This is a genomic window from Arthrobacter woluwensis (assembly GCF_900105345.1).
Classification (GTDB): Bacteria; Actinomycetota; Actinomycetes; order Actinomycetales; family Micrococcaceae; genus Arthrobacter_E; species Arthrobacter_E woluwensis.
In genome coordinates this window covers 399,695-513,609 of sequence record NZ_FNSN01000003.1, presented here as the reverse complement: position 1 = coordinate 513,609, position 113,915 = coordinate 399,695, and the positions used below count along the sequence as shown (strand labels likewise).

The 113,915-nt window shown below is 67.9% G+C and carries 108 protein-coding genes and 1 pseudogene (1 of these 109 cut by a window edge); 51 read left to right on the top strand and 58 right to left on the bottom strand.

All coding sequences use genetic code 11. The annotated features are described in order from the left end of the window. On the bottom strand, positions 1–1,510 hold the 5' portion of the coding sequence (locus BLV63_RS02960; RefSeq protein WP_082724122.1) for a DUF3375 family protein. Its footprint begins 41 nt before the window's first position; only the first 1,510 of its 1,551 coding nucleotides appear in the window; it begins with the start codon at positions 1,508–1,510; the stop codon falls past the left edge of the window. A 283-nt stretch (positions 1,511–1,793) separates the two neighbouring features. On the opposite strand from BLV63_RS02960, the gene BLV63_RS02955 reads away from it, so the two are divergent. Together BLV63_RS02955 and BLV63_RS02950 are read left to right on the top strand one after the other, a co-directional pair. Then, positions 1,794–2,495 (top strand): hypothetical protein, encoded by a 702-nt coding sequence (locus BLV63_RS02955; protein ID WP_066213866.1) that lies wholly within the window; start codon positions 1,794–1,796, stop codon positions 2,493–2,495. Between the two features lie 18 nt (positions 2,496–2,513). Beyond that, a complete protein-coding gene (locus BLV63_RS02950) occupies positions 2,514–2,915 on the top strand; it encodes an RNA-binding S4 domain-containing protein (protein ID WP_066213863.1) in 402 nt (133 codons plus the stop codon). A gap of 18 nt (positions 2,916–2,933) precedes the next feature. Here BLV63_RS02950 and BLV63_RS02945 read toward each other — a convergent pair whose 3' ends face one another. Beyond that, on the bottom strand, positions 2,934–3,941 hold the full coding sequence (locus tag BLV63_RS02945; protein WP_066213860.1) for an Lrp/AsnC family transcriptional regulator: 1,008 nt from the start codon (positions 3,939–3,941) through the stop codon (positions 2,934–2,936). 113 nt (positions 3,942–4,054) lie between these two features. Here BLV63_RS02945 and BLV63_RS02940 point away from each other — a divergent pair, with 113 nt between their 5' ends. The 7 genes from BLV63_RS02940 (at position 4,055) to BLV63_RS18595 (ending at position 12,978) form a co-directional block, all read left to right on the top strand. Then, positions 4,055–5,485 carry an MFS transporter gene (locus tag BLV63_RS02940; RefSeq protein ID WP_066213857.1) on the top strand — a complete coding sequence of 477 codons (1,431 nt, stop codon included), beginning with the start codon at positions 4,055–4,057 and terminating at the stop codon, positions 5,483–5,485. Continuing rightward, positions 5,482–6,657 (top strand): amidohydrolase, encoded by a 1,176-nt coding sequence (locus BLV63_RS02935; protein WP_066213853.1) that lies wholly within the window; start codon positions 5,482–5,484, stop codon positions 6,655–6,657. Before BLV63_RS02940 ends, BLV63_RS02935 begins: the two co-directional genes overlap by 4 nt. A 242-nt stretch (positions 6,658–6,899) precedes the next feature. Next, entirely contained in the window at positions 6,900–9,107 is a 2,208-nt protein-coding gene (locus BLV63_RS18890) for an RICIN domain-containing protein (protein ID WP_066214168.1), read from the top strand. A gap of 101 nt (positions 9,108–9,208) precedes the next feature. Next, entirely contained in the window at positions 9,209–10,228 is a 1,020-nt protein-coding gene (locus tag BLV63_RS02925; protein WP_066213851.1) for a LacI family DNA-binding transcriptional regulator, read from the top strand. A gap of 94 nt (positions 10,229–10,322) precedes the next feature. Continuing rightward, complete coding sequence (locus BLV63_RS02920) at positions 10,323–11,195, top strand: fumarylacetoacetate hydrolase family protein (RefSeq protein WP_066213848.1); 873 nt, start codon at positions 10,323–10,325, stop codon at positions 11,193–11,195. 119 nt (positions 11,196–11,314) lie between these two features. Then, positions 11,315–12,529 (top strand): amidohydrolase, encoded by a 1,215-nt coding sequence (locus BLV63_RS02915; protein ID WP_066213845.1) that lies wholly within the window; start codon positions 11,315–11,317, stop codon positions 12,527–12,529. A 287-nt stretch (positions 12,530–12,816) separates the two neighbouring features. Further along, positions 12,817–12,978, top strand: a complete 162-nt coding sequence (locus BLV63_RS18595) for a hypothetical protein (protein ID WP_157412731.1) — start codon at positions 12,817–12,819, stop codon at positions 12,976–12,978. A 112-nt stretch (positions 12,979–13,090) separates the two neighbouring features. Here the strand turns inward: BLV63_RS18595 and BLV63_RS02910 are convergent, their stop codons facing one another. Then, the gene (locus BLV63_RS02910; protein WP_066213842.1) at positions 13,091–13,345 is read right to left on the bottom strand and encodes a hypothetical protein; all 255 of its coding nucleotides are present in this window, start codon (positions 13,343–13,345) and stop codon (positions 13,091–13,093) included. 324 nt (positions 13,346–13,669) lie between these two features. Between BLV63_RS02910 and BLV63_RS02905 the strand changes: the two genes are divergently transcribed. The 13 genes from BLV63_RS02905 to BLV63_RS02845 all read left to right on the top strand — a co-directional run bounded on the left by BLV63_RS02905 (position 13,670) and on the right by BLV63_RS02845 (position 25,135). Next, positions 13,670–14,248 carry an AAA family ATPase gene (locus BLV63_RS02905; RefSeq protein ID WP_074783959.1) on the top strand — a complete coding sequence of 193 codons (579 nt, stop codon included), beginning with the start codon at positions 13,670–13,672 and terminating at the stop codon, positions 14,246–14,248. Between the two features lie 12 nt (positions 14,249–14,260). Continuing rightward, on the top strand, positions 14,261–15,028 hold the full coding sequence (locus BLV63_RS02900) for an ATP/GTP-binding protein (RefSeq protein WP_066213836.1): 768 nt from the start codon (positions 14,261–14,263) through the stop codon (positions 15,026–15,028). Between the two features lie 76 nt (positions 15,029–15,104). Then, complete coding sequence (locus BLV63_RS02895) at positions 15,105–16,535, top strand: MFS transporter (protein WP_066213832.1); 1,431 nt, start codon at positions 15,105–15,107, stop codon at positions 16,533–16,535. A gap of 33 nt (positions 16,536–16,568) precedes the next feature. Next, the gene (locus tag BLV63_RS02890) at positions 16,569–17,237 is read left to right on the top strand and encodes an alpha/beta fold hydrolase (RefSeq protein WP_066213829.1); all 669 of its coding nucleotides are present in this window, start codon (positions 16,569–16,571) and stop codon (positions 17,235–17,237) included. Then, positions 17,234–18,064, top strand: a complete 831-nt coding sequence (locus BLV63_RS02885) for a helix-turn-helix transcriptional regulator (RefSeq protein ID WP_074783957.1) — start codon at positions 17,234–17,236, stop codon at positions 18,062–18,064. The genes BLV63_RS02890 and BLV63_RS02885 overlap by 4 nt, the downstream gene beginning before the upstream one ends. A gap of 1 nt (position 18,065) precedes the next feature. Then, entirely contained in the window at positions 18,066–18,869 is an 804-nt protein-coding gene (locus BLV63_RS02880; RefSeq protein WP_066213820.1) for an MBL fold metallo-hydrolase, read from the top strand. A 106-nt stretch (positions 18,870–18,975) separates the two neighbouring features. Beyond that, a complete protein-coding gene (locus BLV63_RS02875) occupies positions 18,976–19,878 on the top strand; it encodes an AvrD family protein (protein ID WP_066213813.1) in 903 nt (300 codons plus the stop codon). Positions 19,879–19,912: 34 nt separating this feature from the next. After that, positions 19,913–20,929: a beta-ketoacyl-ACP synthase 3 gene (locus tag BLV63_RS02870; RefSeq protein ID WP_066213809.1), complete on the top strand. Its 1,017-nt coding sequence runs from the start codon at positions 19,913–19,915 to the stop codon at positions 20,927–20,929. Between the two features lie 2 nt (positions 20,930–20,931). Continuing rightward, positions 20,932–21,192: an acyl carrier protein gene (locus tag BLV63_RS02865; protein WP_066213806.1), complete on the top strand. Its 261-nt coding sequence runs from the start codon at positions 20,932–20,934 to the stop codon at positions 21,190–21,192. Beyond that, complete coding sequence (locus tag BLV63_RS02860; protein ID WP_066213803.1) at positions 21,189–21,863, top strand: HAD family hydrolase; 675 nt, start codon at positions 21,189–21,191, stop codon at positions 21,861–21,863. Before BLV63_RS02865 ends, BLV63_RS02860 begins: the two co-directional genes overlap by 4 nt. A gap of 197 nt (positions 21,864–22,060) precedes the next feature. Further along, positions 22,061–22,930 carry a hypothetical protein gene (locus tag BLV63_RS02855; RefSeq protein ID WP_066213801.1) on the top strand — a complete coding sequence of 290 codons (870 nt, stop codon included), beginning with the start codon at positions 22,061–22,063 and terminating at the stop codon, positions 22,928–22,930. Between the two features lie 117 nt (positions 22,931–23,047). Beyond that, a complete protein-coding gene (locus BLV63_RS02850; protein ID WP_082724117.1) occupies positions 23,048–23,182 on the top strand; it encodes a type II toxin-antitoxin system PemK/MazF family toxin in 135 nt (44 codons plus the stop codon). Positions 23,183–23,653: 471 nt separating this feature from the next. After that, positions 23,654–25,135 (top strand): catalase, encoded by a 1,482-nt coding sequence (locus BLV63_RS02845; protein WP_066213799.1) that lies wholly within the window; start codon positions 23,654–23,656, stop codon positions 25,133–25,135. Positions 25,136–25,266: 131 nt separating this feature from the next. Here the strand turns inward: BLV63_RS02845 and crcB are convergent, their stop codons facing one another. Then, on the bottom strand, positions 25,267–25,635 hold the full coding sequence (crcB, locus tag BLV63_RS02840) for a fluoride efflux transporter CrcB (protein WP_066213796.1): 369 nt from the start codon (positions 25,633–25,635) through the stop codon (positions 25,267–25,269). Further along, positions 25,632–26,120 carry a fluoride efflux transporter FluC gene (locus BLV63_RS02835; RefSeq protein WP_082724116.1) on the bottom strand — a complete coding sequence of 163 codons (489 nt, stop codon included), beginning with the start codon at positions 26,118–26,120 and terminating at the stop codon, positions 25,632–25,634. Before BLV63_RS02835 ends, crcB begins: the two co-directional genes overlap by 4 nt. 268 nt (positions 26,121–26,388) lie before the next feature. Here BLV63_RS02835 and BLV63_RS02830 point away from each other — a divergent pair, with 268 nt between their 5' ends. Together BLV63_RS02830 and BLV63_RS02825 are read left to right on the top strand one after the other, a co-directional pair. Beyond that, positions 26,389–27,987 (top strand): M4 family metallopeptidase, encoded by a 1,599-nt coding sequence (locus BLV63_RS02830; protein WP_139244628.1) that lies wholly within the window; start codon positions 26,389–26,391, stop codon positions 27,985–27,987. Positions 27,988–28,109: 122 nt separating this feature from the next. After that, a complete protein-coding gene (locus BLV63_RS02825; protein ID WP_066213792.1) occupies positions 28,110–30,398 on the top strand; it encodes an excinuclease ABC subunit UvrA in 2,289 nt (762 codons plus the stop codon). Between the two features lie 108 nt (positions 30,399–30,506). Here the strand turns inward: BLV63_RS02825 and BLV63_RS02820 are convergent, their stop codons facing one another. The 3 genes from BLV63_RS02820 to BLV63_RS02810 are packed head-to-tail and all read right to left on the bottom strand — an operon-like array spanning position 30,507 to position 32,913. Continuing rightward, positions 30,507–31,184 (bottom strand): DUF998 domain-containing protein, encoded by a 678-nt coding sequence (locus tag BLV63_RS02820; protein WP_066213789.1) that lies wholly within the window; start codon positions 31,182–31,184, stop codon positions 30,507–30,509. A gap of 52 nt (positions 31,185–31,236) precedes the next feature. Further along, positions 31,237–31,701 carry a DUF8821 family protein gene (locus BLV63_RS02815; RefSeq protein ID WP_066213786.1) on the bottom strand — a complete coding sequence of 155 codons (465 nt, stop codon included), beginning with the start codon at positions 31,699–31,701 and terminating at the stop codon, positions 31,237–31,239. Between the two features lie 54 nt (positions 31,702–31,755). Continuing rightward, complete coding sequence (locus BLV63_RS02810; protein ID WP_066213781.1) at positions 31,756–32,913, bottom strand: SLC13 family permease; 1,158 nt, start codon at positions 32,911–32,913, stop codon at positions 31,756–31,758. 60 nt (positions 32,914–32,973) lie between these two features. Here BLV63_RS02810 and BLV63_RS02805 point away from each other — a divergent pair, with 60 nt between their 5' ends. Next, positions 32,974–33,600 carry a GNAT family N-acetyltransferase gene (locus tag BLV63_RS02805; protein WP_074783952.1) on the top strand — a complete coding sequence of 209 codons (627 nt, stop codon included), beginning with the start codon at positions 32,974–32,976 and terminating at the stop codon, positions 33,598–33,600. Here the strand turns inward: BLV63_RS02805 and BLV63_RS02800 are convergent. Further along, positions 33,563–34,225 (bottom strand): TetR/AcrR family transcriptional regulator, encoded by a 663-nt coding sequence (locus tag BLV63_RS02800; protein WP_066213779.1) that lies wholly within the window; start codon positions 34,223–34,225, stop codon positions 33,563–33,565. The two genes, BLV63_RS02805 and BLV63_RS02800, sit on opposite strands and share 38 nt — an antisense overlap. A gap of 195 nt (positions 34,226–34,420) precedes the next feature. Here BLV63_RS02800 and BLV63_RS02795 point away from each other — a divergent pair, with 195 nt between their 5' ends. Both BLV63_RS02795 and BLV63_RS02790 read left to right on the top strand, forming a co-directional pair. Next, complete coding sequence (locus BLV63_RS02795; protein WP_066213777.1) at positions 34,421–35,878, top strand: purine-cytosine permease family protein; 1,458 nt, start codon at positions 34,421–34,423, stop codon at positions 35,876–35,878. An 84-nt stretch (positions 35,879–35,962) separates the two neighbouring features. After that, the gene (locus tag BLV63_RS02790; protein WP_066213775.1) at positions 35,963–37,051 is read left to right on the top strand and encodes an alcohol dehydrogenase catalytic domain-containing protein; all 1,089 of its coding nucleotides are present in this window, start codon (positions 35,963–35,965) and stop codon (positions 37,049–37,051) included. Between the two features lie 26 nt (positions 37,052–37,077). Here the strand turns inward: BLV63_RS02790 and BLV63_RS02785 are convergent, their stop codons facing one another. The 12 genes from BLV63_RS02785 to BLV63_RS02730 all read right to left on the bottom strand — a co-directional run bounded on the left by BLV63_RS02785 (position 37,078) and on the right by BLV63_RS02730 (position 49,928). Further along, complete coding sequence (locus tag BLV63_RS02785; protein WP_254780443.1) at positions 37,078–38,109, bottom strand: hypothetical protein; 1,032 nt, start codon at positions 38,107–38,109, stop codon at positions 37,078–37,080. Between the two features lie 108 nt (positions 38,110–38,217). Continuing rightward, positions 38,218–39,129 (bottom strand): ABC transporter substrate-binding protein, encoded by a 912-nt coding sequence (locus BLV63_RS02780; protein WP_066213772.1) that lies wholly within the window; start codon positions 39,127–39,129, stop codon positions 38,218–38,220. Between the two features lie 34 nt (positions 39,130–39,163). Then, positions 39,164–39,931 (bottom strand): ABC transporter permease, encoded by a 768-nt coding sequence (locus BLV63_RS02775; RefSeq protein ID WP_066213768.1) that lies wholly within the window; start codon positions 39,929–39,931, stop codon positions 39,164–39,166. Continuing rightward, positions 39,928–40,614, bottom strand: coding sequence for an ABC transporter permease (locus BLV63_RS02770; RefSeq protein WP_066213765.1), 687 nt, complete (start codon positions 40,612–40,614; stop codon positions 39,928–39,930). The genes BLV63_RS02775 and BLV63_RS02770 overlap by 4 nt, the downstream gene beginning before the upstream one ends. 1 nt (position 40,615) lies before the next feature. Beyond that, positions 40,616–41,497, bottom strand: a complete 882-nt coding sequence (locus BLV63_RS02765; protein WP_066213762.1) for an ABC transporter ATP-binding protein — start codon at positions 41,495–41,497, stop codon at positions 40,616–40,618. Between the two features lie 239 nt (positions 41,498–41,736). Continuing rightward, positions 41,737–43,155: a dihydrolipoyl dehydrogenase family protein gene (locus BLV63_RS02760; RefSeq protein ID WP_066213757.1), complete on the bottom strand. Its 1,419-nt coding sequence runs from the start codon at positions 43,153–43,155 to the stop codon at positions 41,737–41,739. A 139-nt stretch (positions 43,156–43,294) separates the two neighbouring features. Then, positions 43,295–44,290, bottom strand: coding sequence for a hypothetical protein (locus tag BLV63_RS02755; RefSeq protein WP_066213754.1), 996 nt, complete (start codon positions 44,288–44,290; stop codon positions 43,295–43,297). A gap of 2 nt (positions 44,291–44,292) precedes the next feature. After that, entirely contained in the window at positions 44,293–45,558 is a 1,266-nt protein-coding gene (locus BLV63_RS02750; protein WP_066213750.1) for an MFS transporter, read from the bottom strand. Between the two features lie 138 nt (positions 45,559–45,696). Continuing rightward, a complete protein-coding gene (locus BLV63_RS02745) occupies positions 45,697–46,431 on the bottom strand; it encodes a siderophore-interacting protein (RefSeq protein ID WP_066213747.1) in 735 nt (244 codons plus the stop codon). Between the two features lie 104 nt (positions 46,432–46,535). Further along, positions 46,536–47,996, bottom strand: a complete 1,461-nt coding sequence (locus BLV63_RS02740) for a purine-cytosine permease family protein (protein ID WP_066213742.1) — start codon at positions 47,994–47,996, stop codon at positions 46,536–46,538. 218 nt (positions 47,997–48,214) lie between these two features. Beyond that, positions 48,215–49,441: an MFS transporter gene (locus BLV63_RS02735; RefSeq protein WP_066213740.1), complete on the bottom strand. Its 1,227-nt coding sequence runs from the start codon at positions 49,439–49,441 to the stop codon at positions 48,215–48,217. 40 nt (positions 49,442–49,481) lie between these two features. Next, positions 49,482–49,928 (bottom strand): MarR family winged helix-turn-helix transcriptional regulator, encoded by a 447-nt coding sequence (locus BLV63_RS02730; RefSeq protein ID WP_066213737.1) that lies wholly within the window; start codon positions 49,926–49,928, stop codon positions 49,482–49,484. A 215-nt stretch (positions 49,929–50,143) separates the two neighbouring features. Here BLV63_RS02730 and cycA point away from each other — a divergent pair, with 215 nt between their 5' ends. The 5 genes from cycA (at position 50,144) to BLV63_RS02705 (ending at position 54,724) form a co-directional block, all read left to right on the top strand. Further along, the gene (gene cycA, locus BLV63_RS02725; protein WP_066213735.1) at positions 50,144–51,598 is read left to right on the top strand and encodes a D-serine/D-alanine/glycine transporter; all 1,455 of its coding nucleotides are present in this window, start codon (positions 50,144–50,146) and stop codon (positions 51,596–51,598) included. A 92-nt stretch (positions 51,599–51,690) separates the two neighbouring features. Then, entirely contained in the window at positions 51,691–53,370 is a 1,680-nt protein-coding gene (gene ptsP / locus BLV63_RS02720; protein WP_066213733.1) for a phosphoenolpyruvate--protein phosphotransferase, read from the top strand. A 52-nt stretch (positions 53,371–53,422) separates the two neighbouring features. Then, positions 53,423–53,701, top strand: coding sequence for an HPr family phosphocarrier protein (locus tag BLV63_RS02715; RefSeq protein ID WP_066213729.1), 279 nt, complete (start codon positions 53,423–53,425; stop codon positions 53,699–53,701). Between the two features lie 122 nt (positions 53,702–53,823). Beyond that, complete coding sequence (locus BLV63_RS02710; RefSeq protein WP_066213727.1) at positions 53,824–54,258, top strand: helix-turn-helix domain-containing protein; 435 nt, start codon at positions 53,824–53,826, stop codon at positions 54,256–54,258. A 4-nt stretch (positions 54,259–54,262) separates the two neighbouring features. Next, complete coding sequence (locus BLV63_RS02705) at positions 54,263–54,724, top strand: hypothetical protein (protein ID WP_066213725.1); 462 nt, start codon at positions 54,263–54,265, stop codon at positions 54,722–54,724. Between the two features lie 19 nt (positions 54,725–54,743). Here BLV63_RS02705 and BLV63_RS02700 read toward each other — a convergent pair whose 3' ends face one another. Further along, complete coding sequence (locus BLV63_RS02700; protein ID WP_066213722.1) at positions 54,744–55,964, bottom strand: PucR family transcriptional regulator; 1,221 nt, start codon at positions 55,962–55,964, stop codon at positions 54,744–54,746. Positions 55,965–56,201: 237 nt separating this feature from the next. Here BLV63_RS02700 and ald point away from each other — a divergent pair, with 237 nt between their 5' ends. After that, positions 56,202–57,311: an alanine dehydrogenase gene (gene ald, locus BLV63_RS02695; protein ID WP_066213719.1), complete on the top strand. Its 1,110-nt coding sequence runs from the start codon at positions 56,202–56,204 to the stop codon at positions 57,309–57,311. Between the two features lie 493 nt (positions 57,312–57,804). Next, positions 57,805–59,483: pseudogene (locus BLV63_RS02690) on the top strand (ABC-F family ATP-binding cassette domain-containing protein). A gap of 100 nt (positions 59,484–59,583) precedes the next feature. Here BLV63_RS02690 and BLV63_RS02685 read toward each other — a convergent pair. From BLV63_RS02685 to BLV63_RS02660, 6 genes are all read right to left on the bottom strand, one after another. Further along, on the bottom strand, positions 59,584–60,645 hold the full coding sequence (locus BLV63_RS02685) for a Gfo/Idh/MocA family oxidoreductase (protein ID WP_066213716.1): 1,062 nt from the start codon (positions 60,643–60,645) through the stop codon (positions 59,584–59,586). A 136-nt stretch (positions 60,646–60,781) separates the two neighbouring features. Next, positions 60,782–62,497 carry an ABC transporter family substrate-binding protein gene (locus BLV63_RS02680; protein ID WP_066213713.1) on the bottom strand — a complete coding sequence of 572 codons (1,716 nt, stop codon included), beginning with the start codon at positions 62,495–62,497 and terminating at the stop codon, positions 60,782–60,784. Between the two features lie 234 nt (positions 62,498–62,731). After that, positions 62,732–64,459 carry an ABC transporter family substrate-binding protein gene (locus BLV63_RS02675; RefSeq protein WP_066213709.1) on the bottom strand — a complete coding sequence of 576 codons (1,728 nt, stop codon included), beginning with the start codon at positions 64,457–64,459 and terminating at the stop codon, positions 62,732–62,734. A 53-nt stretch (positions 64,460–64,512) separates the two neighbouring features. After that, on the bottom strand, positions 64,513–66,723 hold the full coding sequence (locus BLV63_RS02670) for a dipeptide ABC transporter ATP-binding protein (protein WP_082724114.1): 2,211 nt from the start codon (positions 66,721–66,723) through the stop codon (positions 64,513–64,515). Beyond that, the gene (locus BLV63_RS02665) at positions 66,720–67,706 is read right to left on the bottom strand and encodes an ABC transporter permease (RefSeq protein ID WP_107003251.1); all 987 of its coding nucleotides are present in this window, start codon (positions 67,704–67,706) and stop codon (positions 66,720–66,722) included. Before BLV63_RS02665 ends, BLV63_RS02670 begins: the two co-directional genes overlap by 4 nt. Continuing rightward, positions 67,706–68,689, bottom strand: coding sequence for an ABC transporter permease (locus tag BLV63_RS02660; RefSeq protein ID WP_066213707.1), 984 nt, complete (start codon positions 68,687–68,689; stop codon positions 67,706–67,708). The genes BLV63_RS02665 and BLV63_RS02660 overlap by 1 nt, the downstream gene beginning before the upstream one ends. A gap of 389 nt (positions 68,690–69,078) precedes the next feature. Between BLV63_RS02660 and BLV63_RS02655 the strand changes: the two genes are divergently transcribed. After that, positions 69,079–69,498: a universal stress protein gene (locus tag BLV63_RS02655; RefSeq protein ID WP_066213705.1), complete on the top strand. Its 420-nt coding sequence runs from the start codon at positions 69,079–69,081 to the stop codon at positions 69,496–69,498. A gap of 113 nt (positions 69,499–69,611) precedes the next feature. Here BLV63_RS02655 and BLV63_RS02650 read toward each other — a convergent pair whose 3' ends face one another. The 5 genes from BLV63_RS02650 to BLV63_RS02630 all read right to left on the bottom strand — a co-directional run bounded on the left by BLV63_RS02650 (position 69,612) and on the right by BLV63_RS02630 (position 75,316). After that, positions 69,612–70,067, bottom strand: a complete 456-nt coding sequence (locus BLV63_RS02650; protein WP_066213702.1) for a GNAT family N-acetyltransferase — start codon at positions 70,065–70,067, stop codon at positions 69,612–69,614. 168 nt (positions 70,068–70,235) lie between these two features. After that, positions 70,236–71,801: a dihydrolipoamide acetyltransferase family protein gene (locus BLV63_RS02645; RefSeq protein ID WP_066213697.1), complete on the bottom strand. Its 1,566-nt coding sequence runs from the start codon at positions 71,799–71,801 to the stop codon at positions 70,236–70,238. A 23-nt stretch (positions 71,802–71,824) separates the two neighbouring features. Continuing rightward, the gene (locus BLV63_RS02640) at positions 71,825–72,805 is read right to left on the bottom strand and encodes an alpha-ketoacid dehydrogenase subunit beta (RefSeq protein ID WP_066213693.1); all 981 of its coding nucleotides are present in this window, start codon (positions 72,803–72,805) and stop codon (positions 71,825–71,827) included. A 3-nt stretch (positions 72,806–72,808) separates the two neighbouring features. Further along, positions 72,809–74,020 carry a pyruvate dehydrogenase (acetyl-transferring) E1 component subunit alpha gene (gene pdhA / locus BLV63_RS02635; RefSeq protein ID WP_066213690.1) on the bottom strand — a complete coding sequence of 404 codons (1,212 nt, stop codon included), beginning with the start codon at positions 74,018–74,020 and terminating at the stop codon, positions 72,809–72,811. A 165-nt stretch (positions 74,021–74,185) separates the two neighbouring features. Next, complete coding sequence (locus BLV63_RS02630; RefSeq protein ID WP_066213688.1) at positions 74,186–75,316, bottom strand: histidinol-phosphate transaminase; 1,131 nt, start codon at positions 75,314–75,316, stop codon at positions 74,186–74,188. A 54-nt stretch (positions 75,317–75,370) separates the two neighbouring features. Between BLV63_RS02630 and BLV63_RS02625 the strand changes: the two genes are divergently transcribed. After that, entirely contained in the window at positions 75,371–75,802 is a 432-nt protein-coding gene (locus BLV63_RS02625) for a phage holin family protein (RefSeq protein WP_066213680.1), read from the top strand. Between the two features lie 91 nt (positions 75,803–75,893). Here the strand turns inward: BLV63_RS02625 and BLV63_RS02620 are convergent, their stop codons facing one another. Both BLV63_RS02620 and BLV63_RS02615 read right to left on the bottom strand, forming a co-directional pair. Beyond that, a complete protein-coding gene (locus tag BLV63_RS02620; protein WP_157412730.1) occupies positions 75,894–77,357 on the bottom strand; it encodes a WXG100 family type VII secretion target in 1,464 nt (487 codons plus the stop codon). After that, positions 77,357–77,734: a hypothetical protein gene (locus BLV63_RS02615; RefSeq protein ID WP_066213674.1), complete on the bottom strand. Its 378-nt coding sequence runs from the start codon at positions 77,732–77,734 to the stop codon at positions 77,357–77,359. The genes BLV63_RS02620 and BLV63_RS02615 overlap by 1 nt, the downstream gene beginning before the upstream one ends. 162 nt (positions 77,735–77,896) lie before the next feature. On the opposite strand from BLV63_RS02615, the gene purB reads away from it, so the two are divergent. The 3 genes from purB to BLV63_RS02600 all read left to right on the top strand — a co-directional run bounded on the left by purB (position 77,897) and on the right by BLV63_RS02600 (position 80,348). Further along, entirely contained in the window at positions 77,897–79,327 is a 1,431-nt protein-coding gene (gene purB / locus BLV63_RS02610; protein ID WP_066213671.1) for an adenylosuccinate lyase, read from the top strand. 8 nt (positions 79,328–79,335) lie between these two features. Then, positions 79,336–79,926 (top strand): histidine phosphatase family protein, encoded by a 591-nt coding sequence (locus BLV63_RS02605; RefSeq protein WP_066213668.1) that lies wholly within the window; start codon positions 79,336–79,338, stop codon positions 79,924–79,926. Positions 79,927–80,129: 203 nt separating this feature from the next. Continuing rightward, positions 80,130–80,348: a hypothetical protein gene (locus tag BLV63_RS02600; RefSeq protein ID WP_066213663.1), complete on the top strand. Its 219-nt coding sequence runs from the start codon at positions 80,130–80,132 to the stop codon at positions 80,346–80,348. 13 nt (positions 80,349–80,361) lie between these two features. Here the strand turns inward: BLV63_RS02600 and BLV63_RS02595 are convergent, their stop codons facing one another. Both BLV63_RS02595 and BLV63_RS02590 read right to left on the bottom strand, forming a co-directional pair. After that, a complete protein-coding gene (locus BLV63_RS02595) occupies positions 80,362–80,658 on the bottom strand; it encodes a MoaD/ThiS family protein (protein ID WP_066213661.1) in 297 nt (98 codons plus the stop codon). Further along, positions 80,659–81,795, bottom strand: a complete 1,137-nt coding sequence (locus BLV63_RS02590; protein ID WP_066213658.1) for a WD40/YVTN/BNR-like repeat-containing protein — start codon at positions 81,793–81,795, stop codon at positions 80,659–80,661. Positions 81,796–82,106: 311 nt separating this feature from the next. Between BLV63_RS02590 and BLV63_RS02585 the strand changes: the two genes are divergently transcribed. Both BLV63_RS02585 and BLV63_RS02580 read left to right on the top strand, forming a co-directional pair. Continuing rightward, a complete protein-coding gene (locus BLV63_RS02585) occupies positions 82,107–82,433 on the top strand; it encodes a metal-sensitive transcriptional regulator (protein WP_066213654.1) in 327 nt (108 codons plus the stop codon). A gap of 37 nt (positions 82,434–82,470) precedes the next feature. Continuing rightward, positions 82,471–82,713, top strand: coding sequence for a heavy-metal-associated domain-containing protein (locus tag BLV63_RS02580; protein ID WP_066213652.1), 243 nt, complete (start codon positions 82,471–82,473; stop codon positions 82,711–82,713). A 114-nt stretch (positions 82,714–82,827) separates the two neighbouring features. Here BLV63_RS02580 and BLV63_RS02575 read toward each other — a convergent pair whose 3' ends face one another. Beyond that, positions 82,828–83,841: an EamA family transporter gene (locus BLV63_RS02575; RefSeq protein ID WP_066213650.1), complete on the bottom strand. Its 1,014-nt coding sequence runs from the start codon at positions 83,839–83,841 to the stop codon at positions 82,828–82,830. Positions 83,842–83,911: 70 nt separating this feature from the next. Between BLV63_RS02575 and BLV63_RS02570 the strand changes: the two genes are divergently transcribed. Together BLV63_RS02570 and BLV63_RS02565 are read left to right on the top strand one after the other, a co-directional pair. After that, positions 83,912–84,451 (top strand): CGNR zinc finger domain-containing protein, encoded by a 540-nt coding sequence (locus BLV63_RS02570; protein ID WP_066213644.1) that lies wholly within the window; start codon positions 83,912–83,914, stop codon positions 84,449–84,451. A gap of 129 nt (positions 84,452–84,580) precedes the next feature. After that, the gene (locus BLV63_RS02565; protein ID WP_074783950.1) at positions 84,581–85,150 is read left to right on the top strand and encodes an HAD family acid phosphatase; all 570 of its coding nucleotides are present in this window, start codon (positions 84,581–84,583) and stop codon (positions 85,148–85,150) included. A gap of 53 nt (positions 85,151–85,203) precedes the next feature. Here the strand turns inward: BLV63_RS02565 and BLV63_RS02560 are convergent, their stop codons facing one another. The 5 genes from BLV63_RS02560 to dnaB form a co-directional block, all read right to left on the bottom strand. Continuing rightward, a complete protein-coding gene (locus tag BLV63_RS02560) occupies positions 85,204–86,097 on the bottom strand; it encodes a cytochrome b/b6 domain-containing protein (protein ID WP_066214147.1) in 894 nt (297 codons plus the stop codon). Between the two features lie 180 nt (positions 86,098–86,277). Then, positions 86,278–86,553, bottom strand: a complete 276-nt coding sequence (locus BLV63_RS02555; protein ID WP_066214144.1) for a hypothetical protein — start codon at positions 86,551–86,553, stop codon at positions 86,278–86,280. A gap of 166 nt (positions 86,554–86,719) precedes the next feature. Continuing rightward, positions 86,720–87,328 (bottom strand): hypothetical protein, encoded by a 609-nt coding sequence (locus tag BLV63_RS02550; RefSeq protein ID WP_066213638.1) that lies wholly within the window; start codon positions 87,326–87,328, stop codon positions 86,720–86,722. Between the two features lie 69 nt (positions 87,329–87,397). Next, positions 87,398–88,726 (bottom strand): MATE family efflux transporter, encoded by a 1,329-nt coding sequence (locus tag BLV63_RS02545; RefSeq protein WP_066213634.1) that lies wholly within the window; start codon positions 88,724–88,726, stop codon positions 87,398–87,400. Then, the gene (gene dnaB / locus BLV63_RS02540; protein WP_066213631.1) at positions 88,726–90,102 is read right to left on the bottom strand and encodes a replicative DNA helicase; all 1,377 of its coding nucleotides are present in this window, start codon (positions 90,100–90,102) and stop codon (positions 88,726–88,728) included. Before dnaB ends, BLV63_RS02545 begins: the two co-directional genes overlap by 1 nt. Positions 90,103–90,671: 569 nt before the next feature. Here dnaB and BLV63_RS02535 point away from each other — a divergent pair. Further along, on the top strand, positions 90,672–91,220 hold the full coding sequence (locus BLV63_RS02535; RefSeq protein WP_066213628.1) for a hypothetical protein: 549 nt from the start codon (positions 90,672–90,674) through the stop codon (positions 91,218–91,220). Here the strand turns inward: BLV63_RS02535 and BLV63_RS02530 are convergent. Beyond that, the gene (locus BLV63_RS02530; protein WP_066214142.1) at positions 91,217–91,858 is read right to left on the bottom strand and encodes an FMN reductase; all 642 of its coding nucleotides are present in this window, start codon (positions 91,856–91,858) and stop codon (positions 91,217–91,219) included. The two genes, BLV63_RS02535 and BLV63_RS02530, sit on opposite strands and share 4 nt — an antisense overlap. A gap of 99 nt (positions 91,859–91,957) precedes the next feature. Here BLV63_RS02530 and BLV63_RS02525 point away from each other — a divergent pair, with 99 nt between their 5' ends. Further along, a complete protein-coding gene (locus tag BLV63_RS02525) occupies positions 91,958–92,380 on the top strand; it encodes a DUF1801 domain-containing protein (RefSeq protein ID WP_066213623.1) in 423 nt (140 codons plus the stop codon). 151 nt (positions 92,381–92,531) lie between these two features. Here the strand turns inward: BLV63_RS02525 and rplI are convergent, their stop codons facing one another. The 4 genes from rplI to rpsF are packed head-to-tail and all read right to left on the bottom strand — an operon-like array spanning position 92,532 to position 94,265. Beyond that, positions 92,532–92,984 (bottom strand): 50S ribosomal protein L9, encoded by a 453-nt coding sequence (rplI, locus tag BLV63_RS02520; RefSeq protein ID WP_066213620.1) that lies wholly within the window; start codon positions 92,982–92,984, stop codon positions 92,532–92,534. 17 nt (positions 92,985–93,001) lie between these two features. Further along, entirely contained in the window at positions 93,002–93,241 is a 240-nt protein-coding gene (gene rpsR, locus BLV63_RS02515) for a 30S ribosomal protein S18 (RefSeq protein WP_026820365.1), read from the bottom strand. A 60-nt stretch (positions 93,242–93,301) separates the two neighbouring features. Beyond that, positions 93,302–93,904 (bottom strand): single-stranded DNA-binding protein, encoded by a 603-nt coding sequence (locus tag BLV63_RS02510; RefSeq protein WP_066213617.1) that lies wholly within the window; start codon positions 93,902–93,904, stop codon positions 93,302–93,304. Positions 93,905–93,959: 55 nt separating this feature from the next. After that, entirely contained in the window at positions 93,960–94,265 is a 306-nt protein-coding gene (rpsF, locus tag BLV63_RS02505; RefSeq protein WP_066213614.1) for a 30S ribosomal protein S6, read from the bottom strand. 235 nt (positions 94,266–94,500) lie between these two features. Here rpsF and BLV63_RS02500 point away from each other — a divergent pair, with 235 nt between their 5' ends. Beyond that, positions 94,501–95,148 carry a DUF1345 domain-containing protein gene (locus tag BLV63_RS02500; RefSeq protein ID WP_066213611.1) on the top strand — a complete coding sequence of 216 codons (648 nt, stop codon included), beginning with the start codon at positions 94,501–94,503 and terminating at the stop codon, positions 95,146–95,148. A gap of 67 nt (positions 95,149–95,215) precedes the next feature. On the opposite strand, the gene BLV63_RS02495 is transcribed toward BLV63_RS02500, so the two are convergent. From BLV63_RS02495 to BLV63_RS02455, 10 genes are all read right to left on the bottom strand, one after another. Further along, entirely contained in the window at positions 95,216–96,520 is a 1,305-nt protein-coding gene (locus tag BLV63_RS02495; protein WP_066213608.1) for a M18 family aminopeptidase, read from the bottom strand. A gap of 158 nt (positions 96,521–96,678) precedes the next feature. Next, positions 96,679–97,404 (bottom strand): response regulator, encoded by a 726-nt coding sequence (locus tag BLV63_RS02490; RefSeq protein ID WP_066213606.1) that lies wholly within the window; start codon positions 97,402–97,404, stop codon positions 96,679–96,681. Next, entirely contained in the window at positions 97,397–98,698 is a 1,302-nt protein-coding gene (locus BLV63_RS02485; protein ID WP_254780441.1) for a sensor histidine kinase, read from the bottom strand. The genes BLV63_RS02490 and BLV63_RS02485 overlap by 8 nt, the downstream gene beginning before the upstream one ends. Positions 98,699–98,702: 4 nt before the next feature. Then, on the bottom strand, positions 98,703–99,605 hold the full coding sequence (locus tag BLV63_RS02480; protein WP_066213603.1) for an ABC transporter permease: 903 nt from the start codon (positions 99,603–99,605) through the stop codon (positions 98,703–98,705). A gap of 9 nt (positions 99,606–99,614) precedes the next feature. Further along, on the bottom strand, positions 99,615–100,589 hold the full coding sequence (locus BLV63_RS02475; RefSeq protein ID WP_066213600.1) for an ABC transporter ATP-binding protein: 975 nt from the start codon (positions 100,587–100,589) through the stop codon (positions 99,615–99,617). A 161-nt stretch (positions 100,590–100,750) separates the two neighbouring features. Then, positions 100,751–101,926: an MFS transporter gene (locus BLV63_RS02470; protein WP_367888712.1), complete on the bottom strand. Its 1,176-nt coding sequence runs from the start codon at positions 101,924–101,926 to the stop codon at positions 100,751–100,753. An 82-nt stretch (positions 101,927–102,008) separates the two neighbouring features. Beyond that, complete coding sequence (locus BLV63_RS02465) at positions 102,009–103,490, bottom strand: glycosyltransferase family 87 protein (RefSeq protein ID WP_139244627.1); 1,482 nt, start codon at positions 103,488–103,490, stop codon at positions 102,009–102,011. Between the two features lie 248 nt (positions 103,491–103,738). Beyond that, complete coding sequence (locus BLV63_RS18590) at positions 103,739–103,876, bottom strand: hypothetical protein (RefSeq protein ID WP_157412729.1); 138 nt, start codon at positions 103,874–103,876, stop codon at positions 103,739–103,741. Positions 103,877–104,697: 821 nt separating this feature from the next. Beyond that, entirely contained in the window at positions 104,698–105,282 is a 585-nt protein-coding gene (locus BLV63_RS02460) for a histidine phosphatase family protein (protein ID WP_066213597.1), read from the bottom strand. Positions 105,283–105,291: 9 nt separating this feature from the next. After that, entirely contained in the window at positions 105,292–106,857 is a 1,566-nt protein-coding gene (locus BLV63_RS02455; protein WP_254780439.1) for a CCA tRNA nucleotidyltransferase, read from the bottom strand. 170 nt (positions 106,858–107,027) lie between these two features. Here BLV63_RS02455 and BLV63_RS02450 point away from each other — a divergent pair, with 170 nt between their 5' ends. The 5 genes from BLV63_RS02450 to trxA all read left to right on the top strand — a co-directional run bounded on the left by BLV63_RS02450 (position 107,028) and on the right by trxA (position 112,667). Continuing rightward, the gene (locus BLV63_RS02450; protein WP_066214124.1) at positions 107,028–107,534 is read left to right on the top strand and encodes an NUDIX hydrolase; all 507 of its coding nucleotides are present in this window, start codon (positions 107,028–107,030) and stop codon (positions 107,532–107,534) included. Between the two features lie 83 nt (positions 107,535–107,617). After that, entirely contained in the window at positions 107,618–109,735 is a 2,118-nt protein-coding gene (gene murJ / locus BLV63_RS02445; protein WP_066213594.1) for a murein biosynthesis integral membrane protein MurJ, read from the top strand. Positions 109,736–109,785: 50 nt separating this feature from the next. Then, complete coding sequence (locus BLV63_RS02440) at positions 109,786–111,237, top strand: discoidin/SUN/FTP domain-containing protein (RefSeq protein WP_066213592.1); 1,452 nt, start codon at positions 109,786–109,788, stop codon at positions 111,235–111,237. Between the two features lie 128 nt (positions 111,238–111,365). Then, positions 111,366–112,316 (top strand): thioredoxin-disulfide reductase, encoded by a 951-nt coding sequence (gene trxB, locus BLV63_RS02435; protein ID WP_066213590.1) that lies wholly within the window; start codon positions 111,366–111,368, stop codon positions 112,314–112,316. Between the two features lie 24 nt (positions 112,317–112,340). Next, a complete protein-coding gene (trxA, locus tag BLV63_RS02430; RefSeq protein ID WP_066213587.1) occupies positions 112,341–112,667 on the top strand; it encodes a thioredoxin in 327 nt (108 codons plus the stop codon). Positions 112,668–113,915: the final 1,248 nt, after the last annotated feature.

Here is a 113,915-nt window from a genome sequence, read left to right as displayed (position 1 = left end):
TCGACGCCGTCGGGGTGCCGGTCACGCCCGCGTCACCGCCGGCGCCGTCCGTTCCACCGCCCGCGTGGCCGCCAGCGTCCGTTCCACCCGGGAGCGTCACGAGCGGCACGGTCGCGGCGCGCAGGCTGCCATCCACCTGCTCGAACTCGACGCTCTCCTGGCTCGCGGCCGAGAAGGCCGCCCCCGAGTTGAGCGCTTCGGACAGCAAGGCACGGATCGAGTTGATGTGCCGTTCCTGCGGCGGGAGGGCCGACCAGGCTCCGCCCACCGTCTGCGCCCCGGCCAGGGCGGTCCGGATCAGCGCCGGTTTGGCCTTCGGCGTCCGCGGGGCACGGGTCCGGTCCTGCTCGGCGAAGTCGATGGGATCCGCCAGCCGCGGCGGCTCCTCGAATTCGTCCGGGTCGAACAGCTGCACCATGGAGATCGATTCCAGCACGCCGCCGAACAGTTCCGGAGCGGCCGCGAAGCCCGGCTTGTCCCGTTCATAGGGAAGGCCGCGGACGGCCTGCTCGGCCTGCCGCAGCGCCTGCCGGAGGCGGAGCGAGTGCCGGAAGTCGTCGCTCTGCACATAGGTGTTGAGGCTCTCGGAGAGCTTGCCGTAGATCCGCTGGATCTGCGCGTGCTGGTTCCGGAGTTCCGAGACGAGGCTCTTGAGGGTCTCCCGGTCCTCGGCGGCGAGGGTGTCCGCGAACTGCCGGCTGAGCACCTCGGCGATCGCCGAGCGGAAGCGCAGCTGCTGCTGCGGGTCCTCCAGGAACGCGGTGAAGGAACGGAAGGTCCTGCCCTCCGGGCTCTGGCGGAGGATGCGGTCCTGTTCGAGCACCTGGGCCATCGTGGCGCCCTTGGTCAGGGACTCCTCGATGATCTGGTTGCGGAGCTTGCCCACCAGGTCCTCGATGCTGTCGCGCATCTTCTTGTAGTCGGCCGGGAGGCTCGCGGCAAGGTCCAGGATGTTCTCCGTGGCCTCCACGGCCTCGTCCTCGTCCAGGAGACCATCGAGTTCGCCGGAGGTGATGCCGCGGATCAGGTCCTCGCGTTCCTGGATCTCCTCGCGGAGGGACTCCAGGCGTGCCGTCTGGTCCGGGTTGGTCTCGTGGGCCAGCTTCTCGACGTCGTTCAGCAAGGTGCCGAGGCGGGAGCCGGTGAGGGTGGAACGGGGTGAGCTGAGGCTGTCCAGGAACGCGAGCACGCGGGAGGCGGCTTCGGTGAGTTCGTAGACGATGTGCCCGGAGTGGTGGCGGCGGGTCACGAACTTCCGGCGGGTCCACTCATCGGCCACGGTGCGTCCCGTGTTGGCTCCCGCGATCGCCGGGTCCGTGGCGCGGAGCTCCTCCAGACACAGGTCCAGTTCCGCGTGGAACTCCTCGAGGGTCAGGCTCGGGCGCGTCCGGGTGAAGGTGGACTGGAGCACGGCGATCACCCACGGGGCCGACCGGGTCAGCGCCCAGGCGGGCCCCTTGGTCAGCGCTTCGAGCGTGGAGAGCCGTCGCGAGAGGTCCGTGGTGTCCATCGGGCACACCCCTTTCCTCAACCTCGCGGCCCCGCGCGGAACGAGGCATGCCGAAAATGACCAGCTTTAAGGGTACGCGGGCCGCGCGGCGGGTCCGGACCTGTCATTTTTCATCACAAACGAACTACGATTCCGCAACGGACCCGACACGTCGTTCCCCTGACCGTCCCCCGGTGGCTACCGTTGAATTTCAGAGTTCCGTCAGGGCGCCGTAGGAAAGCGGCCTGGCACCTGGTCTGCACACCGCCAAAGGGGATGACGGCGAATGACATCTGATACGACCATGATCTTGAACCTCACCTTCGTGGGGACGCTGATGATCGCTGCCTTCCTGGCGGCCCTGGTGCTCTTCGCCGGCTGCATGGCGCTGGTCTTCACGGGGCTCGGCCGCCTGGTCTATCTGGGCGCGACCCGGCTGATCGGCGCGGGGCGCACGCTGGGCGGCCGCGTGGTCGCCGCACGCCAGACCTCGGGCCACCAGACCTCGCACGACGCCGACGCCCCCGCGCCCGCGGCTGTCACCTCCTCTGCCGCGCGCGACAGCTCCGAGCGGGTTCCGGCCCCGTCGTCCAGCACCGCCGCGGCGGCTTCCGGAACGACCACGGCGAACGGCAAGTCCGGACTCATCCCGTCCTGGCGCAAGCCCGCCGGCCCCGCCCCCGAACCCGCGGGGGACGCGGCGTCCACCGAGAAGGCCGCGCCGTCCGTGACGGTGAAGCTGAGCGAACCGGAGACGCCCCCTGCCGAACGGGCGGGGCTCCGCGCCGAAGCGGACCCGGAGCAGGCCCAGGAAACCCGCCCCGAGCCCGCCCTCGCGGTCACTCCGGTCGTCACGCCCGCAGGCGGCCCCCGTCCCGCGAAGAAGGCCGCGCCAAAGAGCTCCGGACGGAGCGCCCCGCGGCCGACCGACTCCGCCCGGAACACTGTTCCCGGCATCCTCCGACCGTCCCAGGATCCGGAGGAACAGCACGCCAAGGGCGCTTAAGGCGCATAATCAATACCCATGGCTGCCCCTTCCGGGACTTCGTCCCTCTCCAAGTCCGCGCCCAACGCCGTCCGGGTGGATGCGTGGCTCTGGGCCGTGCGCGCCTACAAGACCCGCTCCGCGGCCACGGCGGCCTGCCGGGCGGGCCACGTCCGGCTGAACGGGAACCCGGTCAAGGCGTCCCAGATCGTGATCCCCGGCGATGAGGTCCGCATCCGCATGCCCGGCTACGAGCGCATCCTCGAGGTGCGCCGACTGATCGCCAAGCGCGTCGGGGCGGAGGCGGCGTCGCACGCGTTCACGGACCGCACCCCACCGCGGCCGCTGGCCCCGCAGCTCGGCATCCCGGTCCGGGACCGGGGCACCGGGCGACCCACCAAGAAGGACCGCCGCGAGATGGACCGGCTGCGGGGGAACTGAGACGCCCAACCCACCCCCTCACCCACCCAGCGGCAGCGGCACCACGCCCACCGAACGCCCCGCCCGGTCCAGCCGGTGCCCGGACCTCTTGTCGGTCCGCACCACGGCCTGCCGCCCGATCACGACCGCGCTCGGGATCTGCTGGAGCACCCGCAATTCGAGGGCGTGGACTTCCAGGAGGTCGCGCACCCAGAACGTGGCGAGGAGGTTGCCGCGTCCGAGGACCTGCGCGCTCACCCGGCAGCTGGGCTGGTCGGCGAAGAACCGGCCCGCCTGCTCGAGGTGCGCCGCGGGCACGCTCAGCACGATCGTCACCTCCCGGTGGCGCGGGCGGAAGGCCGTGGAGAAATCGCACCGCAGCGTCACGTGACCACCGGCGAGGAGCTGTTCGGTCCGCCGTCGCGCGGTCTGTGGGGAGACCCCCACCCGGGCGGCCAGTCGCTCCCAGCCCGCCCGGCCGTCCTCGCTCAGCGCAGCCACGAGAGCCGCGTCCACCGCGCCGAGTCTGGCCGGTCTGCGGTTCGGAGCGCCGCCGCCCAGGGCCCGCTCCTGGCCCGGGTCCAAGGTGCCGAGCCGCCACTGCGTGCCCTCCCGGTGGAGACGGGTCGCCAGGACCACCTCCCAACGGGTCACCCCGGGGAGCCCCGACAGGACGCCGGAGACCGCGTCCATGAGCTCGTCATAGCCCGGGGCGAAGCAGTCCGCCATGACGTCGAACTCGCCCGTCATCCGCGAGACCGTGCCGAACGTAGGGCTCGAGCAGAGTGCGTCGAGCACCGCCTCCTGTCGTTTCGGGGCGGTGGAGAGGAAGAGGAAGGCCGAGGAACCCGCATCCAGATAGCGCGGTCCGGGGGCGAGCGTCACCCAGGCGTCGCCGCGAGCGCTCAGCGCGGCCCAGCGGCGGGAGACGGTGGTGGGTGCCAGGCCGAGCGTGGTTCCGAGGACGGACCACTCCGCACGCGGGTTGATCTCCAAGGCGCCCGCGAGCGCGAGATCGACTTCGGATATTTCGGCATTTTCGGTCATGTGAACGCCATCTCTGGAGGATTCAAGCAATTTCGCCGCAGCAGGGGCGGATTCTCCTAGCTTAGTGATGTCCATCACGGGCGCCGCACGGCGCCGTCCCGAGAGTTGCCGCCATGAAAACCAGCACCCCCGCCCCGCCTTCCACCCGCACCAGCGCCCTCGGCCTGATCGTCGCCATGGCGCTCGTCGAGGCCCTGTCCGGGATCACCCAGGGTTACCTCAATCCGATCCTCCCCGCCCTCGGCCCCGAGCTGCACCTGGACGACCCCACGATCAACGGGCTCTTCCTCATTTCGAACGTCGCTTTCGCCGTCCTCACGCCGATCATCTCGCGCCTCGGGGACAGCTGGGGATGCCGCCGGATCCTGCGGCTGTCCACCGTCACGGTGGCCGCCGGCGCGGTCCTGATGGCGGTCGCCCCCAGCCTGCTCACCATCTCGGTGGGCGTCGTGCTGCTGACCTGCGTGGTCGGCTTCATCCCGCTCATGATGGGGATCCTTCGCGCCACCCGGCCGGAGAGCACCCGCAGCGGGGTCGGCGCCATGATCGGGACCCTGATGATCACGGTGGGCGTCGGCGGGCTGCTGGCGGGCATCGTGGGCGCCGAACGCCCGACCCTCGGGTTCTGGGTGGCCGTCCCCTTCGCCGCCCTCGCGCTCGTCGCGTCCTTCTTCCTGCCGGAGGGCCTGCCCGCCACGCGGGAACCCCTCGCGCTCCTCCCGCTCGCACTGTGCAGCCTGGGCCTCATCGGCCTCGTGACCGCCCTGTCCATGGGCCCCGACTGGGGCTGGCTCTCCGCTCCGGCTCTGGTCAGCGGCCTCCTCGGCGTCGCCCTCCTGGCTCTCTGGGTGAAACTCGACCTGCGCAAGAGCACGACGACGGCGGCGCCCCGCCGCTTCATCGACCTCCACCTGCTCGCGGTCCCCCGCGTCCGGACGGTCACCGTGGCGACGTTCCTCTTCGGCTTCTCCTCGATCAGCTACTTCGGCAGCAACGGCCTGTTCCTGCACGCGGACGCCGCCAAGGCGGGGTTCGGCTTCGGCATGGGCCCGCTGGACATCGCCGTGGTGCTGGCGGCCGCATCGGCCCTCGGATTCCTGTCCTCCCTCGCCGTGCCGCCGCTCATGGCCCGGATCGGCGAGCGCGGAGGCCTGGTGTGCGCCGCGTCCGTGCTGGCTCTGGGATTCCTGCTGATGGGCCTGCTCCACGGATCGGCAGCCGGGTACGTGGCCGGATTCGGGGTCTTCTACCTGGGTCTCGGCATGTACCAGTCCGCCACCCGCACCCTCAGCGTGGAAGGCGTCCCGGTGGAGGAGACGTCCACGGCCGCAGGGCTCAATGAACTGGCCCTCTCCGTCGGCATCTCGATCGGTGCCGCAGTGGTCCGGCTGATCTCCGCGGCGTCCGCGGTGGACGGGAGGATCCCGCTCAGCGGCTTCGCCACCCTGTGGGCGGTCCTCGGCCTGGGCGCCGTCCTCGCGGGCGTGGTGTCTCTCGGATACCCGCGGCGGACCGCCACCCTGCCGGAAGGAGCACGGGCGTGACCGGCGCGACGGACGTCCGGGTGGAAACCCTGATCGCCGAAGCGGTGGATCGCTGGCGGCCCCGGATGCTGGACCTGAGCCACGCCCTGCACGCCGATCCCGAGCTCAGCGGGGAGGAGCACCGGGCGGCGAAGCGGGTGCGGGCGATGCTGGCGGAGGCCGGATTCCGGTTCGACGTCCCCCAGCCGGCCGCGCCCACCGCGCTGCGGGCGGAGGCCGGGGAGGGTGAGCTGGTGGCCGTGTTCTGCATCGAGTACGACGCCCTGCCGGGGATCGGCCACGCCTGCGGCCACAATGTGAATGCCGCCGCGACGCTGGGAGCCGCCCTGGCCCTGGCCTCCGCCGCGGGGCCGCTGGGCCTCACGGTCCGGGTGCTCGGGACCCCCGCCGAAGAGTCCCATGGCGGCAAGGTCGACCTCCTGGAGGAAGGGATGTTCGACGGTGCCGCGATGGCCTTCATGGTCCATGCGAGCGGGGAGGACGCCGTGGGCAACTCCTCCCTCGCCCTCGGTTGCTGGGACCTGACGTTCCACGGCCGGGCCGCCCATGCCGCCACCGCGCCGGAGGACGGCGTGAACGCCCTGTCAGCCCTGGTCGTCGCCCAGACCGCGGTGGGGCTCCTGAGGCAGCAGCTGCCGCGCGACGTCGTCGTCTCCCAGGTGGTGACCGACGGCGGGTCGGCGCCCAATGTGATCCCGGACCGCGCCTCGGCACGGCTCGAGGTCCGGGCGCCACGGCGCGACCAGCTCGACGCCGCGTGGGCGGCCGTGCGGCGGTGCTTCGAGGCGGGCGCCCACGCCACGGGGTGCACGCTGGACATCGAGCGGTCGGGGAACGTCTTCGCCGATCTGCGGCAGGACGGCTTCCTCGCCGGCGCCTATGCGGAGACCATGGAGCGGCGCGGCCGGAGCGTGCCCCTGCGCGGCGATGCGATCGCCTCGACCGACATGGGCAACGTCTCCCACCGCGTGCCGAGCATCCACCCGATGGTCGGTTACGACGTCGGCGGGGCCGCTCATCACACGGCGGAATTCGCCCTGGCCGGGGCCGGGTCGTCGGCGGATCTGGCTGTCGTGGACGCCGCGTACGGGCTCGCCGCCGCGGCCGCCCGCGCCGCCCAGGATCCCACGGAACGCCGCAGGCTGCTGGAGTCCGTCGCTCGTCATCCCTGACCAGCCGCGCCGCCTCCACACCGTCCCCGTCCGGGAAACCGTCGCCGAAAGGCTATTCCCGGACGGGGATTCGTGTCGTAATGTTATCGATGCCACGCACGTTCTCAACGATGGATGAGAGGTCGGCGCGACGAAAGAGCCCTCGCGATCCTCGGTGGACCGCCTGGACTCCGCGCCGGGCTCCGGGGGCGTCCTCAGGTTTGTGGCGGCACATCGACCAGCTCAACGCAGAGGAATCGTTCATGAAAACAGCCAGTATCGGCGCCGCCGCGGCGGTGGCGTGTCTCCTCGGAGGCACCCTCACCGCCGCCGCTTCCGCCCCGGCCTCGGCCGCGACCACCTCGGACTACACCGTGTCGACGGGGTCCGTCGTCCAGGTCGGCCACGCGACGGACACTCCCGCCTGGCCCTACATCGACAAGGACGGGTCGTTCTACTTCCAGCAATCGGCGGCGCTGTACGGGGCCACCGAGGCGCGGCGCTGGGACTTCTACACCGGCACCACGCTCGACACGGCAACCTTCAACTCGTCGCTGAGCAACTACACCAACCCGTCGAACTCCTCGGATTCGAACGGCAACACCACCTGGCGCTGCAACAACAGCCCCACGGGAACCTCCGCCACGTTCGCCCCGGACACCTCGTCATATTCCCAGAAGAATTACTGCGACCTCACGGGCGTCTGGGTCGACCCCGACACGGGCGACTGGTACGGCCTGGTCCACAACGAGTTCACGCCGAAACCGTTCGGCGACGGCGTCCACTACGACGCGATCGACTACGCGAAATCGAGCGACCAGGGCAAGACGTGGACCATCACCGGCCACGTGATCACCTCCCCCTACAGCACCACCCGGAACGACACGACGGCGTTCCCGAATCAGACCTACTACTACGGCGACGGCGACCCCCGCCTCGTCGTGGACACCGCTTCGGGCTACTTCTACGTCTTCTACGGCTCCCGCGTGATCAACAAGAACGGCGGCTGGGCGGCGCCAGGGTTCGCCGAGCACGTGGCGCGCGCACCGATCAGCCAGAAGATGGCGCCGTCGTCCTGGCAGAAGTACTACAACGGCAGCTGGTCCACCCCCGGCGTCGGCGGAGCGGAGAGCACCATCGTCTCCACCTCGCAGAGCAGCACCGGTTATCTGCCCTCGAACCTCGAGTACAAGCCGTCCAACACCGGCAGTGTCGCCGCCCAGGCGCAGGCCGGCCAGCTCCCCGCGAACGGCTCCGACCTGTTCATCCTGAACGTCTCCTACAACGCCTACCTCGGCATGTACATCGGCACCCCGCAGACCGATCTGGGCGACGGCGTCAACCGGCCGCTGCACTTCTACGGCACCACGGACCTCGCCACTCAGAAGTGGGTGGACCTGGGGACTGCGCCCAACTACACCCAGCAGTCCTGGTACCGCTGGCTCCTGGACGGGACCAACGCCACGAGCACCGCGATCGTCGGCAAGACCTTCCGGTCCTACTGCTACTTCGCCTGCTCCATCCCGTCCGGATCGACGAAGGCCTCCAGTTCTGAGTACGTCAACGTCACCATCGACGCCGCGAACCCCGCCCGGACCATCGACTCCACGAAGTCCTACCGCATCCAGTCGGCGGCCGGTCAGTCACTCAACCAGAGCGGCACCTCCACCCTCTCCACGGTGGCGACCTCCACCGCGGGCAGCACGGCCGCCTGGAAGTTCACGCCCACCGGCGACGGCGCCTACACGATCACCAACACCTCCTCCGGCCTGGCGCTCGGCGTGAACTCCGGCTCCACCGCCAACCGCGCCTGGGGCACGGCCGTGAGCCTCGCCTCGCTGCCCTCCGGCGGGGCGACCCAGGGCCAGCAGTGGTTCGTGATCTCCAAGGTGAGCACGCCGAGCAGCTCCGGCGCGGCCGTGAGCACGGGCACGTACAGCCTGGTCAACCGCTACAGCGGCCTCGTCCTGAGCCTCACGGGTTCCGGCAAGACCGCGCCCGTCAGGACCTGGACCAACAGTGGCAGCGCCGGCGACACGAGCACCCCGGCAGCCCAGACCATCACGCTCGCCCAGGTCCCGACCACGGGCCAGGTGCGGGGCGCGGCCTCCGGCCGCTGCCTGGACGTCCCGAACTCGGCCACCGCGAACGGCACGCTCCCGGACCTCTGGGATTGCAACAGCGGGGCCAACCAGCAGTGGACCACCGCGGCGGACGGCACCGTGAAGGTGTACGGCGCCAAGTGCCTGGACGTGCCGAACTCCCAGGCCAGCGCGGGCGCAGCGGTGGAGATCTGGGACTGCAACGGCGGCGCCAACCAGCAGTGGACGGTCAACGCGGACGGCACCATCCGCTCGGCCCTGTCCCCGACGCTGTGCCTCGACGTCACCAACGGCTCCACGGCCAATGGGGCGGGGATCCAGCTCTGGACCTGCACGGGCAACGGCAACCAGCGCTGGACGCTCGGCTGAGCCTCCGGGCCGATGCCCACGAGGTGACGCCCCAGCACTGACACACGGCCCGGGCCGGACACGACCGTCCGTCCCGGGCCGTCCCGCGTTAGGATCACGGGGTGATCGAGCCTCTGAAGAAGCCCCGCAGGGCGCCGGGGATGGTCGACGTCGCGGCACTCGCCGGCGTCTCGGCCCAGACGGTCTCGCGGGTGCTCCGCGGGCAGACGAATGTGCAGGACAGCACGCGGGACAAGGTGCTGGCCGCCGTCGAGCAGCTCGGCTACCGCCGCAACAACGCCGCGCGCGCCCTGTCCTCGGGCCGCAGCCGGGCGTTCGGGATCGTTCAGCTCCAGACGGGCTACTACTCGCGGACGGCGATCATCTCGGGCGTCGAAGCCGCAGCGCGGGAGGCGGGCTATTCGCTCAGCGCCGCCACGAGCCCCTCCCTCGATCCGGCGGCCATCGAGGAGGCCATGTCGGTGCTCGCCGATCAGGGCGTCGAGGGCATCATCCTCGCCCTCCCGCTGATACATGCCACGCGCGGCATCGAAGAGCTGACGCAGGCGATCCCGACCGTCTCGATCGACGGCTCCCGGACCTCCGCCACCGAAGTCGTGGCCGTCGACCAGACTCAGGCAGCCCAGCTGGCCACCCGGCATCTGCTGGAGCTGGGGCACCGCTCGGTGTGGCACGTCTCGGGCCCGCCGGAGTGGCATGACGCCGCGAGCCGGAGTGCCGGCTGGCGGCAGACGCTGGTGTCCGCGGGTATCGTCCCGCCCGAGGAGCTGGTGGGAGACTGGTCGCCCGGGTCGGGCCATCGGCTCGGTCTGGAGCTGGGGCGCCGGCCCGAAGTGACGGCCGTCTTCGTCTCGAGCGATGAGATGGCCTTCGGTGTGATCAGGGCGCTGCACGAGCTCGGCCGACGCGTCCCGGAGGACATCTCCGTGGTGAGCGTGGACAATATTCCGCTGGCGGAATACTGTTCGCCACCCCTCACCACGGTCGCTCAGCCGTTCGAGGAGATGGCGAGGGTGGCGGTCGATCATCTGCTGCGCCACATCTCGGATCCGGCCACGCTCACGGTCGATTCGATCGAGCCGCGGCTGATCGTGCGGGCCTCCACGAGCGCCCCACGCTGAGTCGGCCCGGGCGGCCCAGCCCTGCCACCGTTCCCCGTGACGCGCGTCGCAGTCACATTTCCCCCTCACCCCGGCCTGCCCGGACACTGGTGGCATGACCCTCAAGTTCGCCCGTTTCGGCTCCCTCGGGGCCGAGGAGCCCGTGGTGGTTGTCGATGACGCCAACGGCCGCACCCGGCATTTCAGCCTCCTGCCCCTGACGCAGGACATCGACTCCGCCTTCCTCTCCCGCGACTTCGTGGCCGAGACCCAGCTGGCCCTCGACGCCGGGCGGCTGCCCGCCGTCGCGCCGTCCGCCCGGATCGGCGCCCCGGTGGCCCGCCCCGGAACCGTGGTGGGCATCGGCCTGAACTACGCTGCCCACGCCGCCGAGTCCGGCCTGGAGCCGCCGGCGTCGCCGGTCGTGTTCCTCAAGCCCGCCAACACCGTCGCCGGACCCTACGACGAGTTCCCGGGCCTGCCCGGCAGCGAGCAGCTCGACTGGGAGGTGGAGCTCGGCCTGGTGATCGGCCGGCACGCGCACCTCCTGGCCGACGAGCACGAGGCGCAGGCCGCCATCGCCGGTTACGTCCTCGCCAACGACCTCTCCGAGCGCTCCCTCCAGCTGGGCGGCGCGGGCGGTCAGTGGACGAAGGGCAAGTCGCTGCCCGGCTCCACCCCGCTCGGCCCGTGGCTGGTCCCTGCCGTCGGGGCGGACGGCATGCCGTTCGACGTCTCCTCGCTCCCCCTCGCAACGCGCGTGAACGGCGTCGAGTGCCAGCGCTCGACGACGGCGGACATGGTCTTCCGCGCCGCGTTCCTGGTGCATCACGTCAGTCAGTTCATGGCCCTGGAGCCGGGCGACGTCATCATCACGGGCACCCCGGAAGGTGTCGCCATGTCCGGCCGGTTCGAATACCTCAAGCACGGTGACGTGGTCGAGATCGAGGCCCCGGGCCTCGGCGCCCAGCGCGTCGTCGTCGGCTGACCAGGCGCCCGCCGGCCTCGCCCGCACTACTCCCGTAGACCGGGGGAACCGGCGGGCGAGGTGGCCGCGTGTCCGGCGCGGCGCTTCCTGTGGTTGCTCAACGCAACTAGCCTGGGGACATGACTCTGGATCTCACCGCCATATACAAGGACCTTCACAGCAACCCGGAACTCTCCTTCCAGGAGACCCGCACCGCCGGCATCGTCGCCGGGCACTTGCGTGAGCTCGGCTTCGAGGTGACGGAGGGCGTGGGCCGGACCGGCGTCGTCGGCGTCCTGGCCAACGGCGTCGGCCCCACCGTGCTGCTGCGCGCCGACATGGACGGCCTGCCCGTCGAGGAGCAGACCGGGCTCGACTACGCCAGCACCGCCCGCGGGACCGATCCGGACGGCAATGACGTCCCCGTCATGCACGCCTGCGGCCACGATGTGCACGTGACCTGCCTGCTCGGGGCGGCCGAAGTGCTGGCCGGCTCCCGCGAGGAGTGGTCGGGCACGCTCGTCACCGTGTTCCAGCCCGCCGAGGAAGCCGGTGGCGGCGCCGCGGAGATGCTCCGCGACGGTTTCCTGGACCGCTTCCCGCGTCCCGACGTGGTGCTGGGGCAGCACGTCGCGCCGATCCCGGCCGGCTTCATCGGCCTCACGCCCGGCCCGGCCATGGCCGCCGCGGACAGTCTGAGCATCACGCTGCACGGCGTGGGCGGTCACGGTTCGCGTCCCGAAGCGACGGTGGACCCCGTGTACCTCGCGGCCAATGTCATCAACCGCCTGCAGGGCGTGGTGTCCCGCGAGATCAGCGCCCTGGACACCGCCGTCGTGACGGTGGGCCAGGTCCACGCCGGGACCAAGAACAACATCATCCCGGACAAGGCGACCCTCGGACTGACGGTGCGCAGCTACCGCGAAGAGGTCCGTTCCAAGGTCCTGGAGAGCGTGGAGCGCGTGGCCAAGGCGGAGGCACAGGCCTCGGCCAGCCCGAAAGAACCCACGATCGAGTACTTCGAGCGCTTCCCCGTCACAGTCAACGACCCCACCGCGAGCGAGCGGGTCGCCACCGTGCTGCGGGGCGTGCTGGGCGAGCAGCGGGTGCTGAACCCGGGCCCGCTCTCCGGCAGCGAGGACGTCGGGGAGTTCTCCACGGCCGCGGACGTGCCGCTGGTCTACTGGTTCCTCGGCGGCGGCGAACCGTCCCTCGCGGAGATCGTCGCGAAGACCGGACGGATGCCCGACGACATCCCATCCAACCACTCGCCGTTCTTCGCCCCCGTCATCGACCCGACGCTGGACAACGGCGTGAAGGCCCTGGTGGCCGCCGCGCGGGAGTTCCTGAGCTAAGCGCCGACCGCAGGGGCGAGCGGGTGCCCGCCCCTGTGGCCGCGCACCGATTGACCGCCACCATAGAACTTCACGGCGCCGTTCAGCGGGCGTGGCCGTTGGACATTGGGCGCGTGGAGCCCTGCACTTCTCCGGAGTGCCGCCGGAGGCCCTGCCAATCCGGTCTGAGGGAGCCTCGGAACACCTCGGCGGGACGGCGATTTTCGACAGGAACGTCACGGCTCAGCGGGTATAGCCTGGGACCGACCACACCGAATGGCTCATACCGAGCGGATCAAGGAGCTGTCATGGGACACGACAAGAACGACGAACTGCGCGAAGAGCACAACGAGCAGGACGAGCAGCGCCAGGAACGGCGCGACGGCGAATTCTTCGAAGGCACCGACGGCGCCGAGCTCGGCTCCCAGGACCGCCGCCGTGAAGAAGGCAACGAGAAGAAGCACCACTGATCAAGCCTTTCCCCGGCTGAATCCTGAAGATTCTCCGGGACCGAATCCCCCGACGGGCGCGCACTGGCGCGCCGGCCGGGGGATTTTCGCGTCATGGGGGATTCTGACCACATCAAATCTTCTGGGGCGCGGAACGAAAGCCCAGCGGGATTTTTGACTGCGAGTTCCACAGCGGGAGGTCGCAAACGACAGCTCCAGCCTGATCCGCCTGAACCTCCCAAAACCCGTTCAGGATGCCTCTGACCTCATCGAGGTCAGCAGCGCTCAAATTCTCAAGGCCCTTGCCACTCGGTCGATCGTCGAAATGATTCTCCAGTGCATCAAGGAGTGTGACCGAAGGAGCGCTGCGCGCCGAGTCTGCGAACATGGCCCGATTCTTCGCCACTTAGACCCGTCAGGCATCAACCTAGCGCTCACCATTTTCGCGATCTGGCCGCCCGGATCACCAGACCTCTGTCCCGGCAGTGTGCTCGCCTCTGCGCGGCCATCACGTGGGGTGCAGTGCTAGTGCTGCCACGAGCGGTATCGGCCGATCGTGGGGCACGAGATCGCGATTCTTGTCCGGTTCCACGTCTCTCAGGAACGCTCAGTCTGGTACCGAGCGCACTATGATGACGCGACTCTGGGTCTGATCCACGAACCGATTTAGCGTCGTTCGTAGACATTTCGTCGTCTGTCTATGGAGACCCTTATGAGAATTGCCATCACGGGTTCGTATGGTGCCGGAAAAACAACACTGGTCAAGAAATTGGTCGCCAATGTCGGGCTGCACTATCAACATGTTCCCGAAATGAGCTCCCCGCTGTGGCAGGCCGGCAAGCAGGCGACCGAATGCAGCCGGGACGAGCTCATCGAACTTCTGATCCGGCGCCTGATGGACCGGGCGGCCTTGGAGTTCGACGAGCCTGATGTCGTCTCGGACGGGTCTCTCCTGCACGACTGGGTGTTCGTGCGCACCATGCTGATGCACGGCGCACACCCCCCTCCTGACGTTCACGCAGACACCAGCTGGCAGATCGAATCCATCGAGCCGATCCGGCGAGCGCTTCTGACCCGGATGGCCGACCTTTACGACCTCGTCGTCCACCTCCCCATCGAGTTTCCGCTCGCGGTGGAGAACCGGCCGGTGTCCGACAAATTCCGGGAGCTCAGCGACCGCTACCTCATCTCGGAATTGGCGCACCTCTCCATCCCGACCCTGGAGGTCACCGGAACCCTCGATGAGCGCCTGGCACAGTGCCGGGGCGCCATCGAATCAACCACCCACTGAGAAAGAGCACTGATGAAAAACGACCTCAAGCTCGCAATCTCCGGGACGTATTCCACCGGCAAGAGCACCACCACCGAGGCGCTGTCCATCGCAACGGGCATCCCGCGGACTCACGCCATGACATCACGGGAGATCCTGATCGACCTCATCCCCGGCAAGACCGTGATGGAGCTCAACGGCATGGAGCTGATCAAGCTGATGATGAGGCGATTCGAGGAGCGTGTTCACAACGAGGCCGGAGAGGGTCCCTTCATCTCCGACGGCGGCGTCTTCCACGAGTGGGTCTACCTCGAGGCGCGCATGCGGATCGGGATCAACCCGGGAGCGCCGGCCTGGTTTCAGGCGGTGAAAAAGATCACCGGCCTCCCGGTCAAGCACTTCTACAAGTCGTACGCCGACGTGCTCGGCGAAGTGACCCGCCGTCGCGCACGGGGTCTGTACGACGCTTACGTGCATCTGCCCGTCGAGTTCGACATGCATGCCGATGGTCATCGCCCCGTGTCCGAGCCCTTCCGCCGTCTCTCCGATGATCTGCTGATCGACACCGTCTCCACCATGGGCAAGCCCTTCCACATCGTCGGAGGTTCCGTTGAAGAACGGCTGGAGAAGATCATCGACCTCTTCGACCTGCCGGTGGCTGTGCCGATCGAACAGGCGATCGCCCAGGCCCGGACGAACGTCGCGGCGGCCACCAAGATCCTGGAGGACGACGCCCGGTTCCATGACGCACAGCGCACCAAATCGTTCACCCGGCAGCTCAGCTACGCCCTGCGTTACTGACCTTCTCCACCGACCGCACACGCGGCCTTCACGACACGCACAGCCCTCATCCACCCACAGAAACGGATCATCACCCATGAGCGCACCGCGCCTCCGGCATCCCGGAGTGACCCTGGCTCTGCTGGCCTTCGCCCAGCTCGTCATCGCACTCGACTACAACATCGTCTTCGTCGCACTGCCCAAGATCAGTGAAGGCCTGGCCTTCACTGAATCCGCCCTCCAGTGGGTTGTGAGTGGCTACGCCGTGGTCTTCGGCGGCTTCCTCATGCTCGGCGGCCGCTTCGCGGACCTCTTCGGGCGGCGCAGGATGTTCGTCACCGGCATGGTTCTGTACGCGATCGCTTCGCTCGCCGGCGGTCTCGCCACTGAACCATGGCTCCTGATCGTCGCCAGGGCCGGTCAAGGCCTCGGCGGGGCTCTGCTTGCCCCGGCCACCCTGTCCCTGGTCACCACGATCTTCGAAGAGGGCCGGCACCGCAATCGCGCCATGGGTCTGTGGGCCGCGGCCGGCAGCACCGGAATGGTCCTCGGCTCCCTCCTCGGCGGCGTCCTGGCCGGCGCTCTGGGCTGGGGCTCGGTATTCTTCGTCAACGTCCCGCTCGGCCTCATCGGGGCCGGCGCAGCGTTCTTCTTCCTGCCCGCCGACCAGCCCTCGACCGCGAAAACCCGCCTGGACATCCCCGGCGCGGTGACGTCCACCGCCGGCATCCTGGCCATCGTCTACGGCATGGTTCAAGCCCCGGAGATCGGCTGGGCGGCGCCCGGAACCCTCCTTCCGCTCCTCGCGGGAATCATCCTCCTGGTCCTGTTCGTCGTCATCGAACGAAGAGTCGCCTCACCTCTCGTTCCGCTGGCCCTCTTCAGCAACGCCGGACTGCGCACCGGCACCGCGACGACCTTCGTGTTCATGGCCTCATTCGGGGCGCTTCCGTTCTTCATCACCATCTACCTTCAGCAGATCGCCCATGTGGACCCTCTGGCCACCGGTCTGATCTTCATGCTCCCCTCGGCCTGTGTGCTGCTGGGCACGATGATCGGAGGGCGTCTGAGCAACATCTGGTCCAGCCGACGGATTCTCGCACTCGCCTGGAGTGTGGGCGCGGTCGGCACGATTCTGACGGGAATCGTCATGGCGGCCCGAGGGCCCGTCCTCCTCGGGGCACTTCCTTTCGCTGTCCTCAGCCTCGCCCAAGGCGTCGTGTTCACGGTGATGTACTCCGTAGCCACGGCCGAGATCCCTGCCGCCGACCAGGGCGTCGGCTCCGGCATCGCGACCTCGGGGCAGCAGATCGGAGGCGCGGTCGGCTTGGCAGTTCTCGTCGCGGCTGCGACAGCGGCCGGCCACACCACGGTGGGCGCACTCACCCTGGACTTCACGACGGCGGGCATGGCGGGGATCGTCGTCCTGCTTCTCCTCGGCCTCCTGATCGCGGCGTCCGTCCGCAGTTCGGCACAGGCCGCCGTCGAGGCACCGCACGAGGACCGTAAAGCGACCGCCGTCAACTGAACCGGAGTCACGGGAATCGAGGGTTCTGACCAGATGCAGATCTACTACCTGCACCACGCGGGAGGCTTGCCCTGCGTTCCCCGTAACCTCCGAGCAGCCCTGCGCACAGGCGACTCCACGGTCACGCCCCTTCGGTTCGCCGGCACGGGGTCCACCATCGAGGACTTCGCGCACCACGCCATCTCAGACCTTGTGGCCCGGACGACCGTCCGGGCCACAGGCCCGCGCGTTCTGTACGGGCACAGCATGGGCGGAACCGTAGCCTACGAGATCTGCCGCCAACTGGGGCCGGCTATCGACCAATTGATCGACGTCGTCGTTCTCGCAGCGACCGCTCCATGGTGGCTCCCCGGCGTGACCAGACCGCGTATCGCCGCACCGGGGCCGGGGATCAAGGGCAGAAGCGGGCAGCGCCTGGTCACCCATCTTGCCGCTGTCGACCGCTACCTGCCGTGCGACCACGACGTTCCGGACGTGCGGGTTAGAGTTCTCTACGCCACCCGGGACCCCCTGGTCGTGCCGCACGCGGCACTGAAATGGGAGTCCCTCGGCTGGGAGGATCTCCGTTTCCACGCGATGGAAAGTTCCTCCCACCTCTTCCACACCGAAATCGTCGACGATCCTGAGGAACGCCGTTGGGAGTCCTTCATCGGAGAACTCAGATCGGAGACGAGTCCAGAAAGCAGGCGCTGGCTGCAGTGAGCACGAATTTGCCCGAACGTCGTCATGACTCTGCGGCGGTACGCCGTCGCTGGCTTGGCTCTTTCCTCCGGGCCAAACGCGAAAGCCTGAAGCCGTCCGACGTCGGACTGCCCACCACTGAGCGACGCAGAACCCCGGGTCTGCGTCGCGAAGAGGTCGCGGTCCTGGCCAGCGTAGGGGTCACCTGGTACACCTGGCTCGAGCAGGGCCGGGACATCACCGTTTCGACTCCGATCCTCGGGGCGATCGCCGAAGCCCTGAAGCTGGAGGGCCAGGAGCTCGAGCACCTCTACACCTTGGCAGGCAAGGCACTACCGGAGCTGAACAGCGCCAATGGCCGGGTCACCGAGACGCTCAGCCGCCTCCTGGGCGCTGTCCGCGAAGTCCCGGCGTATATCGCGGACCGCTACTGGAACGTGCTCGCGGTGAACGAACTCGGGCACTATATCTTCGGGCTGACCCCCGACAGCAACTGCCTGGTCAAGTTCTTCACGGACGAGGAGTACGCCGCGAAGTACCCGTTCCGGGAAACTGCGGCCACCATGATGGTCGCTCAGTTCCGGCAACGGGCCGCGTCCTTTCCGTCCGACACCGCTTTCCAGCTGCTGGCCGACGAACTCAAGCAGGAGTCGCCGGAGTTCGCCCACCTCTGGGACGGGCACAGCATGGCTCAGGACCCCCACCTTGAGGTCTCCTACGACCACAGCGCCTTGGGCCGCCTCTTCTTCGATTCAGTTCTTCTGACACCCATCGATGCCGGAGACCTCATGCTTTTCATGTACATCGCCCGCCCCGAATCGGCCGCCGCAATCGAAAGGCTCAGCTGACATGGCCGTCGCCTCAGAACGCTGGTACTCGCCCGCACAGTCACGGCACATCACCTTGGGGGACCTGAAGATCTCCTATGTCCCTGACGGGTATGTGGAGCTGGAGCCTGAAGGATGGTACCGAACGACGACGTTCCCCACCAGGCCTCCAATCTCCGAAGACGGTTACCTCATCGGGTCAGTCGGGAGCGTGGTCATTCACGAAGCGGATGGTCTCGTCGTGATCGATGCAGGCTTCGGCCCTCTTCAGTTGCCTCGCCACCGGACGCACCCCTCTCTGGGAACCATGAGAGGTGGGCTGAACCCCGAGTACGCAACGCTCGGTGACGAACGCATCAAAGCCTTGGCCATCACGCACGCCCACGAGGATCATGTCGGCTGGATCGGCGCCGGCCAGCCGGACCGGTTGAATCCCGAGCAGGTGTTCGTCGGCGCCCCCGACGCGGCCAGGCTGGCCCACCTCACCGGCACGACCAACGTCGGAGCCCTCCACGGCGGCGAACAGATCAGCGATTCCGTCCGAGCGATCCACACCCCAGGCCATACCGCCGGACACATGTCCTACATGGTCGAGTCGCGGGGAGAGCGGGCCCTGATCTTCGGGGACGTCTTCCACAGCCCAGTCCAGTTCCATGACACGACCATGGGCCCTTGGTCGGACGAGAACCCGGACCAAGCTCGTCGGTCCCGCAAGCTGGTCGCCGAGCTCCTGACCGAGCCCCATACGATCGGCGTCGGCTATCACTTCGCCGACATCGTCTTCGGCACGCTCACCCCGGAAGGCTGGCAGCCGCTGCACCTCTGATCAGCCAGGCATGATCACTGCCAGTATCACGAAGCTCTGGCTCGGGTAGTCCACCCCCGGAAGGCTGAACACGACACAAATTCAGCCCTCAAGGGGGAGGACGCACATGCACACCACGACGCCTACGGTGGATTCCATTCTGGGACCTGCCTCAGATCGATACTTCGGATCCCGCTACGCCCAGGTCATCCCCACCATTGAGCACCTGGACTCCTGGCAGAGCCAGAATGGCCGGCACACGGCCAAGGGAACGGCGTCGATTCAGATCAGCGGTCTCTGGTCCAAGAAGGGAGCCCGGACCGCGGTCCCGCACCTGGGAACCATCGACGTTCTCAGCCTCTCGTTGCAGGCCACCGAAGCCGCCCTGGCCCGGCTCGCCCGGCCTGTGAGCTGGACTGTCACCCTCTTGGAAGTGCGGGCACCCTCCCAACCGGTGGAATCAGGATTCGAGGCCCTGCCTCTGGCCCTCATCCTGGACACCACCGAGGACATGGCCCGCAGTGAAGTCGTTGTCGGAGGATTCACCGTCTCCATCGGCCTCGCACCCCAGGAACTGCCCGAGGGCGGCCTCAACGGCACCGGCAGCGTGTACCGGGACGTCTTCCGGTCTCGGGTCCCCGAGCTGGCTCCAATCGACCGGGTACAGGACGTCATCCGCACCCAGGTCAGCGTCGGCGTCGGCACCCCGGGACCTACTCCCACCGCCCTGGACGCGGCCAAAGCCCGGGGGCTCAACCTCATCGACGCCTTCGTCACGGTCCTCCAACTGGGTCAAGTACTCCTCTACGAACTCGACGGCCTCACCAGGGCCGACTCCGAAACCCTCTGGATGCGCACTACCCGCATTGTGGCTTGCACGACCACGGCTCCATCCACCACGGCGACCGCCACCTTGGAGAACCCCAGGATCCGAACCCTGCGCCAGGGAACCTGGCGCCTGGCGACCATCACGGGAGCACTTGGAGAGCACTTCACCGTCTCCTGCGCCGTCGCCCACCACATCCCCTGACCACGACCCTTCCCTTCCTAAGGAACGAGCACCCATGCCCGAATCCTCCACTCATCGCTCTATCCCCGTGCTCTGCGGCCTCGGCGCCGCCCTGCCTGCCCGCAAGATCACCAACCACGAAATCCACCAGGATCACGGACTGGAACCATCCTGGATCGAGGCCCGGACCGGGATCCGTACCCGCCACCGCGTCGATGCGGGAACCACCACCAGCGATCTGGCCACCGAGGCCGCACGCCAGGCTCTCGCGTCCGCCGGCCGGCTCGAGGTCGACCTCGTCATCGTCGCCACCACCACGCCCGACTGCCCGGTACCTGCAACAGCACCCAAAGTCGCACGGCAGCTCGGCCACACCCACGCTGCGGCCTTCGACATCAACGCCGTATGCAGCGGATTCGTCTATGCCCTCGCCCAGGGGGCGGCCGCCATTGCTGCTGGTCAGGCCCGCACCGCTCTGGTGATCGGTGCCGATGTCTTCAGCTCTCTGCTGGACCCCGAAGACGCAGTCAATCACGCCATCTTCGGTGACGGTGCCGGTGCCGTCGTTCTCAAGGCCGGCACCCCGGAAGAGCGGGGTCAGATCGTTGCTTCACGGCTACGTGCAGACGGTCAGGGCGAGCAAAAAATCTGGGTCCCGAACAGTGGCACCGACTCCCCGTACTTCCGGATGGACGGCCGCGACGTCTTCAAGGAAGCCGTGAAGAAGATGACCGAGGTCAGCCAGCAAACCGCAGTCGAGGCCGCTTGGAATCTCGCGGAGGTCGACTGGCTCGTTCCTCACCAGGCCAACCAGCGGATCCTCAACCAGGTTGCCCTGGCGTTGGGCGTGAACAACCGCTCGGTCATCACTCATCTCGACGAAGTCGGCAACACCTCCGCCGCATCCATCCCCCTGGCCATGGCACGCCATCACGAGCGATTCGCCTCCGGTGACAAGCTCCTCCTGACCGCCTTCGGTGGCGGCTATACCTGGGGTGCCGTTGCTCTGACCTGGCCCGAAGGCCTCCACGTTCCCTCCATCGCCCACATCACAGCAGCAAAGGACGACTGATCATGCCCGCCCAGACCCTCTCCGCAGAAGAACTCGTCGATCTGATCAATGAGCACATTTCCGAGCTCGGCGGCCGTGCCACCCCCACGGCAGCATTCACCGATATCGAAGTCGACTCGCTCATCTGCGTCGAGCTGGTCGTGTTCCTCGGCCAGCGCTACCATGTCGACCTCGAAGAATATGAAATCGCGTCCGCCGAGAATTTCACTGCCCTGGCGGAACTCCTCTCCGAGCGCATGGCCGGGGGAGGAGCCCGGGTTTGAACCAGACGGCCGCCTATTTCGATGTCGACGAAACCCTCACCCACGACGTCACCCTGTTCTCCTTCCTCCGCCACGACGCGCACACCACCGGGCAGACCGAACAGGCCGAGACATTTCTTCGAGAGCTCGCCGCCCGGCGCGCTCAAGGGGAACCCCGGGAATCCACCAATCGGTACTACTACCAGTGGTGGAAGGGCCGGGACGTCCAGAAGATCTGCGACCTGGCTGGCAACTGGTGGGCCGGCCGACTGCAGAAACCTGACCTTTTTCTCAGAAGCGATGTCCTGGCCAGGTACGAGTGGCACTCCCGGCAGGGCCACGCCCGGATCCTGCTCTCAGGGTCCTTTGTGCAGCTCATCGAACCGTTGGCCGCAGCCCTCGACGTGACCAGGGTGATCGCCACCGTTCCCCTGACCGGTCAGGGCCGATTCACCGGCGAGATCGGCGAACCCCTGATCGGCGATGCCAAACGCACGGCACTCCTCGCCGATGCTCGGGATCACGGGATCGACCTCACCACGTCGCACGGTTACGGAGACCACCGCAGCGACCTGCCCTTTCTCTCCGTTCTTGGGCACCCCCACCTGGTCACACCCCCGGGAAAAGGCTGGCAGGACCCTGACTTTCCCATCACCATCTGGCCGCCCACCGCCGACATGCATCCGGCATGATCACAACCTTCCAGAGAAAGGACAACAGACCCTGCCCAAAATCATGCACATCAATTTCAGCCCCAGGAAGGTCGACGGGCAGTCCCTGAAACCAGCCAAGAACATCCTCCACCAAGGCACCCAGCTCGCCCGGGCGAGTGGGGGATTTCAGATCCAAATGAACTCATCGAAGCCATCCACTATCGGAGATTGCCACTGTGAAACCAACTCCAACGCCGACCCCGACGCATCTGTCCCCGCTCAGCACCCTGACGTCGAACCTCCAGACGTTCGTCACATGGGCCATCATCGTCCTGGCAGTGTGTGCAGTTGTGATCGTTGCGCTATTCATTCTGGTACCGAGAGCGCGCATCCGCCGTTACGCGGCGCAAGCACGGTTGAACGAGAAGGAGATCCTTCGGATCAGAGGTGAGCTCTTGGGTTTTGTGAAGGACCAGTCTCCCACCCAAGGCAAAGCAGTCTCCCTGGGGGTCTTCTGGAGGCGGAAGGGGACGTCGAAGGCAGACAGGCACTGGATCTTGGCGGACCTCCGATCACGGCAGATCATTCTCCCGGCGTACTCACAGGACAAGCTCGAGCAGTTCTTCCAAACCCTGTCATGGGTGCTCTTCGCCAACCCACCCTCGTACGTGAAGCTCAGCGATCGCGACTGGCATCAACTCGCGAACGGAGCCAAGACAGAGGTGACTATCAAGACACTCATCGGGAACCAGACCAAGATCAAGAAGCGGAAGAAGACCAAGACAACCATCAAAAACAGCCCCGGAAGTGCCGTCGCTGTGGGGACCTCGAATACAGCGATAAGCCAAACCCGGCGGATCGAGACGCTGCCTACTGAGCAACTGGTCCAACTCATCGAGGCATTGCGTCTGGATTCCGGGTCGTTGTCCGGCGTTGAGGCGGAGGAGGCTGCATCTACGGCAGATGCTTTGGAAGCGGACATGAACGCAGGCCGCGAATCCAGCGCCATAAATAAGGCGAACGCCCTCCTCGATTTGATCTCCAAAGCTACCGGAGCATGGACTGCGACCACCGTGGTCCTGAAAACGATCGGGGCGATTCCCTGAGAAATGGCCCCGGTGAAAATCACACCTTCAGCTCCGCTCCAGCGCCGATCACGCCCTGGTCGCAGAGGCAGACCGACACGACGCGGTCCATGAGTGGATCGTCGAAGTGTCCGGGGCATGGGACGCGGAGTGAGGGGCGAGATCTGGACGGTGGCCGGTGGCGGGTATGCCCCCAAACCTCGTCCGGCGCTGATCATCCAGGATGACCGTTTCCGCGATGTCGGATCCCTGACGGTCGTTCCCCTGATGTAGCCTCTGCCGGATGCGCCCCTGCTGTGGATCCCGTCGGAGCCTTCCGCCCGGACAGGCCTGAAGGAGTTGATTCAGCAACTGCAGGCGAAGCTCGAATCGTTCGCCGTATGTCCAGGCGGGAGGCTCGCTTCAGGCATGGCCCGTTCCGATCTGACGGGCGCTGGTCCTCGCCTCATGCCAGACATCGTTCCGCCCCATTTCCTCCGGCGCCGGCGCATGAAACCCCGTTCCCCGCACGGTCGCCATACCCCACGGGCGCGATGCCTTTGACGCTCGTGATGGTTTCTTGAAGAATGGCCGTGCGAGGCGCAACTCGCGATCCGGTGCCGTCCGGAGAGGGAAACCCCAGCTCAGAGCGATGGCGCCACGCTCCGGTCCCCCGTGGATCCGGACTGCCGAGGGTTCTCCTTCGGCGCCGAGTGCACCTCGCCCGGGAACGGATTGACCCGAACGACCGAAGGAGAGCACGACATGACATTCAACAGTGACTCGCAACTCGACGCCCCGGTGCCGTCGACCACGGAATCGGGCGCGCGCCGCGACAGCGACGCACACTCGCTGAGCGTAGGCCCCAACGGTCCGCTGCTCCTCCACGACGTCGCCCTGGTGGAGAAGCTGGCGCGCTTCGACCGGGAACGCATCCCGGAACGCAGCCCCCACGCGAAGGGCTCCGGCGCCTTCGGGCAGCTCGAGGTGACTGAGGACGTCTCGGCCTACACGAAGGCGAAGCTGTTCCAGCAGGGCGCCGTGACCCCCATGCTCGCCCGGTTCTCCACCGTGGCCGGCGAACTCGGCTCGCCGGACAGCTGGCGGGACGTGCGCGGTTTCGCGCTGAAGTTCTACACCGAGGACGGCAACTACGACATCGTCGGCAACAACACGCCGACCTTCTTCGTCCGCGATCCGATGAAGTTCCCGGACTTCATCCACTCCCAGAAGCGCCTGCCGGACTCCGGTCTGCGGGACGTCAACATGCAGTGGGACTTCTGGACACTCTCCCCCGAGTCGTCGCATCAGGTCTCCTACCTCATGGGCGACCGCGGCATCCCGCGGAGCTGGCGCCACATGAACGGCTACTCCTCCCACACCTACATGTGGGTCAACGAGGCCGGCGAGCGCTTCTGGGTGAAGTACCACTTCCTGACCGAGCAGGGCCTCGAGTTCCTCACGAATGACGAAGCCGCCACCCTGGCCGGCGAGGACGCCGACGCCCACCGCCGGGACCTCTTCGAATCGATCGGCCGCGGCGAGTTCCCGTCCTGGCGCGTCGAGGTCCAGATCATGCCGTACGAGGAGGCCCGGAGCTACCGCTTCAACCCCTTCGACCTGACCAAGGTGTGGTCCAAGAAGGACTACCCCCGCATCCCGGTGGGCCGCTTCACGCTCAACCAGAACCCGGTGAACCACTTCGCCCAGATCGAGCAGGCCGCGTTCAGCCCGTCGAACCTGGTGCCGGGCACCGGTGTCTCCCCGGACAAGATGCTGCTGGCGCGGATCTTCTCCTATCCGGATGCGCAGCGGAACCGGCTCGGGACGAACTTCAACCAGCTGCCGGTCAACAGCCCCGCGGTCCCGCTGAACTCCTACGACAAGGAAGGGGCCATGCAGTACCACCACAGCGGCGCGGCCCCCGTCTACGCCCCGAACTCCTACGGCCGTCCGTACCAGGACACCGAGGGCCGGGCGGAGAACGGCTGGGAGGCCGACGGCGAGATGGTCCGGGCCGCGTACACGCTGCACGCCGAGGATGACGACTTCGGCCAGGCCCACACGCTGGTCCGCGACGTCATGAACGACGCCGAGCGGGACCGCCTCGTGGACACGGTCGTCGGCATGGTGTCCGGCCAGGTCGTGGAACCGGTCCTCAGCCGGGTCTTCGAGTACTGGAAGAAGATCGACCAGGAGGTCGGCGAACGGATCGAGGCGGGCGTCCGGTCCGGCGGCGCCGCCTGATTCACGGCGCACTGGACAGGCCCTGACGGCCTGATCACGAAGCCCGTCCGAACCGGTGACACCACCGGTTCGGACGGGCTTTCACATGCCCGGAACCATGCACCGGAACCGCGAGCGCCGACCGACCCGTGTCAGGCGAGCAGGATCCCGCCCCACGCGGCCAGAAGGCACAGCGCCGCGCCGCCCAGACCGTAGAGCACCGCCCGCAGCGGCTCACGATTGTGCAGGAGCCGGACGGTCTCCATGCTGGCTGTGCTGAACGTCGTGTACCCGCCGAGGAACCCGGTGCCGGCGATCAGCAGGGCCTCCGGACCCATCCTCTGGGCCGCCACAGCCCCGGTCAGCACGCCCAAGGCGAACGATCCGGTCACGTTGATGACGAGGGTAGCGAAGGGGAAGTCCGTGGGCCAGCGGCGCCGCACCGCGCCGTCGAGCATGAAACGCGCGACGGCGCCCGCCCCTCCCGCGAGAGCCAGCCAGAGCGGGATCAAGGCACTCATGCGCCTCCTCCCGGCGTCGCGCGGCCGTCCCGGCGCGACTCCCGCAGCCGATGGCTCACCGCGGCGAGCCAGATGCCGAGCGCCGTGGCGGCGCCACCGAGCAGAAGCGTCGCGGCCAGGTAGCCGAATGCCTCGGCGAGGCGGCCGGCCTGGAGCAGATGGACGGCGTCGACGGCGAAGGTGCTGTACGTGGTGAAGGCGCCCAGGAAGCCGGTGCCGGCCACGAGCCGGAGACGGCGTGCCCAGCCGATGTCCGAGCCGCGTCGGATGAGCGCCTCCAGCAGAAGCCCGAGCAGGAACGCGCCCAGCACGTTGATCAGCACGGTCGCCAAGGGCCAGCCGCCAGGGGCCGGGATGGCCACCGACAGCCCGTACCGGGCGTAGGCGCCGACCACCCCGCCGCCGAAGACCCAGCCGATCGCCCGGGGGTCCAGGTGCAGGGGCGGCACCGTCCCATGGGCGGTGGTCCTGGATGGCTCACGCATCGGTCATGCTCCCTCCGGGCGATGTGACACGGCTTCGACACACGCCGCGTTCCAAGGCTAACGCGAAGTCCACCCGAAGGCCGGGTGCGACGGCCGGTGCCCGGCGCTTCCCTGTGATCCCGCGGAAGTTGCGGAGTGGACTCTCAGTTCGCCTCGATTTTTTGAAGCTGTCATTTCATGACAAATTTGGAAAGCTCTTGACTGAGGGTTAACTTCTCCTGCATTCTCAGTCGGGGGGCAACACCACACAAAATCAGGAGGAATCATCGTGCGATCCACGTCAGGCCTCAAGAGGCTGGGAACCATGTGCGCTGTCGGCGCACTTGCCACAGTCGGCCTTTCCGTCAACACGGCCTGGGCCGGTCAGAACAATCCGGACGACAGCCAAGCGTTCACCTCGAAGTCAGGCCAGGCCGAGAGCTTCGTCTTCAAGAGCAAGTCACATCGTGTCGATCGCAATACCGTCAGCGGAATGCTGGAGGAGTCGTTCGGCTCGGCGCCCGGATCCCAGTTCAAGCAGGTCCGCGACCAGCAGCTCGGCGCCGGTCACCTCGCCCGCTTCGTCCAGGTGATCGACGGTCACGAAGTGGCCGGTTCCTCGATCGCCCAGACCCTTGACAAGGACGGCGCCCTGATCCAGGCCATGGGCTCCGTGGCCACCGGCACCACCAGCGCCACGTTCCCGCAGCAGCGCGATCTGGCCAAGGGCGAGAAGGCCGCCAAGGAAGCGGCCGCCACCCAGGTCAAGCTCCCGGCCTCCAAGGCCAAGGTCACCAAGACCGTCTGGTACGCACCGGCCCTCGCAGGCTTCCCGGAAGGCGGCACCGTCGGCCAGCCGGCGTACGAAGTCGTGGTGAGCAACAAGGACGCCAGCTTCACCGTCACCGTTGCCGCCACCGGCGCCCCGACGGTCCTGGCCACCGCCACCAACACCCACGAGCTCAACCGCGCCGTGTGTGACGCCAACCGCAACAGCGGCGTCACCTATGACGACCTCAAGTGCGGTGTGGGCACCAAGAACGTCCTGAAGCGCAAGGAAGGCCAGGCGGCCTCCACCGTGGCCGACGTCAACGCCGTCTACAACTTCTTCGGCGACACCAGCTCCTTCTACGCGGCCAACACCAACGCCGGTGACCTGACCACCCTGGTCGGCGCGAACTACAGCGACGGCCTCGGCACCGCCATCCGCGGCAGCGTCCGTCAGTGCGTCAGCGGCGACGCCTGCCCGTACACCAACGCCTTCTGGTCCGATGAGATCAGCGCGATGGTCTACGGCGAGGGTGTCACCACCGATGACGTCACCGGCCACGAGCTGACCCACGGCGTCACGTCCCGCACCAATGGCCTGCAGTACCAGAACGAGGCCGGCGCCATCAACGAGTCCATGTCCGACGTCTTCGGCGAACTCACCGACATCAGCAACGGCAGCGCGGATGACACCGCCGCCAACCGCTGGAAGATGGGCGAGGGCAGCTCGCTGGGCGTCATCCGTGACATGAAGAGCCCTAAGAACTACCAGCAGCCGGAGATCTACAAGGGCACGTACTGGCACGCGACCAGCACCAACCCGAACCAGAACAATGACTACGGTGGAGTCCACACCAACAGCGGTGTGGGCAACAAGCTGGCCTACCTGATCACCGACGGCGCGACCTTCAACGGTCAGACCATCACCGGTCTGGGCGTCCACAAGGCGGCCGAGCTGTACTGGACCACGCAGACCCTGCTGCCGTCCAACGCCACGTACGCCTCCCTCAAGAGCGCACTGAAGCAGGCCTGCACCGCCAACGTCACCAACGGCGTCGCCGGCACCACCACCGCAGACTGCACCCAGGTGAACAACGCGATCACCTCGGTGGGCATCTGATCCCTCTCCATCCCGCGAAGTAACACATGGTGCCCCTTCCCAGCATGGGAAGGGGCACCATGTGTTCTCTCGTGAGGAGCCGGGGGCGCGACGACGGCGGGCGCCGTGCCTACGATGGCTTCATGGGAGCGGTGCAGGGGGAAAGCGTCATCCGGGTGACTCGTGCGAGCACGAACAACCTCAGAAACGTCAGCGTGGACGTGCCCAAGAAGGCGCTGACCGTGGTCACCGGGGTGTCGGGATCCGGCAAATCCTCCCTCGTCCTCGACACCATCGCCGCGGAAGCCCAGCGGCTGGTCAACGACTCCTACCCGACCTTCGTGCGGAACCGGCTGCCGCAGCTTCCCGCCCCGGAGGTGCAGGCCATGGGAGGGCTCACCTTCACCGCCCTCATCGATCAGCGTCGGTTCACCGGCAACGCGAGATCGACCGTCGCGACGGCGTCCGACGTCGCGCCCTTGCTGCGCCTGGTCTTCTCCCGCGTCGGAGAACCTTCCGCCGGTTACTCTCCGGCGTACTCCTTCAATGACCCCACCGGCATGTGCCCCCGGTGCGAAGGGCTGGGCACCGTGGTCGACATCGACGTCGAGGCGCTGATCGACTCCTCGAAGAACATCGACGAGGGCCCAGTGCGATTCAGCCAGTTCCGGCCCGGTGTCTACCGCTGGAAGCGCTTCGCCTACAGCGGGCTGTTCGACCGGAAGAAGCCGCTCGGCGAGTACACTCCAGAGGAGATGGACCTCTTCCTCTACGCCGACCAGCTCAAGCTCGAGAACCCCGACCCGCGCTTCCCCAAAACCGCACGGTTCGACGGCGTCGTCACCCGGATGCGCGATGTGTACGTCAAGAACCGTCCGGAGAAGATCGCGGCGCCGGTGCGCGAAGAACTGGATCATCTGACGTCACGTCGCACCTGCCCCGAGTGCCACGGCGCCCGGGTGAACGCCGCGGCGCGGAACAGCCTGATCGACGGCCGCTCGATCGCCGACTGGTCCGCGCTGTCCGTGGCGGAACTCCGCGCACTCCTGGAGGGGATGGACGATCCGCGGGTGGAGCCGGCCCTGGTGGGGATCCGCCACACCCTCGACGCACTGCTGTCCGTGGGCCTGGGGTACCTCTCCCTGGACCGCCAGTCCTCGACGCTGTCCGGAGGGGAGGCTCAGCGCGTCAAGATCGTGCGTCATCTGGGCAGCGCCCTCACCGATGTCACCTACGTCTTCGACGAACCCTCCACCGGGCTGCACCCGTCCGATGTCCAACGGCTCAACCGCCTCCTGCACAGGCTGCGGGACGAGGGCAACACCGTGCTCGTGGTGGAACACCACCCGCAGGTGATCCGGGTCGCCGATCACGTGATCGACATCGGACCCGGCGCCGGGCCGGACGGCGGCACGGTCCAGTTCGAAGGAACGCCGAGCGCACTGGCGGAGAGCGGAACCCTCACGGGACGGCTGATCTCCCGGCCACTTCACCTCAAGGAGACGCTCCGTGAGCCCCGAGGCGCCGTCACCGTGAGGCAGGCGTCCGCCCACAATCTGCGCGGCTTCGACGTCGACGTGCCGCTCGGCCTCCTCACCGCGGTGACCGGCGTCGCGGGCTCCGGCAAGAGCTCCTTCGCCACGGAGGAACTGCCGCGCCAGCATCCGGAGTTCACCGTGGTGGGCCAGGACCCGCTGCGCGGCGGGGTCCGCTCCACGTCTCTCAGCGTTCTCGGCATCGCCGATGAGGTCCGTGAGGTGTTCGCCGACGCCGGCGGCCTCGCCCCGGCCTGGTTCAGCTTCAACTCGAAGGGCGCCTGCCCCGCGTGCAAGGGCAAGGGCTACATCACGACGGAACTCGCGTTCCTGGACGATGTCGCCACACCCTGCGACGTGTGCGGCGGCGCGCGGTTCAACGGCGAGGCGCTGAGCGTCCGGATCGCGGGCCACACCATCGCAGACGTCCTGACGATGACGGCGGTATCCGTGACCCGGCTCTTCGCGGAACATCCGGCCATCGTCTCCGCCATGACCTGGCTGGAACGCGTCGGGCTCGGGTACCTCGCCGTGGGACAGTCGCTGGACACCCTCTCCGGCGGCGAGAAACAGCGGCTCCTCCTGGCCCGGCACCTGCAGGCCTCCGGCGACCTCGGCGCCAAACGCATTGTGCTGGACGAACCCACCACGGGCCTCCACCCGAGCGACGTGGACCGGATCAACGACCTGTTCGCGGAGCTCGTGGACGCGGGTGCGACCCTCGTGGTGGTGGAGCACAACCTCCGGGTCGTCGCGCAGGCCGACCATGTGATCGACATCGGTCCCGGCGCCGGATCGGACGGGGGCAAACTGCTCTTCGCCGGCCGTCCCGAGGATCTGCTCACGTCCGCCGACTCGCAGACCGGTCATGCCCTCGCCCTCGCCGCGGCGCGCTGAGCGCACTGAACCCCGCCGCGAGGGAACAGCTGGCGCCTCTTTCCGTCATGGGAAAGGGCGCCAGCTGTTCCCTCGCGAGCCAGGGCGAGCCGGGCGGTCCGGCCGCGGTCAGGGAGCGCTTCGGCGGAGCAGGACGATGCCCGTGACCAGTTCCCAGGCGATGATCGTGTAGACGGCACCCCGTTCCCAGACGCCGTCCGGCAGCCAGGTGTGCGTCATCAGGAGCACGGCGAACACGAAGCCGAGCGCGCCCAGGACCGTGCTGATCCTCCGGTACAGCACGCCACCGGGCCGGTCCCCGACAGCGAGCGCGTCTCCGGTCCCCGCCACGAGCGCCGCCGCGTTGCCGGCCCCGATGGCCGCCACGGCCCCCAGGCCGTGGAACAGCATCAGCCCGTTGGCCGCGTTCTCCGGCGAGCCGTGCACCAGGCCCACCACGGCGATGCCGGCGGAGTGCACGAGGAGGAGGGCGAAGAGGGCGCCCCGGCGCCGTCGTCGTCCCGCATCCGCCGCGAGCAGCGCGACGACGGCGAGGGTGATCAGCAGTCCCTCGCCGATGAAGCCGGCGTTCATCACCTCGGCGAGACGCGACTCCATCGTCCGGCCCTCGAAGACGCCGCCGGCCGGGACGCCGAGGTCACTGATGTAGTTGCGGGCGTAGTCGTACCCGGGGAAGCCGAGCGCGGCGATGGTCTCGCAGAACAGGTACCAGCACGGGGCCAGTAGGAACAACACTCCGGCGGCGCGCACGGCGGGCCGGGACGGGGATGCCTGGGATGAGGGCACGACCGGACTTCCTTCCATGAGGGCGGGGGTCCGCCCGTTCAGGGACCGGGGCTCAGTATTCGCCCTTGATCACGAAGTACGAGCCGCGGATCTCCCCGGCCAGCTTCGACTTCTGGCGGGCGAACTTGAAGCAGGACGCCAGCTCCTCGGGGACCTCCATGCCCTGGGAGAGCTTGAAGCCCACGGCCCGCTTCCCGCCGTCCTCCAGCGTGTACATCACGTTGAGGACCAGGCCCGATTCGTAAATGACGTAGTCCATCCGGATCCCGTCCACCTCGAAGGAGGAGACCTCCAGCGGCGTGGATTCGATGACGATCTCCCGCTCCTCGCGCAGGATGCGGTTCACGCGCTCCAGGACCTCGGGCGCCTCGGCGGCGGGCTGGACGGTGAAGACGTGGTCGTACTTGTTCTTGAAGTACCGGGCCTCATTCGCCCGCAGTCCGGCGAGCGCGTCCACGACGGGCGAGGACTCCAGACCGGTGGTGGAGACGTTGACGAAATCCACGATGTACGACATGAGACCTCCTGGGATCGGTTGACTACAGCAACCATAGCGAACCGAGGTGACGGATCAGCCGTGGGTGAGCCAGAGGGCAAGGACCGACGTGACCATCACGAGCGGGGCGGCGACAAGACCCAACCGGATGTAGGCGCCCCAGCTGACGCTGACACCCACCGTCGTGAGGCGGTCGTGCCACAGGAGCGTGGCCAGGGACGCCCACGGCGTCACGAGCGGCGCCGTGTTGACGCCGATCAGGAGGCTGCCGAGCAGCTGAGGCGACGTCGCGAAAGGCTCCAGGCCGAGGTAGGCCGGGAGGTTGTTCACGACGTTGGAGCCGACGGCGCCGCTGCCGGCCATGGCGAGGAGCTGCGGAAGGCCCGAGCCCTGGTTGCCCAGCCCGCTCAGGACAGTCGTCACGCCGAGCGAGTGCACCGACTGCACCACGAGGAAGAGGCCGCAGACGAAAACGATCAGCGGACCGGGGAACAGCCGCCAGCTCAGGGAGGTCCGGCGTCGCACGGCGAACACCACGAGCAGCACCGCCGCGGCGGCACAGGCCGGGATCCAGGGCTCGAGGCCGCTCGTGAGCAGCGGCAGCAGCACCGCGGTGACGGCCGCCGAGATCCAGAAGAGGACCTTGTCCTCCGGCGGCTTCACCACCTCCGGGGTGAAAGTGCCCCGCAGCTCCCGCCGGAACAGCAGGAAGATGAGGAGCGCCGGGAGCAGGCTCGCCACCAGGGCCGGCGCCCAGAGCAGTTGCAGGAACCCTCCGGCGGTGCCGTCGCCCAGACGATGGGTGGCGAGCAGATTGCTCAGATTGGACACGGGCAGCCACAGCGACGCGGTGTTGGCCAGCCAGACCGTGGTCAGGGCGAACGGAAACGGCCGCAGTCCGGCGTGCGATGCGAGGAGGACGACCACGGGTGTCAGGAGCACGGCCGTGGTGTCGATCGAGAGGAACGCGGTGCACAGGATGGAGAGCAGCACGACCAGGAGCCAGAGCAGGACCGTCCGGCCCCGGGCCAGGCCCGCCAGCAGGCCGGAGACCGCGCGGAACACCCCGGCGTCGGCGGCGAGTTCGGCCACCACCGTGATCCCGCCCGCGAACAGCAGCACCGGCAGCACCCGCTCGCCCAGCGCGAGCGCCTCGGTGGCCGGCAGCACGCCGGTGAGCACCGCGATGCCGCCGAGGAGCAGGAGACCGAAGCCGATCAGGAGAAGTCGCACCTTCTGATGGTACGGACCCCGGCTCTCGACAGGACACCCGACCCACGTCAGAGTGGATTCATGAGCACCGTGGACACGCGCGCACCCCGGCCCGACGGCATCAGGACGGCCCCTGCCGACTGGGAGGAGGTGGAACGCCTCTTCTCCCTCGGCGGGGACGCGGCGGGATGCTGGTGCCAGTGGTTCACCCTGCGTCCGGCCGAGTGGAAGAGCCGGCCGCGCGCGGAGCGCAAGGAGCTCCTGCGCGAGCAGTTCGAACAGGACGAGGTGCCGCCGGGGGTGCTGGCCTTCGCCGACGGGACGGCGGTCGGCTGGGCCGCCGTCGCACCGCGCCGCTGCTACCCGCGCGTGGAGCACCTGCAGCTCGTCCAGAAGGCCGACCGCGCCGCCCCGCCCGAGGACGGTGACCACTGGGTGGTGAGCTGTTTCGTCGTGGCGCGGACGCACCGCCGTCGTGGAGTCGCCCGTGCGCTCCTGGATGCGGCGGTCGCCTTCGCCGCCGAGCACGGCGCCGACTGGGTGGAGGGCTACCCGGTGGACACCGCCAGCCGCCCCAAGGCGAACTCCTCGGACCTGTTCCACGGGACGGTGACGCTCTTCGAGCAGGCGGGCTTCACCCGGGTGTACGACGGCGTGCCGGGCCGCGCGCTCATGCGTCGCCGGGCGCCGGGGGCCGGGACGGCGTAGCCTCCTCGGCCGCTCTCGCCGCCAGCGTTTCGATCCAGGCGACGGACGCCTGAATGGCGAGGGTGAGCCCTTCGGCCACCCGTTCGGACGGCGTCGCGGCGGCGACCGCCTCGTGAAGCGCCGGCTGCGACAGCGGGGTCGTGAGCCAGAGGGGGTCCGGCGAGACGGCGTCGGCCGCCGAACCGAACACGACGGCGTCGAGCATCGACACCACCGCGACCCGCTGCCGGGCGGGCACCCCCGCCTCGGCGAGGAGCACGACCAGCGTCTCGTACACGGCGAGCGTGGGCCGGTCATCCACCATGCGCCCCATCAGGAGCGGGATCGCGGCGGGGTACTGGGCCACGGCCTCGCGGTAGGAGCGGATCCAGTGCTCCACGCGCTCCTGCCAGGGGCGGTCCGCGTCCCGCAGCGCGTCGAGGCTGATCTTCCGGTAGAACCGCTCGCGGAGCGCGTTGATGATCTCGTCCCGCCCGCCGCTGAGGTGGTGATACAGCGACGACGGGTTCACGCCCAGGTGCTTGCCGATCCCCTGGATCGTGAAGTCATGGTGGCGGTCGATCAGTTCCAGCGCCGCGTCCAGAATGATGTCGCGCGAGAGAAGACGCGTGCGGGGTCTGGCCATGGTCCGAGTATTCCAGGTCCCGTCTGCACGACCTAAAACCAAATGCCATTTGATTAAAGTGTGATCCAGGCCATACCATGGTGAAAACTTTCGTTGCATAGAAGACAACCCGACTCTTCCAGCCTCGTCCGATACGCCGTCATCCCCCTTCTCCCGGACCTCACACCCCGGGATCCCTCCCCTCGAAGGAACGCCATGACCACCACCCCTTCTGACACCGGCAGCCCCGCCCGGCTCATCGAAGCCCGGTCCATCGACTGGGTCCCGGAGAGCGAACGCCACGGCAAACTCTGGCACCAGGGTCCGTTGTGGTTCCTCGGCAACTTCCAGTACTTCTCCATCCCCATCGGATTCATCGGCCCGTCCATGGGGCTCTCCCTCGGCTGGACCGTCGTGGCGAGCGTCCTGGGCATCGCCGTCGGCACGGTCTTCATGGCCTTCCACGCCTCCCAGGGCCCCACCATGGGCCTGCCCCAGCTGATCCAGTCGCGGGCGCAGTTCGGCTACCGCGGCGTCGTGGTCCCGCTCCTCGCCACCCTTTTCACGTACATCGCGTTCAATGTGGCGGACACGGTCCTGCTGAGCGAAGGCCTGAACAGCTCCTTCGGCTGGAACCCGACGCTGATCGCCATTCTCGCGACGGTGGCCGGCGCGGGCCTGGCGATCTTCGGCCACGACTGGCTGCACAAGGCGTTCCGCATCCTGCTGTACGTCTCGCTGCCCATCATGACGATCCTGACCATCGGCGTCATCAGCGGCGGCGCCGGCGGGTCCTGGGATTCCTCGCACTACGGCTTCACCTGGGTCGCGTTCATGGCCCAGTTCGCGGCCTGCGCCGCGTACAACATCACCTACGCCCCCTACGTCTCCGACTACTCGCGGTACCTTCCCACGAACACCCCGGCGCGGTCCGTGATCGCCGCCGTCTTCTTCGGCGCCTCGTCCTCGGCCATCTGGCTGATCTCGCTGGGCGCGTGGCTGTCGATCGCCCTCGGCGCGACCGACGGCCTCGCCGGCCTCCAGACGGCGGGCAACACGATCTTCCCGTCCCTCGGGAACGTCGCCGCGCTGCTCTCGGCCCTCGCCCTGACCGCCACCATGGGCATGAACGCCTACGGCGGCATGCTCACGGTCCTGACCACGGTCGACTCGATCCGCCCGATCAAACCCAAGACCACAGCCCGCGTGGTCACGGTCCTCGGACTCGCGGTGCTCTGGTACCTCGTGGCCTCCTCGATCAGCTCCGGCTCCGTCGCCACGGTCTTCTCCGCGCTGACCCTGATGCTCTACATCCTGGTCCCGTGGACGGCCACCAATCTGGTCGACTTCTTCGTGGTGCGGCGCGGCCATTACGCGATCGCGGACCTCTTCACGCCGAACGGCATCTACGGAGCCTGGGGCTGGCGCGGGCTCACCGCGTTCGCCATCGGCCTCCTGAGCGAGATCCCCTTCATGGTCCTGCCGACCATCGGCGACTGGAGCTTCGTGGGTCCGGTGGCCTCGGCCTTGGGCGACGTCGACATCGCCTGGCTCGTCGGCCTCGCCGTCACCTCGGTGGCGTACTGGCTGCTGGGCCGCTCGCTCGATCTGGCGGCGGAGGAGAGCGAACGACGCCGGAGCGACGAACAGCTCTCCGGGCAGGGTCTCGCGTAGGCGGGTCCGCCTCCACACCCTTCATTCACAGCCTTCCGACTGTGCAGCCTTCCGACTGTGCAGCCTTCCGATCAGGAGATCACCATGACCGAAGCCACCACGTTCCGCACCGGGCGCGGAGTGTCCCGGGAGCCGCTCACCGTGGCGTCCCCCGGACCGGGCCAGGTGCGCGTCGGCATCCGTGCCACGGGCGTCTGCCACTCGGATCTGCACATCGTGAACGGCGACTGGCCTGCGGAGCAGCCCCTGGTCCTGGGGCACGAGGCCGCGGGCGTCGTCGAGGAGACCGGACCGGGCGTCACCACCGTCCAGCCCGGCGACCATGTGGTGCTGTCCTGGTTCGCCCCGTGCGGACGGTGCGTCAACTGCGCCGCCGGCCGCGGCTGGCTGTGCACCGGCACCACCGCACTGTCCAACACCCTGCCGGACGGCACCACCGCATTCCGCGACGGCGACGGCGAGCCTCTGTGGCCCTACCTCGGGCTGGGCACCTTCACGCCGGAGGTGGTCGTGCCGGAGTCGGCGGCGGTCAAGGTCGACGAACGGCTGCCCTTCACCGTGGGCGCCCTCCTCGGCTGCTCGGTGACCACCGGCGTGGGAGCGGTCCTGAACACCGCGAAGGTCCCAGCGGGAGCGTCCGCCGTGGTCATCGGCTGTGGCGGGGTGGGCCTCTCCGTGGTGATGGGACTCCGCCTCGCGGGCGCCGACCCGATCATCGCCGTGGACCTGTCCGAGGAGAAGCGGGCCATGGCACGCGAACTGGGGGCCACGGTCACCCTGGACCCTCGCGAGACGGACCTGAGCGAATTCGTCACGGAACAGTTCGGAGGCGTGGATTTCGCGTTCGAGGCGATCGGGAACGAGAAGGTCATCGAGACCCTCCCCGGACTGCTCGCTCCGGGCGGCGCCGCCGTGCTGGTCGGCATGACCCGCATCGGCGCCCGGGCCAGCATCGACCCGTTCGACCTGGCGGACCAGGGGAAGAGCATCCTGGGGTGCAATTACGGGTCGAGCGTGGCGCAGGTGGACATCCCCCGGCTCGCGCGGCTCCACCTCGCAGGCCTGCTGCCGCTGGAACGGCTCATCGACCGTGTCCGGCCCCTCTCCGAGGCCGCCGACGCCCTCGAGGATCTGGCGGCCGGAACCGGGCTGCGGTCGGTCCTGACGCCCTGACGGGATCCACGGACCGGGCCCGCGCATCAGGCGCCCTGCCCCGCCTCCCACCAGCGGAGGACCCGGAGCGCCCGGAAGGTGATCCAGCCCGACGGGAGTCCGGCGCCGTCGTCGAGCGTGAACCAGACCCGGCCACGCAGTTCCTCGTCCAGGAGCCACCGGCCATCGGCTTGACGACGGGAGCGCAGATGGTCGATCACCGGGGCCAGCCGGGGGTCGGGCGCGGTGCCGTCCACGAGCGACGCGGCCCGCAGGTGGTCGGCGGCACGGAGGACGTCGTAGCGCCACCGCCAGGGGTAACGGAGTTCAAGGTACCCGGGGTCGGCGGGTTCGCCGGTGCTTTTCCGCCGGAAGAGACCGCGTTCCAGGAGGTACTCCTCGCCCGCCCGACGCGCCCGCCGGGTCTCCGGGGTGCCCTGCCCGTTGCGTTCCAGTTCCAGGAGCGCCTCGAGGACGTTGATGGTGGTGTCGAAGGAGGAGCGCACGGAACCGTTCTCGCGCTCACAGTTCCAGCCGCCGTCGGGCTGCTGCTCGGCGAGCATCCACTCGACGAGAGCAGGAAGTGCGAGCCCGAAATAGACGCCGTCCGCGAGCGTCCTGGCGTTGATGCAGGTGTCCACTTCGCCGTCCCAGAACCGCTGGCCGTCATGGTCCCAGCGGGAGTTCCGGCCTACGAGTTCCACGATCTCCCGGATCCGCAGAGTGGAGGGGTCCAGACCGAACTCGCGCAGCTGCGTGAGGCTGTAGGTGGTGGCGGTCCAGGGCTGCCCCTCCGCCTTCCAGTCCGCCGGGGTGAAGCCCTCGGGCACGAAGGACCCGCCGGCCCATTGGCCGTCCTCCCCGGCCAGGGCGAGCAGCCTGGCGCCGGCGCCCTCGGTCGCGATCCGCGCCCGTTCGGCCTCCCACACGGAGGCGGGCGCGTCCAGGAGATCGCGCAGGACCTGCCAGCGCAGTGCGGGGTCACCGCTCAGGAGCCAGTCGACGACGGCGCCGTCAGGCACTGTGCCGCGCGGCCCCGTGAGCAGGGGGTCGCCGTCCTCGGGATGCTGAGCCGTCATCGCTCCTCCGTTCCATCACGCGTCAGCCGTCACGGATCCCATGACCCGCGACGGCGGGGACGCTCCTCCCCCTGCCCGGAGCGTCCCCTGCCGATCAGCCGAGGCCGGTCAGCTCAGGCCTTTGTCCTTGAGCCAGGCCGTGGCGATCTCGGCCGGCTGGCGCTTGTCCACCGTGCTCTGGACGTTCAGCTTCACCAGTTCCTCGGTGGTCAGCTTCGCGCTGATCGCGTTGATCACCTTGGAGATCTTCCCGGAGACGGCCTCGCTCGCGATCGGCACCACATTGGAGGACAGGATCATGTTCTTCGGATCCTTCAGCGTGACCAGGTCACCCTTTTCAAAGGCCGGATCCGCCGAGTAGATGTCCGCCACCTGCACCGTCCCGGCACGCAGCGCGTCCAGGGTGGTGGGGCCGGTCGCGGAGAAGGCGAGATCCACGCCGTACTGGGTCTTCGCGGCAGCCGGTCCGTACGGGCGCTTCTCGAACTCCGGGGCGCCGCCGATCGTGACCTTGCCCTGGACCTTGCTCAGGTCCGCGATCGTCTGGAGGCCGTACTTGTCGGCGGTCGCCTTGGTCACCGTGTAGGTGTCCTGGTCCGCGGCCTGGGCGTAGTCGAGCGCCACGAGACCCTTGGGCAGGGCCTTCTTCAGCTCGGCGTACACATCGGCCGGGCTGGTCGAAGCGGCCTTGCCCTGCAGGAACTCCAGGAGGTTGCCGGTGTACTCGGGGAACAGGCTGATCGCCCCGGACTTCACGTCGCCCATGTAGGCGTCGCGCTGGCCGATGTTGAAGCGGCGCTCCACCTTCTGGCCGTCCTTCTCGAGCCCCTGGGCGTAGATCTCCGCGATGATCTCGTTCGAGTAGTACGCCTGCGACCCGACGACGATCTTGTCCCCGGAGCCTCCTCCCGCGGTGCTGGGCTGGTCCAGCGGGTTGCCGGAACCGCACGCGCTGAGGGCGAGCGTGACGGCGAGCGCGGCGCCGGCCGCGGCGATCCTGGCGATGCGAGCAGTGAACATGGTGGTTCCTCTCTTCACTTCCTCACGCGGAGTTTCACTCGGCGTGCTGTCTGGACGCGGCTGGGGTGTTCAGCCGGACGCGGGATGACGTGCGACGGCGCGCACGGGGTTCGGTCTCCTGGCGCCCGCCGCCTGACGCGCGGACCCCGGCGGGGACGGCGGCGCGCTGAGCCAGGGCGAACAGGAGATCGACGATCAGGGCGAGGACGGCCACCAGCAGGGCGCCGGCCAGCACCTGATCGAAGCGGCGCAGCGGGATGCCCTGGATGATGGGCCAGCCGAGGCCGCCCAGATTGACGTAGGCGGCGATAGTGACGGTGGCGATGACCTGAAGCGTGGCCGCACGGAGACCGCCGATGAGCAGGGGCAGTCCGAGGCGGAACTCCACCTTCCAGAAGACCTGCCACGGGGTCATGCCCATGGCCTTGGCGGCGTCGATCACGCGGCGGTCGATCGCCTCGATCCCGGTGTACGCGCCGGCCAGGAGGGACGGGATGCCGAGCAGCACGAACGTGACGAGGGCCGCAGCCGGCACCTGCAGCACCCCGAAGAGCAGCACCAGCAGGATGAGCAGGCCGAACGAAGGAATGGCGCGGGCGGCGCCGGAGATCGCGACGGCCACCTCACGGCCGCGTCCCGTGTGGCCGATGAGCCAGCCGGCGGGCACCGCGACGACGGCGGCGATCAGCACGGACAGCGCCGTGTACAGCAGGTGCTGGCCGAGGAGGGTGGGGAGCGCGTAGGTGCCGGTCCACTGCTCGGGATCGGTCAGCCAACGGACCGCATCGGCGAAGAGGTTCATGCGGACACCTCCGCCGGATCCGTGACCCGCGAGCGCTTCGCCCGCCCGTTCGTGGCGCGCTGCCAGGGCATGAGCAAGCGTCCCAGAAGCACCAGGACCACGTCCACGAGAACCGCCAGGATCACCACGGCGGCGACTCCGGCGAACACCTCTTCGATGAGCCGGCGGTCCAGCCCGTTGGTGAAGGGATAGCCCAGGTTGTTGACCCCGATCAGGGTGCCCACCGTGGCCAGCGCGATCGTGCTGACGGCCGCCACGCGCACCCCGGCGAGGATCACGGGGGCGGCGAGGGGCAGTTCCACCGTCCAGAACCGGCGCGCGGGCGCGTAGCCCATGGCGGTGGCGGCTCGGCGCACGTCCGGGTCCACGGCGTCGAGACCATCCGCCACGGAACGCACCAGGATGGCGACGGCGTAGATGGTCAGCGCCGTGACGAGATTGGCCTCGTTGGTGGCCGGGTAGCCGAAGAGCGCCGGCAGCAAGATCAGCAGCGCGAGCGACGGGATCGTGTAGAGGAGCCCGGTCAGCAGGATGACGGGTCCGCGCACCAGCCGGTACCGCCAGGCGAACCGGCCCAGCGGGATCGCGACCACGATGCCGAGGGCCAGGGCGATGACGCTCTGCCGCAGATGCACGCCGGTCAGGTTGAGGATCAGCCCCAGGTTGTCGAGGATCCAGGTCACGTCAGCCGCCGGTCCCGCCGCCCGGCGCCACGGACGGGGCGGGTCCGCCCACGGCTCCCGACGTCGCCGGGGCGTCCACGAGCGCCCCCTGGGCCCGCCCGGTCGCGTCGACCACCACGGTGCCCTCGGGAGTCTCCACGAGACGCAGGGCGCGCTTGCCCCGGTCCGCTCCGATGAAGGCGGCCACGAAGTCGTCCGCCGGGTTGGCGATGATCTCCTCGGGCGTTCCTTCCTGCACGATCTGCGCGCCGGCGCCGAGGATGACGATGCGGTCGCCGAGCAGGAACGCCTCGTCGATGTCATGGGTCACGAACACCACGGTCTTGCCGAGTTCGGACTGGAGGCGCAGGAGTTCCTGCTGGAGCTCGGCGCGGACGATCGGGTCCACCGCTCCGAACGGCTCGTCCATGAGCAGGATGTTCGGGTCCGCGGCGAGGCCCCGGGCCACCCCCACCCTCTGCTGCTGGCCGCCGGACAGCTGGCTCGGGTACCGGTCCGCGAGCTTCTGGGAGAGGCCCACGGTGTCCAGCATCTCGCGGGCGCGCGCGTGGGCGTCGGCCCGGGAGGCGCCGTTGAGGCGCATCACGGTGGCGACGTTGTCCAGCACCGTGAAGTGCGGCATCAGGCCGGAGTTCTGCATGACGTAGCCGATGCCACGGCGCAGGGCCACCGGATCACGGTCGAGGACGCTGTCGCCGTCGATCTCCACGGTGCCGGAGCTCGGCTCCACCATGCGGTTGATCATGCGGAGAAGGGTGGTCTTGCCCGATCCGGAGGAGCCCACCAGGACGGTGGTCTGACGGGGCGGGATGACCAGGTTGAAGCCGTCCACGGCGAGCGTGCCGTCGGGGAACGTCTTGGAGACGGAGCGGAATTCGATCATCGTCCGGCCCGCCCCCGGTTTCCGGCGCGCGCCGGGCCGTTCGGACACGCCAGGACCGCGTCCCGCGTGCTTTCCAGCAGCGCGGTCTCAGTCCGCGCGACGGCGGCCCTCGGCTCAGCCACGCTGCCGGCGGACCCGTGAGGGCGGCCGTTTCCTGCAAATTCGGTGTGCATGATCTTCTTTCTCCCGTGTCCTGACGACACTACGGTGAGCCTCTGACACTCTTCGGAGCCGACCCCTCAGGCGGATTGCCGCCCGTACGATTCCAAGAGCCGCAGCCAGACCTCGCTCAGGGTGGGGTAGGACGGGACGGCGTGCCAAAGTCGCTTCACGGGCACCTCGCCCACGACCGCGATGGCGGCGGCGTGAATCAGCTCGGCCACATCAGGCCCCACGAACGTCACCCCGAGGAGCACCTCGCGGTCCTCGTCCACCACGAAGCGGGCGCGGCCCTGATACCCGTCCTCGTGCAGGGACGCACCCGCCACGGAGGAGAACTCGACATCCACGGCCCGCGCCCGGTGCCCCGCCTCACGGGCTTCCGCTTCGGTGAGGCCCACGGCGGCGACCTCCGGCTCGGAGAAGATGACCTGTGGCACCGCGGCGTGATCGGCCGTGGCGACGTGGCGGCCCCACGCGCCGTCGTCGACCGTCTGACCCTGCGCACGCGCCGCGATCACGTCTCCGGCGGCCCGCGCCTGGTACTTGCCCTGATGGGTGAGGAGCACGCGGCCGTTGACGTCGCCCACCGCGTAGAGCCAGTCCACGCCCGGCACGCGCAGCGTGTCATCGACGGTGACGGAAGCACCCGGCTCCAGTCCGACCGCCTCCAGGCCGATGTCACCGCTGCGCGGCTTCCGGCCCGTGGCCACGAGGATCTCGGCGGCGTGCACGTCGCCGGCATCGGTGCGGACGGTCACGCCCTCGTCGTCGCGCTCCACGGAGAGAGTCTTCACGCCCAGGCGCACGTCCACGCCGAGGTCCCGCAGCCCATCGGCCACCAGGTCCCCGGCGAAGTCCTCCACCGAGCCGAGCAATCCGCTCCGCGCCAGCACGGTGACCTGCGATCCCAGGGCGGCGTAGGCCGTCGCCATCTCGACCGCCACGACGCCGCCTCCCACCACCACGAGGGAATCCGGCACCTCCTCGGCGCTCGTCGCCTCGCGGCTGGTCCAGGGCTTGGCCTCGCGCAGACCGGGGATCCCGGGAACCGCGGCGTCGGAGCCGGTGCTCAGCACGACGGCGTGGCGGGCCGTGAGCGTGCGATCTTCACCGTCCGGCGTCGTGACGGTCACCCGGCGCTCACCGCTGAGGCGCCCGTGCCCGCGGACCAGGTCGATCCCGGCCGAGTCGAGCCAGGACACCTGCCCGTCGTCCTTCCAGTGGCTCGTGAAGGAGTCGCGGCGGTTCAGAACGGCGCGGACGTCGAGGTCGCCCGTGACGGCTTCGGCGCTGCCGGGGACCTTCCGGGCAGCCCGGAGAGCCTGCGGGGACCGGAGCAATGCCTTCGACGGCATGCAGGCCCAGTAGGAACACTCTCCTCCGACAAGTTCGCTCTCCACGATCACGGCCGTGAGGCCACCCTGGACAGCACGGTCGGCCACGTTCTCGCCCACCGGGCCACCGCCCAACACGATCAGGTCATACTCGTCACTCATGCGCAGCGCCGCCTCCCCGGTTCGCGTGGTCTCTCCACTCAAGCCGATCCGCTCACCGCGCGTCAACCACCCATGACGAAACCGCAGTTCAGAAGCCCCTTCCGGGCCGGTTCGGGGCCTCTTCCGGGATTTTCCGGGGTCACTTCCGGCGCTTGAGTCTCCGGAACTCCTTGCTCCACTCCTGGTGGGCGTCCCGCTCACCCGACCGCGGCTTCGCCGCCACCCGCCCGGGGCGCGTGCGCGGCAGGGCCTTCCAGCCGGCGTCGAGCACCAGAAGCGCGCGCTCGGTCAGCGCCGCATTGCGCAGCTGCAGCGCCGTGCCTTTGCGCCGCAGCACTTCGGTCAGCGTCTCGTCCGCGTCCTTGAGGCGGCCGCTCTGCCGCTGAGCGCGCGCCCGCAGGAGCAGCAGCGCGGCGCTCAGCTCGTCCGCGTTCCGTGCGCCCTCACTCAGCCGGATCACGGACTCGAAGTCCTCCTGCAGACTCGCCAGCTGCGCGAGCGCGAGCGCCTTGGCGGGCGAGTGCGGCACCTGTTCCAGCTCGACGACGGCGGCCTCCACCTCGCCGACCTCGCGCAGCGCGTGCGCGGCGGCGTAGTGCAGGGCCTCATCGGAGTACAGGATGCGGGCCGCGACCCCGTCACTGAGCTCGACCTCCACCACGAGGCCCAGCAGGTGTCGTTGCATGAAACGGTGGGCGGAGTCGTCCACGAGCGTCTCCTGCCCGCGGCGCAGCAGTTCCACCGCCTGCGGGTACTGCCGCCCCTGGTAAGCCCGCAGCCCGGCCAGGACGTAGCAGAGCCCGGCGAAGCCACTGTGGCTCCGGGCCAGGAGGATGAGCCGCTCCGGCCCGCCGCCCATCGTGATCTCGGCGTGGAGCGCCTTGGCGAACTTCCCGGAGAATCCCTGCAGCCGCCCGGGTCCTTCCCGGAAAGCGAAGCGGTTCACCGGGTCCAGGCCGCGCCCGGCCCTGATCCGCTCACCCAGTCCCCCGGCGATCTTCCGCACCGAGACCTGGAAGACCACGCCCACGAAGGGGGTGATCTCCCGCGTCTCCCGATGCACGGGCATCCCGCCGCCCACCGGATGCGGGGGCAGGTTCCGGGGAGGCTTCCCGGGAGGCTGGGGACCGGCCACGGCTACTCCACTCCCTTGATCCGCACCACGAACACCGCCCCCAGCAATCCGATCACCGCGGCGGCGACATAGAGGGAGAGATACCCGCCCCAAAGCGTCACGAACGGCCAGGCGATGGCCGGCGCGATGACCTGCGGCAGCGAGTTCGCGATGTTGATGACGCCCAGGTCCTTGCCGCGCTCCTCGGCGTGGGGCAGGACCTGCGTGATGAGCGCGAAGTCGACGGCGAGGTACGCGCCGAAGCCGATCCCGAGCACCGCGGCGCCGATCAGGCCGCCCGCCCAGGTCGGGGAGAACGCCAGGATCAGAGCGGAGGTGGCGATGATCGCGGACGAGATGATGACCAGCGGTTTCCGCCGGCCCATCCGATCGCTGATCCGCCCGCCGATCACGCTGGTGATGATCACGAAGATCGCGTAGAGACCCGTCAGGATGAGCACGCCGGTCTCCGCGGGGATGCCCTGGGTCTCCTGCAGGTGCACGGCGTCCGTGAGGAAGAAGAGCAGATAGAGCGTGATCATATGGTTGCCGATGTTCACCAGCAGGCGCGTGATCCAGGCCCAGCGGAAATCGGCGGAGGCCAGCGGCGTGATGAAGCTCAGCAGGAACTTCCCCCAGTTCAGGGGCGGGACGGCGTCGCGCGGGAGCGGCTCGTCCCCTGAGCGGAACGCGAAGAGGACCACCCCGAGCACCAGCGCCAGGGCGGCCAGTCCGTAGCCGAGCCACAGATTGCCGCTGACCACGGCCGCGATGACGGCGCCCAGCAGGATGCCCGCCGTCTGCCCCATCGCCGCGAGTCCGCCGACCGTGGCGCGCTGCTCCGTGGGGACCTTGTCCGGGATGGCGGCGGTGATGGCGGCGTAGGCGCCGTTGCAGCCGGCCTGCACCAGGCACCAGGCCAGGGTCATGAGGGCGACGTCGGGCACCCCCGCGAGCGCCACGAGAGCCAGGGCGCCGACCACCGCGCCGCCCACCACCCACGGCACGCGGCGTCCGAAACGCCCGGTGGTCCGGTCACTGAACGCCCCGAAGACGGGGTTGGCCACGAGGGACACGGCCGCACCGCAGCCTGTCACCAGGGCGAGGATGCCTTCCTTCTGGCCCGGGTCCAGCTGAGCGGCCTGCAATCCGAGCAGCACCTGGAGCGGGGCGAAGAAGGCCGCGTTGATGCCCAGGTTGACCAGGACCACACCCGTGATCCAGACCGGGCTCACCTCGCGGGTGGGCTCCTGCGCCACACCCGACGGGCCGTGCTGGGCGATCGACATGCCGTGCTCCTCATCCCCTGGAGGCCGGTCCCGCGTCCTGCACGCGGGCCCGCCGTGCCTCATCCTATGCCGAGCGATGGCCCCGCGGCCCGGTGGACCGCGCCCTGTGGACAAGACACCACCGAGCCGGACAGGACTTCAGGCGCGCCAGTAGCCCAGGGCGTCCACGCGGTCCCGCGCCATCCGGTGGGTGGACCGCAACTCCTTGGACAGGTGGCGGAAGGCGGAGCTTTCACTCGCGATCCACACGAAATCCTGTTCCGGGTCGAGGGCGTGGTCGCCGGCAGCCCAGGCGGCGCTCACCTCGGCGACGAAGCGCCGCCCGTCGTCCTCCCGTGGGATCCAGACGAGGCTGTCCTGCGAGCGAAGCCGGAGCGGGATGCCGCCGTCGCTCTCATGCTGCTGCTCGAGGAACACGACGGCGGGCGTCTCCCCCAGGGCGTCCAAGAGGGTGTTGAGGCCCGGGACCGCCGCAGCGTCCCCGACCGCGTGGACGCGCCGTGGCGCGGGGTCCGGGAGGCGGAAGGCGCTGCCCTGGATGGTGACGTCGAGGACGTCGCCCGCGGCGGCGTCGCGCGCCCAATCGGCCGCAGGCCCACGGTGCATGGCGAATTCGAGGCTGAACGTGCCCGACGCGGGGTCGGGGTCCACGAGCGTGTATGCCCGCTGGTGGCCGCGGCCTCCGGTCGGGAACCAGACCCGGATCCAGGCGGTGGGGTGGGTCCCGATGGCCTCCAGCAGTTCGCGGCCCGTGAAGTCGACCCGGAGGTAGTCCTCAGTGATCCAGCGGCTGCCGTGCGCCCTGACCTGGAAGTCCTTGGCGCCGAAGGCCTTGAGGACCACGCCCTCCCAGCCGTGCTTGGTCAGGGCCATCTGCCGTCCTCCGTCTCATCCTCGGTCGCGGGGCCGATCAGCCGGACCGCGCAGGAATTAGGATAGCTTAACCTCACCTAATGGGAACCGGGCCGGGCGACGACTCAGACCGCCGACGTCGCGCCCTCCCGTTCACGGAGCTCCCGCGAGCGCTTCGCCGCCGTCGCCCACGGCCAGTACACGGCAGCGGTCACCACGATGCCGACGATCCAGGAGATGTCCGTCCCGCCGAGGTAGGCGGTGAGCGGCCCGGTGTAGAGGGCCTGGGAGAGGAACGGGATCTGCACGAGGATGCCGATGGCGTAGGACACGAGCGCCACCGCGTTCCAACTCCCGTACCGACCGTCCGGGTCGTAGAGCGCGGCCACGTCGATCCGGTGACCGGACACCTTGTAGTAGTCGATGAGGTTGATGACCGACCACGGCGTGAACACCATGAGCAGCAGCAGGATGAAGTTCTTGAAGAGGTTCAGGAAATCGGCCGAGGCCACCAGCGCCACGATCACGCTCAGGGCGATCACCACGAGCACGGACACCGCGCGGACCGCGGGCCGGACCGTGTTCCGGCGGCTGAACGCGGTGGAGATCGTGGCCGAGCACATGAAGGAGCCGTACGCGTTGAGGCAGTTCACGGTCAGCTTGCCGGTGACGATCATGATGTAGATGCCGAGCGCCAGCAGACCGCCCCCCGCCAGATCGCCCATGTAGCCCACCTGGTTCTTGAGGAAGCTCCCGCCGAGCCCTGCGGCGGAGAGCCCGCCGGCCAGGGCGCCCAGGGTCATGGCCCACTGCGCCCCGAGGGTCGACCCCGCGAAGGTGTACCAGAACGTCCGCTTCGCGCTGGTGTCCTCCGGCAGGTACCGCGAGTAGTCCGCGACATACGGACCGAAGGTCAGCTGCCAGCCGGCCGCGACGGAGACCGAGATCAGGAAGGTGCTGATCTCGAAGGGCTTGGTGAACAGGACCTGGGAGATGTCGTAACGGGTCAGGATCACGAAGGTCAGGTACGCGAAACCGGTCAGCCCCAGCACCGTCGCCACGCGGCCCAGCGCGTGGATGTACCGGTAGCCCATGATCGCGAGGACGGCGGTCAGCGCGCCGAACACGATGATGCCCACCGAGCGGTTGTCCGACCCGATGATGAGGTTGATCGCCTGCCCGGAAAGGACGGTGCCCGTCGCGGCGAAGCCGATGTACATGAGGATCACGAAAACGAGCGGGATGATCGCCCCGTACACCCCGAACTGCGCGCGGCTGGAGATCATCTGGGGCAGGCCCAGGCTCGGCCCCTGCGCCGAGTGCAGCGCCATGACGGCCCCGCCCAGGAGGTTGCCCACCAGCAGGCCGATGATCGCCCAGAATGCGTCGGCCCCGAACACCACGGCCAGGGCGCCGTCCACGATCGCCGTGATCTGCGCGTTCGCCCCGAACCAGAGCGTGAACTGACTCCACGGGCTGCCGTGACGTTCCCCGCTGGGGACCCTGTCGATGGATCGGATCTCTAGAGTGGCTGCCGCCATGGTCACGCTCCCGGGGCTGAGGTTCCTGCTGGTGTTCTGCTCCATTGCACTCCAGCGGAGGATCACTGTGAACCGGATCACAGGCGAAGCTGTCCGGCATCCCGGACGATGACGCGCGACGGCGGCGGCCGCCCGCCGCCGTCGCTCTCCGCCGCCGTCGTCGCGCCCCTCATGAACGCGCGAACCGCCAGTAGGCGCCCTTATTCACGAGGAATACGGGCGCCTATTGGCGGTTCGCGAGGGGGATGCGGGAGGTGGGGGCCTCAGACGATGTGCGGCTCGTGGGCGTTCAGGTACTTCCGGCCCGTGAAGATCGCCACGAGGGAGAGGACCATGATGACGGCGGCGAAGAAGAACGGCACCTGCGCCCCGAAATTCTCCCCGAGCTGCGCGGCGATGAACGGAGCCAGCGCGCCGCCCATCCAGCGCACGAAGTTGTAGCCGGCGGACGCCACGGGCCGCGGCGAATCGGACACCTCCATGGCCAGCTCGGTGAACAGGGTGTTGTTGATGCCGAGCAGCGCGCCCGAGATGATCACGAGCACCACGACGGTGGGCACGGAGTGCGCCAGGGCGGCGAGCCCCAGCCCCACGAGTACCACGAGCAGGCCGGTCAGCGCCATCATCACGCTGCGCGTCGTGCCGAAGCGGCGCTGCAGGATGGGGGCCACGAAGATGGAGAACACCGCGAGCGCGACGCCCCAGCCGAAGAACACGGCCCCGATGCCGTAGGCGTTCATGTGCAGGATGAACGGTGTGAAGGCCAGGATGGTGAAGAAGCCGAAGTTGTAGAACAGGCCGGCGAGGGCCGTGGTGCGCAGACCCGCGTGGCCGAGAGCCAGGATCGGATCACGGAGCCGCACCTTCTGCGCGGGCTTCGGCAGCGTCGGCAGCATGAAGAAGAGGGCGATGAACGCCGCGGCCATGAGGAAGGCGGTGCCGAAGAACGGCGCACGCCACTGCCAGCCGCCCAGCAGGGCGCCCAGGAGCGGGCCGAGCGAGATGCCGAGGCCCAGCGCGGCTTCGTAGAGGATGATCGCCACGCCCGAGCCGCCGCTGGCCACGCCGACGATCACCGCGAGCGCGGTCGCCACGAACAGCGCGTTGCCGAGACCCCAGCCGGCGCGGAAGCCGACGAGCTGCTCCACCGAGCCGGACAGCCCGGACAGCGAGGCGAACACCGCGATCAGGCCCAGACCGATCAGCAGGGTCTTCTTCCCGCCGATCCGCGAGGAGACGAAGCCGGTGATGAGCATGGCCACGGCGGTCACCAGGAAGTAGCTGGTGAACAGCAGGGACACCTGGCTCGGGCTGGCCTGCAGGTTCTCCGCGATGGCCGGGAGGATGGGGTCCACCAGGCCGATCCCCATGAAGGAGAACACGGCCGCCAGAGCGGTGGCCCAGACGGCTTTCGGCTGCCGGAAGAAGGACGCCTTCTCCTCTTCCAGGACTTCTTGACTCTCGTGGATGGTCTCATCCAGCTGGTTCATTACTCGCTTCTCTCCTGTGGGCGGGATCCGGGATGTCCGGTCACTCGCCACGCAAACGGTCGTAAATACTGGTCAGAACAGGAATGGCGGCCTCGAGCGCCTCGCGGTCGCGCGGCGGCAGCTCGTCGATCACGGCGGCGATGGCGCGGTTGCGGCGGAGGTTGACGCGGGCCACCGCGTCCCAGCCGTCATCCGTCAGCCGCACGACGACGGCGCGCGAGTCCTCGGGATCGCTGTCGCGCCGCACGTAGCCGCGGCCTTCGAGCCGGGTGATCTGCTCCGTCGCGGTGGGCGCGCGCACCCCCAGATTGCGGGCGATGTCACTGACGCGCGCCCCGCCGTCGGCCAGCTGCGTGAGAAGGCTCAATTGCGAGCCGGTCAGCTCGGTCTCCCCGACGTCCAGTCGGCGCGTGACGTAGACCGCCTGACGGAGGGCCTCCCGGAAGGTCCGGGCCAGCTCCAGAGCGGCATCTGATTCGCTGTTCATACTTAGGCATCCTAACAGTTAGGGAACCTAACTTCAAGAGTCGCCTCGCGACGAGAAGGCTGCGGGCATCGACAGACCGCCTTCGACACTTCGCCGCGTAACACCCGAAAGCATTCGACAACTGTCCCCTTCGGAGAAATCCCCTTCGCGCTAGGCTATGAGCGGCAAAATGTCAGCCAGGTCACAACCAGGCATTGCGAACGAGAGGGCCCCGCATGACCAATCCGCAATCGGCCACCACAGCCACCCGGACCCCCGGCTCCGCACCGTCGGGCGAGGGCGAGCCGCATCTCGCCCGGGCCCTGAGCAACCGGCACATCCAGCTCCTGGCCATCGGCGGCGCGATCGGCACCGGCCTGTTCATGGGCAGCGGCAAGACCATCTCCGTCGCCGGGCCGTCCGTCATCTTCGTGTACATGATCATCGGCTTCATGCTGTTCTTCGTCATGCGCGCCATGGGCGAACTGCTGCTCTCGAACCTGAACTACAAGTCGTTCAGCGACTTCGCCGGCGACCTCCTCGGTCCGTGGGCCGGGTTCTTCACCGGTTGGACCTACTGGTTCTGCTGGGTCGTCACGGGCGTCGCCGACGTCATCGCGATCGCGGGGTATGCGGAGACCCTCATCCCGGGCATCCCCCTCTGGATCCCCGGCGTGCTCACCATCCTGATCCTCCTGGCACTCAACCTGCCGACGGTGAAGGCCTTCGGTGAGACCGAGTTCTGGTTCGCGCTCATCAAGATCGTCGCGATCGTCGCCCTGATCGTCACCGGTCTGGTCATGATCCTCACGGGCTTCCAGTCCCCGGCCGGCCAGGCGAGCTTCACCAACCTCTGGAGCCACGGCGGCTTCTTCCCGCGCGAGTTCATGGGCTTCGTGGCCGGCTTCCAGATCGCCGTCTTCGCCTTCGTGGGCATCGAGCTGGTGGGCACCGCCGCCGCAGAGACCAAGAACCCGGAGCACAACCTCCCCAAGGCCATCAACGCCATCCCCGTACGCGTGATGCTCTTCTACGTGGGCGCCCTCATCATCCTGATGTCCGTCACCCCGTGGACCGAGTTCAAGGCCGGTCACAGCCCCTTCATCGGCATGTTCTCCCTGGCCGGGCTCGGCATCGCGGCCACCGTGGTGAATCTCGTGGTCCTGACCTCGGCCATGTCGAGCGCCAACTCCGGCATCTACTCCACGTCCCGCATGGTGTTCGGCCTGGCCCGCGACGGGGACGCCCCGGCGGTCTTCGGCAAGCTCTCCCGCCGCAAGGTGCCCCAGAACGCGCTGTTCCTGTCCTGCGTGCTGCTCCTCGCCGGCGTCGTCCTCCTCTACGCGGGCAAGGACATCGGCGCCGCCTTCGACATGGTGACCACCGTCTCCGCCGTCTGCTTCATGTTCGTGTGGAGCATCATCCTGCTGAGCTACCTCGTGTACCGGAAGAAGCGTCCCGAACTGGCCGCGGCCTCGAAGTACAAGATGCCCGGCGGCGTCGCCATGGTCTACGTGGTCTTCGCGTTCTTCCTCTTCCTGATCTGGGCGCTGACCACCCAGCCGGACACGCTGACGGCTCTGCTGGTGACGCCGATCTGGTTCGTGATCCTCGTGATCGCCTGGCTCGCGATCCGGCGATCGCCGCATCACCTGGCACGTCATGAGGCGTGGAAACAAAGTATGAAGTAGCGTCTTTTAGTGGGCGGGCCTCAGGCCCGCCCACTAGTATTTCGACAGTGTTGCCAGCACAAGATCCGTGTGAGTCGATCGGAGTTTTCACCATGGGGTTCCAGGGAGTCGGAGTCAATCCGGGCCGCGTCATCGCTACCGTCAAGCACATGCCGGAGCCGTTGGCGGAGCCTCAGGCCGGGGAGACTCTGCCGCCGGGAGCCGACCCCGCGGAGGTGATCGCGGGCCTGAAGGCCGCGGCCCTGGCGGTGCACGACGAGCTCAAGGAACGCGCCACCCGCGCCAGCGAGGACGGCAAGGCCGTGCTCGAGGCGACCGCGCTCATGGCCAAGGACACCATGCTCCTGAAGGCCGCCGGCAAGCTGATCACCGCCGGGACCGGCGCCGAACGCGCCGTGTGGGAGGCGGCCGAAGGCGTGGCCGCGCAGTTCAAGGCACTCGGCGGCTACATGGCCGAGCGCGCCACGGACGTGCTGGACGTGCGGGCCCGCCTGGTCGCGCAGCTGCGCGGCGTCCCGGCTCCGGGCATCCCGGCGTCCTCCACCCCCTTCATCCTCATGGCGGAGGACCTGGCCCCGGCCGACACCGCCACCCTGGACACCTCCGTCGTGCTGGCCCTCGCGACCTCCGGCGGCGGCCCCCAGTCCCACACGGCCATCATCGCCCGCTCGCTCGGCCTGCCGGCCGTCGTCGCGGCCGAGGGGATCGAGGAGATCCCCGAGGGCGCCGAAGTGTATGTCGACGGCGCGGCCGGCCTGGTGGTCCCCGAGCCCGGCGACGAGGAGCGCGAAGCCGCCGCGAAGTGGGCGAGCAGCGCCGCGACCCTTGCCACGTTCGACGGTGAGGGCGCGACGGCGGACGGCCACCTGGTGCCGCTGCTCGCCAATGTGGGCAACGCCAAGGACGCGGAGGCCGCCGCGGCCCTCGGCGCGCAGGGCGTGGGCCTGTTCCGCACCGAATTCTGTTTCCTGGAACGCGACACCGAGCCGTCCGTGAACGAGCAGGCCGACGCCTACCGCGCCGTCTTCGCCGCCTTCCCGGGCAAGAAGGTGGTGGTCCGGACCCTGGACGCGGGCGCGGACAAGCCCCTGCCGTTCCTCACCGACACCACCGAACCGAACCCGGCCCTGGGCGTGCGCGGCTACCGCACCGACTGGACCACCCCGGGCGTGCTCGAGCGCCAGCTCTCCGCGATCGCCGTGGCCGCCGTGGACACCGAGGCCGAGGTCTGGGTCATGGCCCCGATGATCGCCACGCAGCCCGAGGCCGCGCACTTCGCCTCCCTCTGCGCCGGCGTGGGCCTGAAGACCCCGGGCGTCATGGTCGAGGTCCCCTCAGCCGCACTGAACGCTTCCAGCGTCCTGAAGGACGTCGCGTTCGCCTCGCTCGGCACCAACGACCTCACGCAGTACACGATGGCCGCGGACCGCATGCTCGGCCCGCTCGCGAGCCTGAACGACCCGTGGCAGCCCGCCGTTCTCCGCCTGGTCCAGCTGACCGTCGAGGGTGCCAAGGCCGCCGGGGACAAGGCCGTGGGCGTCTGCGGCGAGTCCGCCGCCGACCCGGCCCTCGCCGTCGTGCTCACCGGCCTGGGCGTGAACACGCTGTCCATGACCGCGCGGTCGCTGGCCGCCGTCGGCACCGTGCTGAAGAGCGTCACGCTGGCCGAGGCGCAGGAGATCGCCGCTCTGGCCCTGAACGCCGCGACCGCCGTGGAAGGCCGCGCCGCCGTCCGCGCCCGGCTGCCCATCCTGGACGATCTCGGCCTGTAACGGCCTCGGAATTTCACCCGACCCTCACCGTTTCCACCTGAAGGAGAACCCCATGCCCGAACGCACAGCAGTCGTCGCCAGCGCCTCCGGCCTGCACGCCCGTCCCGCCGCGATCTTCGCCGAGGCCGCAGCCGAGCTGGACGTCGAGGTGACGATCGCCCTGGCCGGCACCCCCGAGGATGAGGCCATGGACGCCTCGAGCATCCTGTCCCTCATGACCCTGGGCGCCGGCAACGGCGACACCGTGGTCCTCCGCGCCGAGGGCCCTGGCGCCGAAGAGGCCCTGGACAAGCTCGCCACCCTCGTCGAAACCGACCTGGACGCCGAGTAACACTCCTCGCCGACTGTCCCCGGCGGCTCCCGGGCCTCGCAAGCTCGGCTCTGGGCCCTCGCCGCCGGGGGCCCTCCATAGGATGCCGGAATCACCCCGAATCGGGTGGAAAATGGCATCTTATGGAGCAGTCGACGTTTAAGGCCCAGCCGCACACCACCGGCCCCCTCACCGCAGACGCCGCCTCCGGGCTGCGTCGAGCGCTCGACGGCGGCCAGGACGTCACCGTCTTCGTGGACGGCACGGTCTTCCGGCTCCCCGATGGCGCACGAGACGCCGTCGTGGACCTCCTGACCCGCCTGTCCCGCGGGGAGACCGTCACCGTGAGCAGCGGCGACGCCGCCCGCACGGAGTCCCGGAACCCGCTCGATGACGAACTGCTCACCACGAGCAAGGCGGCGGAGCTGGCCGGCATCTCCCACACGTACCTGCGCAACATGACGGACCGGGGTGAGATCCCGGTCCAGTACCGCGGCACGCACCGCCGGATCCGCCGCGGCGACATCACCGCCTGGCTGGCCTCGCAGAAGGCCTCACACCCCGGAACCGTAGACTGATCCCGTGCCCAAACTCTTCGGTCTCCACAACCTCTACGGCGCCCTCGCGGCGGTCCTCGTCGGGACGCTCCTGAGCCTGCTGAAGGCCGATGGTCTGATGCAGCTGCTCTTCGTGGTGGTGGCGTACATCGGCGGGTCGATCGTGGCGCATGACGTCCTGAAGAAGCGCCGCGCGGCCCACGAACCGGCGGCCAGCGCCGAGGAGGACCCCGAGCCGCGCTTCCACCACTTCGACTCCCGCTCGCTGGACCGGATCCAGGAGGAACGGGCACTCTCGGACCGCCGCGAAGCGGACGCGGCGGGGCTCCAGAGCACTCCCCCGGCGCCCGTCACGCCGGTTGCGGAACCAGCGGCACCCGCCCCGCACGCCTCAGCGTCGGACGAACCCGCGCCCCAGCACTTCGACGCGCGCGCCCTGGAACGCATCGAGCGCGAACGCCAGGCCACCGAACGCCGCGACACCTGAGCGGACGTCAGCGCGCCCCTCAGACGCGCGGGCGGCCGTGCCAGCGCGCCGCCTTCAGCGCCGCGTGCAGCTCCAGGCGGACGGAGCCCTTGAGCGGGTCCGCGCCGATGATCTGGCGGACCTTCGCAAGCCGGTTGTAGACGGTGCTGCGGTGCAGGTGGAGCTCGTCCGCCACGTCCTGCACGGTCCCGCCGGTGTCATAGATCATCTCCAGCACCGGCCGCAGCTCCTGGTTCTTGTCCCCGGCCTCCAGCGCAGCGAAGTTCAGCGTGCTCGCGCCGCCCCAGTCCATGGGGCCCTGCGCCGCCGTCGCGAAGAACTGGTAGATGCCCGTGTCGCGGCAGTCGACCAGCTCACCGAGTGACGGCTCGACGACGCCGGCGAGCGCGGCCGTCCGCGACTCGCCGTAAGCATCCGGCAGCTTCCGGATCTCCCCGAAGGGCTCGCTGAGCCCCAGGACGATCCGCGGCCTGCCCTGGCCCGACCGTTTGGCGAGTTCCAGCTGATAATGCACCAGGACCTGCGCATGCACGGCCCGGCCCTGCGAGGCCCGGAACAGCATGACGGAGTGGCTGGGGCGGCCTGCGCTGAAGAGGGCCTCCTGCACACCGACCGTGGACTGCAGCGCCGCGCTGCGGTGCGTGAGGGAGGCCGCCAGGGGATCCTCGGGCTCGTGGCGCGCGCCGGCGTCGAGCACCGTGATCAGCTGCCACGGCCCCTTCCCGTGCACCTCCGGCCAATTGCCGACGGCGGCGATCGCCCCACGCTCTCCCGAGCAGGCGGAGAGGAACTCGACCTCGCGGCGCTTACGCTGTTCCGATTCGGCCGTGTTGGATTCGAGGAGGAGCGTCGCCAGGAGCTCGATCTCGTGACGGACCTCGGCCAGCTGGCCCAGGATCGGCGCGGCGCTGGTCTCGCCACTGCTCTGCTGCACCCAGAGGTACCCCACCCGGAAGCCGCGCACCAGGAGCGGGACGCAGACGCGGCCGAGCATGCCGAGCTCGTCATTGGCCGGGACCACGACGGGCCTGACGGCGGCCGAGATGCCGTGGGAGAGCTGCCAGGCGCTGACGTCCGGCGGCACCCTCTTGGTGAGCAGGAAGTTCACCCGCACACGGTCCGCCTGCTCCTGATTGGAGCTGTACGCCACGAGGAGACCGTCCAGATCCTCCAGGGACAGGCCACGCCCCAGGCGGGCGGCGAGCTGCTCGACGAGCTGTTCGACATCGGGTTGCTGCATGTCGTCCAGCCTACTGGACGCCAAGCTACACCAGGCGACACTTGCCGCCACGGCCCTGAACAAATGTAGATTCCTCGGCAGGGAGAACCCCGGAATTCCGCGGATTCCGCTCCGCCGGGGTGGCCTTCGCCCTGTCGGGTGGCTCACACCGGACCTAAGCTGATCCCACAGAAACTTCCCCGGTCCGCACCGGGCCAGAGACCGGCCCGACGGACATGAACGTCATGGAGCCCCCACATGATCATCGGTGTCCCCAAGGAAATCAAGAACAACGAATTCCGCGTGGCCATCACGGCCTCCGGTGTCCACGAACTGCGTCACCACGGCCACGAGGTCCTCATCGAGGCGGGGGCCGGCCTCGGTTCCGGCATCACCGACGCCGAGTACGAAACGGCCGGCGCCACCCTGCTGGCCGACGCCGATGAGGTCTGGGCCCGTGCCGACATGGTCATGAAGGTCAAGGAGCCCATCGCCGCGGAGTACCACCGTTTCCGTGAGGGCCTCATCCTCTTCACCTACCTGCACCTGGCCGCTGAGCCCGAACTGACCGCACGACTCGTGGAGTCCGGGGTCACGGCCATCGCGTACGAGACCGTGCAGGAAGGCCGCGCCCTCCCGCTGCTCGCCCCCATGTCCGAGGTGGCCGGCCGACTCTCCGTGCAGGTCGGTGCCTCCTCCCTCCTGGCCCCGAACGGCGGCAAGGGCATCCTCCTGGGCGGCGTCCCCGGCGTGCGCCCGGCGAACGTCGTCGTCCTCGGCGCCGGTGTGGCGGGCACCAACGCCGCCGTCATGGCCATGGGCGCCGGTGCGGATGTCACCATCCTCGACATCAACATCAACCGCCTCCGCGAGCTCGACGCCCTCTACGGCGGCCGCCTGAAGACCGTGGCCTCCAACTCCTACGAGATCGAGCGCGCCCTGGTCGAGGCCGACCTGGTCATCGGCTCCGTCCTGATCCCGGGCGCCAAGGCCCCCAAGCTCGTCACCAATGAGCTGGTCGCCAAGATGAAGCCGGGCTCGGTCCTGGTGGACATCGCCGTGGACCAGGGCGGCTGCTTCGAGGACACCCACCCCACCACGCACGAGGACCCCACCTTCAAGGTCCACAACTCGATCTTCTACTGCGTGGCGAACATGCCGGGCGCCGTCCCGAACACCTCCACCTACGCGCTGACCAACGTCACCCTCCGCTACGCCGTGGCGCTGGCCAACCTGGGCGTCCGGGCCGCTTTCGAGCGCGACGCCGCCCTGGCCGCCGGCCTGAACGTGGCGGCGGGCAAGGTGGCGCACCACTCGGTCTCCGACGCCTCCGGCCTGGAACTCTCCGACTGGCGCGACCTGGTCTAGTCCGCGGGCTCTCCTCGCTCAGGACGGGTGGGGAGGGGTGAAGCTCTGGCTGCTATCCCTGCGGCCCTCTGTGCGGCGTCAGCTGTGCACAGGGCCGCAGGGGCCCTTGACGCAGCCTGCCGCTTCACCCCTCCCCGCCCGTTTGCCGTTGTGGCCGCGTCAGACCGGGCCGCACCGCGCGGACACCCCACACCACCGGACCCCGCCCGGAGACCTCGCTCCCGAGGGATGAAACACCCCGGGCGCCTTCTCCCCCTCGACCCTGCCGGCACCGTCGAAACGGCCCAGGCTCACACCCCTGCCCACGACGGCGGCAGGCCCCCGAGGTGCGGCGGGGGTGGCGGGTTGCGGCCGGCCGCGTCAAGGGGCCCCACGGCCGGTTCCACAACGGGACTCGACCATCGCGCCGTGGGGAAAGCGGCCAGAGCAACCCGGCACCCCCACCGCCCACCCACGAACCCCCGCCCCGCCGTCGTGCCCATAAACTGAAGCAATGGGCCATATCGACGTTGCCGGCATCGACTACTTTCTGACGGCACCCAACTCCTCAACGGCGTGACCTTCAAGGTCCCCGACGGCACCAAGACCGCCCTGATCGGGCCGAACGGCACCGGCAAGACCACGCTCTTCCGCATCATCTCCGGCGATCTCAAGCCGGACGAGGGCGTGGTGGGCCGTTCTGGCGGCATGGGCATCATGCGCCAGTTCGTGGGCCAGGTCCGTGACGAATCCACGGTCCGCGACCTCCTCCTCACCACCGCCACCCCTGCCCTCGCGGCGGCCGGCAAGGCGGTCGAGGAGGCGGAGAACGCCATGCTGGAGCACGACGACGAGCCCACCCAGATGCGGTACGCCCAGGCGATCGTCGACTGGGGAGACGCGGGCGGCTACGAGCTGGAGACCGTCTGGGACGAGGTCTGCATGGCCGCGCTCGGCGTCTCGTTCGACAAGGCGGCGCACCGCGCGGCGTCGTCGCTGTCCGGCGGCGAGCAGAAGCGCCTGGTGCTGGAGGCCCTGTTCGCCGGACCGGACGAGCTGCTGCTCCTCGACGAGCCGGACAACTACCTCGACGTGCCCGGCAAGCGCTGGCTGGAGGACAAGCTCCGGGAGTCCAAGAAGACCGTGTTCTTCATCAGCCACGACCGCGAGCTGCTGAACAACGCCGCGGACCGCATCGTGACCTTGGAGCCCGGCATCAACGGCGCCGGCGCCTGGATCCACGGCGGCGGCTTCGGCTCCTATGTGCAGGCCCGCGAGGACCGCAACGCGCGCTTCGAGGAGCTGCGCAAGCGCTGGGACGAGGAGCACGTCAAGCTCAAGGAACTGGTCACCATGTACAAGACCAAGGCCGCGTTCCGATCCGACATGGCCAACAAGTACCAGGCCGCCCAGACCCGTCTGGCGAAATTCCTGGAGGCCGGCCCGCCCGAGGCACTGCCGCTCGAGCAGAACGTCCAGATGCGCCTGCGCGGCGGCCGCACGGGCAAGCGCGCCGTCGTCGCGGAGAAGCTCGAGCTCACGGGCCTCATGAAGCCGTTCTCCACGGAGATCTGGTTCGGGGACCGTGTGGGCGTGCTGGGGTCGAACGGTTCGGGCAAGAGTCACTTCCTGCGGCTGCTCGCCGCGGGCGGCACGGATCCCGAGCGGGAGCACCTGCCGGTCTCGGACATCCAGATCCGCGAGGTGCCCCACGAGGGCACGGTGAAGCTCGGAGCCCGCATCCGGCCCGGCTACTTCGCCCAGACCCACTCCCGGCCCGACCTGGCCGGACGCACCCTTCTCGACATCCTGCACCGGGGCGATGAGCACCGTTCCGGGCTGGGCCGGGAGGCCGCCTCCGGCGCGCTCGACTCCTACGGGCTCGTGGCGCAGGCGGAGAACAAGTACGAGTCGCTCTCGGGTGGTCAGCAGGCGCGGTTCCAGATCCTGCTGCTGCAGCTCTCCGGCGCCACGCTGCTGCTCCTGGACGAGCCGACGGACAACCTGGACCTCCACTCGGGCGAGGCGCTGGAACGCGCGATCGATGCCTTCGAGGGGACCGTCCTGGCCGTGACGCACGACCGCTGGTTCGCGAAGTCGTTCGACCGTTTCCTGGTCTTCGGCTCGGACGGCAAGGTCTACGAGTCCGAGGAGCCGGTCTGGGACGAGAAGCGGGTGGAGCGCGCCCGCTAGGAACGCCCCGCACCTCTTCCTTGTCCACGAGAGGGCATCTCAGCACAGTCCGGGACCCCCGGCATGTGCTGAGGTGGCCTCTCGCGTGGAGCGCAGGAGTTCAGCGTTCGATCCGCCGTGCCTCCTCGATCAGGCGCAGCCCCGCGAGCGGTCCGGTCTCACCGGCCACCTCGACGGGCGCGGGTCCTTCGCCGCGCACATGCCGCGCCAGGAGCCGGTAGAACTCCTGATACCCGCCGGGCTCACTCGTCACTGGCCGCACCACGGTGCCGTCGCTGAACGTCCCGGACGCCTCCTCGGGCTCCACGCCGTAGCCCGGGTCGGACGGCCGCAGTCCCGCCGAGAGCTGGCGTTCCTGCGGGTCGAAACCGTACTTCAGGTAGCTCCCGGCGCTTCCGCGGACGTCGAACACCGGGCCCGGCTGGGCGGCGGAGAGGGTCATCGACAGGTGGCTCAGCACCGGCGCCCCACCGCCCGCCGGAGCGTGCTCCAGGACGAGGAACACGTCGTCGTCGGCCGGCTCACCGGGGCGGCGCGCCGCGATCTCCGCGTGCACCACGCGTGCCGGGCCGAAGAGCTGGAGGGCGCAGTCCACCAGGTGGGTGCCCAGGTCGAAGAGCAGGCCACCGCCGCGCTCCACTCCCGAGGCTTGCTTCCACGCCTTGGAGAAGCCCGGCGACCAGCGCTCCATGCCGGCGTTGAACCGGTGCACCTCGCCCAGCGCCCCCTCGGCCAGAAGCGCCTTCAGCGTGAGGAACGCGTTGTCCCAGCGTCGGTTCTGATAGACGGCCAGCGTGCGCCCCAGCCGCTCCGCGAGCGCCACGAGCTCCTCCCCCTGCGCACTGGTGACGGTGAACGGTTTGTCCACGACGACGTCGAGCCCCGCTTCCAGCGCGGCTTTCGCCTGCGGGTGGTGCAGTTCGGGCGGGGTGGCGATGACCACGACGTCCAGGTCCGCGGCGCGGGCGAGAACGTCCTCGAAGCCGGGCACCACCGTCACGTCGGGGTAGGTCTCGCGGGCGGCCGCCGATCGTCCGGGATCGCCGGTGACGATCACGTCCAGGCTGAAGTCGGGGCTGTGCTCGATCAGGGGTGAGTGGAAGGCCCGGCCGGCCAGTCCGTAGCCCACCACGGCGGTTCTCAGGGGCGCGGGTCGCTGCATGGTCCCCAGTGTCCCAGCAAACGGCGCCCTTGTCCCCTGGTCGCCCGGAAACGAACAGGGCCCCAACGAACAGGGCCCCGGGGAACGCTGAACGTTCCCCGGGGCCGTGTCGGCGGTGGGTCACCGCCCGCCTTTCCTACCTGTGGGCGGAACCCTTCTCCCATCCCACCGTGGTCCAGTCCGCCACGGGCACGTCCGTGAGATTCGCGAACAGGGTCGGGCCGAAGTTCGCCAGGCCCTTCTTGACGAAGAGGATCTGCGGTCCGTTGAAGACGGAACCCATGGTGAAGTACTGCTTCAGGTAGTCCTTCTCCACATTCATGGCGTCCTTGTTGCGCTGCGCATCGTCAGCGGTGCTCTGAATCGCCAGGATCCGCCGGTCCAGGTCCGCATTTCCGAGGCCATTCTCATCGGTCTTGCTGTAGTAGAACTGCTTCACCACATCCGTTGCGTCAGAACCCACGGTGAATCCCGACATGATGACATCGAACTCGCGCTGCCCCAGCACCTTGCCGAGTTCGGCATCGCCGATCTGATCGATCCCGACGTCCATGCCGGCCGCCTGGAGTTGCTTTTGCAGCGTCTGCGTGGTGGCCAGCAAGGTCGGATCGTCACCATAGTTGGTGATCTTGAAACTTACGGGCTTGCCATCCTTGGCCATGATGCCCTTGTCATTCGGTGCGTAGCCCGCGTCGCTCAGCACCTTTTTGGCCGCTTCCGCACCTTGCTCCCGCACCGGCCAGTTGTCCTGGTAGTACGCGGAGAACGGCATCAGCATCATCGAACTCGAATCGGGCTCTTCCCAATTCAGGCCATTGAACCGCACTTTACGGATCGCGGCCCGGTCCACCGCTGTGAAGATGGCTTTCCGGACGGCGACATCCTGCACGGCAGGGTGCTTGGCATTGATGTTCAGCCCACCCGCAAAGAGTCGTTGACCCCGGCGGACATCTGCGTCCTTGGTGCCGTCCACCTGCTTGTAGCGGCCCAGAGTACGCGCTCCGACGGCGTCGATCTCGCCGTTCTTGAACGCGGCGATCGTCGAGCTGGCCTCCATCTGGCGGAAAATCACCCGGCTCAGCACCGGCTTGGCGCCCCACCATTTCGGGTTGGGGATCATGCTCACCGTCTTGGCCGCGGAATCGTAATTCTCCACGGTGAATGGACCGGCCATCCACTCCGGTCGCAGGTTGTTCTCGAATCCCTTGTTGAACACTTCAGGAGTGTTGACCTGTGGATGAAGCAGTCCCGCGAAGAAACTGGAGAGCGGGTACGTCGGCTTAGACGTGGTCACGACGACATCCTTGTCGGTCGCGCCGCGCTTCACCGAGTCGATGAATTCGTAGACACCCGAGGAGACGATGTCGAAGTCCTTATTGGTGCCATTGAGCACCTTCCAGGTGTTCTCGAAAGTCCTCCAGTCAATGGGCGTGCCATCGTTCCAGGTCGCTTTCTCATTGATCTTGATGGCGATGGTCTGCTTTCCATTCTTCAGTTCGGAGTGGAAGTCCTCACAGAAGTCCTTGTCAAGGGAAAACTTCCCGTCAGGTGCCGCGGTCCAGCAGCTTGCGGCATTCACGGGGGCCGTCAGCGCGGTGTTGTTCGCCGTGTTGCCATCGTTGCTGAACCCATTGAAATTTGGACCCATGTCCCCGACGGACACCGTCAATGTTCCACCCTGGTCCAGATCCTTGACGTCCTTCGGATTGGTCTGAATTAGTTTTCCAAGGTCACCGCCGGCACTCTCGCCCTGCCCCACCTCAGGGCCCTTGGCTCCGCCTCCACCGCAAGCGGTCAGTGCCAGTGCTAAAGACGCCGCGAGCGCGACGCCGAGTGAAACGCTCTTCTTCATGCTCTTCCTTTCAGGGGTGGTGCTCCTCCGCCTTGAGGACACAAGGCGGACCCTCGCAAGGAGCCCCGGACGGCTTCCGCCATCCAGGGCTCCCTGGGAGGGGAACGGTGGGGAACCTGCTCCCGGGGAGACACGAAGTGGTCTCCCGGGGCCGCAGGCTCCGTCCCCCCTAGACACCGGTTGCATCAACCGGGCGAAGAGATATTGTTCAGGCGACTCCTAACCGCCTGAGTCCTACTTGTGGGTGGAACCCTTTTCCCAGCCGACCGTGGTCCAGTCCGGGACGTGGGTGTCCGTGGCGTTGTTCGCGAAGAGGGTCGGACCGTAGTTGGCCAGCCCCTTCTTGACGAACTCGATCTGCGGGCCGTTCAGGACCGGGCCGAGGGTGAAGTACTGCTTGGCGTAGTCCTTCTCCACATCCAGAGCTTCCTTGTTGCGCTTGGCGTCGTCAGCTTCGGACTGCAGAGCGGCGATGCGCTTGTCCAGGTCGGCGTTGCCGAGGCCGTTGCGGTCGCTCGCGGTCGAGTAGTACTGGCCCACGGCCTGCGTAGCGTCGGAGCCAACGGTGTAACCGGACATGGTCACGTCGAACTCGCGGTCGCCCACGATCTTGCCGAACTCGGCGTTGCCGCGCTGGTCGATCCCGACGTCCATGCCGGCGGCCTGGAGCTGCTTCTGCAGGGTCTGCACGGAGGCGAGAACGGTCGGGTCGTCACCGAAGTTGGTGATCTTGAAGGTGATCGGCTTGCCGTCCTTCTCCATGATGCCCTTGGCGTTCGGCTTGTAACCGGCGTCGGTCAGCACCTTCTTGGCGGCATCCGCACCCTGCTCCTGCACCGGCCAGTTGTCCTGGTAGTACTTGGAGAACGGCATCAGCATCATGGTGCCGGAGTTCGGCTCTTCCCAGTTCAGACCGTTGAAGCGGACCTTGCGGATCGCTTCGCGGTCGACGGCGGTGAAGATGGCCTTACGGACGGCGACGTCCTGGACACCCGGACGCTTGGCGTTGACGTTCAGACCACCGGCGAAGAGGCGCTGGCCACGGCGGATGTCGGTGTCCTTGGTGCCCTCGAGCTGCTTGTAGCGGCCCACCGTGCGGCCACCGGTCGCGTCGATCTCGCCGTTCTTGAAGGCGGCGATGGTGGCGGAGTCCTCCATCTGGCGGAAGACGACCTTGTCCAGGACCGGCTTGGTGCCCCACCACTTCTCATTCTTGACCATGCTGACGGTCAGGGCGGCGGAGTCGAACTTCTCGACCTTGAACGGGCCGGCCATCCACTCGGGGTGCATGTTGTTGTTGAAGCCCTTGTTGAAGATCTCCGGGGTGTTGACCTTCGGGTGGACGATACCGGCGAAGAACGATGCCAGCGGGTACACGGGCTGCTTGACCGTCACGACGACATCCTTGTCGGTCGCACCACGGGTCACGGACTCGATGTACTTGTAGGAGCCGGAATCGACGATGTCGTAATCCTTGTTGGTGCCGTTGAGCACCTTCCAGGTGTTCTCGAAGGTCTTCCAGTCGATGGGGGTTCCATCGTTCCAGGTGGCCTTGTCGTTGATCTTGATGTTCAGGATCTGCTTGCCGTCCTTGACCTCGGACTTGAAGTCCTCGCAGAAGTCCTTGTCCAGCTCGAAGTCGCCCACCGCGGTGGTCTTCCAGCAGCCATAGTAGAAAGCCTGGTTGATCGGGCCCATCAGCGCGGTGTTGTCGGAGGAGTTTCCGCTGTTGCCGAAGCCGTTGAAATCGGGGCCGATGTTGCCCAGTTCCAGGGTCAGGGTGCCACCCTGATCCAGGTCCTTGACGTCTTTCGGGTTGGTCTGGATCAGCTTGGAGACGTCCGAGCCGGACCCTTCGGCCTTGGCGCTCTCAGGGCCCTTGGCCGTGCCGCCGCCGCAAGCGGTCAGCGCCAGCGTGACGGCCGCCAGAGTGGCGACGCCGAGCGTGACTTTCTTTTTCATACTGTTCCCTTCAAAGGAGCGAGGGTTGGGTTTCCCACTGTCATCAACGATATTCACGCAGCGCTGTCCGATGAGTCGTGCAGCACCAGCATGTCCGCATCCATCTCCCCGTTCGGGTAGAAGCAGGCGAACTGGTGGTCCCCTCCACCATTCTCGAGGGGAGGTTCAAGTTCCAGGCACTTGGTCCTCTTGTCCTCAGGCAAGGCAGCGAAAATGGGGCACCGGGAAGCGAAGTTGCATCCTCGGGGAGCGTCCAATGGCGTTGGAAGGTCTCCCTTGAGGATGATCCTCTCCCGTGAGCGCTCCGCCTCGGGATCCGGAACCGGAATCGCCGAGAGCAGTGCACGGGTGTAGGGGTGCCGGGGATTGTCGAAGACGCTGTCCACGTCGCCGACCTCCACGATCTTCCCCAGATACATCACAGCCACCCGGTTCGAGATGTGACGTACAACTGAGAGGTCGTGGGCCACCATCAGGTAGCTCAGACCGAGTTCCGCCCGGAGCTTGTCCAGGAGGTTGATGACCCCGGCCTGGACGGAGACGTCCAGCGCGGAGACGGGTTCGTCCAGCACCACGAGCTTCGGGTTCACGGCCAGGGCACGGGCGATGCCGATGCGCTGGCGCTGACCGCCGGAGAACTGGTTGGGGAAACGGTTCACGTGGTCCGGCTGGAGGCCCACCAGCTTCATGAGCTCCATGATGCGCTTGCGGATCTCGGACTTGGGGGTGCCCAGGTTCTCGAGCGGCTCCGCGAGGGCCTCGTACACGGTGAAGCGGGGATCCAGGGCGCCCGTGGGGTCCTGGAAGACGATCTGCAGCGACTTCCGCATGGCGGTCTTCTCGGCGGCCGAGGTGGCGGCCTTCGAATTCACCCCGCCGATGGTGATCTCGCCCGGCTGATCCTTGCTGAACTCCATGATCTCCAGGAGCGTCGTGGTCTTGCCGCAGCCGGATTCGCCCACGATCGAGAAGCACTCGCCTTCGCGGATGTCGAAGCTGAGACCGTCCACGGCCTTGACCGTGCCGATCCGCTTCTTGAACAGCGACCCCTTCATCAGCGGGAAGTGCTTCTTGACATCCTTGAGTTCCAGCACCGTGGTGCGGTCGGTCCGCGGGATCCCCTCGAACTTGGACACCGGCACCGGGGGCGCCTTGAAGATCTCGTGGACGTCGACACCGGCCCCGAACTCCTCCACCTTGACGCAGGCGGCCCGGTGGCCGTCATCGCCCGGGACGAGGCGCAGCGGCGGCTCGCCGCTCAGGCACTCCGGGCCCGCCAGCGGGCAGCGCGGAGCGAAGGAGCAGCCGGTGGGCGGAGTGATGAGGTTCGGGGGCATGCCCTCGATCGGGACCAGGGACGTCTCCGCGGAGACGTCGACGCGCGGCACGGCGCCCAGCAGACCCATCGTGTACGGCATCCGCGGGGCGTAGTAGAGCTGGTCCACCGAGCCGGTCTCCACCGGCTTGCCCGCGTACATGACCATGATGTCGTCGGCCATGCCGGCCACGACGCCCAGGTCGTGGGTGATCATGACGAGCGCGGCGCCGGTCTCCTCCTGCGCCTTGTGCATGACCTCCAGCACCTGCGCCTGGATGGTGACGTCCAGGGCGGTGGTGGGTTCGTCGGCGATCAGGACCCGCGGGTCGTTCGCGATCGCGATCGCGATCATCACGCGCTGGCGCATGCCGCCGGAGAATTCGTGCGGGAAGGACTTCAGACGCGCCTGCGGGCTGGGGATGCCCACCAGGGTCAGGAGTTCGACGGCGCGGGCTTCCTTCGCCTTGCTGCTCATCTTCGGGTTGTGGACCGTCAGCGCCTCGATGATCTGGGTGCCGATGGTGAACACGGGCGTCAGGGAGGACAGCGGATCCTGGAACACCATGGCCAGATCGTTGCCGCGGTACTTGCACATCTGCGCGTCCGACAGGCCCAGGAGTTCCTGGCCGTGCAGCCGCACCGAACCGGTGACCTCGGCCGTCTCCGGCAGGAGGCCCATGATCGCCATCGACGTGACGGACTTGCCCGAACCGGATTCGCCGACGATGCCGAGCGTCTTACCCGGCAGCAGGTCGAAGTCGACGCCGCGGACGGCGTGCACCACGCCGTTCTCCGAGTTGAAGCGGACGTTCAGGTCGCGGACGGAGAGCACCGGTTCCCCGGGGGCGTACAGTCCGGCGACGTGGAGGCGTTCGGTGGTGTCCAGTGCTCCGGTGCCTTGTGTCACGGTGCCTTCCTGCGTGCTGTCGTGCTGGGAAGCGCTCATGCCGCGGCCTCCACGGTGTTCTTGCGGGCCTTGCGGGACTTCTTGGCCTTGCCCACCGAGCTGGAGCTCGGATCGAAGGCGTCCCGGAGGCCGTCATTCATCATGGCCATCGAACCGGTCAGGGCGAACATGGCCAGAAGCGGGAACCAGAACATCCAGGGGAAGCTGCTGACCTGCTGGCTGGCCTGGCCGATCAGGATGCCGAGGCTCATGTCCGGCGGCTTGATGCCGATGCCGATGAAGGAATAGGCCACCTCGGAGAGGATCGCCAGGGTGACGCCGCGCGTGATCTCGAGGACCAGCAGGGATCCGATGTTGGGGATCAGGTGCTTCCAGACGATGCGCCAGGTGGAGACGCCCATGTAGCGGGCGGCCTTCACGTAGTCCCGCTCGATGAGGGACATGGAGATCGACCGGATGAGACGCGCGGCGCCCATCCACCCGAACACCAGCAGGACCACGGTGAGGAGGAACCAGCTCGGGAGCGCGTCCTTCAGGTCGCCGCCGTTGCCGCTCGTGACCACGGCGACCACGAGGAGCGAGGGCATCATGATGAGCGCTTCGAGGATGAAGAGCATCACCTTGTCGACCTTGCCGCCGTAGAAGGCCATGACACAGCCGTACACGGCGGCCACGAGCATGGATCCGACGCCCACGATCAGGCCGATCAGGATGGACGTCCGGACGCCTTCGACCATGAGGACGTAAAGGTCCACACCAGCCTGGGTCGTGCCGAAGAAGTGCTCTGCGGAGGGGCCCTCGCCGATGAAGGCGGGGTCGATGTCGTTCTTGGTCCAGGGGGTCAGGAACTGACCCACCAGGGAGAAGACCGTCAGGGCCAGGAAGAGGATCAGGCCCGCCACGGCGGTCTTGTTCCGGAGGAAGCGGCGGAAGATGATGACGCCCTTGGCGATCACCACGCCGTCGTCCGTCGTGAGAACATCCGCTTCGGTCTCAGGCTGGACCGCGTCAACTGTGGACATCAGGAAACCCTCACTCTCGGGTCGACCAGGGTGGTGGCAAGGTCCGCGAGGATGGCGCCCACGGCGAAGATCACGGAGCCGTAGGCCAGCGTCGCGGTGGCCGCGTTGACGTCCTGCTTGCCGATCGCGTCGATGCTCCAGAAGCCGACGCCGGGCCAGGCGAAGATCGCCTCGGCGAAGAAGCCGCCGGCGAAGATGGCCGGCACGGTGAAAGCGATGGTCTGGGCCACGGGAATGAAGGAGACCCGAAGCGCGTGGCGCCGGATGGCCTGGTTCCGGGTGAGGCCCTTGGCCCTGGCGGTGCGGACGAAGTCGGCGTTGACGTTGTCCAGCAGGTACTGGCGCTGGGCGATCTGATACCCGCCCCAGCCCACCAGGGTGATGGCGAAGGTCGGCACGACGTAGTGGGCCACGAGGTCCACGAAGGCGGGCCAGCCAGGCTCCACGCCGGGTGTCGAGATGCCGGTGACGAAGAAGATCTGCTGGCCGGTGGCGTCGTTGATCCAGATCGCCGCGAGCTGCACCAGGAAGTAGGCGATCGGGGCCGGGACGATGTAGGTCAGGTAGGAATAGCTGGTGATCACGCGGTCGGAGGTCTTGTACTGCCGTGCGGCCGTGAAGACACCGAGCGCGACGCCGATCACGAGCGTCAGGAAGATGGCCGCGATGAAGAGGCGGGTGGAGACCCACACCCGGTCACCGAAGGCCGCGTTGACCGATCCGCCGGCCGGGCTCATGCCCCAGTCCCAGCGGGTCACGATGCCCGTGAGCCACTGGACGTAACGGTCCCAGGGGCTCATGGCGGGGTCGAGTCCCTTGAGGGCCAGCGAGTGCGCGACCTGCTCGGGGGTCGGCCGCGGGATCTTCTCCTGCTCGATCAGGGCAGGCTTCATGGTGGAGACCGCCAGGAAGTACCCGGCCGAAGTGGTCAGGAAGATCATGACCACATAGGTCGCCATGCGCTTGAGGAGGTACTTGATCACTGACGTCCGCCCTTCTCACGCACAGCATGCAGGCGTGAGGGCGTCCGGCTACCGCACAAGGCAGGGGCCGTGGATTTTTGGTGCACGGGGTTTCCTTCCAGACTGCCGCAGGCTCGTGGCCTGTGTGCGGCGCGTCACATTCCACCGGAAAAGTACCACGAACCACGCGGTCTGAAAGGCCTATTTCACTCCTTGGCAATCAGATCGTTATCTAGCTACCGGCGAGTAACGCGGCATTGCGCTGCGACTGGACACTCCGCGAAGGCGGCTATACAGTGCCAGGGGTCCGCGACACAACTTCGCCGCCGTCCCCGGCGGCGGATGCACTTTTCCGCCGTGCCGTCGCCGTCTACAGTTACTTCCAACATAAGCATCAACGAGGAGCGGATATGTCCGGAATTGTGATTGTTGGCGTCGACGGTAGCGAGACCGCGGCCCGGGCTGCCGCAGCGGCCTACAAGCTGGCCCAGGGCCTCGAAGCCCGCCTTCACGTGATCACGGCCTTCGACAAGGACAACGTCGAGGTTTTCGGCAGCGGCAGCGACACCTTCATCATGTCCGACGCGGATGACGCGCAGCGCGTGGCGAAGCAGGTGGCGGAGGGCCTGGGCTCGGACGTCGAGTACCTGTCCGCCCGCGGCAAGCCCGCCGACGCCCTGCTGTCCGAGGCCGAGCGCCTCAACGCCGATGTGATCGTGGTCGGCAACCGCCGCATGAGCGGCATCGGCCGCGTCCTGGGTTCCGTGGCGAACACCGTCGCGCACAACGCCCCCTGCGACGTCTACATCGTCAACACCACGGTGTCCTGACCCCCGGCACGCCCTGGCTGCGCGGTCACGCGCAGCCGCACGACGACGGCGCCGTCCCCCGAGGTTCCCTGCGGAACGTCCGGGGGCGGCGCCGTCGTCGTGAGGACTGCCGCTCAGGCCTCGAGGTCCAGCTGGTACGTCAGGAACGGTGTGCGCGTGGACAGGCGGTCATAGACGGCCCGGGCACGGTAGTTGTCCTCGGAGGTGATCCACCGGACGTGGCTCCAGCCCTCCGTCCGAGCCTGAGTCCGGATCGCGTCGAACAGGGCGTCCACGACGCCTCCGCCACGCCCCGCAGGGTCCACGAACAAGTCGTCCAGGTACCCGGCCACCACGCCGAGCGTCGGACGCACCACGGGCCGGACATGGGCCAGGCCCACCAGCCGCCCCTGAGCCGCGGGATCCTCGGCCACCAGACCGGTCAGCCGCCCGTCCTGGAGCCACGACCAGACGACATCCCGGTGCTCCGGCGTGAGTTCGCGGTGATAGAAGGTGCAGTACCCCTCGAACAGGCGCGACCACTCGTCGCGGTCATTCTCCACCAGCGTGCGGGTGATCCACTCCGTCATCCTGACCCCTTTCGAATCGTCCTGGCGGCCGGTCGTTCCAGCCGGCGGCCGTGCTTTGGCCGTCCCTAGGCCGTCGTCCCACGCCCGCCGTTCCGCACGACGGAACCCGTCCAGCCGCAGGGACCGGCAGCGGAGTCCCGGCAGCAGAGTCCGGGCGCTGGACGATGCTCAGTCCAGCAGCAGCGCGGGCTCCTCCATGATCGCCGCGACGTCGGCCATGAAACGGGCCGAGAGGTCGCCGTCGACCACGCGATGGTCGAAGGAGCCGCCGAGTGTGGTGATCCAGCGCGGGATGACCTCACCGGAGACCACCCACGGCTTCTGCTTGATGGTGCCGAAGGCGACGATCGCCACTTCACCGGGATTGATGATCGGAGTGCCGGTGTCGATGCCCAGGGCGCCGATGTTCGTGACCGTGAGCGTCCCGTCCCTCATGTCGGCCGGGCTGGTCTTGCCCGCCCGAGCCGTGGTGGCAAGGTCGTTCAGCGCCACCGCGAGCTCCTTGAGGGAGAGGTCCTGGGCGTCCTTGATATTGGGGACCAGCAGACCGCGCGGAGTGGCGGCGGCGATGCCGAGGTTCATGAAGTGCTTGACGTGGATCTCGTCGCCTTCCGGACCGGACACCCACTCCGAGTTCACACTGGGATTGCGGGCGGCGGCCCAGATGACGGCCTTGGCCAGGATGAGCAGGGGCGAGACCTTGATGCCTTCGAAGTCCCGCGACTTCTTGAGACGCTGTACGAACTCCATGGTGCGGCTGGCGTCGATGTCCACGAAAATCGAGACGTGCGGGGCCTGGAAGGCGGAATCCACCATGGCCTTCGCGGTGGCCCTGCGCACGCCCTTCACCGGGATGCGTTCGATCCTGCGCTCCGGATTCCTCGCCGGAGCGGTCCAGAACTTGCCGGCCTGGTCCTGCTCGGCCTCCCGCTGGGACTGGTAGCTCACCAGGTCCTCACGGGTCACCTCGCCACGGGCGCCGGTCGGTGTCACGAGAGCGAGATCGATGCCGAGATCACGGGCGATCTTCCGCACGGGCGGCTTCGCCAGCACACGGTTGACCAGTCCCGTCAGTGCGCCGCCGAATCCGGGGCGGTCCTCACCGGCGGCACCTGCGGCCGACGGCGCGGACGACGCGAGAGGAGCGGAGGGGGCCTGCTGAGCCATCGGGGCCGCGGGGGCGGGCTGCGAGAGGGTCGCCGGAGCCGCAGCGGCGGTCGGTGTCTGGGACACGGGGGCCTGCGCGGTCCCCGTGACCTGAGCCGGCACCGAACCCTGGGCCGGTGCCGCGGGGGCGACCGGCGAAGCACCATTGCGGCGGGGCCGGCGCTTGACGGCGTCCGCCTTCGGGCCGGAACCGACCAACGGCCCCGGAGCCTCGGAGTCGTCGACCGGGAGCGTCCCATAGGCGACCCGAGGGGCCTCAGCAGCAGCCGACGGCTGCGCAGCGGGAGCTGCCGCCGAACCGCCGTCGTCGTCCGCGGCGGCCTCCCCTGCGGCACCCACCGCGATGATCGGCGTGCCGACTTCGACCGTCTTGCCTTCGGGGACCAGGAGCGCGGTCACCGTGCCGGCGAACGGCGAGGGAAGCTCCACGAGGGACTTCGCGGTCTCGATCTCGCAGAGGACGTCGTTGATCGCGACCGTGTCCCCCACCTGGACCTTCCAGGAGACGATCTCGGCCTCGGTCAGGCCTTCGCCCACATCGGGAAGATTGAATTTCTGCGTGCTCATGATGTCCCTAAACTCCGTGGCTCTCAGTAGGAGAAAGCGCGGTCGAGTGCTTCGAGGATGCGGTCGATGTCCGGCAGATAGTGTTCCTCCACCTTCGCCACCGGGTACGGCATGTGGAACCCGCCCACGCGGATGACCGGCGCCTCCAGGCTGAGGAACGCCCGCTCGCTGATGCGGCTGGCGATCTCGCCGCCGATCCCGCCGAAAGTGGGCGCCTCATGAGTCACCAGAAGGCGTCCGGTCTTGCGGACCGAAGCCTCCACGGTGTCGAAGTCGATCGGGGAGATGCTCCGCAGATCGATGACCTCGATGCTGCGGCCGTCCTCCTCGGCGGCGGCCGCAGCGGCCAGGGCCACCGGGACGAGCGGCCCGTAGGCCACGAGCGTGGCGTCGGTTCCTTCGCGCACCACGTGAGCACTGAAGGGGTCCGCGGAGGTGCCGGGATCCTGCGTGTCCACCTCACCCTTGAGCCAGTAGCGCTTCTTGGGCTCGAAGACGATCACAGGGTCCTGGCATTCGATGGCCTGCCGGGTCATCCAGTACGCGTCGTGCGGGTTCGACGGGGTGACGATCCGCAGGCCCGCCGTGTGGGCGAACAGCGCTTCCGGAGACTCGGAATGGTGCTCGATCGAACCGATGCCTCCGCCGTACGGGATGCGGATGGTCACGGGCAGCGTCACGGCGCCGCTGGTCCTCGCATGGTACTTGGCCAGCTGCGTGGTGATCTGGTTGAAACCCGGGAAGACGAAACCGTCGAACTGGATCTCGCACACCGGGCGGTACCCGCGCATGGCGAGGCCGATCGACGTGCCGATGATCCCGGCCTCCGCGAGCGGCGAATCGACCACACGGTCTTCACCGAACTCCTGCTGGAGGCCGTCGGTGACCCGGTAGACGCCGCCGAGAGCCCCGATGTCCTCGCCCATCAGCAGAGTCTTGTCGTCCCCGGCCAGGGCCTCGCGCAAGCCTTCGTTGATGGCCTTGGCAATGGTCATGGTGGTCATGGCTCAGCCTTCACCCGCGCCTTCCGCGTTCTCGAATCCTGCCTCATACTCCCGGTACCAACGCAGTTCCTCCTGGACCAGAGGATGAGCCTGCGAGTAGACGTGAGCGAACGCCTCCTCCATGCTGGGGCCTTCCATCGCCTGGACGGCCTCGCGGACGGAATCCGCCAGCTCCTGACCCTGGCGACGGACGTCCTCGAAGAAGTCGTCATCCGCGAGTCCCTCGGCCCGGAGGTAGGTCTCCAGACGCGTCAGGGGGTCCTTCGCCCGCCACTGGTCCTCTTCGGAGCTGGTGCGGTACTTGGTGGGGTCATCGGCCGTGGTGTGAGCACCCAGGCGGTACGTGAAAGCCTCGATCAGCACGGGGCCTTCACCCTTGCGGGCACGGTCGAGCGCCCACTGGGTGACCGCGTGCACCGCGAGGATGTCATTGCCGTCCACGCGCACCCCGGGGAAGCCGTAACCCTGGGCGCGGTGCGCCAGGGGGACCTTCGTCTGGACCTTGGACGGCACCGAGATCGCCCAGTGATTGTTCTGGCAGAAGAACACGACCGGCGCCTTGTAGCTGGAGGCGAAGACCATCGCCTCGTGAACGTCGCCTTCGCTGCTCGCGCCGTCACCGTAATAGGCGACGACGGCGGCGTCCTCCACCGTCTGGCCCTTCGCGCGGGCGGACGCCTGGTCACGCTGGATGCCCATGGCGTAGCCGACCGCATGGAGCACCTGCGCGGCAAGCACCAGGGTGTAGATGTTGAAATTCGTCTCGCGGGGATCCCAGCCACCGTGGGTGACGCCCCGGAAGATCCTGAGCAGGTCCGACATGTCGAGACCGCGGGAAAGGGCCACACCGTGCTCGCGGTAACTCGGGAAGACGAAATCCTCGGTCCGCAACGCGTGGCCGGAACCGATCTGGGCCGCCTCCTGACCGGTCAGGGGCACCCAGAGGGCGAGCTGCCCCTGCCGCTGCAATGCCGTCGCCTCCTGATCGAAGCGGCGCACCACGGCCATGTCACGGTAGAACGCACGCAGCGCCTCTGGATCCAGGGACTCCACGTAGGGACCGAAGACCGGGTCCTCCCGGCGGTTCCCCTGAGCGTCCAGAAGCTGGATCATTGCCCCGCCGGCCGGCTGTGACGCCGGGTCCAGACGGGTCTCCGGGTGATCGTCGAGTTCCTCGTCATTGAATTCAGTGGTCGGCAGCTGCCCTACGCCCATGCCGTCTCCTTGCATCCGTCCCACACCTCGTGGGAATCAAACGATATATTCCACCTCAGGCATGCATTCCCGAGGTGGAATATATCTGGTCCGGGGATCACTTTAGCCGGAGTTCCGGGAGAAGTGATCATTAAGTCGTGAACGCAACGGAATACACGCGGGCCCTCAGGCCCGGCGGAATTCCTCACAGAGTTCGATGAAGCGCGTGTTCGCCTCCGGCTCGCCGATACTCACGCGCACGCCCTCTGGGGCGAACGCCCGGACGGACAGGCCATGCGTTCCGGCGAGTTCCGCGAAGCGGGCGGTCTCCTCGCCCAGGGGCAGCCAGACGAAGTTGCCCTGGGCCTGCGGGATCTCCCAACCCTGAGCCTCCAGGGCAGCGACCACGCGCTCGCGCTCCGCCACCACGCCATCCACCCGCTCGAGGACCTCGGGGAGGTGGTCCAGCGAGGCGATGGCCGCACGCTCAGCCACCTGAGACACCGCGAAAGGAGTTGCAGACAGCCGAAGGTACTGGGTCACCTCAGGGTGGGAGACGGAGTATCCGACTCGGAGACCCGCGAGTCCATGGGCTTTCGAGAATGTCCGCAGCACCACGACGTTGGGGTAGCGCTCCAGGAACTCGAGCCCCTTGACGGCGTCCGGGTCCCTGACGAATTCGACGTACGCTTCATCGATCACGACGAGGACGTTGGACGGGACCTTCGCCAGGAAGTCGTGGGTCTCCTGGGTCCGCAGGACGGGACCTGTCGGGTTGTTCGGGGTGCACAGGAGGATCACCTTGGTGCTGTCGGTGATCGCCGCGGCCATGGCATCGAGGTCGTGACGGCCGTCAGGGAGCAGAGGGATCTGAACACTGCGGGCGCCGGCCAGGCCGACGCAGATCGGGTATGCCTCAAAGGAACGCCAGGCGTAGAGGACCTCGTCCTGGCTCCCGTCCGGGTTCTGGCCTGCGAAGGCTCCGATGATCTGGATGAGGGCGCCGAGGCTTCCGGCTCCCGTGACCACGTCCTCGGCGGGCACGCCGAACGCCTGGGCGATCCGTTCGCGCAGCTGGGTGACCAGAGGATCGGGGTAGCGGTTGAAGCCGTCGAATCCGGCCACGGCTTCCCGGACCTGCGGAAGCGGGCCGAGGGCCACCTCGTTGGACGAGAGCTTGTAACTGGTCAGCCCTTCCAGGACCCGTGGCGGCTTGCCGGCGGTGTACTTGGGAAGAAGTCCCACTGCGGGACGGGGAAGGATTTCCTGACCGTGGTCTGCGGACACACCCTCAGAGGGCGACACATGGGAACTCATGTCTCCAGCCTAAATGCCGGGGATACGCCCAGACAGGTATGACAGCATGGTTGCATGGCGAAGTTCCTCCTGCGTCTGGCGATCAATGCGTTCTCCCTCTGGGTGGCCACGTGGCTCCTGCCCGGGCTGACTCTGTCCACGGGCGCCGCCCAGAATCTGGTGGCAGGTGCGGCTCCGTCCGCTCCCGCCGACACCCTCGGCAGCATCCTGGCGTACCTGTTCATCGGATTGATCTTCGCCGTGGTCAACGCGTGGATCCGGCCCGTGGTGCGCTTTCTGGCCTTGCCCGTGACCGTTCTGACCCTGGGCTTGTTCACCCTCGTGATCAATGCCGCCATGCTCTACCTCACCTCCTGGTTGAGTGGATTCACGCCCGTCCATCTGGGGATCGACACGTTCTTCTGGACCGCCGTCCTCGGAGCGCTGATCATCAGCATCATCTCCCTCATCACGGATCGGTTGTTCGCCCGGGACCGAGACCGCTGAGCCCCTCCGACGAACGCCTCTGACGTCGCACGCACCCGTCAACCCGACCGGCTCCGAGCCGCCGATGACCTGAGGGGTGCCTCACCCGGCGTCACGGCCGGCACTGGTCTTCACTCAGCGGCGGTTCGTGGGCCGTGTAGACGGTCCGGGTGGCCTTTCTGACCGAGTCCGGGGATGTGTCGAGCCGGTCAGGACCCAGAACATCTGCGAGCACCCTCTGATGCCGGAGGACTCCAGGATCGTGACTGGTCCCCAGTCGATCCGCTGCTGCGATGTAATTGCCGATGTCGTGGGCGTTCCTGATCTTCGTCGGTATATCGAGGCTGCCGGACAGCGCTTCCACCGGTCTCCCCTTGGCCATCCCGGACACGACCGGGTCGACCGTGGCCGGCTCCGCGGAAAAGCGCGCCGTCACCACGTTCGGCCTTCGCGGGTTCGGCACCCCGTCCAATGCGGGGACCAGATCCCGCTGGTTCTCCAGCGTCAGCACGCTCGCGTCCACCCGGCCGAGGAAGCGGCCGACCGGTGACCCTGCGGTGTTGACGGCACGGACCGTGTACGTGGCAGTGAAATCCTTGTTCGCGGCGAGCGCCACCGCGTTGATCCCACCCTGGCTGTAGCCGTTCAGGACGATCTCATCCTTCCTGGTGACGTGCTCCGCCTCGAGCGCCCTCACCACGGCCGCCTGGGTCTGGGTGAAGTAGCTTCGGCGCTCCGTTCCCTGCGCCATCGCCGAGATGTTGCCTTTGAGGTCGTCGGTGGTGTCCGGGGAATCGAAGGGCGCCCACTTCTCGGTGCCGGGAATGCTCACGACCACGGCGTAGCTGCCGTCGGTCCGGGGGTACTTGTCCACGACGATGGACGACAAGGGGATCGGCTTCTCGCCCGGAACCCCCGGCTCGTCACCGGCCGCACGATTCGCACCCCGGAACGCTGAGCCCAGGAACGTTCCGGGCGTGGGGGCCGGAGGCGCGGAACGCCATCGCTCCGCCGTCACCGTGACCGCGTCCTGCCGGAGCCGGGCTTCCTCCACGCCGCCATCCCAGGATGACAACGCATGAGTGAGGGCATCGACGGGGTCCTTGGTCCCGGTTGCGCTGAGCGCCTTGAGGTAGCCGTCCCGGGCTCGCGGGTCGATCATCCCCAGCACGTAGGCGAGAACCCCCGGCACGAAGGCCAGGCCCCATTGGACGAGATCGCCGGTTCCGGCCACCTTCGATTCGGTCCCACGTTCGGCCTCCGCATACGAAGTGGCTGATCCCCTCAGAGATCCCGCAAGCGATCGGAGTGCCGAGACCATGCCGTCGAGCTCCACCGTGGTCCGGTTCACCGCGATGCCGCACTCGCTCAGGCCCGCGCCGGGGAGAGGACCGGCGGCAGATCCACCGTCCAGAATCGCCTCCCATCGGCGTTGGATCCCTTGCAGACAGGACTGAAGACGGTCCGCGACGAGGTCCAGGCGGCCCGATGCCGTCCAGAGCTGATTCGGATCGACGCTGACCATGCTGTACCGGCCGTTGATCCAGAAGCCGGTCTCGTCGGAGGGGACGGCCATCATCGCCCCTCATAGTGAACCGATGGTGAGGCCTCCACGCCGGCGCCGGCATCCCCCGGAACGGCCTGAACCGCCGGCACCGCTCGGCCCCGGGGCGCCGAGCCCCCAAGGGAGGCGCGGAGGGCCAACGCGGAGCGCGCCGCTTCCAGCGCCTCGCCCGCTCGAAGAAGGCTGCGCCGTCGTTCCTCCAGCGCCATGCGGTATGCGCTGCCCGCCGCGGAATCCCAGTGCAGCTCTCCCGCCTGGCGAAGGGCGGCGAGGGCTGCGGAAAGCTCGTCCCGCTGACCCCCGAGCCAGAGGGCGAGCGTGAGAAGCCCCGCTTCAAGACCGCCCCGCCCACCCGGCAGAACCCCGGACCGCTGGTACGCCGAATCCATGCCGTTCCTCCTCCTTCGCCGACCTCCGACTGCACACCACGCTAGGAGCATGGACATTCCACCCCCGGCGTCGACGTGGCCATGTGGACAGTGCGCGTCACGCGTTGTCCACATGGCCGCCCGAAGATGAGACTGCCACCCGGCACATGAAAGAATGGACCCATGGCTGAAACCACTGCGCGCATCCCGTCCGGACGACTCTCCCTGGCTGCAGGCGAGGGCCAGATCGCCCTAGGGCCCCTGGACGGCCGGTACCGTGCAGCCGTGGCACCCCTCGTGGACTACTTGTCCGAGGCCGCGCTGAACCGTGACCGCGTCGCCGTCGAGGTGGAGTGGCTGATCCACCTCACCTCGAATTCCGTCCTTCCCGGCTCAGCTCCGCTGACCCAGGAGCAGCAGGATCAGCTGCGCGCCATCGTCACCGAGTTCGACGCGGACTCCGTCGCGGAACTCGCGGAGATCGAGGCCGTGACGGTCCACGATGTGAAGGCCGTGGAGTACTACATCGGCCGCCGCCTCCCGGCCATCGGGATCGAATCGCTGACGCCCATGGTGCATTTCGCCTGCACCTCGGAAGACATCAACAACCTCTCGTACGCGCTCGGTGTGAAGGGCGCCGTCGAGGATGTCTGGCTCCCGGCAGCCCGTGCCCTGGTCGATCAGATCGGCGTCATGGCCACGGAGAACCGTGACGTTCCGATGCTCTCCCGGACCCACGGTCAGCCGGCCACTCCCACCACGCTGGGCAAGGAACTCGCAGTGGTGGCCCACCGCCTCAGCCGTCAGCTGGACCGGATCTCCCGCACGGAATACCTCGGCAAGATCAACGGCGCCACCGGCACCTTCGCGGCCCACGTTTCCGCCGTGCCGGGCGCGGACTGGACCGAGGTCTCCCGCACGTTCGTGGAGGGTCTGGGCCTGGACTGGAACCCGCTCACCACCCAGATCGAAAGCCACGACTGGCAGGCCGAGCTGTACGCCGACGTCGCCCGCTTCAACCGCATTCTGCACAACTTCTGCACCGATGTGTGGAGCTACATCTCCATCGGCTACTTCGCGCAGATCCCGGTGGCCGGCGCCACCGGTTCTTCGACGATGCCGCACAAGGTCAACCCGATCCGCTTCGAGAACGCCGAGGCCAACCTGGAGATCTCGAGCGGACTGCTCGACGTCCTCGCGTCGACCCTGGTCACGTCCCGCTGGCAGCGTGACCTCACGGACTCGTCCTCGCAGCGCAACATCGGCGTCGCGTTCGGGCACTCCCTGCTGGCCATCAGCAATGTGGTCAAGGGCCTCAAGCAGCTCAAGGTGTCCGTGGACGTCCTCGCCGCGGATCTGGACGGCAACTGGGAGGTCCTCGGCGAGGCAATCCAGACGGTCATGCGCGCTGAGGCCATCGCGGGCGTTCCCGGAATGGAGAACCCGTACGAGCGCCTCAAGGACCTCACCCGGGGCCACCGCGTCGATGCGGCCCGCATGCAGGAGTTCGTCTCCGGCCTGGGCCTCTCGGACGAGGCCCGGGACCGTCTCCTCCAGCTGACCCCCGCGTCCTACACGGGCGTCGCGGCGGCCCTGGTCGACTACCTGAAGTAGCCCCGGCCGTGCGCCTGTTCCTCGTCCGGCATGGCCAGACGCCCAGTAACCTGCTCCGCGCTCTGGACACGGGACGCCCGGGTCCGGGCCTGACGGACCTGGGCCTGGAACAGGCGCGCGCTCTCGTGGAACGGTTGTCCGCCGAACACCTGGACGCCGTCTACGCCTCACCTCTGCTGCGAGCCCAGCTCACCGCGGGGCCGTTGTCGCAGGCCAGAAACCTCACCGCCACCGTGCTGGAGGGACTGGAAGAGATCGGCGCCGGTGCCCTCGAGATGCTGAACGACGACGACTCGTGCGCCAGCTACGGCGCTCACGTCATCGCCTGGGGCCTCGGTGACTCGCTGTCGAGGATCGAGGGCGCTGAGGACCACACCACCTTCTTCCGCCGTTTCGACGCCGCCGTGGACCAGATGGCGCGGACCCACGGGCCCGACTCCAGTGTCCTGGCCGTCAGCCACGGTGCGGCGATCCGCTGCTGGACCGCGGCCCGGGTGCAGCATGACGGCGCGTTCGACGTCCGGCTGCCGCTCGCCAACACCGGGATCGTCGCCGTCGAAGGGACCCCCGGTTCCTGGCGGCTGCACGGCCTCCTCTGACACGCGCCCCGCGGCGTCCCACACCTACTCGGTCCCTCGCGTACTCCGTCCCTCATCCGCGCCGTGACCGCGGCACAGCGCGTCCGTAACCGCACATCCGTAACCGCGCCCTCACCCACTTCTTACGGCGTCGAAACCCGCCTGAAATCACGGGCCGGTTGACTGGGAGTACCGAAAAATTCTCTCCGTGGAGGTGAAGGGACATGACCGCACGAACCCTCATCAGTTCGCTCCACCAACTGCGCCGTGGTGATCACGTGGAGGCCGAACGCTTCCACCTGATGCCACGGACCACCTTCGTACGGCGTGGCCAGGTCCAGGACATCGCTCCCGGCCTGGGCGTCGTCTGGATCCGGGACGAGGAGACCGGTCAACGCCGCGTCCTCGATTCCCAGGATTACCAGCTCTGGCGGGTCGCCTGAGGGAGGAGCACTCCTAGCCGCCGGCGACGGACTGGATGATCATCAGCTGCGCCCCTTCAGGGACTTCGGTCTCGAGCCCCTGAAGCCTGCGGACCTCATCAGGTCCCAGGTACACGTTCACATGGCGCCGGAGGGCTCCCGTCTCATCGCGGAGCCGCCGGCCCAGCACCGGATGGTCGGCCGCCACAGAGCCCAGGATGCGGGCCACGGTGGCCGGCCCGCCGTCGTCGGGAAGCTCGACGTCCAACGCGTCCGCGTCCCGCACCAAGGGGCGCAGGACACTGGGGATCAGAACGGTGAAGGCGCCCATTCAGCTCGCCGCCAGGACTCCGTCATCGGCTGCTGATCCCTGGTTCGGCACTTCGATGACCGCGGCCCGGACACACAGCACGTCCGGAAGGTGGGACGCGATCTCCTGGAAGGTGGCGCCCTCGTCGGCACTCGCGTACACGCTGCCGCCGCGGGTTCCGAAGTAGACGCCCACCGATTCCGCCGTGTCGAGGGCGGCGGCGTCTCGGAGGATCGAGTTGTAGTCCTTCTCCGGCAGGCCGGCGTCGAGCATCTCCCAGTTCTCGCCGGCGTCCCGTGTGCGGCCGACGGCCGGATGCCCGTCCACGGGGATGCGCTCGACGTCCGCGGCCAGCGGGATCACCCACGCTGTTCCGGCGTTGCGGGGATGGCTCAGCATCACGAAACCGAAGTTCGCCGGCAGCCCGTGCTCGATCTCCTGCCAGCTGTCGCCGCCGTCGCGCGTCCTGTACACCCCGCCGTGGTTCTGCGCGTAGATCTGCTCAGGGTCGTCCGCGTCGGCGGCGATCTTGTGCACGCATTGCCCGAACTCGGGGAGCTCCCCGGGCAGGAACGACGCCCCGATGCCCCGGTTCGTCGCCTGCCAGCTGTCGCCGCCGTCGCGGCTGCGGTACACGCCTCCCGTGCTCATGGCGACATGCACGGTGGACCCGTCGGGCGCGGGGATGATCGAATGCACCGCACCGCCACCGGCCCCCTCGCCCCATTCCGGACGGTGCGGGTGCTCCCACAGGCCTCGGTTGAGCTCGAAGTGCTCGCCGCCATCGTCGGACCGCCAGAGCGAGATCGGCTCCACGCCGGCCCACACGACGCCGGGACGGCCCTCCCGGTCGGGCTGGAGCTGCCAGATGCGTTCGACGGCGGCGCCGTCACCTTCGCCGAAGGCGATCCCGCCTCCTTCGGGCTCGGTCCAGGTCACGCCGAGATCATCCGAATGCGCGACGGTCGGTCCCCAGTGCTCGGAACGGATGCCCACGAGGAGGCGGGTGCCGTCCCGCGTGTCGATGCCGATGCTCGGGATCTCCGTCATGAGGAAATGCGGGCCGTCCAGCACCCATTCCTTGCGGTCCTTGCTGCGGGCGAGCCAGAGGCCCTTCTTCGTACCGATCGCCACCAGGTACTGCGTCGCCGTTGACATGCCTCCATGCAAGCACTGCTTCAGAACACCCGCAATAGTGCGGAATTCCAGAGCGATTTTCTCCGCATCTGCGATTCACACGGTTGTTGATTTTCTGTCACGAAAGTCCGCCGCGATTATTTATCGGCAGAAGTGGCGAAGCGCCTTTGGTTGCCGCTAAGCTCGATCCAGCGACGAAGAAGTTGCCCCATGAGCTGCCCCGGAGCACGTATCCCCCAATGACGTGTTCCGGGGCTTTCCAATTCCCGGAACAGAGCCATCGGGCCGACGACACCCTTGATTGATACCCCCAGGGGGTATACGCTCAAGGTATGAGCGAGTCGGACATCCAGGAACACCCGCACCAGCACGGCTACTCCGCCAACAAAGAGGCCTACCAGCGGCGTCTCAAGCGGATCGAAGGCCAGGTCCGGGGCATCGCACGCATGGTCGATGAGGACAAGTACTGCATCGACATCCTCACGCAGATCGCCGCCGTCAACAAGGCGCTGCACGCCGTCAGCCTGGGCCTGGTGGAGGAGCACATCGGCCACTGCGTGGTGGGCGCCGCCGAGGAGTCCGACGGCGCGCTGCGCCAGGAGAAGGTCGACGCCAAGGTCAAAGAGGCCACCGACGCCATCGGCCGCCTCCTGCGCTGATCGAGCACCCGTCACCCCGTCACCCGAGGAGAACATCATGAGCACCCCCGAATCCCTGATCACCACCCAGGTCTCCGTCTCCGGCATGACCTGCGGCCACTGCGTCTCCTCCGTGACGGAGGAGCTGGAAGCGGTCGACGGCGTGGAGCGCGTCGCGGTTGACCTCAACGCCGGCGGGATCTCCACCGTGACCATCTCCTCCCGCGGGGAACTCTCCCCGGAGGAGATCGGCGAGGCCGTGGCGGAGGCCGGTTACGTGGTCGTCGCAGACCGCGCCTGAAGCGCTCAGCCTCCGATCACGACGACGGCACCCCGCCCCCGGCCGCGCCCACCCGGAAGGGCGGGTGGCAGCCGGGAGGGGGCGCCGTCGTCGTCGAAGCGCCGCTCCCGGGCGCTAGGCTCGGGCGTCGACCCGGGCCTCGGGCCGCCCGGCCGGCACCGCTTCGGCCACCATGGCCGACTCGTCGGTGAAGTCGGGGTCCCGGAGTTCGTCCACCCGCACCAGCAGGACGCCCAGGACGATCAGCAGGCCGCCGCCGATCTGGATGGGCGCCGGCAGTTCGCCGAGCAGCAGCCAAGCCCACACCACCGCGAACAGGACCTCCGTGAGGGACACGAAGGACGCCACCTTGGAACCCAGGGCGCGCGACGCGTAGATGCCGGTCACGTAAGCGATCACGGTGGACAGGATGACCATCCCGGCCAGGGAGATCCACCAGGGCACCGAGGCGCCGCCGAGGTGGGCCTCCGCGAAGGTGAAGCGCAGCGGCATGATCCCGGTGAGAGTCACGATCCACAGCACCACGGCCCCCACGAGCATCCCGCCCGAGGCGAGCACCAGGGGCGGCAGGCCCTCATTCTGGCGGGCGGTGATGAAGAAGTAGACCACCAGGCAGACCGCGGCCGCGACGCCCCAGAGGACGCCCACCGGGTCGACCCGCGCGCCGCCCAGATCGAGCACCAGGAGCAGTCCCGCGATCGACACGACCGTTCCGGTGATGGTGAGCCACCGCGGCGCGTGCCGCTTGACCACCCACAGCCACAGCACGATCATGACGGGCGCCAGATACTCCAGGAGCAGTGCGACCCCCACCGAGAGGGTCTGGACGGCGTTGAAGTAGAACAGCTGGCACGCCGCCACGCCGAATAGGCCGAAGAGGACGATCGTGACCCAGTTGTCCCGGACCTGGTGCCATTTGCCACGCAGCGACCAGAGGGCCGGAAGGGTCAGAATGACAACGGCGCCGCTCAGGCGCATCGCGACCGCGGCTCCGGGCGACCAGCCCATCTCCAGCAGGGATTTGCCGAAGGACCCCGAGGTGGCGAACACCGCCGAGGAGAGCAGCGCCACGGGGACGCCGACGAAGGCCGAAGGGGCGCGGCGCGCAGTCGCTGCGGTGCGAGGCATGGCGAGTTCCTGTCAGGAGTGAAACGTGCTTTACTCGTGACAGTAGTGGCAGGATAAGTAAGGAGTCAATATGGTTTTTGCTCATGACACCGAGGTGGCCCTGCGTTCCGCCATGAATCTCATCAACACGAGCGCGAACGGAGCGGAACTCCTCCCCGATGACGAACACTTGACGGCCTTCCTGGCGCGCGAGGAGTTCTACGGCTCCCGCACGCACGACGACGCCGAACTCGACTCCGTGCGCCACTTACGGGGCGTGCTGCGCGCCCTGTGGACGTCCCCGGAGGATGAGGCGGCGGAAGAGGTCAACAGGATCCTCCGGGAAGCCCGCGCGCTGCCGCAGCTGATGAAGCACGACGGCCTGGACTGGCATCTCCACGCGACCACTCACGCCGCGCCGCTGGCGGACCGCATCGCGACCGAGACCGCCATGGGGATCCTGGACGTCATCCGTTCCAAGGAGCTCTCGCGGCTGGCGCTGTGCGCGGCCGAGGACTGCGACGCCGCGGTGCTGGACCTGAGCCGCAACCGCTCCAAGCGCTTCTGCGACACCGGCAACTGCGCCAACCGCACGCACGTCGCCGCCTACCGGGCACGTCAGCGAGGCTGAGAGTTCCGAACCACGAGCTTGGGCCGCTCTCACGAATGACAGTCGATCGTGATCAGTTGTAGTACATTTGACACCTCCCGTTGATTCGTTCGTTGATATCAGTTCACCTCACCCCAGGAGGGTCGTGTCATGACAACTTCAGCAACTCCAAGATCCCGTCACCGTGCCTTCTTCCTCGGCGCCATTGCACTTTGCCTGGCCGCTGGCGCCGCGCCAGCTCACGCCGCCACACCACCCTCGAAATCTCAGTGGCTGAGTGACGTGACCACCGCCATGAGCGGATCCAGCAGCTACCTGGACAGCCGCGCCCAGCAAGGGGGATCCAAGCTCTCAGTGGTTCTCGACATCGACAACACGTCGTTGGAGACGTACTACAGTCCGGGCACCGCAACGCCGCAGGTTCTGGAATTCGCCCAGCACGCCAAGAAACTCGGGTTCAAGGTGCTCGTGGCCACCTACCGAAGTGATACCGCCGGGGCAAAGAAGGACCTGGAAGCCGCCGGATACTCCATCGATGGGGTCTGTGGTCAGGTGACGGGCGATTCAGGCCCGGCAGTGACGAAACAGCGTTGCCGGCAGCAATACGCGGCGGCTGGTTACACGATCACCGCCAACGTGGGAAATCGGCCCACGGACATGCAAGGAGGGAATTACGAGCGGGGATTCCAGTTGCCCGATTATGACGGCGGACTGAGCTGACGCATACAGCAGTGCAGCCGGGTGTGGCGGGGAGCCGCACCCGGCTGCCGCGCTCAGCGGCCGACCTTGCCCATGAGGGACGCGATCGGCCGCAGGAAGACCGGCCGGGCGAGCAGCCAGGCCGCCGCCATGACCACCAGCGAGGCCACGAAGAGCCAGAAGCCCAGCCAGTCCTCGCCGTCGTGGTTGCCGTACATGTGGTTCAGGTTCCGCAGCATGCCCGTGCTGAGCACGAGGAACACGTGCACCACGACGAAGGCCACGAAGTAGATCATGACCGGGAAGTGCACCTTGCGGGCGAGCTCCAGCGGGTAGAACTTATTGACGGCCGCCTTCTTGGGCCACGCGCCCGACATCCGGATGCCCGTCAGGAGCGCGAGCGGAGCCGCCACGAACACCGTGAGGAAGTACGTCAGCAGCTGCAGGGCGTTGTAGTTGACCCAGCCGTTCTCGGTCGGCCAGTTCAGGGAGGCGTACTGCAGGCCCGCGGAGACGGCGTTCGGGAAGACGTCCCAGCTCGTGGGGACGATCCGGACCCAGTGCCCCGTCGCGAAGAGCAGCACGATGAACACCACACCGTTGAGGACCCACAGCGCGTCGAGGCAGAGGTGGAACCACAGGTCCAGCGAGATCTTGGTCGGCGGGTTCTTGGTCCTGATCAGGCCCTTGTTGTTGCGCGTGAAGTACGCAGCGGGGCGCTGCACCGTCCGCACCTGAAGGCCCGTGCGCACGATCAGCAGGAGGAAGAAGGCGTTGAGGAAGTGCTGCCAGCTCAGCCAGAGCGGCAGACCCTCCTGAGTCCCCGCCGGAAGCTCGGAATGGCCGGGGTACGTGCGGATGAAGTCCTGGCCCGCGGATGTGGAACGGATCCAGATGGCCAGGAGCACCACGACGATGGCTCCCAGCACCACGGCGCCCGTGGTGATCAGGGTCTTCCGGGACGGCATCGCCAGCAGTCCGCCCCGTGCGTTCTTGGAGGCGCCGCTTCCCGGTTCGCGGGCTGCTTTGGGAGCTTGGGGGACGCGGGACATGGACCGGGACACCTCATCTGTTGGCGGCGCTCAGGATGTCGGCGCCGTGGCGGTATGCGAAGTGCAGCCAGTCTAACGAGTGGTCAGGAATTCTCCCTAGTGGCGTGAACCCGGTTCGTCGCCGGGCTTCTCGGAGTCGCCGACTTCGTCGGCGTGGTCCGCGGAGGAGAGGTGCACACCGGAGCCTTCACCCAGGTGCGGGGCGTTGTCCTTGTGCGTCAGGGAGAGCATGGCCGAGATGACCAGGGTGACGATGAACGCGATCCCGGCGCCGGTGAAGGCGAGGTCGAAGCGCTGCATCTTGGCACTGCCACCGGAGGCGAAGATCAGGACGCCGAAGAAGGCCACCACGGCCCAGAAAGCGGAGAACATCAAGGGTCCCTTGATGGACGACCGCACTGAACGCTGTTCTTCCGGCTGCTGCCCGTCCACTGTCCAACTCCTGGCTTGTCGTGCGTCTGAATCATGCAGCCCCGCGGCTGCCGTCGTGCATGCCCTCACGGCATTGGTTTCTACCTCGCGTAGAACCTCTACTAGTTTACGCGTTCAGCGTTCCGGGGCTGCGCCGGGCATCATGCCGCAGCGTGAGCGCCGACAGGATCCACAGGACACCCGTCAGCACGGCGCCACCACCGGCCACCCCGAGGAGCGCGTGAGCGCCCAGTGAGATGAAGAAGGGCAGCAGCAGCGCGGTGCCGAGACCGACGACGCCGGAGATCAACAGGTCCCGCCCCAGCAGTCGCGCTTCGCCGGACGTGCGGCGCTTGAGGAACAGCCCGACCTCCACGGCGCCGGTCACGGCCAGTGCCGCGGAAAGCGCCAGCGTGACGCCTGCGTCCGTGTGCGGATTGAGCACCAGGATCACGACGGCGGCGGCCGCCTGGGCGATCGCCGCCACGGTCAGCGGGGTGCGCAGCGAGTCCGAGGAGAGCCGCCCGAGCCAGAAGAGCGTGGCCGCGCCGGCGAGCAGATACCCGAAGGCGGCGTAGGCGTAGACAGCGAGGCTGGGGCCGACCCAGAAGACCGTGATGGCTCCGAACACCAGAGCCACGAGAGAGCGGACCAAGAGGGGCGCCCACAGCTTTCCGGCGTCCCGCGAGGCGCTTTGGGGCCCGGCAGGCTCGTTCTGGGGGAGTTCCTGGTCCATAGTCACGCCTTCAAGCTTAAAGCCGCAAGGATCAGGCCGCGAATCGGGCCTCTGTCACCCGGGTCCGCGTCAGACTCCCGCCACCATCCAATCGTCCCTTCTGACCCGCCAGCCCAGCGTCAATGCCCGGGCAGACATATAACCGATGCCGAATGCGAGCCACAGCCAGAACAGCGCCCACGGGCCGTCCTGTGGTCCCAGGAAATACACCCCGAGCAGGAGTGGCGCGTACACGAGGACGTTCACCACACCCGCGAGGGCGAGGTAGCGGGCGTCCCCGGCGCCGATCAGCACGCCGTCGAGCACGAACACGAGACCCGCGATCGGCTGTCCCACCGCCAGGACCAGGAGCGCGGCGATCAGGGACTGATGAACCCGTTCATCCGGGGTGAACAGCCAGCCGGCCCAGGGGGAGACCGCGGCCAAGAACACCCCGGTGATGACCCCGAACCCGAGGCCCCAGCGCATCATGGTCCGGGTGAGCTCGCGGACCTTCCCGAGCTGATGGGCCCCGAGTTCCTTACCGATCATCGCCTGCGCCGCGATGGCGAGGGCGTCCAGGGCGAAGGCGAGAAAGCTGAAGATGGTCATGGTGAGCTGGTGGGCCGCCAGGTTCACGGCGCCCTGAGCGCTGGCGACGAACACCGTCGCCAGGATGGCCACGCGCATGGAGGCCGTGCGCAGCATGAGCCAGGAGCCCACCTGCGCCAGCGAGAGCACTCCTCGGAGGTCCGGAACCATCCTCACCCCCAGACGGGAAGCCCTCCGGGCGACCATGACGATGTAGACGAGCGCCATGAGCCACTGGGCGATGCTGGTCCCGAGGGCGGAACCCGCCACGGAAAGGCCCATCCCGTACACGAGGATCCAGTTCAGCACGATGTTGATGCCGAAGCCCGCCCCGGCCACCACGAGAGGTGTGCGGGTGTCCTGGAAGCCGCGCAGGACGCCTGTGCCGGCGAAGACGAGCAGCATGGCCACCAGGCCGGGCAGGGACCACAGGAGGTACTCCGCCGCGAAACCGAGGACGGCCTCGTCACTGGCGCCGAGGGTGGCCAGCAGCGGACGGGCGGTCCACAGGCCCAGCAGGGCGAGAATGACCCCCAGCACGCCCGCCAGCCACAATCCGTCCCGGCCGGCCGCGAGGGCCTTCTCGGGACGGCCGGCACCGACGAGACGGGCGACGGCCGGCGTCGTGGAGTACGCCAGGAAGACCATGAGTCCCACGGCGGTGTGGAGGACCGTGGTGGCCAGGCCGGCGCCGGCCAGTTCCGCGACCCCGAGGTGGCCGATGATCGCGGAGTCCGCCAGCAGGAAGAGCGGTTCTGCGATGAGGGCGCCGAAGGCCGGGACGGCGAGCCGGAGGATCTCCCGGCCCAGCCGCGCCTCACCGGCCATCAGAATCCTTCTTGTTCTGCGGCCATGTCCTTGAAGCGCGAGTACCGGCCCTGGAAGGCGACCACGAGGTCCTTGGTGGGGCCGTTACGGTGCTTGGCGATCAGGATGTCCGCCTCGCCGGCACGGGCCGTCTCCTTGTCGTACACCTCTTCACGGTGGAGGAGGATGACCATGTCGGCGTCCTGCTCGATCGAGCCGGATTCACGCAGATCGGAGACCATGGGGCGCTTGTCGGTGCGCTGCTCCGAACCACGGTTCAGCTGGGACAGGGCGATGACCGGCACCTGGATCTCCTTGGCCAGCAGCTTGAGCGCACGGGAGAACTCGGAGACCTCCTGCTGGCGGGACTCGACCTTCTTGCCGCTCGTCATGAGCTGGAGGTAGTCGAGGATGACCAGCTTGAGACCGTGCTGCTGCTTGAGGCGACGGCACTTCGCGCGGATCTCCATCAGGGTCATGTTCGGGCTGTCGTCGATGAAGAGCGGGGCGTCGTTCATGCTGGCCATGCTGCCGGCGATCTTGTCCCACTGATCCTGCTTGACCGTGCCGCGCCGGAGGTCCTGGAGGTTGATCTCCGCCTCGGCGGAGAGCAGACGCATGGCGATCTCATTCCGGCCCATTTCGAGCGAGAAGAAGACGGTGGGCAGATTGTTGGCGATGGCGGCGGACCGTGCGAAGTCGAGAGCGAAGGTCGACTTGCCCACGGCGGGACGGGCCGCGATGACGATCATCTGACCGGGGTGCAGGCCATGCGTCAGCTCGTCGAACTCCCGGAACCCGGTGGGAATGCCGGAGATGCCGCCCGTCTGGGTGCCGGCGGCCTCGATCTCATCGAGGGTCGGTTCCATGACGTCCTTCAGGGCGACATAGTCCTCGGTGGTGGTGCGCTCGGCCACGGCGTAGACCTCTGCCTGCGCCTGGTTGACCAGTTCCTCGACCTCGCCGTCCTGGCCGTACCCCAGCTGGACGATCTTGGTGCCCGCGGTGATCAGACGGCGCAGCACGGCGCGCTCGGCGACGATGTCCGCGTAGTAGTTGGCGTTCGCCGCCGTAGGGACGGTCTGCAGCAGCTCGTGGAGGTAGGCGGGGCCGCCGATGCGGTTGATCTCGCCGCGCTTGGTCAGCTCATCGGAGACGGTGACGGCATCCACGGGTTCACCCCGGGAATCCAGGTCCAGAATGGCGTCGAAGATCGCCTCATGGGCCGGGCGGTAGAAGTCATTGCCCCGCATGACCTCGCTGACGCTGGAGATCGCGTCCTTGGAGAGGAGCATGGCTCCCAGGACGGATTGTTCAGCGGCGATGTCCTGCGGGGGAGTCCTCAGGTTGTCGTCTTGACGCGGGCCATCCACGGCCTCGATGGGCGCTACGGACACGATTGCCTTCCTTTTTCCTGCTGTCTGTCAAGAAGATCTTCCCCGGGAGGACTGACAGTAATTCGAACCGACAGGAGCTCGATCTGACAGGGTTGTCCGGACCGGGTGCGGCTCCGGCCTCCGACCCTTCCCGAGCGGGCAAGGACGGCGGTCCGCGCCCGGGTCACGGGAAGAGGAACACCCTGGAGAACCGACTCGGGGAATCGGTCGCGACGGCGGTCGCAGCGCGCGGAGCGCGCCGTCCCGGGTGGAGTACCCACTCACGGTAGTCGGGTTTCCCACAGCCTCAAAGCCCACATTTCCTCACAGCTGTGGATAACTTGTGGATGAGTGCGCCGTGCTTGTGCGCTTCTGTGGGTCCACTTGTGGGTAAGTAGGGGACCATCCAGCCAAAATCGCCGCTTGACCTGCAGAAACACTGTCTACATCGTGTGGAGGGAAAGAATTTTGGGATATTTTTTCATCCACAGGGCACGGTCGGGTCTGTGGACAACCCACCGTCTTCCCCGGACTGGAAGCCTGTGACCTGCGCCCATGCGCGGCACGCCCGTCTGCAATAGGCTGGAGACGTGGAACCTCTCCTGATCCCGCTTCTCATCCTGATCGCCGTCGTGGCCGTGGTTCTGCTGCTGGCCCGCCGCTGGAACCGCCCCTCGGAACCGGTCGAAGAACGGGATCCGCGGGAGCTGGCCCGGGAGGCCACACGCGGCCTGAGCTCGGAGCAGCATCGTGCGCTGTACTCCCTCATCGCCCAGGAGCAGCTCATCGGCGCCATCAAGGTGTACCGCGAAGCCACCGGAGTCGGGCTGCGTCAGGCGCGGGACACCGTGCTGGCCATGGCACGCTACCCACAGCCCTATCTGGCGGCCCCTCAGGCCGCGGACGGGGGCGAGGCCGCCGAGGAGGACGCCCCGGAGGTCTTCGGCTACCGTTACCGCGCCATCGCGAGCAGTGGGGACACCACCCTCGAGGTGAGCAGCAACATGCTCAACGACCAGATCTACGGGCGGATCCGCGAGCTCGCCGTCCATGGCGAGCGGGAGCAGGCCGCAGCGCTCCTCGCCCGCCACTCGACGATCTCACTCGACGAGGCCCGGGAGTTCGTCGCGCTGCTCTAGTGAGCGGCGATGCCGGCCAGAAGCTGCTCGAAAGGGAGGGACACCATGTCGTCCTCCCGCCGGCGGGCAGGCGCTTCGGCGATGACGCCCGCGAGCTCACGGCCTGCGCGCTCGACCCGGTCGGCGAGCGAGCCGCGCTGCGCGCCGTCGTCAGCGTTGCCCCAGTCCTGCGGACCCGCGAACACCGCGGTGGGAACCACACGCGAGCGGAGGTAGCCGAACAGCGGACGCATGGCGTAATCGAGCACCATCTGGTGACGGTCGGTCCCGGCGGTCGCGCCCAGGAGCACAGGGGTCCCCTCGAGAGCCTTCGGGTCGACGACGTCGAAGAAGGACTTGAAGAGGCCGCTGAAGCTCGCGCTGAACACCGGGCTCACGGCCACGAGACCGTCGGCGTTCTCCACGGCCGAGATGAGGTCCGCGAGGCGCGGGGCGGCGAACCCGGTCACGAAGTTGTTGGCGATGTCCACGGCGTAATCGCGCAGTTCCACCACCTCCACCTCCGACTGGATGCCCAGGTCGGTCAGGGAGCGCTGAGTCGCCGCGGCGAGCTGATCCGCCAGCAGACGGCTCGACGACGGCACGCCCAGGCCTGCCGACAGCACCACGACCTTGCGGGGCTCAGTTGCTGATTCCATGTGATCCACACTCCCATAGTAGATGCATTTGCATTTACTTTCCTTAACGCGTGCCTCGCTGATCTATTCCCGCGGCCGCTCCGGTGCTTGGATGGAGGCATGCATCCTCTCGACGCGGCCACCGGTTCCTCGCCCACCGAGGAGCTGATCGGCTCCCTGGACCGTCCGGAGCAGCAGGCCGACTCCCGGGCCCTGATCGGGCTCTTCGAGGGCGTGAGCGGCCAGGAGGCGACGCTCTGGACCGGGAAGATCGTGGGTTTCGGGCTCTACCACTACCGCTACGAGAGCGGCCATGAGGGCGACGCCCCTCCGCTCGGATTCTCCCCACGGAAGGGGAAGTTCGCGCTGTACGGGCTGCTGAACCACCCGGAGGCGGAGCGCCTGCTGGAACGACTGGGAAAGCACCGGCGCGGAGTGAGCTGCCTCTACGTCAACCGGCTCTCCGACGTGGACCTTGACGTCCTGTCCGAGCTCGCCCGTCGCGGCTACGCCCACACCATGGAACACGACCACCGCCCCTGATGGTCGCCGGCGCCCGCGGGGCCCGAGTGGCAGAAGACTTCCGGGAATGACGAAGGCGCCCCACCCACACGGGTGGAGCGCCTTCCGAAGTCCTGCGGCAGTTCCCTGGAGCCTCGCTGAGCTCGGTCTCAAGGAATCCTGCGCGGCGTGACTACTTGCTGGCCACGATCTCCAGGTTGACCACAGCGGTCACGTCGTCGTGCAGACGGACGTTCGCGGTGTAGGAACCGGTGGACTTGATATGGACCGGCAGCTGCACGGAGCGCTTGTCGACGGAGCCCAGGCCTGCGGCCTCGACAGCGGCGACGACGTCGCTCGGCTTGATGGTGCCGAAGAGACGACCGGCGACGCCGGCCTTCGCCTTCAGGACGACCTTCTTGGCAGACAGCGCGGCAGCCTGAGCCTGAGCGGCCTCGAGGCTGGCCTGCTGACGAGCAGCGCGGGCAGCCTTGATGCTCTCGACCTGCTTCTCGCCACCGCGAGTCCAGGTCAGAGCGAAGCCGCGGGGCAGAAGGTAGTTACGGGCGTACCCGTTCTTGACCTCGACCACGTCGCCAGCAGCACCGAGACCGGTGACTTCCTGGGTAAGAATGAGCTTTGCCATGGTTGTGAATCCCTTCCTTAGCCGCGGCCAGCGCCGGAGTAAGGGAGCAGAGCAACTTCGCGGGCGTTCTTGATTGCCTGGGCGATCTTGCGCTGTTCCTGAACGGAGACACCAGTGACACGGCGGGCACGGATCTTGCCACGGTCAGAGATGAACTTGCGCAGAAGTGCGACGTCCTTGTAGTCGATGACGGTGATGTCAGCGGCCTTCAAGGGGTTGGACTTTGGTTTGGGCTTACGGATTTCAGCCTTAGCCATCGTGGAGCTCCTTTTCCTGGGAGCCCGTGGAGTGATCCACGGGATGGTGAATGTTGTGGTTTAGAAAGGCGGTTCGGAGTCCGGGCCGTTGCCCCAGCCATCGGACACACCCGGGGTCGCCCACGGGTCGTCCTGCGGCTGGGAGGCCGGACGCTGCTGAGGACGGTTGTTGCCGCCCCAGTTGCCACCCTGGTTTCCACCGGAGGGGGCCGGAGAGCCACCACCCTGGTTGCCCCAGGAGTCGCCGCCGTTGCCGGACTGGCCGCCGTTCCAGCCACCGCCACCCTGACCGCCGGAGCGCTGGTTGCGGTTGACCTTCGCGTTGGCGTACCGGAGGCTCGGGCCGATCTCGTCGACCTCGAGCTCCATGACGGTGCGCTTCTCGCCTTCCTTGGTCTCGTAGGTGCGGCTCTTCAAACGGCCGCTGACGATCACGCGCATGCCCTTGGTCAGGGATTCTGCGACGTTCTCGGCAGCCTCACGCCAGATCGAAGCGCGAAGGAACAGGGTCTCCCCGTCCTTCCATTCATTCGACTGGCGGTCAAAGGTCCGCGGGGTGGAAGCAATGGTGAAGTTCGCAACGGCCGAACCGGACGGCGTGAAACGCAGTTCGGGGTCGTTGGTCAGATTGCCAATAACGGTGATTGGGGTTTCGCCTGCCATCTGCTTCCTCCTTGGGGTTCCTGCGAGAAATGTGGAGGACCGAAGTCACGCAGAATTACTCTGCGGAAACCTTCTGGTCTTCCGGACGGATGATCTTGGTGCGCAGAACGGTCTCGTTGAGGCCGAGCTGGCGGTCCAGTTCCTGAGCGGTAGCGGGAGCAGCGGTGAAGTTGACCACTGCGTAGATACCTTCAGACTTCTTCTTGATTTCGTAGGCCAGACGGCGACGGCCCCAGATGTCAACGTTGTCGACGGTTCCACCGTCGGTGGTGATGACATTCAGGAACTTCTGCAGCGACGGCTCAACGGCGCGGTCTTCGACCTCGGGGTCGAAGATCACCATCAACTCATAAGGACGCATATGTGAACCCACCTCCTTTGGGCTGAACGGTTACGGTCTCTCCGTAACAGGAGGTTCATTGCGACTGTCGGTGGCCCGACCCTCCGATTGAGGGCAAGGCGCAACACAGACTTCACAATCTTAGTGCATTTCACGCTTCAAGCCTATTCGGCGTCTCCGCAGGAGGACAGAGGAGGCGTCCGTATGTGGATCGCTGCGACAGAAGGTGCTGTGGACCGACGGTTAGCCTTGGGTCATGACCACCAAGAAACCGGTCCACCGGGCACGCCTGCGCTTCTTCATCATGCTGATCGTCGGGGTGACCACGGCTGTGATCGTCCTTCTCACGGGGCACCCGGTCCAGGCTCCGGCCGCGGGCTGGGCCGCGGCCGCGGCCTCCTATGTGGGCTGGGTGCTCTCCCGGACCATCCGGCTCAACGCCGCGCAGACGCGCGACCATGCGACGTCGGAGGATCCCTCCCGTGGCGTGACGGAGGCGCTGATCCTGAGCGCCAACCTCGCGGCGATCGTCGCCGTCGCGATCCTGGTGATCTCCTCGCACCAGGGGGACTCCTCCGAGCGGCTGTCGAATGCCGCGCTCGGTTTCGTGACGGTCGCCCTGTCCTGGATGCTCATCCAGACCCTCTTCACCCTTCGCTACGCGGAGATGTACTACGGCGGGGAGAAAGAGGGAGGCATCGCCTTCAACCAGGACGAACCCCCGCAGTACACCGACTTCGCCTACCTGGGCACGAGCCTCGGCATGACCTACCAGGTCTCAGACACCAACCTGGAGACCACCGCCATCCGCAAGGAGGCGCTCAAGCACTCGCTGCTCTCCTACCTCTTCGGCACGGTGGTCCTGGCCAGCACCATCAACCTGGTGGTCAGCATGGCGTCCTGACACGCACCCTGAAACGCCGGTGGCCTCACGGATCTCCGTGGGGCCACCGGCGTTTCGGCAAGAAGTCTCAGACCGCCGTCCGGAAGAACAGCTCCGTTGCCTTCGCCAGCCGGAACGGGTCCTCGACACCGCACAGCTCGCGGGCCGAGTGCATCGACAGCAGCGCGACGCCCACGTCCACGGTCCGGATGCCCAGGCGGGTGGCGGTCAGCGGGCCGATCGTGGAGCCGCAGGGGACGTCGTTGTTGGAGACGAATTCCTGGTACGGCACGCCCGCGTCCGCGCAGAGCCTCGCCCAGAACGCCGCCCCCGTGGCGTCCGTGGCATACCGCTGATTGGCGTTGATCTTGAGCAGCGGGCCGCCGTTGAGGACGGGGCGGTTGGCGGGGTCGTGCCGCTCGGGGTAGTTGGGGTGCACGGCGTGGCCGGCGTCGGCGGACACGCAGAACGACGCCGCCAGGGCCTGCCGCCGCTGACTCACCGTGGCGCCGAGCCCGTCCGAGATCCGGGTCAGGATGTCCTCGAGGATCGGACCGCAGGCGCCGGAGCGTGAGCCGGACCCGATCTCCTCGTGGTCGAAGGCCGCCAGGACCGCGATCGGACCACCTGCGGGCACGCCCGAGGCGGCATGCCGGATCAGGGCCACGAGACCCGCGTGCGTCGCCGAGAGGTTGTCCAGGCGACCGGAGGCGAAGAACTCGTCCTTCGCCCCGAACACCGTCGGCTGCTGCGTGTCCGCCACGACGACGTCGTACCCGCCGATCTCCGCAGGATCCACCCCGCCCTCCGGCACGCTCGCGGCCAGCACCGCGAGGAGGTCCTCCTGCAGCGGATCGCCCAGGCCGAAGACGGGGTTCATGTGGTGCTGCTTGTCCAGGGTGAGGCCCTCGTTGACAGCGCGGTCCAGGTGGATGGCCAGCTGAGGGAAGCGGAGCACGGGACCGGTCGCCGTGAGGTGCTCGCTGCCGTCGCGCAGGACCAGGCGCCCCGCCAGACGGAGCTCACGATCCAGCCAGGAGTTCAGGAGCGGGCCGCCGTACACCTCGACGCCTGCCTGAAGCCACCCGAAACGTCCCGTGGTGGGGCGGGGCTTCAGCTTGAAGGACGGCGAGTCCGTATGCGCGCCCAGGATGTTGAACGGCGTGGTGGGCCCGGCGCCGTCCGGAGTGACCCAGGCGATGAGCGCCCCGTCCCGGATGATGTAGAACGCGCCCGGACCACCCTCCCAGGGCTCCCGCTCGTCGAGGGCGGTGAAGCCGGCCTCGTCGAGCCGGGCTGCCGCTTCGTGCGCGGCGTGGAAGCTCGACGGCGAGGCGCTGACGTAGGCGCCCAGGTCCTGGATGTGTTCGTATGCGGTGGCAGGTGAAGACATGGTTCAAGGCTAGCCCCCTGCCACGGCGCATCCGGGGCCGACGACCCGCCACACACCGAACCGCCCACCGGTGAACACGGAACGAGCCGTCCGGACCGACGGACGGCCCGGCATACGGCTCCGTGGTCAGACTCCGTGGTCAGGTTCGACGGCCGTGCTCAGTAGTCCGGGTTGCTCGGGACCACGAGACCGGTCTCGTACGCGTACACGACGGCCTGCACCCGGTCCCGTAAATGGAGCTTGGCCAGGATGCGGCGCACATGCGTCTTCACGGTCGCCTCGGAGAGGAAGAACTTCAGTGCGATCTCCCCGTTCGTGAGGCCCTCGGCCATCGCGAGGAGGACTTCGGTCTCCCGCGGCGTGAGTTCCTCCAGCATGGGATCCCGGGGAGGCGCCTGACCGTCGCCATGCCCCCGCCCGGCGCCGCGCACGTAGGTCTCGAGCAGCCGCTGGGTCACCCGGGGCGCCACCACGGCGTCGCCGCTCGCCACGACGTGGACCGCGTGGATGAGCTCTTCGGGAGCCACGTCCTTGAGAAGGAACGCGGAGGCGCCGGCCTGCAGCCCTGCGAAGGCGTATTCGTCCAGGTCGAAGGTCGTCAGGATGATCACCCTGGTCTCCGGGTGCGCCGCGGCGATCAAGCGGGTCGCCTCGATCCCGTCCATGCCGGGCATCCTGACGTCCATGAGGACCACGTGGGGCGTCAGGGCGGAAACCTGCCGCACCGCTTCCGCGCCGTTCGAAGCCTCGCCGACCACGACCAGGTTCTCATCGCCTTCGAGCACGAGACGGAAACCCACACGCAGCAGCGGCTGGTCGTCCACCAGCAGCAATCGCACCGGCCCGTCCACGGTCCCGCCCGTCTCATTCACCAGCTCAGGCATCGCCTGCAACCCCCTTGTCATAGTGCAGTTCCGCGGTGACCAGCCAGCCTCCGGCCGGCAGCGCTGACGCCTGCACAGTGCCACCGTACATGCCCGCGCGGGCACGCATCCCCGGAATGCCCTGCCCGCTGCCGAGAGCACTGGCGGCGCCTGCCGCGTACGCCGACCCCACGCCGTCGTTCTGCACGCGGATGTGCACGACGCCCGGCGTGTGCTCCACCACGGCGTCGACTCGAGAGAGCCCTTTGCCGTACCGCAGGACGTTGGTCAGCGCCTCCTGCACGATGCGGTGCACAGAGAGCCGCAGGGTGGTGTCCTCGGGAAGGCCCGGGCCCGTGAAGGTGAAGGTCAGCGGCAGCCCCGCCGTGCGGAACCCGGTGACCATCCGTTCGAGATCGTTGTCCCCGTTGAGAGGGGTCAAGGGTGCCGTGCCGTCCTCCTCGCGGAGGACGCCGAGAACCCGTCGCGTGTCCGCCAGGGCAGCGCGCCCGGTCCGGGAGAGTTCGGTGAGCACCTCCGCGGCCCGCTCCGGATCCCTCTTCAACACCGTCGACGCGCCGTCCGCCAGGGACACCATGACCGTCAGCGAATGCGCGACCACATCGTGCATCTCCCGCGCGATCCGGCTGCGCTCGGCCGAACGGCCCCACTGCGTCGACTGCTCCGCCCAGGACGCGATCGCGGCTTCATACTGCCGCCGCTGGCGGACGGCGATGCCGAACCCGACCGCGATCACGCAGCTCAGGTACGTGGTGAGCACCACCGAGAGGCGCAAGGCGATGTCACTGACTTCGGGGCCGCCGGTGGTGAACGCCTCCGCGTACTGTTCGGCGCTCGTCCCGAAAACGTAGCGCCAGACCAGGGGAGCAGGACCGATCAGCAAGGCGATGACCGCGACACGACGGCGGTACGCGACCCCCACCGCATAGAGCGCGAACCACAGCCCGGCACTCAGATTCGAGGCCCAGAGGTCCGTCATGGCCAGGACGAACTCCAGCACCATGACCACGCCGAAGACCACCAGCGGCGTCTTCCGCCGGAAGCACAGCGCCGTCGCGATGCCCAGGACCGCGACGGGGGCCAGCCACGTCCCCCGGGCGGTGTTGCCGATGGCCGTCGCCAGGGAGAGCAGCAGATAAGAGACCACCACGACGGCGTCCATCACCTTCGGATGGGCCGCGAAGTACCGGCGGACCGCTCCGCGGTGGCGGGCGTTGATCTCCGCCAGTGAAAGCGGCGCAGGCGCCGTCCCCGAGGGGGACGGCGCCGCGGAGGAGTCCTTGGAGCGGGTCACGTGCTCAGACGTCCCGTTTCTTCAGGACGACGAGCGCGGGGATGGCCAGCAGGAGGACCCAGCCGAGCAGGACGAGGCCCGCGATGCCCGGATCGAGCATGCCGTCGACGTGCCCGATGGCGAGGAACCGTCCACCGGCCTGGCTCGGGAGGTACTGCGGGACGTACTTCCAGAACTCACCCGGGACAAGCTGCAGGAAAGTCCCCGCGAAGTCCAGGACGAACAGGAGCGCCACGAGCACCGTCACACCGCCGGCCGAGCTCTTCAGGAGCGCGGCGAGGGAGAGACCGATGATGGCCACGGCGGCCACGTACAGGCCACCCGTGAAGACGCCCTGCAGCACGCCGTCGGTGTCCCAGCCGAGATTGAATTCGGGCATGTCCGAGAAGATCGCCAGGGAGATGAGGAACGTGATCACGCCCGTCACCGTGGCCAGCACGTACCCGATCACGGCCAGGATGATGGCCTTGGCGGCGAACACGGGCAGCCGCTTGGGGGTGGCGGACATTGTGGAGCGGATCATGCCGGTGGCGAATTCGCTGGACAGGAACAGCACCGCGAGGGATCCGAGGACCAGGACGGCGATCTGGAGGCCGGCGTTGGGCAGGTTGTAGAGTTCGAAACCGGATCCCGCCGGCAGGTTCGCCTGCAGTTCCGTCGCGGTGGGCTTCGCCCCGTGCTCAGTCGCCATGTCGATCATCTGCTGGAAGAAGGTGTGGCGTACCCAGGCCGACAGCGTGCCGATCCCGACGGCGGCGACCGTGGTGCACGCCAGCAGCCAGATGGTGGAGCGGAGGCTCCAGAACTTGATCCATTCGCTGCGCAGCAGACCGAGGAAGCTCCAATTGCCGGTGGTGGCGCCCTGGGCGGGGGCCGTCTGCGTCGTGTTCAAAGTCTGTGTGCTCATCACTGTCCCCTAGTTTCCGAAGCCCTGGCCGTCAGCGGGACCGGCCGCCGCGGCGTGAGCATGAGTGGCGTTGGCCATGCTGAAGTCGGACTGGTATTCGGCGGCCCCGCGCGTCAATTCGAAGTACGCCTGCTCGAGGGAGGCCTCCTGCGGCGTCAGCTCGTACAGCAGGATCTGACGCTCCAGCGCCGCGCGGGCGATGTCCCGAGTGTCCAGGCCGGAGACTTCGAGGGTCTCCGGGGCGGACTGACTGACCGACACGCCCGGTGCGGCGAGAGCCGCGGCGAGGTCGGCCGACTGCGGCGTGCGGACCAGGGCCTTCTTCTGCTGGACGCCGGCGATCAGCTCCTGGACGGACATGTCGGCCAGGATCTGGCCGCGCCCGATCACCAGGAGGTGGTCCGCCGTCTGAGCCATTTCGCTCATGAGGTGGGAGGACAGGAAGACCGTCTTGCCCTGCCCGGCGAGGTAGCGGACCAGGTTCCTGACCCAGTGCACGCCTTCGGGGTCGAGGCCGTTGACGGGCTCGTCCAGGATGAGTGTCTGGGGGTCGCCCAGGAGCGCATTGGCGATGCCGAGCCGCTGGCCCATGCCCAGCGAGAACCCGCCGGCACGCTTCTTGGCCACCTCGGTCAGGCCGGTCATGGCCATCACCTCGTGCACCCGGCTCAGCGGGATGTCATGAGTGGCGGCCATGGCCCGGAGGTGGTTGTAGGCACTCCGGCCGGTGTGCACGGCCTTGGCGTCCAGGAGCGCGCCCACCTCCCGCAGCGGCGCCTTGTGCTGGGCGAACGGCTTGCCGTTCACGGTCACGTGCCCGGCGGTCGGCTTGTCCAGCCCCATGATCATGCGCATGGTGGTGGACTTCCCGGCGCCATTCGGGCCCAGGAAGCCCGTGACCCTGCCGGGCTGGACGGTGAAGCTGATGCCGGAAACAGCGGTCTTGGGTCCGTACTGCTTGCGCAAGCCTTGTGCTTGGATCATGCCTGGTCCTCGCTTTTCGATGATGCGATCGGTGTCGGCTCCCGCCGGGTTCGGCCGGCGGGTTGCCCTCCATCCAGGCTATCCAGTGGGGTCGCGGCGTGCCTCTGTCCGGCGGATGATTCCCGACGACGCCGCTACGCCCTCAGGTGGACCCCCTGCGGTCAGCGGGGCGTACGTTCGACGCTGAGCGGCTTGGCGGCCGACGCCAGGACTGCGGCGAGCACGATCGGGATCCCGATGAACAACAGTGCGTTGCGGACACCGAGGTGGTCGGCCAGGAAGCCCAGCACGGGCGGCCCCGCCAGGAACGCCACGTAGCCCACCGTGGACACCACGGAGACACGGGCCGCGGCGAGGCGCGGGTCGTCCGCGGCGGCGGACATGCCCATGGGGAACGTCAGCGCGGCGCCCGCGCCCCACAGGAGCGCCCCCAGGATCGCGAGCCACAGGGTGCCGCTCCAGCAGAAGAGCGCCAGACCCGCGGCGGCCGCGAGCATGCTGCCGCGCAGCACCGCCACGCGTCCGAAGCGGTCGATCAGCCCCGCGCCGAGCACACGGAACACGGTCATGCCGGCCACGAACACCGCGAAGACGAGCGCGCCGGTGGATTCGCTCTGGTGCAGGCCGTCCACGGTGCCCTTGGCGATCCAGTCGTTCCCGGCGCCCTCGCTCAGAGTGGCGCCCATGACGACCACGCCGATGAGCAGGGTGCGCAGCTCCTTCCAGGCGAACATCCGTCCGCCCGCGGGCGCTTCGTCCTTGTCCTCCGGCGCGTGCGGCAGGAAGAACCGCGGCGCCGCGAGACCCATCACCAGGACGAGGACCGCGATGCCCACCATGTGCGCCGGGAGCCCGATGCCCGCGGCGGAGAGACCCGCTCCGAGCAGCGCCCCCACGAACGCGCCGCCGCTGAACGCCGCGTGGAACTGCGGCATGATGGTGCGCCCCAGCTGGTGTTCGACGTCGGCGCCCTCGATGTTCTGCGCGACGTCCCACAGCCCGATCCCCACGCCGATCAGCACGAGGCTGCCTCCCGTGACCGGCACGGAGTGCAGCGCGAGACCCGTGGCGACCCCGGAGACCGCGAGGGCGCAGAACACGCTGGCCACCCGGATGGTGTTCGCGACGCCGATCCGATTCACGCACCATCCCGCGCTGGGCAGCGCCACAAGTGAGCCGACCGCCATGCAGAGCAGCAGGCCGCCGATCTCGCCGGGGGAGAGCTGCAGGGTCGCGGCGACGGCCGGGATGCGTGACGCCCAGCTGGCGAAGACGAGTCCGTTGATGCCGAAGACCACGAAGGTCATGATGGTTGCGCGTCGGAGCTGGATGTTCACGGCTGAGCCTCGGCCTCTTCCTTCGGGAGATCTGCTGTCTGCGGTTCTACAGTGTGCGGTTCTGCTGGCACGGGTGCGGGTTTCACGAGTGCGGAGTGTGCGGTGGTGCTGCGGGTGCGCGTGGGGTCCTGCGGAGTGACGCGCGAAGACGGCGAGGCTCGAGCCTCAGCCGGTCCGGACGGAGGTCGAAGACGCCGCCCTGGGGGTCGTCGACGCCGCCGGCGCGCACGACGTCGTCGTCCGGATTCACCATGTCCCACACGACCCGGACCATCAGATAGAAGGTGGCGGCCATGTGCAGAAGCACGGCACAGACATAGTACGGGACGTCGATGTTGTGCTGCGGCCCGCTTCCACTGGCGCCGGCGCCGAGGTACATCCAGATGGCGGCCCAGTGCACCACCTCGGCCGCCTGCCAGATCAGGAAGTCCCGCCACACGGGGCGGGCGAGCATGGCCAGCGGGATGAGCCAGACCACGAACTGCGGCGAATAGACCTTGTTGCACAGGACGAACGCGGCCACCAGCAGGAACAGGATCTGCGCCAGCCGTGGACGCTGCGGGACCGAGAGCGCCAGAACGGTGATCGCCAGTGCGACGACGGCGAACGACACCACCGCAGCCACGTTCACCTGAGCGGCGCTCAGGGCGGGCTGCCCCAGCCGGGCGGCCACGAGGTTCCAGGACTCCCAGAGGGAGGAGAAACCGGCCCCGCGGGAGAACGCGAAGTCGAAGAAGTACCGGAAGGCCCCGGGGTTGAGCAGGGCGAAGGGCAGATTGACCGCGAGCAGTGCCGCGCCCGTGCCCAGCGCCGTCCGTCCGAAAGCGCGCATCGTCCCGCTCCGGACGGCGAGGATCAGCACCGCGAGCAGCAGGAGCAGCGGATAGAACTTGAAGGACGCGCCCACACCGATCCAGACCCCTGCCCAGACGGGGCGTTCCCGGGCGAAGCAGAGCAGGGCGAGAGCGAGCGCGAAGACCGCCCACACGTCCCAGTTGATGAAGCCCGACGTGATCATCCCGGGCGCCAGGGCGACCATCGCGGCGTCCCACTTCCTCCGGCGTGCCAGACGGGCGATGACCAGCACCGTGCCGATCCAGAGGCCCACCACCAGCAGGGAGTTCAGGTCGAAGTAGCCGAGCGCGCGCTGCGCGCCGTCCCCGCTCGCCGGGATGGCCAGAGCCGTCACGGCCGCGACGACGCCGAGCAGCACCGGGTACTCGAAGCGGACATCCTGGATGAAGACCGGGAGGGACCCGCCGGCGAAGGCCGGACCGCCGAGGAGCGTGGGGAAGTCCGAATAGCAGGTGCCGTAGTAGGCCCCGGCGCCGCCCCAGCCCTGGACGCGGCAGACGGACTTGATGCCCACTGCGAGAAGCGCGGACACGACCGTGAGCAGCACGAGGACGCGGTCGACGGTGAAGAAGCCGGGGGAGACCACCCCCGGCGCCGTCCTCCGTCCGAGAGGGCCGCCCACCAGTTCTGTGAAGCGGCTCAGCAGCGAGTCCGTCCGGGAGGGGACCACCAGCCGCATCCGGGTCCTGGGAGCGCCATGTCCTGCCATGTCACGAGCCTACCGGCCAGGATGCGTCCTGCACCGGGCATGACGGAGCGGGGCATGACGGAGACACGCCCGGAGGTGCGGGGCCTGACAGGGCCACGCCTGAACGCACCGGGGCGATCCGGCCGGGCCCCGGACACACGGAAGCCCCGGGTGTCTGCTTCACCCGGGGCTTCGCCGGTGCTGCGGCGCCTGTGCGTCTGAAGGCGCCGCGATGTGTGGTCGCCACGTCGAGCCGTCTGTCAGTACGGCTAGCGCAGCGTGTTCATCAGGTGGATCTGGACGAACACGTCATCACGGGTCTGCTCCAGGGTCCGGCTGCTGATCTCCTGGTTGCTGAACCGGTTCTGCTGCTGGAAGACCAGGGATTCTTTGGGAAACTTCCTCATGAGGGCACACCCCCCTTCGTGTGGTGCGGGTTCTTGTCGCGGGGCTCGGGGCTCCGGGACCTGGACGATGCCTCGCTGACACGCTTCATGTGTCTCGGCGATGCGGGAATGGGGTCGTCAAAAGCGACGATGATCATGATTTCCTCTGTTTTCGGGCGCGGTGAATCAACAGTGAAATGCCGGGAAAGAATTCAGTGCCCAGGGCATGGGAATTCCATAAAAGAAATCCATAAAGAATTCAGGGTGCACTGATGGGCATACCGGAATTCATGGAGAACCGGGGTGCATCAGTGTGAGAGTGCCCGCAGGCGGAGTGGCAGGACTACGCTGCCATGAGAAGCGGTTCCCGCAACCTGGCGGGAACCGGACGCAGAACTACGCTGCGCGCCGGAGCCAAGTACGGGAGGCTGCCACTCCGCCAACCATGTGCGCATCCGTGTACAGTGCGGTGATCTTGGTGATATTCATGTCGCAACCTCCTTTTCTCTTGACGCCGATAGTTACCATCCCGGTCCGGCACGCAGTGGTCGCACGAAGCGATGCCAGAGGGCACTGACCGGGTTTCGCTCCCTCGCTGTGAAGGGAACAATAAACAACGTACAGGAAGTTTTCAGGCTTCGCCAGCCCGGAACGGCACTTTCCTGAAAATTTTCTTAAATTCTTTTCCGGGATACCCGTCGGTCCGTAATCCGATGCCTCCCGGAGGGGAATTCCCGGGGACCCGGAGCCTGACGACGGGAAACGGAGAACGCCCCCGGCGGAAGTGCCGAGGGCGTCGTCGAAGGCTGGGCCGGAGATGGTCCGCAGCGCCGGAAGGGCGCTCAGAGACCCCAGGACACCACGGCCGGCGTCTTCTTGTCCCAGCCGAGCGTGCACACGCGCGCCGTGCCCAGCAGGAAGTGCCGTCCTTCGACGGGATCGAGTTCCAGCCAGCGAGCGGCCAGGATGCGGCAGAAGTGGCCGTGGGCGACCAAGAGCACGTCGCCGGCGCCACCGGAGCGGACACGCTCGACGATCCGGTCGGCACGCTCCGCCACCTCGTCGATCGTCTCGCCGTTCGGCACGCCGTCGGTCCAGATCAGGTAGCCGGGGTTCTTGGCGCGCACGTCCGCGGAGTTGACGCCCTCATAGTCCCCGTAGTTCCACTCCACCGCGTCCGGCTCGAGCTGAGCGTCCGGGAATCCGGCCAGCTCGGCCGTGCGACGAGCCCGCTGCAGAGGAGAGGTGAACACCTCACGGAACTCCACGCCCTTCAGCACTCCACCGGCGCGGAGCGCCTGCCGTTCACCCTCCTCGGTGAGCGGCAGGTCGGTCAGACCGGTGTACTGGCCGCTCTTGGACCATTCGGTCTCTCCGTGGCGCAGGAGCCACAGCTGGGGGAGATCCGTGTTCGGGGAGGCGTTCATGGCAGTCCTTCAGTTCTGACGGCCGTCGACGGCGGCCTGCTGCGTGGGGTGATCAACGGCTGGGGGGTCGGATTCAGCGCGATCGCCGGCCGGCTGATCAGCCGCCGTCCGCTCCGTGGCGGCGCCCTCCGGTGACGCCTGGGATTCGGGCTGCTGCGCCCACCAGGCGCGCAGCTCCTCCTCGGCCCGCTCGGGATCGAGAGGGCCGTGCTCCATCCTCAGCTCGAGGAGGTGCTTGTAGGCGCGGCCCACCACGGGGCCGGGGCGGAGATCCAGGAGCTGCATGATCTGCTGGCCGTCAAGATCCGGACGGACCGCGTCGAGCGCTTCGCGTTCCCGCAGCTCGGCGATGCGCTGCTCGAGATCGTCGTAGGCGAACGCCAGGCGCTCAGCCTTCCTGCGGTTCCGGGTGGTCACATCCGAGCGGGTCAGGCGGTGCAGTCGTTCCAGGTGCGGGCCGGCATCGGTGATGTACCGGCGGACCGCGGAATCGGTCCAGCCGGCGTCGCCGTAGCCGTAGAAGCGCATGTGCAGCTCCACCAGGCGGGCCACGGCCTTGATGGTGTCGTTGTCGAAGCGGAGCGCCTTCATGCGCTTGGACACGAGCTTGGCGCCCACCACGTCGTGGTGACGGAAACTCACCGCGCCGCCCTCTTCGAAGCGGCGCGTGGCCGGCTTGCCGATGTCATGCATGAGCGCCGCGAACCGCAGCACGAAGTCCGGACCCGGCACCGCGCCGTCGTTGTCCGTTTCGAGGTCCGCCGCCTGCTCCAGCACCTGCAGCGAGTGCTGGTAGACGTCCTTGTGGCGGTGGTGCTCGTCGGCTTCGAGACGGAGCGCGGACACCTCGGGCAGCACCCGGTCCGCCAGACCGGTCTCCACCAGGAGGTCGATGCCCACCCGCGGCCGGGCGCCGTTGATGAGCTTCACCAGCTCGTCCCGGACCCGTTCGGCGGAGATGATCGAGATCCGGTCCGCCATGTCCGTCATGGCGGCCCTGACGTCGTCGCTGACGCCCACGTCCAGCTGCGAGGCGAACCGCGCGGCGCGCATCATGCGCAGCGGATCATCGGAGAACGAGGCCTCGGCCGTGCCCGGGGTGGCGAGAATGCCGGCGCGCAGATCCTTCAGCCCGCCGAAAGGATCCACGAGCTGGCGGCCGGGCAAGCGGAGGGCCATCGCGTTGATGGTGAAATCACGCCGGAAGAGATCGTCTTCCAGCGAGGTCCCGAACGCGACGACAGGCTTCCGCGACTCCGGGTCGTACGACTCGGCCCGGTACGTGGTGATCTCGATCTGGAAGCCGGCCTTGCGCAGGCCGATGGTGCCGAAGGCCTTGCCGATCTCCCAATGCGTGTCCGCCCACGGCTTGATGAGCGCCAGGGTCCGGTCCGGGGTCGCGTCGGTGGTGAAATCGAGGTCCAGGGCGTCCCGGCCCAGGAACAGATCGCGTACCGGTCCGCCGACCAGGGAAAGGTCATGTCCTGCATCCGCAAAGAGCTGGCCCAGTTCCAGAATCACGGGGTCCAGGTGGAAACCGACCGAGTCGGCCGTGCCACCCTGAAATTCACTCACCATAGTGGTCCAAGCTTGTCACGTTTCCGGCATCAGTCCCCAATGCCGCCCCGGGCCGCGTCAGCCCGCGCCAGGACACGGACCGGTCCTCAGGCCACCGAAAGGTCGATAGAGTTATGGGCATGGCCAATCCAGTACCGAGCGCTCCGAACAGGAGGAACAACGCCCCCCTGCCCTCGGCGATCGGTGCCCACATTGCGCCAGCAAACCAGAACTTCACCACTCCTCTACCCACCGTCGAAGAGGTCTCGGCCGGCGGCGTCGTCGTGGACACCACCTCGCCCCAGCTGCCCGTGGCCATCATCGCCCGCATCAACCGCGGAGGCCGCCTGGAGTGGTGCCTGCCGAAGGGCCATCCCGAAGGCTCCGAGAGCAATGAGGCCGCCGCGGTCCGGGAGATCGCCGAGGAGACGGGGATCGAGGGGAGCATCCTCACGCCCCTGGGCAGCATCGACTACTGGTTCACCGTGACCAGCCACCGCGTCCACAAGACGGTGCACCACTATCTCCTCGAAGCCACCGGCGGCGAGCTCACCATCGAGAACGACCCGGACCACGAGGCGGTCGACGTCGCGTGGGTGCCTCTGGCCGATCTGGCGCGCCGCCTCTCCTTCCCCAATGAGCGGCGGATCGCCGACCTCGCGCGGGAACTCCTGCCGGGCCACCTGCCCTCCTGACGGCCGCCCGAAAGGCCGTCTGACGGGCCGTCCCTGCCCGTGCCTCAGGCATTGGAGCGGCCAGGAGTGAGACGATACTGGGGATGTCTCACGCGAAGAAGGCCGATGCGGCCCTGAACTCCCCGACCTCCGCAGCCTCCCGCGCCAGCGATTCACGCGCCAGCGCCTTGATGGCGGCGGGCACCCTGATCTCGAGGATCCTCGGCTTCGTGAAGTCGTGGCTGCTGATCGTGGCACTCGGCCTGGGCTCCTCGGTCACGGACACCTTCATCAACGCCAACAACCTGCCGAACATGGTGTTCGTGCTGGTGGCGGGCGGCGTCTTCAACGCCGTGCTGGTGCCCCAGATCCTCAAGGCGAGCCGCGCACCGGACAGCGGGGCGGACTACATCAGCCGCCTCATGACCCTGGCCGTGATCGTCATGTTCACCCTGACGGCGCTGGTCACGCTGTGCGCGCCCTTGCTGATCCAGGTGACCACCTCGGGTTACGGTCCGCCACAGATGAGCCTGGCCGTCACGTTCGCCGTGTACTGCCTGCCTCAGATCTTCTTCTACGGGCTGTACGCGATGCTCACGCAGGTCCTCAACGCCCACGGCTCCTTCGCACCGGCCATGTGGGCCCCGATCGTCAACAACCTGGTGGCGATCGCCGGTCTCGGCCTCTTCGTGGCCATCTTCGGCGCCAGCGCCGCCAACCCGCACACGCTGGACAACTGGGGCACGGGGCAGACCATCCTGGTGGCAGGCTTCTCCACGCTCGGCGTCCTGGTGCAGACCGCCCTGCTGTTCATCCCGCTCCGCCGCCTCAATCTGGGTCTGCGGCCCCGTTTCGGCTGGCGCGGCGTCGGCCTCGGCGCGGCGGCCAAGGTGGGCTCGTGGGCCCTGCTGACCACGGTGGTCAGCCAGCTCGCGTTCCTGTACGTCATGAAGATCGCCACGATCCCCGGTGCCGTGCGGGCCGACGCCCCGGCGGGCTCGCCGCCCATCGCCGGTAACGCGGTGCTCGAGATCGCCAGCCAGCTCTACTTCCTGCCGCACTCGATCATCTCGGTGTCCCTCGCCACGGTCCTCTTCAACCGCATGGCCAAGGCCTCCTTGGACAACGACGTGCGCGGCCTCCGCGCGGCGCTCTCCAACGGCCTGCGCACAAGTGCCGTGGCGATCGTGTTCAGCGCCATCGCCCTCCTGGTGCTGGCAGCGCCGATCGGCATGTTCTTCTCGGCCGGCAAACCGCAGGACGGCGCGCTGCTGGCGATCACACTCTCCATCCTGGCGCTGACCAGCCCCTGCCTGAGCATCAACTTCATGATGACCAGGGTGTTCTACTCCCGCGAGGATGCTCGGACCCCGTTCTACGTGCAGCTGGCACTGGCCGTGCTGAACCTGGCCGGCGCCTTCGCCATCCAGTTCCTGCCGGCCGGGATGATCATCTACGCCATCGCCGGCCTCTACTCCGTGGGCAACATCCTTTCCGTCGTGATCAGCGCGTTCTTCCTGCGGCGGGTCCTGGGCCATCTGGACGGCCCCCGCATCATCAACTCCTACATCCGCATGGGCTACGCGGGCATCGGCTCCGCCATCGCCGGCGGGGTGGTCCTGTGGCTGTTCGGCGCCTACCGCGCCGACGGCTTCCTCTGGCACAACCAGGCGGCCGCGCTGCTGTCCATCTGTGTGGCCGCACCGGTCATGCTCGGCGTCTACGTCGTGCTCCTGCGGGTCTTCCACGTCGAAGAGCTCCGCGACCTGCTCCGCCCGCTGCTGGCCCGCTTCATCCGCCCCGCCGGCGCCGAGGGCACGACGACGCCGGCCGCCGCGCCGTCGTCGGCCCCCTCCGCGCGGGCCGAGCAGGCTCACCGCGAGTCCCGCGAAGAGCCCGCCACCGGCGCGCTCCCGGCCGTCTCGATGGACACCGGCCTGCTCCCGAGGATCTCCGGCGGATTCGATTCCGAGGGCTTCCGCGCGGCGCCGAGTGCCGAGGACGTGGGGGAGGGCCTCTCTCAGCCCGCACGCGGCGCACATCCCTCCACCCCGCACTACGGCGAGGAGGAGCCGGCGGTGCGAGCCGAGGGACGGAGGAGCCTGCTGGCGGTGTTCCGTGACTGGCTCTGGGCGCCTCCTGCACAGCAGGCGCAGCTCGGTCGTCACACATACCAGGGCCGGTCCGGGGAGAATCCCCACTTCCCATCTGACCTCCGATAGGATCGAAACTCGAAACACCCCGTGTCTTCCCGGGGCCTGAGGAGGTTGTGATGTCCCAGCAGATCGAGGCAGGATCCGTCCTGGGTGGCCGCTACAAGGTCACAGGCTCGGTGTTGCTCTCCCATGACCGCGATCAGGTGCTGGACGGTGTGGACCAGGTCCTGAACCGCCCGGTCAGCATACTGGTGGCCAGCGAGCAGAACGCGGAGCAGCTCTCGCAGAGCGCCCGTGAGGTCGCCACCGGTGAACGCCCCGGGGCCATGCAGGTGCTGGATCTCGGCGTCAGCGACGGTCTGACGTACCTGATCACCAGCCATTCGAGCGCTCCGGATCTGCTCGACCTGCTGGTCGCCACGGATGCGCCCTACGTGGAGCCGTTCTTCACCGAGACTCTTGGCAGCGAGATCTTCGGGGAGGAGCGTTCCCGCGAGCCGGAGACGTACGGTGGGCGCTATGACGAGACCTCCGGCGAGGTCATCCACTACGACTCGGAACAGGGCTGGACCCCCGAGGACGAAGCGACGCGGACCGCTCCCGGAACTCAGGTCCCGGCCGAGCCGGCACGCCCCGCTCCTGCGGCCCCGGCGTCCCCCGCCACCGAGCCGGTGACGCGTGCCCAGGAGTCCTCCGCCACTGAACAGCCTGCGGCGCCCGAGCAGCCCAAGGTGACGGTCTGGAATGACGAGGACCACCGCGAGGCCGAACCGGCCCCGGCGCCCGAAACCGCGGCCTTCCTTCAGCAGCCCGCAGCCTCCACTGACCGCGACCGCCGCGAAGCCGGGCATTTCCCGGCTGCCGCGCGAGGTCAGATGCTCGGCTTCGAGACCGAGACGGACGACGACGAGGACGCACCCGCACCGGAGAACCGCAGCACTCGCTGGATCGTCGGCGGCGTGCTGGTCGTCGTGCTGATCGCCGCCCTGATCTTCGCCGTGACCAATCTCGGAAACCTCTTCAACGGCGGGGCGCCGTCAGCGGACAAGACCACCACGACGACGGCGCCGACCGCGACGAACCCCGGTTCGCAGCCGCCTCCGAGCACCGCACCGGTCGCCGCTCCGCCGGCGATCGACTCACTGACGCGCCTAGGCGATTTCGACTTCGCCGCCGGCTTCGACAAGGACCTGCCGAAGGCGATCGACGGTAACAATGCGACGTACTGGTCGAACATGGAGTTCGGCTCGGAGAACTGGGGCGGCCTGGTCAAGAGCATCCCCCTCGTGGTGAAGCTCAAGCAGCCCGCGCAGGTCAAGTCGATCACGCTGACCCAGCTCGGAGGATCCGGCGGCTCGGTCACGATGTACACCAACGACAAGCCCAGTCTTGACGGGGCCAAGCAGGTGGCCAGCAACACCTTCACGGGCCCGAACCTGACCATGGCCGTGGGCGGCGACATCACGACGCAGTACGTGATCATGGACATCACGGCACTGCCCCGGCTGGCGGCCCCGCGGACACAGTTCCCGTACGGCCTGAGGCTGGCGGAAATCAAAATTCAGTAGTCGACTGGCCCCAGGTACTCTGTGAAGAGGCCTGGGGCCACTTCTTTGACGGAATAGTTCAGCGCTCCGTTCCGTTGTGCCCTCTGCCGCATTCGTTTGGCTTGAGCGAGGAAGAGGATTCCACCCACGTGAGCACGCAAGAAACCACGGCCCCTGAGGTCCACGACGTCATCATCATCGGGTCCGGTCCCGCCGGGTACACCGCTGCCATCTACACGGCGCGCGCCAAGCTCAACCCGATCGTGTTCGCCGGCTCGGTGACCGCCGGAGGCGAGCTGATGAACACCACCGAGGTGGAGAACTTCCCGGGCTTCCCGGAGGGCATTCAGGGCCCCGACCTCATGGACAACCTGGAGCAGCAGGCCAGCCGCTTCGGTGCTCAGGTGGAGTATGAGGATGTCGTCTCCGTGGATCTCGAGGGTGATCTGAAGTCCGTGACGCTCGGCAATGGCGAAACGCACCGTGCCCGCACCGTGATCGTGTCCACCGGATCCGCCTACCGCGAGCTCGGCCTCGAGAACGAGAAGCGTCTCTCCGGACACGGCGTCAGCTGGTGCGCAACCTGTGACGGTTTCTTCTTCAAGGATCAGAACATCGCCGTCATCGGCGGTGGCGACTCTGCGATGGAGGAGGCCCTGTTCCTGACCAAGTTCGCTTCCAAGGTCACGGTGGTGCACCGCCGGAAGGAACTCCGCGCTTCGAAGATCATGGCCGACCGCGCTCTGACCCACGAGAAGATCGACTTCGTGTGGGACAGCGAAGTCGTCGACGTCCTCGGCGAGGACAAGGTGACCGGCATCCGGCTCCGCAATCTCGTGACCGACGTCGAGGAGGAGCTTCCGGTCACCGGTCTCTTCGTCGCCATCGGTAACGACCCGCGCACCGACCTCTTCAAGGGAATCCTTGATCTGACCGCTGACGGGACCATCGCCGTGGACGGCCGCACGTCGAAGACCAGCCTTCCGGGCGTCTTCGCCGCCGGCGACGTGATCGACCCGAAGTACCGCCAGGCGATCACCGCCGCGGCTTCCGGTTGTGTCGCCGCCATCGACGTCGAGCACTATCTCCAGAACCACTGAGTATTCCGAAGAAAGAAGGAAACCATGAGCAACGCCAAGGACGTTACCGACGCAAGCTTTGAGAACGACGTTCTCCAGGCTGAAAAGCCCGTGATCGTTGATTTCTGGGCGGAATGGTGCGGTCCCTGCCGCCGGCTGAGCCCGATCCTGGACCAGATCGCAGAGGAGAACTCTGACAAGGTCGAGGTCGTGAAGGTGAACGTCGACGACAACCCCGCCGTCGCTTCCAAGTACGGAATCACTTCCATCCCCGCCGTGTACCTGTTCCAGGGTGGCGAGGTGAAGAACACTGTGACCGGTGCTTACCCGAAGCAGTACTTCGAGAAGGAATTCGCCGACGTTCTCGGCTGAACAATCTCCTCGCGGTGACCAGCCGCTCGGAAGGGCCCGATGCGCAAGCATCGGGCCCCTTCTGTTTGCCCGGTGTTTCACGTGAAACGTAGAAATTGTTCGAAGTGAACCCTTACGGGTTTGAGAACAATCCAGTCCGCGAGGCATCGAACCCACCCTCGAGACGACGACGGCGACACCCAGGCGCAGCGCGTGAGGCACCAGAAGGGGAGGGGTTTTTCCTCCACGCATCAAGCGCGGCGACAACACCGGTGGTACCACCATCTGGCCGAACACAGCGAAGCGCCATCCAGAGGCTTCCTCGCTTCAGGTTCACAAGAGACAGCGCCCTCTCTGAAGGTAGTGAGTCTTATGAACCCGGACCAGGGATCGGCAGCACGCAGCCCTGGCCGTGGTATGACCGGATGAACTCTCGACGGCCCTACGGCGGCCCAGTGCCTCACCTCGGGAGCCCGGTGAGGCGCGGCTCCCCACAATGGTCCAGACTGGCACACCACCGGTCACAACAACAGACGAGCCCCCACCGTGGACCACCACGGACAGGATACCCATCGGACACCAGTGGCGCCGCACGATGGTCAGAGCCGCCGTAACGACCTCAGGTTCCAGGGCCGGCACAGGAGTGTAAGAAGAGGGAGTGTTGACGGCACGTTCCGACGGGACATCCGCCGGCCGCCCGCCGCGACGATCGGTTGCCGGTCGCAGGACTTGAGGCACTTGTCGACTCTCTGTATCGGCTTTCTCATCAACTGTGAGAGCTTTCTTCTCAACCTGAACTTCAGCGCCGCAAGGGGAGCGGCGAGGGATCGTGTTGTGCCCTGAAATGCGGAGTCTCTCATTCGGCCAAACTCCAGCTGGACCTACCCAGCAGACTCGGCGGTGGTCGGAACTGCCCGGGATGCCGGCGGCATGGCGCGGGTCTCCCGGCTGAGGCGGAACAGGATGATGAGCGCGTAGATCGACCCGAGCGGGAATCACAGGGCCAGCAGTTCCCGGAAGTTGGAGTCCATCCCGCCGACCAGCACCGGGAAGAAGCCGAGCACGCAAGCACCATCGCCTGACGCCTGGCGTCTTTCCGCCAGGCACACGCCGGAACGCGACCAGCCAGCAGCGCCTTTCCGCAGTTCCCTATGGAATCCTCGAAGGTTGATCGGGGTGCGAAAGGCGCTCCCCACGACCTCGGCCGGAGTGGGCCTGTCTCCCTAGTTCGCAAGGTTTTCCATGGGAAACCTACCGACTGTCGCACGA

Coding starts and splice junctions, on each gene's coding strand:
- BLV63_RS02460 (WP_066213597.1), bottom strand. CDS start 105,282: ATGAACGCCTCCCCGAACACGGATCTCCCCCAGCTGTGGCTCCTGCGC.
- crcB (WP_066213796.1), bottom strand. CDS start 25,635: ATGAGTGCCTTGATCCCGCTCTGGCTGGCTCTCGCGGGAGGGGCGGGC.
- cycA (WP_066213735.1), top strand. CDS start 50,144: ATGACCAATCCGCAATCGGCCACCACAGCCACCCGGACCCCCGGCTCC.
- BLV63_RS02510 (WP_066213617.1), bottom strand. CDS start 93,904: ATGGCAGGCGAAACCCCAATCACCGTTATTGGCAATCTGACCAACGAC.
- BLV63_RS02590 (WP_066213658.1), bottom strand. CDS start 81,795: ATGTCAACGGCGACGCAGTACCTGGTGGCGATCGGTACGAAGAAGGGC.
- BLV63_RS02760 (WP_066213757.1), bottom strand. CDS start 43,155: ATGAGTGACGAGTATGACCTGATCGTGTTGGGCGGTGGCCCGGTGGGC.
- BLV63_RS02525 (WP_066213623.1), top strand. CDS start 91,958: ATGCATCCTCTCGACGCGGCCACCGGTTCCTCGCCCACCGAGGAGCTG.
- BLV63_RS02865 (WP_066213806.1), top strand. CDS start 20,932: ATGCCCGCCCAGACCCTCTCCGCAGAAGAACTCGTCGATCTGATCAAT.
- BLV63_RS02655 (WP_066213705.1), top strand. CDS start 69,079: ATGTCCGGAATTGTGATTGTTGGCGTCGACGGTAGCGAGACCGCGGCC.
- BLV63_RS02730 (WP_066213737.1), bottom strand. CDS start 49,928: ATGAACAGCGAATCAGATGCCGCTCTGGAGCTGGCCCGGACCTTCCGG.
- BLV63_RS02835 (WP_082724116.1), bottom strand. CDS start 26,120: ATGCGTGAGCCATCCAGGACCACCGCCCATGGGACGGTGCCGCCCCTG.
- BLV63_RS02440 (WP_066213592.1), top strand. CDS start 109,786: ATGTCCCAGCAGATCGAGGCAGGATCCGTCCTGGGTGGCCGCTACAAG.
- BLV63_RS02895 (WP_066213832.1), top strand. CDS start 15,105: ATGAGCGCACCGCGCCTCCGGCATCCCGGAGTGACCCTGGCTCTGCTG.
- BLV63_RS02560 (WP_066214147.1), bottom strand. CDS start 86,097: ATGCCGTCCCGGAAGACCCTGATCACCACGGGCGCCGTGGTGCTGGGA.
- BLV63_RS02955 (WP_066213866.1), top strand. CDS start 1,794: ATGATCTTGAACCTCACCTTCGTGGGGACGCTGATGATCGCTGCCTTC.
- BLV63_RS02915 (WP_066213845.1), top strand. CDS start 11,315: ATGACTCTGGATCTCACCGCCATATACAAGGACCTTCACAGCAACCCG.
- BLV63_RS02530 (WP_066214142.1), bottom strand. CDS start 91,858: ATGGAATCAGCAACTGAGCCCCGCAAGGTCGTGGTGCTGTCGGCAGGC.
- BLV63_RS02900 (WP_066213836.1), top strand. CDS start 14,261: ATGAAAAACGACCTCAAGCTCGCAATCTCCGGGACGTATTCCACCGGC.
- BLV63_RS02805 (WP_074783952.1), top strand. CDS start 32,974: ATGAGCACCGTGGACACGCGCGCACCCCGGCCCGACGGCATCAGGACG.
- BLV63_RS02500 (WP_066213611.1), top strand. CDS start 94,501: ATGACCACCAAGAAACCGGTCCACCGGGCACGCCTGCGCTTCTTCATC.
- purB (WP_066213671.1), top strand. CDS start 77,897: ATGGCTGAAACCACTGCGCGCATCCCGTCCGGACGACTCTCCCTGGCT.
- BLV63_RS02910 (WP_066213842.1), bottom strand. CDS start 13,345: ATGTTCGCAGACTCGGCGCGCAGCGCTCCTTCGGTCACACTCCTTGAT.
- BLV63_RS02950 (WP_066213863.1), top strand. CDS start 2,514: ATGGCTGCCCCTTCCGGGACTTCGTCCCTCTCCAAGTCCGCGCCCAAC.
- BLV63_RS02570 (WP_066213644.1), top strand. CDS start 83,912: ATGGTTTTTGCTCATGACACCGAGGTGGCCCTGCGTTCCGCCATGAAT.
- BLV63_RS18590 (WP_157412729.1), bottom strand. CDS start 103,876: ATGAGGAAGTTTCCCAAAGAATCCCTGGTCTTCCAGCAGCAGAACCGG.
- BLV63_RS02565 (WP_074783950.1), top strand. CDS start 84,581: ATGACAACTTCAGCAACTCCAAGATCCCGTCACCGTGCCTTCTTCCTC.
- BLV63_RS02545 (WP_066213634.1), bottom strand. CDS start 88,726: ATGGCCGGTGAGGCGCGGCTGGGCCGGGAGATCCTCCGGCTCGCCGTC.
- BLV63_RS02870 (WP_066213809.1), top strand. CDS start 19,913: ATGCCCGAATCCTCCACTCATCGCTCTATCCCCGTGCTCTGCGGCCTC.
- BLV63_RS02475 (WP_066213600.1), bottom strand. CDS start 100,589: ATGATCCAAGCACAAGGCTTGCGCAAGCAGTACGGACCCAAGACCGCT.
- BLV63_RS02785 (WP_254780443.1), bottom strand. CDS start 38,109: ATGACGGCTCAGCATCCCGAGGACGGCGACCCCCTGCTCACGGGGCCG.
- BLV63_RS02735 (WP_066213740.1), bottom strand. CDS start 49,441: ATGAACCAGCTGGATGAGACCATCCACGAGAGTCAAGAAGTCCTGGAA.
- BLV63_RS02715 (WP_066213729.1), top strand. CDS start 53,423: ATGCCCGAACGCACAGCAGTCGTCGCCAGCGCCTCCGGCCTGCACGCC.
- ptsP (WP_066213733.1), top strand. CDS start 51,691: ATGGGGTTCCAGGGAGTCGGAGTCAATCCGGGCCGCGTCATCGCTACC.
- BLV63_RS02555 (WP_066214144.1), bottom strand. CDS start 86,553: ATGTTCTCCGCTTTCTGGGCCGTGGTGGCCTTCTTCGGCGTCCTGATC.
- BLV63_RS02890 (WP_066213829.1), top strand. CDS start 16,569: ATGCAGATCTACTACCTGCACCACGCGGGAGGCTTGCCCTGCGTTCCC.
- BLV63_RS02795 (WP_066213777.1), top strand. CDS start 34,421: ATGACCACCACCCCTTCTGACACCGGCAGCCCCGCCCGGCTCATCGAA.
- BLV63_RS02615 (WP_066213674.1), bottom strand. CDS start 77,734: ATGGATTCGGCGTACCAGCGGTCCGGGGTTCTGCCGGGTGGGCGGGGC.
- rpsR (WP_026820365.1), bottom strand. CDS start 93,241: ATGGCTAAGGCTGAAATCCGTAAGCCCAAACCAAAGTCCAACCCCTTG.
- BLV63_RS02645 (WP_066213697.1), bottom strand. CDS start 71,801: ATGAGCACGCAGAAATTCAATCTTCCCGATGTGGGCGAAGGCCTGACC.
- BLV63_RS02790 (WP_066213775.1), top strand. CDS start 35,963: ATGACCGAAGCCACCACGTTCCGCACCGGGCGCGGAGTGTCCCGGGAG.
- rplI (WP_066213620.1), bottom strand. CDS start 92,984: ATGGCAAAGCTCATTCTTACCCAGGAAGTCACCGGTCTCGGTGCTGCT.
- BLV63_RS02825 (WP_066213792.1), top strand. CDS start 28,110: ATGGGAGCGGTGCAGGGGGAAAGCGTCATCCGGGTGACTCGTGCGAGC.
- BLV63_RS02580 (WP_066213652.1), top strand. CDS start 82,471: ATGAGCACCCCCGAATCCCTGATCACCACCCAGGTCTCCGTCTCCGGC.
- BLV63_RS02675 (WP_066213709.1), bottom strand. CDS start 64,459: ATGAAAAAGAAAGTCACGCTCGGCGTCGCCACTCTGGCGGCCGTCACG.
- BLV63_RS02780 (WP_066213772.1), bottom strand. CDS start 39,129: ATGTTCACTGCTCGCATCGCCAGGATCGCCGCGGCCGGCGCCGCGCTC.
- BLV63_RS02740 (WP_066213742.1), bottom strand. CDS start 47,996: ATGGAGCAGAACACCAGCAGGAACCTCAGCCCCGGGAGCGTGACCATG.
- rpsF (WP_066213614.1), bottom strand. CDS start 94,265: ATGCGTCCTTATGAGTTGATGGTGATCTTCGACCCCGAGGTCGAAGAC.
- BLV63_RS02850 (WP_082724117.1), top strand. CDS start 23,048: ATGGGACGCGGAGTGAGGGGCGAGATCTGGACGGTGGCCGGTGGCGGG.
- BLV63_RS02750 (WP_066213750.1), bottom strand. CDS start 45,558: ATGTCGATCGCCCAGCACGGCCCGTCGGGTGTGGCGCAGGAGCCCACC.
- BLV63_RS02880 (WP_066213820.1), top strand. CDS start 18,066: ATGGCCGTCGCCTCAGAACGCTGGTACTCGCCCGCACAGTCACGGCAC.
- BLV63_RS18890 (WP_066214168.1), top strand. CDS start 6,900: ATGAAAACAGCCAGTATCGGCGCCGCCGCGGCGGTGGCGTGTCTCCTC.
- BLV63_RS02775 (WP_066213768.1), bottom strand. CDS start 39,931: ATGAACCTCTTCGCCGATGCGGTCCGTTGGCTGACCGATCCCGAGCAG.
- BLV63_RS02665 (WP_107003251.1), bottom strand. CDS start 67,706: ATGTCCACAGTTGACGCGGTCCAGCCTGAGACCGAAGCGGATGTTCTC.
- BLV63_RS02905 (WP_074783959.1), top strand. CDS start 13,670: ATGAGAATTGCCATCACGGGTTCGTATGGTGCCGGAAAAACAACACTG.
- BLV63_RS02800 (WP_066213779.1), bottom strand. CDS start 34,225: ATGGCCAGACCCCGCACGCGTCTTCTCTCGCGCGACATCATTCTGGAC.
- BLV63_RS02640 (WP_066213693.1), bottom strand. CDS start 72,805: ATGACCACCATGACCATTGCCAAGGCCATCAACGAAGGCTTGCGCGAG.
- BLV63_RS02700 (WP_066213722.1), bottom strand. CDS start 55,964: ATGCAGCAACCCGATGTCGAACAGCTCGTCGAGCAGCTCGCCGCCCGC.
- BLV63_RS02875 (WP_066213813.1), top strand. CDS start 18,976: ATGCACACCACGACGCCTACGGTGGATTCCATTCTGGGACCTGCCTCA.
- BLV63_RS02575 (WP_066213650.1), bottom strand. CDS start 83,841: ATGCCTCGCACCGCAGCGACTGCGCGCCGCGCCCCTTCGGCCTTCGTC.
- BLV63_RS02480 (WP_066213603.1), bottom strand. CDS start 99,605: ATGAGCACACAGACTTTGAACACGACGCAGACGGCCCCCGCCCAGGGC.
- BLV63_RS02685 (WP_066213716.1), bottom strand. CDS start 60,645: ATGCAGCGACCCGCGCCCCTGAGAACCGCCGTGGTGGGCTACGGACTG.
- BLV63_RS02600 (WP_066213663.1), top strand. CDS start 80,130: ATGACCGCACGAACCCTCATCAGTTCGCTCCACCAACTGCGCCGTGGT.
- pdhA (WP_066213690.1), bottom strand. CDS start 74,020: ATGGGCGTAGGGCAGCTGCCGACCACTGAATTCAATGACGAGGAACTC.
- BLV63_RS02630 (WP_066213688.1), bottom strand. CDS start 75,316: ATGAGTTCCCATGTGTCGCCCTCTGAGGGTGTGTCCGCAGACCACGGT.
- trxA (WP_066213587.1), top strand. CDS start 112,341: ATGAGCAACGCCAAGGACGTTACCGACGCAAGCTTTGAGAACGACGTT.
- BLV63_RS02625 (WP_066213680.1), top strand. CDS start 75,371: ATGGCGAAGTTCCTCCTGCGTCTGGCGATCAATGCGTTCTCCCTCTGG.
- BLV63_RS02945 (WP_066213860.1), bottom strand. CDS start 3,941: ATGACCGAAAATGCCGAAATATCCGAAGTCGATCTCGCGCTCGCGGGC.
- BLV63_RS02585 (WP_066213654.1), top strand. CDS start 82,107: ATGAGCGAGTCGGACATCCAGGAACACCCGCACCAGCACGGCTACTCC.
- BLV63_RS02765 (WP_066213762.1), bottom strand. CDS start 41,497: ATGATCGAATTCCGCTCCGTCTCCAAGACGTTCCCCGACGGCACGCTC.
- BLV63_RS02495 (WP_066213608.1), bottom strand. CDS start 96,520: ATGTCTTCACCTGCCACCGCATACGAACACATCCAGGACCTGGGCGCC.
- BLV63_RS18595 (WP_157412731.1), top strand. CDS start 12,817: ATGGGACACGACAAGAACGACGAACTGCGCGAAGAGCACAACGAGCAG.
- BLV63_RS02845 (WP_066213799.1), top strand. CDS start 23,654: ATGACATTCAACAGTGACTCGCAACTCGACGCCCCGGTGCCGTCGACC.
- BLV63_RS02465 (WP_139244627.1), bottom strand. CDS start 103,490: ATGGCAGGACATGGCGCTCCCAGGACCCGGATGCGGCTGGTGGTCCCC.
- BLV63_RS02710 (WP_066213727.1), top strand. CDS start 53,824: ATGGAGCAGTCGACGTTTAAGGCCCAGCCGCACACCACCGGCCCCCTC.
- BLV63_RS02920 (WP_066213848.1), top strand. CDS start 10,323: ATGACCCTCAAGTTCGCCCGTTTCGGCTCCCTCGGGGCCGAGGAGCCC.
- BLV63_RS02815 (WP_066213786.1), bottom strand. CDS start 31,701: ATGTCGTACATCGTGGATTTCGTCAACGTCTCCACCACCGGTCTGGAG.
- murJ (WP_066213594.1), top strand. CDS start 107,618: ATGTCTCACGCGAAGAAGGCCGATGCGGCCCTGAACTCCCCGACCTCC.
- BLV63_RS02550 (WP_066213638.1), bottom strand. CDS start 87,328: ATGGACCAGGAACTCCCCCAGAACGAGCCTGCCGGGCCCCAAAGCGCC.
- BLV63_RS02670 (WP_082724114.1), bottom strand. CDS start 66,723: ATGAGCGCTTCCCAGCACGACAGCACGCAGGAAGGCACCGTGACACAA.
- BLV63_RS02620 (WP_157412730.1), bottom strand. CDS start 77,357: ATGGCCGTCCCCTCCGACGAGACCGGCTTCTGGATCAACGGCCGGTAC.
- BLV63_RS02650 (WP_066213702.1), bottom strand. CDS start 70,067: ATGACGGAGTGGATCACCCGCACGCTGGTGGAGAATGACCGCGACGAG.
- BLV63_RS02940 (WP_066213857.1), top strand. CDS start 4,055: ATGAAAACCAGCACCCCCGCCCCGCCTTCCACCCGCACCAGCGCCCTC.
- BLV63_RS02745 (WP_066213747.1), bottom strand. CDS start 46,431: ATGGCCCTGACCAAGCACGGCTGGGAGGGCGTGGTCCTCAAGGCCTTC.
- BLV63_RS02595 (WP_066213661.1), bottom strand. CDS start 80,658: ATGGGCGCCTTCACCGTTCTGATCCCCAGTGTCCTGCGCCCCTTGGTG.
- BLV63_RS02680 (WP_066213713.1), bottom strand. CDS start 62,497: ATGAAGAAGAGCGTTTCACTCGGCGTCGCGCTCGCGGCGTCTTTAGCA.
- BLV63_RS02490 (WP_066213606.1), bottom strand. CDS start 97,404: ATGCCTGAGCTGGTGAATGAGACGGGCGGGACCGTGGACGGGCCGGTG.
- ald (WP_066213719.1), top strand. CDS start 56,202: ATGATCATCGGTGTCCCCAAGGAAATCAAGAACAACGAATTCCGCGTG.